The organism is Ekhidna sp. (assembly GCF_965228795.1).
GTDB lineage: Bacteria > Bacteroidota > Bacteroidia > Cytophagales > Cyclobacteriaceae > Ekhidna.
In genome coordinates this window covers 2,535,504-2,650,846 of record NZ_OZ245839.1, presented here as the reverse complement: position 1 = coordinate 2,650,846, position 115,343 = coordinate 2,535,504, and the positions used below count along the sequence as shown (strand labels likewise).

113 protein-coding genes and 1 pseudogene (2 of these 114 cut by a window edge) are annotated in these 115,343 nt (G+C 40.2%); 66 read left to right on the top strand and 48 right to left on the bottom strand.

What is annotated here, in order from left to right; all coding sequences use genetic code 11:
* The 4 genes in view from ACQK2H_RS11865 to ACQK2H_RS11850 are tightly spaced (at most 23 nt apart) and all read left to right on the top strand, a layout consistent with a single transcriptional unit that may run on beyond the window.
* Positions 1-539 carry the end of an ATP-grasp domain-containing protein gene (locus ACQK2H_RS11865; RefSeq protein ID WP_425391662.1) on the top strand. The gene continues 685 nt to the left of window position 1, outside the view, so 539 of the gene's 1,224 nt are visible here — the last part of the coding sequence; its start codon lies off the left edge, out of view; its stop codon occupies positions 537-539.
* A 23-nt stretch (positions 540-562) separates the two neighbouring features.
* Positions 563-2,551 carry a hypothetical protein gene (locus ACQK2H_RS11860; protein ID WP_425391661.1) on the top strand — a complete coding sequence of 663 codons (1,989 nt, stop codon included), beginning with the start codon at positions 563-565 and terminating at the stop codon, positions 2,549-2,551.
* Positions 2,545-3,705, top strand: coding sequence for an alanine racemase (gene alr, locus ACQK2H_RS11855; protein WP_425391660.1), 1,161 nt, complete (start codon positions 2,545-2,547; stop codon positions 3,703-3,705). The genes ACQK2H_RS11860 and alr overlap by 7 nt, the downstream gene beginning before the upstream one ends.
* Positions 3,702-4,508 (top strand): hypothetical protein, encoded by an 807-nt coding sequence (locus ACQK2H_RS11850; protein ID WP_425391659.1) that lies wholly within the window; start codon positions 3,702-3,704, stop codon positions 4,506-4,508. Before alr ends, ACQK2H_RS11850 begins: the two co-directional genes overlap by 4 nt.
* A gap of 153 nt (positions 4,509-4,661) precedes the next feature.
* Here the strand turns inward: ACQK2H_RS11850 and ACQK2H_RS11845 are convergent, their stop codons facing one another.
* The gene (locus ACQK2H_RS11845) at positions 4,662-5,564 is read right to left on the bottom strand and encodes a histone deacetylase family protein (RefSeq protein WP_425391658.1); all 903 of its coding nucleotides are present in this window, start codon (positions 5,562-5,564) and stop codon (positions 4,662-4,664) included.
* 73 nt (positions 5,565-5,637) lie between these two features.
* Between ACQK2H_RS11845 and ACQK2H_RS11840 the strand changes: the two genes are divergently transcribed.
* On the top strand, positions 5,638-6,561 hold the full coding sequence (locus ACQK2H_RS11840; RefSeq protein ID WP_425391657.1) for an SRPBCC family protein: 924 nt from the start codon (positions 5,638-5,640) through the stop codon (positions 6,559-6,561).
* A 3-nt stretch (positions 6,562-6,564) separates the two neighbouring features.
* Here ACQK2H_RS11840 and ACQK2H_RS11835 read toward each other — a convergent pair whose 3' ends face one another.
* Complete coding sequence (locus ACQK2H_RS11835; protein WP_425391656.1) at positions 6,565-8,433, bottom strand: hypothetical protein; 1,869 nt, start codon at positions 8,431-8,433, stop codon at positions 6,565-6,567.
* Between the two features lie 206 nt (positions 8,434-8,639).
* Between ACQK2H_RS11835 and ACQK2H_RS11830 the strand changes: the two genes are divergently transcribed.
* A complete protein-coding gene (locus ACQK2H_RS11830) occupies positions 8,640-8,975 on the top strand; it encodes a PadR family transcriptional regulator (RefSeq protein WP_425391655.1) in 336 nt (111 codons plus the stop codon).
* Entirely contained in the window at positions 8,972-11,566 is a 2,595-nt protein-coding gene (locus ACQK2H_RS11825) for an ABC transporter permease (protein ID WP_425391654.1), read from the top strand. Before ACQK2H_RS11830 ends, ACQK2H_RS11825 begins: the two co-directional genes overlap by 4 nt.
* Before the next feature lie 18 nt (positions 11,567-11,584).
* Here the strand turns inward: ACQK2H_RS11825 and ACQK2H_RS11820 are convergent, their stop codons facing one another.
* Entirely contained in the window at positions 11,585-12,352 is a 768-nt protein-coding gene (locus ACQK2H_RS11820; RefSeq protein WP_425391653.1) for a sulfite exporter TauE/SafE family protein, read from the bottom strand.
* Positions 12,353-12,376: 24 nt separating this feature from the next.
* Entirely contained in the window at positions 12,377-12,607 is a 231-nt protein-coding gene (locus tag ACQK2H_RS11815) for a hypothetical protein (RefSeq protein ID WP_425391652.1), read from the bottom strand.
* 120 nt (positions 12,608-12,727) lie between these two features.
* Between ACQK2H_RS11815 and ACQK2H_RS11810 the strand changes: the two genes are divergently transcribed.
* On the top strand, positions 12,728-13,090 hold the full coding sequence (locus ACQK2H_RS11810) for a DoxX family protein (protein ID WP_425391651.1): 363 nt from the start codon (positions 12,728-12,730) through the stop codon (positions 13,088-13,090).
* Here the strand turns inward: ACQK2H_RS11810 and ACQK2H_RS11805 are convergent.
* The gene (locus ACQK2H_RS11805; protein WP_425391650.1) at positions 13,078-13,434 is read right to left on the bottom strand and encodes a DoxX family protein; all 357 of its coding nucleotides are present in this window, start codon (positions 13,432-13,434) and stop codon (positions 13,078-13,080) included. The two genes, ACQK2H_RS11810 and ACQK2H_RS11805, sit on opposite strands and share 13 nt — an antisense overlap.
* Positions 13,435-13,524: 90 nt before the next feature.
* Between ACQK2H_RS11805 and ACQK2H_RS11800 the strand changes: the two genes are divergently transcribed.
* On the top strand, positions 13,525-14,898 hold the full coding sequence (locus tag ACQK2H_RS11800) for a hypothetical protein (protein WP_425391649.1): 1,374 nt from the start codon (positions 13,525-13,527) through the stop codon (positions 14,896-14,898).
* A gap of 55 nt (positions 14,899-14,953) precedes the next feature.
* Here the strand turns inward: ACQK2H_RS11800 and ACQK2H_RS11795 are convergent, their stop codons facing one another.
* Both ACQK2H_RS11795 and ACQK2H_RS11790 read right to left on the bottom strand, forming a co-directional pair.
* The gene (locus ACQK2H_RS11795) at positions 14,954-15,421 is read right to left on the bottom strand and encodes a DUF4199 domain-containing protein (protein ID WP_425391648.1); all 468 of its coding nucleotides are present in this window, start codon (positions 15,419-15,421) and stop codon (positions 14,954-14,956) included.
* A 90-nt stretch (positions 15,422-15,511) separates the two neighbouring features.
* Positions 15,512-17,020 carry a tetratricopeptide repeat protein gene (locus tag ACQK2H_RS11790; RefSeq protein WP_425391647.1) on the bottom strand — a complete coding sequence of 503 codons (1,509 nt, stop codon included), beginning with the start codon at positions 17,018-17,020 and terminating at the stop codon, positions 15,512-15,514.
* Positions 17,021-17,302: 282 nt separating this feature from the next.
* Between ACQK2H_RS11790 and ACQK2H_RS11785 the strand changes: the two genes are divergently transcribed.
* Positions 17,303-17,782: a CIA30 family protein gene (locus ACQK2H_RS11785; protein WP_425391646.1), complete on the top strand. Its 480-nt coding sequence runs from the start codon at positions 17,303-17,305 to the stop codon at positions 17,780-17,782.
* A 9-nt stretch (positions 17,783-17,791) separates the two neighbouring features.
* On the opposite strand, the gene ACQK2H_RS11780 is transcribed toward ACQK2H_RS11785, so the two are convergent.
* Together ACQK2H_RS11780 and ACQK2H_RS11775 are read right to left on the bottom strand one after the other, a co-directional pair.
* Positions 17,792-18,574 (bottom strand): sensor histidine kinase, encoded by a 783-nt coding sequence (locus ACQK2H_RS11780; protein ID WP_425391645.1) that lies wholly within the window; start codon positions 18,572-18,574, stop codon positions 17,792-17,794.
* 222 nt (positions 18,575-18,796) lie between these two features.
* Positions 18,797-19,654 (bottom strand): hypothetical protein, encoded by an 858-nt coding sequence (locus ACQK2H_RS11775; RefSeq protein WP_425391644.1) that lies wholly within the window; start codon positions 19,652-19,654, stop codon positions 18,797-18,799.
* Positions 19,655-19,764: 110 nt separating this feature from the next.
* Between ACQK2H_RS11775 and ACQK2H_RS11770 the strand changes: the two genes are divergently transcribed.
* The gene (locus tag ACQK2H_RS11770) at positions 19,765-20,142 is read left to right on the top strand and encodes a LytR/AlgR family response regulator transcription factor (RefSeq protein ID WP_425391643.1); all 378 of its coding nucleotides are present in this window, start codon (positions 19,765-19,767) and stop codon (positions 20,140-20,142) included.
* Here ACQK2H_RS11770 and ACQK2H_RS11765 read toward each other — a convergent pair.
* The 6 genes from ACQK2H_RS11765 to ACQK2H_RS11740 form a co-directional block, all read right to left on the bottom strand.
* The gene (locus ACQK2H_RS11765; RefSeq protein WP_425391642.1) at positions 20,134-21,273 is read right to left on the bottom strand and encodes a response regulator; all 1,140 of its coding nucleotides are present in this window, start codon (positions 21,271-21,273) and stop codon (positions 20,134-20,136) included. The two genes, ACQK2H_RS11770 and ACQK2H_RS11765, sit on opposite strands and share 9 nt — an antisense overlap.
* A complete protein-coding gene (locus tag ACQK2H_RS11760; protein WP_425391641.1) occupies positions 21,270-21,647 on the bottom strand; it encodes a response regulator in 378 nt (125 codons plus the stop codon). Before ACQK2H_RS11760 ends, ACQK2H_RS11765 begins: the two co-directional genes overlap by 4 nt.
* A 63-nt stretch (positions 21,648-21,710) precedes the next feature.
* The gene (locus ACQK2H_RS11755; protein ID WP_425391640.1) at positions 21,711-23,669 is read right to left on the bottom strand and encodes an ATP-binding protein; all 1,959 of its coding nucleotides are present in this window, start codon (positions 23,667-23,669) and stop codon (positions 21,711-21,713) included.
* Positions 23,666-25,771: an ATP-binding protein gene (locus tag ACQK2H_RS11750; RefSeq protein ID WP_425391639.1), complete on the bottom strand. Its 2,106-nt coding sequence runs from the start codon at positions 25,769-25,771 to the stop codon at positions 23,666-23,668. The genes ACQK2H_RS11755 and ACQK2H_RS11750 overlap by 4 nt, the downstream gene beginning before the upstream one ends.
* A complete protein-coding gene (locus ACQK2H_RS11745; protein ID WP_425391638.1) occupies positions 25,768-27,954 on the bottom strand; it encodes a sensor histidine kinase in 2,187 nt (728 codons plus the stop codon). Before ACQK2H_RS11745 ends, ACQK2H_RS11750 begins: the two co-directional genes overlap by 4 nt.
* Positions 27,944-31,552 (bottom strand): ATP-binding protein, encoded by a 3,609-nt coding sequence (locus ACQK2H_RS11740; protein WP_425391637.1) that lies wholly within the window; start codon positions 31,550-31,552, stop codon positions 27,944-27,946. Before ACQK2H_RS11740 ends, ACQK2H_RS11745 begins: the two co-directional genes overlap by 11 nt.
* A gap of 175 nt (positions 31,553-31,727) precedes the next feature.
* Between ACQK2H_RS11740 and ACQK2H_RS11735 the strand changes: the two genes are divergently transcribed.
* Positions 31,728-33,263, top strand: a complete 1,536-nt coding sequence (locus ACQK2H_RS11735) for a M20/M25/M40 family metallo-hydrolase (protein WP_425391636.1) — start codon at positions 31,728-31,730, stop codon at positions 33,261-33,263.
* A 28-nt stretch (positions 33,264-33,291) separates the two neighbouring features.
* A complete protein-coding gene (locus tag ACQK2H_RS11730; RefSeq protein ID WP_425391635.1) occupies positions 33,292-33,894 on the top strand; it encodes a hypothetical protein in 603 nt (200 codons plus the stop codon).
* Positions 33,895-33,918: 24 nt separating this feature from the next.
* On the opposite strand, the gene ACQK2H_RS11725 is transcribed toward ACQK2H_RS11730, so the two are convergent.
* Both ACQK2H_RS11725 and ACQK2H_RS11720 read right to left on the bottom strand, forming a co-directional pair.
* Positions 33,919-34,494, bottom strand: coding sequence for a helix-turn-helix domain-containing protein (locus ACQK2H_RS11725; RefSeq protein ID WP_425391634.1), 576 nt, complete (start codon positions 34,492-34,494; stop codon positions 33,919-33,921).
* 10 nt (positions 34,495-34,504) lie between these two features.
* Positions 34,505-34,963 carry a hypothetical protein gene (locus ACQK2H_RS11720; protein WP_425391633.1) on the bottom strand — a complete coding sequence of 153 codons (459 nt, stop codon included), beginning with the start codon at positions 34,961-34,963 and terminating at the stop codon, positions 34,505-34,507.
* A 381-nt stretch (positions 34,964-35,344) separates the two neighbouring features.
* Here ACQK2H_RS11720 and ACQK2H_RS11715 point away from each other — a divergent pair, with 381 nt between their 5' ends.
* The 13 genes and pseudogenes from ACQK2H_RS11715 (at position 35,345) to ACQK2H_RS11655 (ending at position 48,002) form a co-directional block, all read left to right on the top strand.
* Positions 35,345-35,968, top strand: a complete 624-nt coding sequence (locus tag ACQK2H_RS11715; protein WP_425391632.1) for a hypothetical protein — start codon at positions 35,345-35,347, stop codon at positions 35,966-35,968.
* On the top strand, positions 35,965-36,993 hold the full coding sequence (locus ACQK2H_RS11710; RefSeq protein WP_425391631.1) for a ComEC/Rec2 family competence protein: 1,029 nt from the start codon (positions 35,965-35,967) through the stop codon (positions 36,991-36,993). The genes ACQK2H_RS11715 and ACQK2H_RS11710 overlap by 4 nt, the downstream gene beginning before the upstream one ends.
* Positions 36,994-37,032: 39 nt before the next feature.
* A complete protein-coding gene (locus ACQK2H_RS11705; RefSeq protein WP_425391630.1) occupies positions 37,033-37,563 on the top strand; it encodes a type I restriction-modification system subunit M N-terminal domain-containing protein in 531 nt (176 codons plus the stop codon).
* 12 nt (positions 37,564-37,575) lie between these two features.
* Positions 37,576-38,517, top strand: a pseudogene (locus tag ACQK2H_RS11700) (HsdM family class I SAM-dependent methyltransferase); the annotation flags it as partial.
* On the top strand, positions 38,514-39,740 hold the full coding sequence (locus ACQK2H_RS11695; RefSeq protein ID WP_425391629.1) for a restriction endonuclease subunit S: 1,227 nt from the start codon (positions 38,514-38,516) through the stop codon (positions 39,738-39,740). The pseudogene ACQK2H_RS11700 and the gene ACQK2H_RS11695, both read left to right, overlap by 4 nt.
* A gap of 100 nt (positions 39,741-39,840) precedes the next feature.
* Positions 39,841-40,308: a GxxExxY protein gene (locus ACQK2H_RS11690; RefSeq protein ID WP_425391628.1), complete on the top strand. Its 468-nt coding sequence runs from the start codon at positions 39,841-39,843 to the stop codon at positions 40,306-40,308.
* Entirely contained in the window at positions 40,305-41,297 is a 993-nt protein-coding gene (gene rhuM, locus ACQK2H_RS11685; RefSeq protein WP_425391627.1) for a RhuM family protein, read from the top strand. Before ACQK2H_RS11690 ends, rhuM begins: the two co-directional genes overlap by 4 nt.
* Positions 41,294-43,678: an EcoAI/FtnUII family type I restriction enzme subunit R gene (gene hsdR, locus ACQK2H_RS11680; RefSeq protein ID WP_425391626.1), complete on the top strand. Its 2,385-nt coding sequence runs from the start codon at positions 41,294-41,296 to the stop codon at positions 43,676-43,678. Before rhuM ends, hsdR begins: the two co-directional genes overlap by 4 nt.
* Positions 43,678-44,502 (top strand): HipA family kinase, encoded by an 825-nt coding sequence (locus ACQK2H_RS11675; RefSeq protein ID WP_425391625.1) that lies wholly within the window; start codon positions 43,678-43,680, stop codon positions 44,500-44,502. Before hsdR ends, ACQK2H_RS11675 begins: the two co-directional genes overlap by 1 nt.
* A complete protein-coding gene (locus ACQK2H_RS11670) occupies positions 44,499-45,335 on the top strand; it encodes a hypothetical protein (RefSeq protein ID WP_425391624.1) in 837 nt (278 codons plus the stop codon). Before ACQK2H_RS11675 ends, ACQK2H_RS11670 begins: the two co-directional genes overlap by 4 nt.
* 140 nt (positions 45,336-45,475) lie before the next feature.
* A complete protein-coding gene (locus tag ACQK2H_RS11665; RefSeq protein ID WP_425391623.1) occupies positions 45,476-45,733 on the top strand; it encodes a flotillin-like FloA family protein in 258 nt (85 codons plus the stop codon).
* The gene (locus ACQK2H_RS11660; RefSeq protein WP_425391622.1) at positions 45,730-46,278 is read left to right on the top strand and encodes an REP-associated tyrosine transposase; all 549 of its coding nucleotides are present in this window, start codon (positions 45,730-45,732) and stop codon (positions 46,276-46,278) included. Before ACQK2H_RS11665 ends, ACQK2H_RS11660 begins: the two co-directional genes overlap by 4 nt.
* A gap of 167 nt (positions 46,279-46,445) precedes the next feature.
* Positions 46,446-48,002 carry a phage tail sheath family protein gene (locus tag ACQK2H_RS11655; RefSeq protein ID WP_425391621.1) on the top strand — a complete coding sequence of 519 codons (1,557 nt, stop codon included), beginning with the start codon at positions 46,446-46,448 and terminating at the stop codon, positions 48,000-48,002.
* Between the two features lie 513 nt (positions 48,003-48,515).
* On the opposite strand, the gene ACQK2H_RS11650 is transcribed toward ACQK2H_RS11655, so the two are convergent.
* Together ACQK2H_RS11650 and ACQK2H_RS11645 are read right to left on the bottom strand one after the other, a co-directional pair.
* The gene (locus tag ACQK2H_RS11650) at positions 48,516-49,097 is read right to left on the bottom strand and encodes a hypothetical protein (protein ID WP_425391620.1); all 582 of its coding nucleotides are present in this window, start codon (positions 49,095-49,097) and stop codon (positions 48,516-48,518) included.
* A gap of 209 nt (positions 49,098-49,306) precedes the next feature.
* Positions 49,307-49,612 carry a hypothetical protein gene (locus ACQK2H_RS11645; protein ID WP_425391619.1) on the bottom strand — a complete coding sequence of 102 codons (306 nt, stop codon included), beginning with the start codon at positions 49,610-49,612 and terminating at the stop codon, positions 49,307-49,309.
* Between the two features lie 227 nt (positions 49,613-49,839).
* On the opposite strand from ACQK2H_RS11645, the gene ACQK2H_RS11640 reads away from it, so the two are divergent.
* On the top strand, positions 49,840-50,334 hold the full coding sequence (locus ACQK2H_RS11640) for a DUF427 domain-containing protein (RefSeq protein ID WP_425391618.1): 495 nt from the start codon (positions 49,840-49,842) through the stop codon (positions 50,332-50,334).
* A 252-nt stretch (positions 50,335-50,586) separates the two neighbouring features.
* On the opposite strand, the gene ACQK2H_RS11635 is transcribed toward ACQK2H_RS11640, so the two are convergent.
* Positions 50,587-50,928 carry a HigA family addiction module antitoxin gene (locus tag ACQK2H_RS11635; RefSeq protein ID WP_425391617.1) on the bottom strand — a complete coding sequence of 114 codons (342 nt, stop codon included), beginning with the start codon at positions 50,926-50,928 and terminating at the stop codon, positions 50,587-50,589.
* A complete protein-coding gene (locus ACQK2H_RS11630) occupies positions 50,921-51,229 on the bottom strand; it encodes a type II toxin-antitoxin system RelE/ParE family toxin (protein WP_425391616.1) in 309 nt (102 codons plus the stop codon). The genes ACQK2H_RS11635 and ACQK2H_RS11630 overlap by 8 nt, the downstream gene beginning before the upstream one ends.
* Positions 51,230-51,453: 224 nt before the next feature.
* Here ACQK2H_RS11630 and ACQK2H_RS11625 point away from each other — a divergent pair, with 224 nt between their 5' ends.
* The 8 genes from ACQK2H_RS11625 to ACQK2H_RS11590 all read left to right on the top strand — a co-directional run bounded on the left by ACQK2H_RS11625 (position 51,454) and on the right by ACQK2H_RS11590 (position 56,069).
* Positions 51,454-51,753 (top strand): helix-turn-helix domain-containing protein, encoded by a 300-nt coding sequence (locus ACQK2H_RS11625; RefSeq protein ID WP_425391615.1) that lies wholly within the window; start codon positions 51,454-51,456, stop codon positions 51,751-51,753.
* A gap of 255 nt (positions 51,754-52,008) precedes the next feature.
* Complete coding sequence (locus ACQK2H_RS11620) at positions 52,009-52,206, top strand: hypothetical protein (RefSeq protein ID WP_425391614.1); 198 nt, start codon at positions 52,009-52,011, stop codon at positions 52,204-52,206.
* Position 52,207: 1 nt separating this feature from the next.
* Positions 52,208-52,723: a hypothetical protein gene (locus ACQK2H_RS11615; RefSeq protein WP_425391613.1), complete on the top strand. Its 516-nt coding sequence runs from the start codon at positions 52,208-52,210 to the stop codon at positions 52,721-52,723.
* Positions 52,710-53,972 carry a VapE domain-containing protein gene (locus tag ACQK2H_RS11610; RefSeq protein ID WP_425391612.1) on the top strand — a complete coding sequence of 421 codons (1,263 nt, stop codon included), beginning with the start codon at positions 52,710-52,712 and terminating at the stop codon, positions 53,970-53,972. The genes ACQK2H_RS11615 and ACQK2H_RS11610 overlap by 14 nt, the downstream gene beginning before the upstream one ends.
* A gap of 439 nt (positions 53,973-54,411) precedes the next feature.
* Entirely contained in the window at positions 54,412-55,167 is a 756-nt protein-coding gene (locus ACQK2H_RS11605; protein WP_425391611.1) for a hypothetical protein, read from the top strand.
* Positions 55,168-55,170: 3 nt separating this feature from the next.
* Positions 55,171-55,590 carry a DUF5675 family protein gene (locus ACQK2H_RS11600; RefSeq protein ID WP_425391610.1) on the top strand — a complete coding sequence of 140 codons (420 nt, stop codon included), beginning with the start codon at positions 55,171-55,173 and terminating at the stop codon, positions 55,588-55,590.
* A complete protein-coding gene (locus ACQK2H_RS11595) occupies positions 55,571-55,834 on the top strand; it encodes a hypothetical protein (RefSeq protein ID WP_425391609.1) in 264 nt (87 codons plus the stop codon). The genes ACQK2H_RS11600 and ACQK2H_RS11595 overlap by 20 nt, the downstream gene beginning before the upstream one ends.
* Positions 55,815-56,069, top strand: a complete 255-nt coding sequence (locus ACQK2H_RS11590) for a hypothetical protein (protein ID WP_425391608.1) — start codon at positions 55,815-55,817, stop codon at positions 56,067-56,069. Before ACQK2H_RS11595 ends, ACQK2H_RS11590 begins: the two co-directional genes overlap by 20 nt.
* A gap of 32 nt (positions 56,070-56,101) precedes the next feature.
* On the opposite strand, the gene ACQK2H_RS11585 is transcribed toward ACQK2H_RS11590, so the two are convergent.
* On the bottom strand, positions 56,102-56,317 hold the full coding sequence (locus tag ACQK2H_RS11585) for a hypothetical protein (RefSeq protein WP_425391607.1): 216 nt from the start codon (positions 56,315-56,317) through the stop codon (positions 56,102-56,104).
* A 31-nt stretch (positions 56,318-56,348) separates the two neighbouring features.
* On the opposite strand from ACQK2H_RS11585, the gene ACQK2H_RS11580 reads away from it, so the two are divergent.
* Complete coding sequence (locus ACQK2H_RS11580) at positions 56,349-56,546, top strand: hypothetical protein (protein WP_425391606.1); 198 nt, start codon at positions 56,349-56,351, stop codon at positions 56,544-56,546.
* Here ACQK2H_RS11580 and ACQK2H_RS11575 read toward each other — a convergent pair.
* Both ACQK2H_RS11575 and ACQK2H_RS11570 read right to left on the bottom strand, forming a co-directional pair.
* Positions 56,517-57,614 (bottom strand): hypothetical protein, encoded by a 1,098-nt coding sequence (locus ACQK2H_RS11575; protein WP_425391605.1) that lies wholly within the window; start codon positions 57,612-57,614, stop codon positions 56,517-56,519. The genes ACQK2H_RS11580 and ACQK2H_RS11575 overlap by 30 nt on opposite strands.
* Positions 57,615-57,620: 6 nt before the next feature.
* Positions 57,621-58,349, bottom strand: a complete 729-nt coding sequence (locus ACQK2H_RS11570) for an ankyrin repeat domain-containing protein (RefSeq protein WP_425391604.1) — start codon at positions 58,347-58,349, stop codon at positions 57,621-57,623.
* 1,054 nt (positions 58,350-59,403) lie between these two features.
* On the opposite strand from ACQK2H_RS11570, the gene ACQK2H_RS11565 reads away from it, so the two are divergent.
* From ACQK2H_RS11565 to drmB, 6 genes are read left to right on the top strand one after another with little or no spacing between them, the layout of a single operon-like run.
* The gene (locus ACQK2H_RS11565) at positions 59,404-59,877 is read left to right on the top strand and encodes a hypothetical protein (RefSeq protein ID WP_425391603.1); all 474 of its coding nucleotides are present in this window, start codon (positions 59,404-59,406) and stop codon (positions 59,875-59,877) included.
* Positions 59,874-60,830: a DNA cytosine methyltransferase gene (locus ACQK2H_RS11560; protein ID WP_425391602.1), complete on the top strand. Its 957-nt coding sequence runs from the start codon at positions 59,874-59,876 to the stop codon at positions 60,828-60,830. Before ACQK2H_RS11565 ends, ACQK2H_RS11560 begins: the two co-directional genes overlap by 4 nt.
* Before the next feature lie 12 nt (positions 60,831-60,842).
* A complete protein-coding gene (locus ACQK2H_RS11555) occupies positions 60,843-63,356 on the top strand; it encodes a DrmE family protein (RefSeq protein WP_425391601.1) in 2,514 nt (837 codons plus the stop codon).
* Between the two features lie 8 nt (positions 63,357-63,364).
* A complete protein-coding gene (locus ACQK2H_RS11550) occupies positions 63,365-65,098 on the top strand; it encodes an NERD domain-containing protein (RefSeq protein ID WP_425391600.1) in 1,734 nt (577 codons plus the stop codon).
* On the top strand, positions 65,095-68,451 hold the full coding sequence (locus ACQK2H_RS11545) for a helicase-related protein (protein WP_425391599.1): 3,357 nt from the start codon (positions 65,095-65,097) through the stop codon (positions 68,449-68,451). Before ACQK2H_RS11550 ends, ACQK2H_RS11545 begins: the two co-directional genes overlap by 4 nt.
* A complete protein-coding gene (gene drmB, locus ACQK2H_RS11540; protein ID WP_425391598.1) occupies positions 68,451-70,316 on the top strand; it encodes a DrmB family protein in 1,866 nt (621 codons plus the stop codon). The genes ACQK2H_RS11545 and drmB overlap by 1 nt, the downstream gene beginning before the upstream one ends.
* Here the strand turns inward: drmB and ACQK2H_RS11535 are convergent, their stop codons facing one another.
* Together ACQK2H_RS11535 and ACQK2H_RS11530 are read right to left on the bottom strand one after the other, a co-directional pair.
* Positions 70,317-70,589 (bottom strand): helix-turn-helix domain-containing protein, encoded by a 273-nt coding sequence (locus ACQK2H_RS11535; protein ID WP_425391597.1) that lies wholly within the window; start codon positions 70,587-70,589, stop codon positions 70,317-70,319.
* A 325-nt stretch (positions 70,590-70,914) separates the two neighbouring features.
* Positions 70,915-71,286 carry a hypothetical protein gene (locus ACQK2H_RS11530; protein WP_425391596.1) on the bottom strand — a complete coding sequence of 124 codons (372 nt, stop codon included), beginning with the start codon at positions 71,284-71,286 and terminating at the stop codon, positions 70,915-70,917.
* Between the two features lie 168 nt (positions 71,287-71,454).
* On the opposite strand from ACQK2H_RS11530, the gene ACQK2H_RS11525 reads away from it, so the two are divergent.
* From ACQK2H_RS11525 to ACQK2H_RS11510, 4 genes are all read left to right on the top strand, one after another.
* Positions 71,455-73,155, top strand: coding sequence for a sensor histidine kinase (locus ACQK2H_RS11525; protein WP_425391595.1), 1,701 nt, complete (start codon positions 71,455-71,457; stop codon positions 73,153-73,155).
* Entirely contained in the window at positions 73,136-73,837 is a 702-nt protein-coding gene (locus ACQK2H_RS11520) for a LytR/AlgR family response regulator transcription factor (protein WP_425391594.1), read from the top strand. Before ACQK2H_RS11525 ends, ACQK2H_RS11520 begins: the two co-directional genes overlap by 20 nt.
* 125 nt (positions 73,838-73,962) lie before the next feature.
* A complete protein-coding gene (locus tag ACQK2H_RS11515) occupies positions 73,963-74,331 on the top strand; it encodes a VOC family protein (RefSeq protein ID WP_425391593.1) in 369 nt (122 codons plus the stop codon).
* Positions 74,332-74,371: 40 nt separating this feature from the next.
* Positions 74,372-74,782, top strand: coding sequence for a VOC family protein (locus ACQK2H_RS11510; protein ID WP_425391592.1), 411 nt, complete (start codon positions 74,372-74,374; stop codon positions 74,780-74,782).
* 65 nt (positions 74,783-74,847) lie between these two features.
* Here ACQK2H_RS11510 and ACQK2H_RS11505 read toward each other — a convergent pair whose 3' ends face one another.
* The 9 genes from ACQK2H_RS11505 to mnmE form a co-directional block, all read right to left on the bottom strand.
* Entirely contained in the window at positions 74,848-75,468 is a 621-nt protein-coding gene (locus ACQK2H_RS11505; protein ID WP_425391591.1) for a GyrI-like domain-containing protein, read from the bottom strand.
* 4 nt (positions 75,469-75,472) lie between these two features.
* Positions 75,473-75,928 (bottom strand): SRPBCC family protein, encoded by a 456-nt coding sequence (locus ACQK2H_RS11500; RefSeq protein WP_425391590.1) that lies wholly within the window; start codon positions 75,926-75,928, stop codon positions 75,473-75,475.
* Positions 75,916-76,275: a VOC family protein gene (locus ACQK2H_RS11495; protein ID WP_425391589.1), complete on the bottom strand. Its 360-nt coding sequence runs from the start codon at positions 76,273-76,275 to the stop codon at positions 75,916-75,918. Before ACQK2H_RS11495 ends, ACQK2H_RS11500 begins: the two co-directional genes overlap by 13 nt.
* A gap of 260 nt (positions 76,276-76,535) precedes the next feature.
* Positions 76,536-77,582 (bottom strand): aspartyl protease family protein, encoded by a 1,047-nt coding sequence (locus ACQK2H_RS11490; protein WP_425391588.1) that lies wholly within the window; start codon positions 77,580-77,582, stop codon positions 76,536-76,538.
* 130 nt (positions 77,583-77,712) lie between these two features.
* Positions 77,713-78,345: a carboxypeptidase-like regulatory domain-containing protein gene (locus ACQK2H_RS11485; protein ID WP_425391587.1), complete on the bottom strand. Its 633-nt coding sequence runs from the start codon at positions 78,343-78,345 to the stop codon at positions 77,713-77,715.
* Positions 78,346-78,360: 15 nt separating this feature from the next.
* Complete coding sequence (locus tag ACQK2H_RS11480; protein ID WP_425391586.1) at positions 78,361-78,885, bottom strand: DUF1579 family protein; 525 nt, start codon at positions 78,883-78,885, stop codon at positions 78,361-78,363.
* A 178-nt stretch (positions 78,886-79,063) separates the two neighbouring features.
* Positions 79,064-80,212, bottom strand: a complete 1,149-nt coding sequence (locus ACQK2H_RS11475; RefSeq protein WP_425391585.1) for a phage integrase SAM-like domain-containing protein — start codon at positions 80,210-80,212, stop codon at positions 79,064-79,066.
* Entirely contained in the window at positions 80,209-80,568 is a 360-nt protein-coding gene (locus ACQK2H_RS11470; protein ID WP_425391584.1) for a helix-turn-helix domain-containing protein, read from the bottom strand. The genes ACQK2H_RS11475 and ACQK2H_RS11470 overlap by 4 nt, the downstream gene beginning before the upstream one ends.
* Before the next feature lie 245 nt (positions 80,569-80,813).
* Positions 80,814-82,178 (bottom strand): tRNA uridine-5-carboxymethylaminomethyl(34) synthesis GTPase MnmE, encoded by a 1,365-nt coding sequence (gene mnmE / locus ACQK2H_RS11465; RefSeq protein WP_425391583.1) that lies wholly within the window; start codon positions 82,176-82,178, stop codon positions 80,814-80,816.
* An 895-nt stretch (positions 82,179-83,073) separates the two neighbouring features.
* On the opposite strand from mnmE, the gene ACQK2H_RS11460 reads away from it, so the two are divergent.
* From ACQK2H_RS11460 to ACQK2H_RS11445, 4 genes are all read left to right on the top strand, one after another.
* On the top strand, positions 83,074-83,400 hold the full coding sequence (locus ACQK2H_RS11460; RefSeq protein ID WP_425391582.1) for a PadR family transcriptional regulator: 327 nt from the start codon (positions 83,074-83,076) through the stop codon (positions 83,398-83,400).
* A complete protein-coding gene (locus ACQK2H_RS11455) occupies positions 83,397-86,036 on the top strand; it encodes an ABC transporter permease (protein WP_425391581.1) in 2,640 nt (879 codons plus the stop codon). The genes ACQK2H_RS11460 and ACQK2H_RS11455 overlap by 4 nt, the downstream gene beginning before the upstream one ends.
* 111 nt (positions 86,037-86,147) lie before the next feature.
* Complete coding sequence (locus ACQK2H_RS11450) at positions 86,148-86,465, top strand: ArsR/SmtB family transcription factor (RefSeq protein WP_425391580.1); 318 nt, start codon at positions 86,148-86,150, stop codon at positions 86,463-86,465.
* A gap of 7 nt (positions 86,466-86,472) precedes the next feature.
* A complete protein-coding gene (locus tag ACQK2H_RS11445) occupies positions 86,473-86,991 on the top strand; it encodes an SRPBCC family protein (protein WP_425391579.1) in 519 nt (172 codons plus the stop codon).
* Positions 86,992-87,743: 752 nt separating this feature from the next.
* Here ACQK2H_RS11445 and ACQK2H_RS11440 read toward each other — a convergent pair.
* Complete coding sequence (locus ACQK2H_RS11440; protein ID WP_425391578.1) at positions 87,744-88,952, bottom strand: sterol desaturase family protein; 1,209 nt, start codon at positions 88,950-88,952, stop codon at positions 87,744-87,746.
* Between the two features lie 58 nt (positions 88,953-89,010).
* Between ACQK2H_RS11440 and ACQK2H_RS11435 the strand changes: the two genes are divergently transcribed.
* The 8 genes from ACQK2H_RS11435 to ACQK2H_RS11400 all read left to right on the top strand — a co-directional run bounded on the left by ACQK2H_RS11435 (position 89,011) and on the right by ACQK2H_RS11400 (position 96,927).
* Positions 89,011-89,427: a hypothetical protein gene (locus ACQK2H_RS11435; RefSeq protein WP_425391577.1), complete on the top strand. Its 417-nt coding sequence runs from the start codon at positions 89,011-89,013 to the stop codon at positions 89,425-89,427.
* A 224-nt stretch (positions 89,428-89,651) separates the two neighbouring features.
* Positions 89,652-91,529, top strand: coding sequence for a DNA topoisomerase IV subunit B (locus ACQK2H_RS11430; protein WP_425391576.1), 1,878 nt, complete (start codon positions 89,652-89,654; stop codon positions 91,527-91,529).
* A complete protein-coding gene (locus ACQK2H_RS11425) occupies positions 91,529-92,029 on the top strand; it encodes a hypothetical protein (protein ID WP_425391575.1) in 501 nt (166 codons plus the stop codon). The genes ACQK2H_RS11430 and ACQK2H_RS11425 overlap by 1 nt, the downstream gene beginning before the upstream one ends.
* 63 nt (positions 92,030-92,092) lie before the next feature.
* Positions 92,093-92,719: a SatD family protein gene (locus tag ACQK2H_RS11420; protein ID WP_425391574.1), complete on the top strand. Its 627-nt coding sequence runs from the start codon at positions 92,093-92,095 to the stop codon at positions 92,717-92,719.
* Positions 92,712-93,029, top strand: coding sequence for a hypothetical protein (locus tag ACQK2H_RS11415; RefSeq protein ID WP_425391573.1), 318 nt, complete (start codon positions 92,712-92,714; stop codon positions 93,027-93,029). The genes ACQK2H_RS11420 and ACQK2H_RS11415 overlap by 8 nt, the downstream gene beginning before the upstream one ends.
* Positions 93,030-95,621, top strand: a complete 2,592-nt coding sequence (locus ACQK2H_RS11410) for a DNA gyrase/topoisomerase IV subunit A (RefSeq protein WP_425391572.1) — start codon at positions 93,030-93,032, stop codon at positions 95,619-95,621.
* On the top strand, positions 95,621-96,280 hold the full coding sequence (locus ACQK2H_RS11405; RefSeq protein ID WP_425391571.1) for a TrmH family RNA methyltransferase: 660 nt from the start codon (positions 95,621-95,623) through the stop codon (positions 96,278-96,280). Before ACQK2H_RS11410 ends, ACQK2H_RS11405 begins: the two co-directional genes overlap by 1 nt.
* Complete coding sequence (locus ACQK2H_RS11400) at positions 96,277-96,927, top strand: SanA/YdcF family protein (RefSeq protein WP_425391570.1); 651 nt, start codon at positions 96,277-96,279, stop codon at positions 96,925-96,927. The genes ACQK2H_RS11405 and ACQK2H_RS11400 overlap by 4 nt, the downstream gene beginning before the upstream one ends.
* A gap of 3 nt (positions 96,928-96,930) precedes the next feature.
* Here the strand turns inward: ACQK2H_RS11400 and ACQK2H_RS11395 are convergent, their stop codons facing one another.
* Positions 96,931-97,251, bottom strand: coding sequence for an Hpt domain-containing protein (locus ACQK2H_RS11395; RefSeq protein WP_425391569.1), 321 nt, complete (start codon positions 97,249-97,251; stop codon positions 96,931-96,933).
* Positions 97,252-97,392: 141 nt separating this feature from the next.
* Here ACQK2H_RS11395 and ACQK2H_RS11390 point away from each other — a divergent pair, with 141 nt between their 5' ends.
* The gene (locus tag ACQK2H_RS11390) at positions 97,393-97,854 is read left to right on the top strand and encodes a hypothetical protein (protein ID WP_425391568.1); all 462 of its coding nucleotides are present in this window, start codon (positions 97,393-97,395) and stop codon (positions 97,852-97,854) included.
* 114 nt (positions 97,855-97,968) lie between these two features.
* The gene (locus ACQK2H_RS11385) at positions 97,969-98,472 is read left to right on the top strand and encodes a rhomboid family intramembrane serine protease (protein WP_425391567.1); all 504 of its coding nucleotides are present in this window, start codon (positions 97,969-97,971) and stop codon (positions 98,470-98,472) included.
* Between the two features lie 4 nt (positions 98,473-98,476).
* Here the strand turns inward: ACQK2H_RS11385 and ACQK2H_RS11380 are convergent, their stop codons facing one another.
* Positions 98,477-99,802: a DUF2254 domain-containing protein gene (locus ACQK2H_RS11380; RefSeq protein ID WP_425391566.1), complete on the bottom strand. Its 1,326-nt coding sequence runs from the start codon at positions 99,800-99,802 to the stop codon at positions 98,477-98,479.
* A gap of 75 nt (positions 99,803-99,877) precedes the next feature.
* Here ACQK2H_RS11380 and ACQK2H_RS11375 point away from each other — a divergent pair, with 75 nt between their 5' ends.
* A complete protein-coding gene (locus tag ACQK2H_RS11375) occupies positions 99,878-100,918 on the top strand; it encodes a PA0069 family radical SAM protein (RefSeq protein WP_425391565.1) in 1,041 nt (346 codons plus the stop codon).
* Positions 100,919-100,990: 72 nt separating this feature from the next.
* Here the strand turns inward: ACQK2H_RS11375 and ACQK2H_RS11370 are convergent, their stop codons facing one another.
* The 3 genes from ACQK2H_RS11370 to ACQK2H_RS11360 form a co-directional block, all read right to left on the bottom strand.
* A complete protein-coding gene (locus tag ACQK2H_RS11370; RefSeq protein ID WP_425391564.1) occupies positions 100,991-101,347 on the bottom strand; it encodes a DoxX family protein in 357 nt (118 codons plus the stop codon).
* A 94-nt stretch (positions 101,348-101,441) separates the two neighbouring features.
* Positions 101,442-102,092 carry a hypothetical protein gene (locus ACQK2H_RS11365; RefSeq protein WP_425391563.1) on the bottom strand — a complete coding sequence of 217 codons (651 nt, stop codon included), beginning with the start codon at positions 102,090-102,092 and terminating at the stop codon, positions 101,442-101,444.
* The gene (locus ACQK2H_RS11360) at positions 102,089-103,009 is read right to left on the bottom strand and encodes an AMP-binding protein (RefSeq protein WP_425391562.1); all 921 of its coding nucleotides are present in this window, start codon (positions 103,007-103,009) and stop codon (positions 102,089-102,091) included. The genes ACQK2H_RS11365 and ACQK2H_RS11360 overlap by 4 nt, the downstream gene beginning before the upstream one ends.
* A gap of 101 nt (positions 103,010-103,110) precedes the next feature.
* Here ACQK2H_RS11360 and ACQK2H_RS11355 point away from each other — a divergent pair, with 101 nt between their 5' ends.
* From ACQK2H_RS11355 to ACQK2H_RS11345, 3 genes are read left to right on the top strand one after another with little or no spacing between them, the layout of a single operon-like run.
* Complete coding sequence (locus tag ACQK2H_RS11355; protein WP_425391561.1) at positions 103,111-103,668, top strand: RNA polymerase sigma-70 factor; 558 nt, start codon at positions 103,111-103,113, stop codon at positions 103,666-103,668.
* Positions 103,658-105,061: a carboxypeptidase-like regulatory domain-containing protein gene (locus ACQK2H_RS11350; RefSeq protein WP_425391560.1), complete on the top strand. Its 1,404-nt coding sequence runs from the start codon at positions 103,658-103,660 to the stop codon at positions 105,059-105,061. The genes ACQK2H_RS11355 and ACQK2H_RS11350 overlap by 11 nt, the downstream gene beginning before the upstream one ends.
* A 57-nt stretch (positions 105,062-105,118) precedes the next feature.
* Positions 105,119-106,042, top strand: coding sequence for a FecR family protein (locus tag ACQK2H_RS11345; RefSeq protein ID WP_425391559.1), 924 nt, complete (start codon positions 105,119-105,121; stop codon positions 106,040-106,042).
* A 57-nt stretch (positions 106,043-106,099) separates the two neighbouring features.
* Here ACQK2H_RS11345 and ACQK2H_RS11340 read toward each other — a convergent pair whose 3' ends face one another.
* From ACQK2H_RS11340 to ACQK2H_RS11320, 5 genes are read right to left on the bottom strand one after another with little or no spacing between them, the layout of a single operon-like run.
* A complete protein-coding gene (locus ACQK2H_RS11340) occupies positions 106,100-106,948 on the bottom strand; it encodes a 1,4-dihydroxy-2-naphthoyl-CoA synthase (protein ID WP_425391558.1) in 849 nt (282 codons plus the stop codon).
* Positions 106,929-108,569: a 2-succinyl-5-enolpyruvyl-6-hydroxy-3-cyclohexene-1-carboxylic-acid synthase gene (gene menD / locus ACQK2H_RS11335; RefSeq protein WP_425391557.1), complete on the bottom strand. Its 1,641-nt coding sequence runs from the start codon at positions 108,567-108,569 to the stop codon at positions 106,929-106,931. The genes ACQK2H_RS11340 and menD overlap by 20 nt, the downstream gene beginning before the upstream one ends.
* Positions 108,569-108,787, bottom strand: coding sequence for a PLDc N-terminal domain-containing protein (locus tag ACQK2H_RS11330; RefSeq protein WP_425393137.1), 219 nt, complete (start codon positions 108,785-108,787; stop codon positions 108,569-108,571). The genes menD and ACQK2H_RS11330 overlap by 1 nt, the downstream gene beginning before the upstream one ends.
* A gap of 35 nt (positions 108,788-108,822) precedes the next feature.
* A complete protein-coding gene (locus ACQK2H_RS11325) occupies positions 108,823-109,986 on the bottom strand; it encodes a chorismate-binding protein (protein ID WP_425391556.1) in 1,164 nt (387 codons plus the stop codon).
* On the bottom strand, positions 109,987-110,424 hold the full coding sequence (locus ACQK2H_RS11320; protein ID WP_425391555.1) for a hotdog fold thioesterase: 438 nt from the start codon (positions 110,422-110,424) through the stop codon (positions 109,987-109,989).
* Between the two features lie 28 nt (positions 110,425-110,452).
* Between ACQK2H_RS11320 and ACQK2H_RS11315 the strand changes: the two genes are divergently transcribed.
* Positions 110,453-111,067 carry a histidine phosphatase family protein gene (locus ACQK2H_RS11315; RefSeq protein ID WP_425391554.1) on the top strand — a complete coding sequence of 205 codons (615 nt, stop codon included), beginning with the start codon at positions 110,453-110,455 and terminating at the stop codon, positions 111,065-111,067.
* Positions 111,068-111,084: 17 nt separating this feature from the next.
* Here ACQK2H_RS11315 and ACQK2H_RS11310 read toward each other — a convergent pair whose 3' ends face one another.
* Positions 111,085-111,546 carry a hypothetical protein gene (locus ACQK2H_RS11310; RefSeq protein WP_425391553.1) on the bottom strand — a complete coding sequence of 154 codons (462 nt, stop codon included), beginning with the start codon at positions 111,544-111,546 and terminating at the stop codon, positions 111,085-111,087.
* Positions 111,547-111,781: 235 nt separating this feature from the next.
* Complete coding sequence (locus ACQK2H_RS11305) at positions 111,782-114,025, bottom strand: helix-turn-helix domain-containing protein (protein WP_425391552.1); 2,244 nt, start codon at positions 114,023-114,025, stop codon at positions 111,782-111,784.
* Between the two features lie 103 nt (positions 114,026-114,128).
* Between ACQK2H_RS11305 and ligD the strand changes: the two genes are divergently transcribed.
* On the top strand, positions 114,129-115,343 hold the 5' portion of the coding sequence (gene ligD / locus ACQK2H_RS11300) for a non-homologous end-joining DNA ligase (protein ID WP_425391551.1). It continues 1,098 nt past the right edge of the window; 1,215 of the gene's 2,313 nt are visible here — the first part of the coding sequence; it begins with the start codon at positions 114,129-114,131; its stop codon lies beyond the right edge, outside the window.

The window sequence follows — 115,343 nt, the reverse complement described above, 5'->3', positions numbered from 1 at the left end:
AAGGACATTATCTGGAGTCCAAAAGAGAATTAATCCACAAACACGTTCAAAAGCTTGTGGATATTTTTGGTATTGAATATGGGATGGTGCATCCGGAGTGGTTCCTGACAGAAAACGATGAATTGAACTTTGGGGAGACCGCATGTAGAATACCGGGTGGTCACATTCTGGAGCTATGTGGTAAATCCTATGAATTTGACGCACTGGCTGCTTTTGTTCAGATTCATGATCCTAGTTTGACAGAGGATGAATTAGCTGAAATTTTACCACCTAAGGATTACAAACCGAAGAACTATCATGGGAATGTAATGATCTACCCGCATAAGAAGCAGTTCTCCAAATTGGAAATCCCGGAGGAACTAAATAATGAGCCATACTTTGTTGATCATACACTTGTGCCACCTTTGAGTACACAAAAAATAAGTGATGAAAGAGCTGGATTTGGAAATCACTTCGGTACCATAAACTTCAAAGGAGAAGATCCTGACCGTATGACCGAGTTGCTTAAATACTATCAAAAAGTTGATTTTTACGTATGAAAAAGTGTTATTGTCACTAATAGATGGAGATAATCGAAAATCAAATCTTTGAAAAATTTGAAGAAAGTTACAGTGCTTTTAAAGAGGCGACTGATCTCACTAAGCAGGAAAAGGCTTCCAAGCTTGCAAGCCAGATAGATATTCTTGCTCAGACAGAAGATGGGCTAAAGTACCTGTTCAAGAAAAGTGCTGAAATGGATGAAATGGGATTTTTCCATGGAACATCATGGAACGATCCAATGAAGTTGGCTCCAACTTTGGTAAAAGGCACACTTCAGGCAGGTCATCCTTCGTCCAGCTTTGAAATGCTATCAGACCTCCGGTTATTGGCATATGCAAAAGGGGCACACTCAGAAAAAATCTCTCAAGATGAAGCAAAGTCGCTATTGGAAGAGATTCTTGTTCATAATTTGGAGTTTGCGCTAAACGATCTGTCCGAAGATACACGAATGGCCATGAGCGAACGAGAGATTAAGAAGGCGACAAACCTGTTTGGTTTTCTTCTGTCTGAAATTCCAGTGGGAGGAATCTATCGAAAATTGGCCATTGAGATTGATTTAATTTGCTGTCAACGACCGGTTGAAACCAGAAAGGCGAGAGAACTTATTCGGCTAATTGATCAAAAGTTTGATACGTCCGGTGATTCCAAACATGATCTCCGAGTTAGGGCATTTATTAATGCCATAAAGGCGCCTACTGAGTTTATTCTTAAAGAAGGGCTAGCTCCGCAGGCATACGATGATAAATTATCAGGTTTAACGACTGATCAGTTGGAAGTTGAAGCTCAGCAAATGGGTGAGTCGATGGATAAAACAGGGCTCGTTAGTCAGTATCATGCTCATCTTCTCTTGCATCTTATAAAAAAAGAGCCGGATCTTGTCCCCGATTGTCTTGGATTAAATGACAGAGGCATAGCTGAATGGGAGAAATTCCAGGAAATTATCATTTCACTGATTCAAGAAATTGTATCTCCTGACAACTACCAATGTATTTACGGTCTGAGTAGAGTGCTTGGACGTAATTTACTTTCAAGGAGGCCTGTTAGAGCTGGATTGGAGAATCTTCGCCGAGCAAAAATTAATTCACAGGTTGAAAAACGGATTTTGAAATCCATTGATAACCCACAAACCTCGGTTTCTGCACTTCAATATTTAATTGGAGGCACATTAAAAGTTTTGGGACAGCCATTGGGTGTCGGTCAGGGAAACAATCCAACCTGTCAGTCTGCCAGGGGAATAAGCATGTGGAGCCAACATGCGCCGGCCAAATTGATTGATCAAATCATAACTGTAGCAACTCAGAATAATCTCATCATGAGATTTGAGAATGAGGATTTGGAGTCAATAAAACTAGGAAAGGGTTTAGTAGAAAAGTTAGATTATAACCTGGACGTTGTATCTGCCATTCTGGTACCCCATTTAGATCGAATCTATAATGAAATGATGAAACGATCGATGGGGCGTGCTGATGATCCACACAGGTGGGTGAATCCGGCTATGTACGGGCATTGGATCCCTGTTGGGTTTGCATCTTGCTACAATTACACCCTAAATGCTATCAGTGATTATGAAGGGTTTATTCGAATTTTCTATGCGGCTTTTCATCCAAAGTATAATGATGAGAATCAGGTGCTATATCCGATACCAATAGGCATTTATGTGACCAGCAACCATGGAGATATGTTGGGCTTTCATGCGATTTCATTACTCAGGGTTGACAAGGATCCTGAAGGTGAATATCGAGCCTATTTTCTAAACCCCAACAACGAGGGACGTCAGGATTGGGGTCAAAACATCAAGCCTTCTGTGCATCGGTATGGAGAAAAGCCGGGGGAATCATCATTGCCTTTTCATCAATTTGCAGCGCGTATTTATGCCTTTCATTACAATTCACTGGAAGCAACTGCGCATTTACATTTGGTGGAAGATGAACCCATCCAAGAGGTAAAAAAACTAGCAAAGGAAAGCTGGGGCAAATCATACAACTGGAACGAACAGCCTAAACTATGGTAAGACACTCATCGCGAATTGAATTAAGCCAATCGTCCTTAACAAGTAATATCAACTTCATCCGAAAGAAAATAGGGAAGGAGGCACGCATATCTTCTGTCGTGAAAGCAAATGCCTACGGTCATGGGATTGAAGAATTTGTAAAAATGGCCGAAAAAGCCGGGGTAAATCACTTTGCTACAGCTTCTGCATTTGAGGCAGAAACTGTTTTGGAAGCAAAGTCCGCCAGTAGCGATGTGATGATCATGGGTATATTATACGATGAGGATATACCATGGGCGATTGAGAATGAGATTGAATTTTATGTATTTAATTATGCAAGGTTGCCGCTTATTTTGGAGCACGCTAAATCCCTAAATAAACAAGCTAAGGTTCATTTAGAGGTGGAAACTGGAGCCAATCGTACTGGTCTACCGGAGCGTGAATTTTTGGATTCATTGAGCTTTCTGAAAAAGCATAAACAGCACATTGCGTTTACCGGGTTATGTACACATTTTGGAGGTGCAGAGAGCTTTTCAAATCAGTTTAAAATTGATCGACAACACAAACGCTATAAGGAGTTTTTAAAACACTGTAAACAGCGTAAACTTCTGCCTAAAATCAAACATATAGCGTGCTCTGCTGCTGCTCTTGCATATCCGGATACGGTTTACGATATGGTTAGGATAGGGGTGGCACAATATGGCTTTTGGCCAAGTCCGGATATTTACTACATGCACATGCAAAATGCTGAGAAACCGAATGGTGCGGGCTTATTGAAACGGATATTTTCCTGGAAAACAGATGTCATGGACATTAGAAATGTGTCAGCAGGAGAGTTTATTGGTTATGGCACTGCCTATCAAGCCACTCAGGATATGAAAGTAGCTGTGATGCCATTGGGGTATTCCAATGGATATCCACGCGCTCAATCCAACAGAGGGCATGTACTTATAAAAGGAAAAAAGGCACCTATTGTAGGATTGATAAATATGAACTTGTTCATGGTTGATATCAGTCACATCGAAGGAGTAGAGGTAGGAGAGGAAGTTGTGCTTGTTGGGAGGCAAAAAAACAACACAATAAATATCAGTTCCTTTACACAAGTCACGCAACTGCTAAATAATGAGATGCTTAGCAGATTGCCAGCAGCGATACCAAGAAGCACCGTAAAATGAGAACGCTAAGCAAAGAGGAAAAACAGTTACTCAAGAAACTTTCTTCTAAAGATAGCCTGGTTGATTTAGTTGATTTCTTTAAGGTTGGATGGCCCGGAGGAAAGCTGGAAGTCAGCACATTTCAACAAACACTAAGCATACAAGTGACAGATGAACAGCTTCCTGTCGTAATGAATCACATTGTAGAGCGATTGAATCTCTTGAAGGCTTTGGAACAAGAAGGATATGTAAACCTTTGGTCTCAAATTCCTTCTATGGACAATATGAAATCAATTGGTGAGTCCCTGGAAGGTTCCAATGTGATTCTCTTGCCCGATATATTAGTAGCCACTGATGTGTTGAAGTACGCCAATTTCAAAATTGGTTTCAGTAAGTCGTTAAAAGCACAGGTAAAAAGAAACTTTCAAAGGCAGCCTTACACCATCTTTAAGGTACTAGCAATAGCTGTTATACTTATGATCATAGCGGATATTGCCTATCATGCCCGCATTCTTGGTATTAATATCGGATCTGATCATCAGCAAATTGTAGACAACAATAGTGAGATTTTAGCAAATCAACTTCTTGGAAATCAGATCATTGATTCTCTACGTGCTCAAAATGATGAATTGATGTTGATTACTAGCAGGATATCAGAAAATACTGAAAATATAGAGGCGCTTAATTACCGAATCGGACAGCAGCAGGAGACACTCAACGAATTTAGAAAGGGTTCGAACAAGCTGGTACATATGCTTGAGCAAAATCAAAAAATCTTGCTTAAATCTGATAGTCTGATCAGGTCATTTCCAAAAAATAAATAGACATAAAAAAACCGGATGATCCAGGATCATCCGGTTACGTAACTTAATTTTTCCTCTTAGTAAAGTATGAAGAGGAACTACAATATTAACTGAGCTGAATGGTTAAGGTTTTGGGTATTCTTACAATCGGTGACATCTTTCGATCAATGGTAACTAAAAGTAGATTGCTTGGGCAATTCGATAGGTGTTTGCATGAGCCTCAAGTATTTGTTTGATGTCTTCTGAGTATCCACCGCCCATTGATGCTACGACCGGTAAGTCATTTCTCTTAGCCAGTTCAATTACTTTTTTATCTCTTTGTTTACAGCCATCGATAGAGAGTCCTAAGCGTCCCAACTTGTCTGATGCAAGTACATCCACACCGGATTGGTAAAAGATAAAGTCAGGTTTGACCTGATCAAGGAGTTTCTCTAAGTGCTCATCAAGCAATGCGAGGTACGTTTTATCATCCGTGCCGTCTTTCAGCGGAATGTCCAAATCAGATTGCTCTTTTTGAAGTGGATAGTTATGTTCTCCATGCATACTAAATGTAAATACCCTGTCCTCATTTTGGAAGATCTCTGCTGTGCCATTGCCTTGGTGAACATCTAAATCGATTACCAATATTTGCTGAGCTTTTTGGTGATTGAGAAGGTATTTAGCAGCTATTGCAATATCATTAAGCAAACAAAATCCCTCAGCTCTGTTCGTAAATGCATGATGAGTGCCTCCGGCTATGTTCATGGAAATGCCATATTCCAGTGCATATTCTGCACACTGAATGGTTCCTGCATTGATCGTGACCTCTCGCTCCACCAGACCTTCTGTGATGGGGAAGCCACTCCTTCGTTCTTCTTGTCTGGTAAAGTTCAGTTCCTGTAGTTTTTTCCAGTAATCGGTTGTGTGTACTGCCAGTATTTCTTCCTCTGTGAGCTTTCTGGGGTAAAATATGCTCTGCTCTTCGATGGTACCTTCATGCAGTAGCTGTTTAGGTAGCAAATCATATTTTTCCATCGGGAATCGGTGGCCTTCCGGTAACGGGTGATTGTATATAGGTGACCATGCTATTTTCAACATCTCATTTCAAACAAGAGTGGCTCATTAATGTTTGCATAGTATATTGTAATCTTTATTAATCAAAAACCTAACTATGCCAAGGCTTCAGGTAGAACGCTCTATCAAAATTAATGCACCCGCAGAAGTAGTTTATTCCGCTTTAAATGATTTCAGTAAATGGTTAGAATGGTCGCCTTGGTTGATCATGGATCCCGATGCGAAAGTGACCATAGCGGAAGATGGAAAATCATACGAATGGGATGGGGAAAGAGTAGGGTCCGGAGAGATGAAAATACGTGATGAACGCGAAAATGAATTCATCCAATTTGATTTAAATTTCATTAAGCCCTGGAAGTCCGTCAGTAGTACCTCTTTTCATTTGCAAAGTGTAGATGGAGGAACTGAAGCAACATGGACCATGGACTCCACGCTTCCATTCTTTATGTTTTGGATGAAAAAGATGATGAAGGCCTACGTGGGAGCTGATTATGACAGAGGTTTGAATATGCTTAAAGCACTTGTCGAGCAAGGAGAAATTCACTCTAAGTTGGAATTTGAGGGGCTAACTGAAATCCCTGATCAGCAATGGATTGGGATAAAAACGGCATGCGATTTAGATATTATTTCTACTAGCATGGAAGCGGACTTTGCAATGCTTAACGCAGTGTCAGAGACAGATGAGGAATTATCGACAGGACCTTTTTTTACAATTTATCATAAATGGGATATCGTTAGGAATCGTGCAACTTATGTTGCGGCAATGCCTGTAAGTAATGTTCCTGATAATTTACCGGACAATTTTATTTCAGGGGTCATCCCGGGCAGCAAGGCGTATAAATTAAGGCATGTGGGTGCTCTTAAGCATTTAGGGAACGCATGGAGCACATTGTACTCAATGCACAGAAATAAAGAAATGAAGCCAAAAAAAGGGACATATCCATTTGAGGTTTATGTGAATGACCCACAAAAAATACCGGAAAAAGAATTGATAACTGAGATTCATTTTCCTGTTAAATAACTATCAATCTAATCCTACAATTCTCGGCTTGGTAACATTAGGACTCCTAAAAAACTGAGGTGCGGATAATGATATTTTAAAGTAAAAAAGTTGACCTTCTGTTGGTGCATTAGGAAAAAGTGATACCCTGAACTCAAATGTATCAAACACTAAACTTTCATTTCTTATTCGAACACCTCCGCCCATCGTATAGTAGGTCTGTTCATAGGGGTTCTGAACCCTGGTTTCCTCTACATATCCAATACCTCCGTGTGCGTATGTAGCGAATCTAAAACCATAAAAATACCATGGCTGAAAGACGACATACTCAGTAGTGAAAGTGATGATTCGGTTTCCTTGTATTTGATTACCCTCTATGTTTCTGATTCTATTTTCTCCGGCCAGTGATTTCGAAAGCGGCACAGTTAGATCATCACCATCGAAGTATTGAAATCGATTAAACACTCTAGAAAAAGCAGATCCCATCTTGATAAGCGGTGTGAAATGTCGACTTTCGATCTGCAATAGTTGATTGGATCTGGATTTTTCGGAACTGAAATATCCGGATTCCAGGTTGATGAAAAAGTATCCGATCTTTTTCGAATAGAGCGAATAGCTGGTTTGAAATCCTTTGTAATTCCTTTCACCAAACTCTGACCAATCTTTACCCATCAGAATAGAATAGATAAACCCAACTGGCACATCTTCTGTAATGTTGAACGATAAGATATTCTTGGTCTTGAAGTAATTGACCTTACTATATGTCAATCCACCGATCAAAAAATGATGGTCATGATAGGTGACATTGCTATCGGGTTTTACTTCCGGTCGTTCATTGAAATTATCGTGTCTTAATCGCAGTGCAGCACTAAAGTTTCTTCGTTCTCCCATCAAAAAAGATCGAGCGCCCCATAGATCATAGCTTTTCCGGTCGATTCTAAAATTTTCTTCATAGACGCTATCGGCAAACGTCAGGTCTGTAATGGGTTCCACATGCTCGAAAAGCGCTTCACCATAATACTTTATTTCCGGGGAAATGAATCGGCGTTCGAATTTTAGGCCTTTGCTTTTACCCAGATAATTATCTGAGAAGAAGACAGTGCCATCAATAAAGGAGTCATCAATATTTCTAATGGTATAATGAGCATCATAACCATTGACTGGAGCTTCACTTGTATTCCTCCAATAGCCCACTCCAAATTCATTACCGGTTCCTAAAATATTTTGGTTGGTGAAACCTAACCTGAAAGCGTTGTTATCATCTAATGAAGCATCGATGGTCCAGGGGAAACGATCCTTTACAATCACAGTGGCATGCACTGCTGATAAATCCTTGGAATCTAGTTTCAATGTGATTTTGGCGTCCTCAATATATGAAAGTGAACGAATGATACGCTCGGTATCTGCTAATTCAAAAGGATCTACTTTATCACCAACATCAAATAAAAGAAATTTGAAGACTACAGATTTTGAAGTATTCTTATGCAGGTTGTTGCTCAATCTACCAATGCTAGACCGGGCTTTTAGTGTGGTATCATTAACCGAACCTCCAAATAGATCTACCGACACAAATTCGATGGAAGCAATTGTTTTTCCTTCGTAAGCTTCAAAAAATGCCTCACTTCTTACAGGTTCTTTTTTTAACTCGTTGGAAGGAGGTCGATTGGCAATTAGAAGATTATACAGCTCCTTAGTTACCCTGCTTTTTTGAGCAGCTGAATAAATGGAATCATAAAACCCATCCGAGAGTATGTGTTGGTTGTTGTATATGTCATACTCTGCATCCTTCGGAACGGTAACTACAGTGTCATTTTTTGCTATGACCAGTGAGTCAGCAATCACCATTACTTGATTTCTCTTAAGCGTAATTGATCTGGATTGAGCAAAACTCAATTGAACCAGTATTAAACAAATAACAATAAAAATGCCTCTGCGTGAATCTACCAAACTGCACTAAATGATTACAGTGACAATTATAATGAATAACGTGTGTTAATAGCGATTCCTTCTTTCCTGAAACTGCATTCTTTTATTTCATTCACTTTTTATACAACTAATTGATTACTTTCACGTATTGTACAACAAATAATTAAACGTTTATGAAAGGATCACACTTAGGTGAACTGGAAGAACTGGTCTTATTGACAGTAGGGTCTCTTTACGATAAGGCATATGGTGTAGCAGTGATGGATGAAATCAGAGAGCAGGCAGGCAGAGATATGAATATCAGTGCCATACACGCTGTACTGAGGAGATTGGAAGAAAAAGGACTGTTGAAATCTGAAATGGGAGGATCTACCAATGAGCGAGGGGGAAGAAGAAAAAGATTATTCTCTCTGACGAGAGCCGGAAAAGAGGTATTGGATCAAACCATCTCTCTAAGAACTTCGCTTTACCAACGCATACCGAATATCAATTATAATTTTTCAGTATGAACCACAACCCGCCTAAATGGGCCGATCGGTTTTTAAGGTGGTATTGCAACCCAAAATATATCGAAGAGATAGAAGGGGACATCTATGAGCTCTTTGATAGAAGAATTGAACATCAAAGCCCGGGGATGGCAAAGTTCAAGTTTGTGTGGGACGTACTCCGCTTTTTTAGGTGGTCAAATATTAAAAGGACAAACTCAAAATACACTACTATGAATCATTTTACATTGTTTTCGAATTACCTGAAGCTGGGAATGAGAAACATTCGCAGAAATATGGTTTCATCCATGATTAATATCATCGGGATGGCTATCGCTATTTGCTTCGCTATATCCATATTCATATTCACTGATTTTCAGTTAAATATGGATTCCTTTCATTCAAACGGTGATCGTATTTACCAAATCACCAACTACGTGGATCAGGATGGGAATGAAAACTTATGGAGTGATTCACCCATTACTTTAGGACCTGCAATTGCTGAAGATCATCCATCTGTAGAATCGTTTGCACGCTTTGAATTCAGAAGCTCGGTGGTCAAATACCAATCTGATGTCTTTGATGAGTTAATTGTATTCACTGATCCTCAGTTTTTCGAAATATTTGATTTTGAAATGATTACCGGTAATCGTAAGGTACTTTATGATAAAAGCCAGGTAGTTATTAGCAAGGAAATGGCCATCAAGTATTTCAATGATGAAGAGCCGGTAGGTAAGGAGCTCTCTTTCAAATTCATGAATGGCAAAGTAAAAAGATATTTGGTGGGAGCTGTACTGGATGAATATCCAAATAATGCCAGCATCGGTTATGATTTTTACCTTCCAATAGAGAGCTTTTTTGACCTAGGATGGGAGAATACGCAGAGCTGGGATTTCATGACTGATGCAACATTTGTGATGCTCAAGGAAGGGGAGCAGATCAGTTCAATTTATGAATCATTCGACAGGTACAAGGAGATTCAGCATGCGAGTAATCCTGAATGGAAAATAAAGTCTTTCGAACCTTTGCCGCTGGCTGATTTATCAACTAAATCATACATGATTGAGGGATCAGTATCAGGAGGTGGACATCCGGCGGGAAGGTTGGCACTACTAATCATCGCTGCTTTCTTGCTAGGAATGGCCTGTTTCAATTTCATGAATATTTCTGTAGTGAGCGCATCCAAAAGACTCAAAGAAATTGCCTTGAGAAAAGTGATGGGTAGTGTACGCAAAGACATTATTTATCAGTTCATGACAGAAAACCTACTCAAATGCTTCTTTGCATTGATTTTGGGCACCTTACTTTCTTACTTCCTTCTTATCCCATGGTTTGATATCATGATTCCAGAGTTAGAGCTCCAGTTCAGAACCATCAATCCAATGACGCTTGTCTACTTTATGGTTGGGTTGCTTTTTGTCGTTGGAATTATATCCGGTGCTTACCCATCATTCTACATTTCGAGATTTGATACCATTACGATATTCAAAGGGAAAGAGAAGTTTGGCTCAAAAAATCTGTTTTCAAAAATTATGCTTGGGTTCCAGTTTTTCCTTGCAGTGATGACGATTGTTGGCTGCTTTATTATGACTGAACAAAGCATCTACCTCGGAGAAAAAGACTGGGGTTACGATCCGGAAGGCACCATGTCTGTTTATGTAAATGGCCCTGAGCAATATGAATTGCTTAAAAATGAAATCATTAATCACCCGGCAGTCAATAGTCACACATCTTCAAACTTACTGATTGGAAGGGGAATCGCTAAGGTATCTATGGAAATGGGTGACAAACAGGTTGGGGTACGTAAAATCAGTGCGTCGGAAGATTACATTGAGACATTTCAACTGCGAATGATAGATGGAAGGCCTTTAACCAATCGGGCAGAAGACCTGGAGGGAAATGTGATAGTAAACGAAAAGTTTGTAAAAGCTATGGGCTGGGAGAGTGGTATAGGGCAAACTTTCACTCTGGATAGTATTCAACACAAGGTAGTAGGAGTGGTGCAAGATTTCCATTATTATGATTTCTTCTCAGCGATTGATCCGTTGATGATTCAGGGGCTTGAATCAGAGAAAGTAAGATACCTCACGGTTCAAACCGATCCATCTAAATTATCAGAGCTTGAACAATATACGCGTGAAGCCTGGCTGACAATTGCTCCTGATGATCCATTTGATCGGGTGTTTCAGGAAGACGTATTTGATGGATTTTATCAGGAAAACGAAAGCAACATTTCCATACTATTGTTTATCACCGCTATAGCAATTGTTTTGGCATGTCTGGGGCTTTACGGATTGATATCATTCAATGTGCAAGGTAAGTTGAAGGAGTTTAGCGTTCGTAAAGTCCTTGGAGCTGATCCAAAGGTGATTGCACGGATCATTAGCAAGCAGTATATCTGGGTGTTAGCCATTTCATTTTTAATTGGAGCACCTCTTGGTTCTATTGGCATGATGAATCTGGTAGTTAATATTTTCCCTGAACCAAAGGCAGTCTCTGCTGTGCCATTTATCGTGGCAATGGCAATCATTCTACTGACATTGATTATTACAGTAGCCGGGCAAATTAAAAGAGCTATCAATGTGAATCCGGCGGAGCTATTAAGGGCAGAATAAAGGATAATGATCGTGAGGCTAAAACCAAAGGTTCCTCACGATCATTATTATTCCACTAATCACCATCATCAATATTACGAGCATTCGAAATTGCTCGCTTTTCATTTTCTTTAGATATACCTTGCCGATAATGGTTCCGAAAGTAGCTCCTAATCCCAGAGTGATTCCATAGATCCAATTTTCAGTAGATAGCAAGCCAAAGAAGGTGTAACTGCTGATCTGGGCAATGCCCAGGAAAAAGGAATTGGCCGTCTTCGTAGCGATTAGTTCTTCCTTCTCTAGTCCGGCATTGAGGTAGAAGGGGTTGAGGACAGGTCCCAATGCGCCAATCATCGTTCCAAGGATTGAAACAATTAAGCCCAATGGAATGAAATACCATTCTTTGAAGTGGAAAGAGTGCTTAACCTTACCTAGCCTAAATTGGAAAACAGTACTGACCAAAAAGAGGCCAACAAAGATTTGGAGAAAGGAAAGGTCTGCCTGCTTGAAAAGCCATGATCCAAGCCAAGCCCCTGCAATGGCAGAGGGGGCATAGAAGAGGCATAATCGCCAGTGGATATGTTTCCAGAAAATGATTAGGCGTGCAGGCCTGCCTAAAAAAGTGCCCAAATTTAAAACGGGAGCAGTATCGCTTACACCGATCATCCAATTGAGAAACGGTACTAGCACCAGAGCCCCTCCTCCGCCTGAAACTGTGGAAAGAATAAATGCGATCACTCCTGCGAAAAAGAGAATGATTAGCAAAATGAAATCTACTTGTGGAAGCCATTCGAGTAGTGCGCCCATAAGGTTCAATATAGTGTATCAGACTTATTCTTTTCTATTTTCCAGGTAGTGCTTCATTCTTGCGTGCATGGCATCTCCGAATAAACTAATGCCGGCATTGAAAACGATCAATGCGCCGGTTCCATACCATATCCATTCATTACCGCCATTTTCACTGTGTTTTATGAAGGCTGCTTCTATCGCGAAACAGAGACCTGCTCCTGTTAATATTACGCTCGTTGGACCTAATAACATCCATTTCTTGAAGTGACTCATTGATTTATTTTTTAGATAAATACAGTCGATCATTAAATGATTAAGACTTGTTCCTACAGTATGATTTTTAAACATAGTGGCTATCAAAGTGTTTAATCTTCCTCAACTAATTAAAATGTTATGAATTATCTGGAAATCGTTTTAAAGCTGATTGTTGGTCTTAGTATCCTAAATGTTTGGCTGTTAAGAGCTAAGAATTCAACCCCATTTAGAGGTGGGTCTGCTTCAAATATTAAAGAAGAATTTGAGGTTTATGGATTGCCATCTTGGTTTATGGTTGCTGTAGGTACACTCAAAGTGCTATTATCGATTGGGCTGATTGCCTCTATTTGGTATCCCGGTGTTGAAATGGTAACATCGCTTGGAATTGCAGTATTGATGGCTGGAGCAGTATCCATGCATATTAAGGTTGGAGATCCAATTAAGAAAGCCTTTCCAGCTACTCTGTTTTTAATCCTTTCAGTAGTTATCTATTTGATATAATGGTTTAGATAAAAGTCATAAAGTAGATATGCATTGATGACCATAAAGGCAAATGATGGGAACGATTCCTTTAGTTTGTCTTTGATTTTCACTCTGACGCCAAAGCCCATAAGCATCAGTAGTGATAACCCTCCTGTTGAAACCAGGCCTATAAAAGGGTACTTGAAGCCAACAAAAATTCCTATTGCTCCTAATAGCTGAAAAATCGCTGTAATTATTCGTTGTTGATTAGACAGGCCAAATCGCTTGAACTCATCTACCATCCTTTGACTGAATAAGCAGGTGAGCCCATAATAGAAGAACGCTAGTGATGTAAATGATGCGAGTAAAAGGTTTAAAGTCATGAGTTACAAACCATGACCTTTTCAAATGGTTCAGGTTTCTTGATCATTTAGGTTTATTTGATTTCAGATTTCTAATTAGTTTTATCCTGAATGAAGGAAACTAACCAACCGATCACACCTAAGTGGCTATCTGAACTGCAGCAGCGGAGCTGGGAGCCCGAAATACTACTATCAGGTATTGTCTTATATGGAATGTTTAAAGTACCTGACCTACTTGATGAGTTTCTTGTATTCTTCAAACTCAATATTTTCGGCAACTCACAAGATGTAGACAACCTGGTTGCTTTGTTTAAAATGGGTATATACTGGCTCATTACAGGTCTAATACTGCATTTAATATGCAGAGGTGTTTGGATTGGGATGGTAGGGCTGAGTTATACATTTCCAAAGGGAATTCGTCAAGATAAACTTAGCTATAAAGGCAAGTTTCAGGACAAAGTAAATCGCACGCCAGCTTATGAATTGATAGTCATGAGATTGGAGAAGATAAGTAGCTCATTGTTTAGCATTTCTTTCATGCTCTTCATGAGTGTGATAGGTGGCTACCTGTTTTTTCTGGCATTGGTAGTTCTCCCTTTTACCATTTTGTATGTGTATTTCGATTTAGGGTTCAGTGGAACTCAATTTGATATGTTCCAGGTTTATGTGTTGATCATCGTAGGGATTGCACTAATAGGCTTAATGGACTTCCTGAGTCTTGGATATTTTCGTCGGTTCAGATGGTTTGCAAAGGTTTACTGGCCGGTTCATAAGGTTATCAGTGTGCTCACACTCTCGCGCTTTTATCGCCCGATATACTATGGCGTGGTAACAAATTTTAATAAATGGGCGTTTTTCGTTTTTCTCTTATTCTTTACCGTGGTGAGCATCTTTGGAGCTGGATCTATTACAGATTCGACCTACTCGGGAGACGGATTTTCAAGGTTAGAATTTTGGAACAATTCCAGAGGGTATACTGCCTACAGCGGTTATTACGATGATCAGAACCAGGAGCTTTTTTCTACGAGAGCTCAAATACCTTCTGATGTTATCAATGGAGATGTTTTAAGACTTTTTGTAGTGGCAAACATTACAACGGAGGAAAACATGCTTGAAAATATGTCATTGGATTCACTAAAAGAGGTTTATCCAGATACATCTTATTCGGCACTAGATTTGATGATCGTAAATGACTTTTACGTTATAAAAATTGATGGAAAACAGGTGCCTATAGATAAGTGGTTTTATCACTATAAAACACACACTAACCAGCGCGGCTATCTTACCTATATCGATATCGGAAATCTGTCAGAGGGATTACATACTGTACAGGTAAGCGGACCATCAAAGTACTATAACTTTTCATTTGCTGATATACCATTTTACAGAGATGTCACTCTGCCATCTGTTATTCAACCCTCCAAAGAAGACGATGATGGAAAGAGTGCTGACTTTCAGCCTAAACCTTTTGGAATAAGAGATTAGATGTAAAAAAGCAAGACATCTGAATGTCTTGCTTAATCCACAGCCTTAACATTTTTTAAGCCTCAGAAGCTTTAGACTTGGTGATTGAAACATCTTGCTTAAGATACTGCATACTAATGAGTGAAAATATAAATGCTGAACCCATAGCTTCAATGAAAATAACCATTGATAAGGTGAGTTCATTTAAGAAGGCATTGTTTGAATGACTTTCAATAATACTTTGAGTGAATGCAGGATCCAGAAACAAATAAGACATTACGAATACCGAGAAGAGGATGGAAGTAATCATTCCAACGGCAAACCCGGTTCCTATTCCCATCAAATAGTTGAATGAATAGTTGAACTCTTCGTCCCTGAACTTCTTGATAGCCAGGTATGCGCCTGAAAACATGATGATTGCGTTGAGCGCTCGAAGCTCCGTTATCTGAGTTAGTCCAAATAATTTCATAACTAAGAAAAATGCAATGAGGCCTATGGTTGTCATTACCCCGTACCGTAAGATGTGTTTTTCTAATGTTTTCATACTATATATAACTAGAAAAACACGAGATCGTTTCCTGAAAATGGAATTTTCCTGTCTAATTCACTTTTACGAATCCCTTTGAATGCGCTGCTAGGACTGGTTATCCTCACTCAGGATATCATTGATTTCACGAAGAGCATTATCCAATTCAACTGCAGATTTATGCAGGCTTTGATTGATAAAATTGAGGTTATCAGATTGTTTTGGTTCGTATAAATCTACCAATCCTAAAATACGAGCCAGCGGAGCACGCACAATGTGAGAGTTGGAGGAAAGGTATTCTTTTAATTGATTGTTTTTCCTTTCCAGTTCTAGTGTACGTTGCTGAACCATCGACTCAAGGTTGCTATTCATTTCACTGATTTCTTCATTTGCTATGCGGAGTGCTTCTGCTTGAGATTCAATTTGTCGGTTGAGCTTTCTTAATTCCTCATTAGCCTTACGCTTACGGCTAAAGTTTTTATAAAGTAAGTAAGAAATCAAAAGCATACCTGCCAAACCAGCAAGCGAGGTATTCCTCATCCACACCGCATCAGCTAATGCCTTTTCTCTTTCCATTTCTACTTTTTTTCGCTCTACTTCCTCTTGTATGCGCTGCTTTTCAAATGAATTCTCCGCTTCTTTGAATGCTATGCGTCGAGTCACATCCAAATTGATCAATGAGTCATTCAACGCTTTATACGTTTTGAAATAACGAAGAGCTTCTTCGAACTCACCTGAATTTTCATATAATTCAGAAAGATTTTTGGTTGCGTCTCTGATTTGAGCACGTAATCCTGAACTACTTGAAATATTATATGCTTTGATGAAGTTTTCTTCTGCCAATGAAGGCTTATTCAATTTTCGATACATCTGACCTAAATCGATGTAAGTAAGGCTCAGCACATACTGGTCGCGATACTTTTTAGCTAATTCTACCGTATAATTAAGGTACTTAAATGCAGAGTCAGGATTATTCAAATGCATGTAGGTGCTCCCCATGTTATAGGTGGCATAGAATGCATTGTCTTGTATATTTAAGGATCTGGCTCGATCGAGTGAGTTTCTGAAGTATGATAATGCAAGACTGTAATCCTGTTTTTGTTTATAGACAAATCCAATATTATTTAGTAGCACTCCCTGTCGTGCCTTGTTATTCAGTTTTTCATACAGTTGTGCTGATTTTTCATAGTAAGACAGAGCAAGGGATGTATCCCCAATAAAATTGTACACGCGACCAATGTTGTTATAAATTTTTGCTTGACTATTTGTCTCATTTAGTCGTTCATAAATATTTAGAGCAACCAAAAATTCCTGCAACGCGGTGTAATATTCACCAAGTGATGTGTGACCAATTCCTCTATTCATGATAGCGTTAGCTTCACCAAGAGGGTATTTCATCGAGCGGGCGAGCTGTTCAGCCTGATTAGAGAGCAAAATGCTGCTGTCAGGGTTGCTATTTCGAAGTGCATAGCTTAACTCATTCATTGCTTCTACTTTTCGGATCATATCAGTAGAAGTTTCAATAATTTCTATGAGTTTTTTTACTTCATCCTGAGCGATTAGGATGGTTGCATAAACACATAAGACGGACGCTATGAATATTCTTATTTTCAGCAAGTTAAAGACGATGAAGAGGATAAATTAATAAAAAATATTAGCTGGAACAAGGTGATGCATGGCATTATGTTAATCCAGGATTAATCGTAAGCAACTACATCATACCAATGTTCTTAATCATTGCAATGAAACATTAATTAGCAACTCACACGGATTCGTTTAAATCGGGGGGTGGGCTATCAAATAGGAGAGCATGTGAAATGAACATATTCACATGGTGTCTGTTTAACATACATGCTTTATCAATTTTTATCCTTAATCATCTTTAATACAAGCATTTTAATGATTGATTTTTCATCCGACAAGACCCAAGACTGGTACATTATAAATGATGGAGTAATGGGAGGGCTATCAAAAGGGAAAGCGCTGGATACAGATGATGGCGTACTTTTTTATGGCGAAGTTTCCCTGGAGAATAATGGAGGGTTTTCATCCTATAGGAGTCCATGGAAAGAATATGATCTACGAGCGTTTGATCAGGTAAGCATTCGCTATCGTAGTGAGGGAATAAGAAAAGCATTTGTAATGGAAACCGATCGAAGGTTTTACATTCCTAATTTTAAAGTAAGCTTACCAGGTAGTGATACTTGGGTTACTGAGACCTTCAGGCTTTCAGCGTTTAAGCAATACCGACTCGGTAATCCTACCGGAGAGTCGTTTCAACCGGCTAATAAAGATGAAATCATTAGAATTGGATTCATCACAGATGAAAAGCGGTCCGGTGAATTTAAGTTTGAAGTTGACTATATCAAATTTGAGTAACTAGGCTTCCTATCCCTCAGACGCTTTACGTGGAAAAGTTAAATTAACAGATGTACCGTTTCCTTCTTCACTTTTAATAGCAATGGTTCCTTGATTCAATTTCACAAAACCCTTAACTACTGGTAATCCCAGGCCAATTCCCTGCTCACCGGCGGTACCGGGTTTGATTTTTTCCTTGTTAGCTTCAAAAATCTGATCTACTAGCTCAGAAGAAATTCCGGTTCCAGAATCAGTGATTTCAATAGCTATCATATCATTTGCTTCCTTTGCTTCAACGATGATTTTGCCCTCATTTCCGGTATACTTGACTGCATTATCGAGCAAATTTTTAATAATGACCTTTAGGGTATTAGAATCCCCAAAGCAAGTGAGCTCCTCTTGACAGCTTATTTCGATGTTGATTTTCTTTTTATTTGATTCCTGTTCCAACTCGGCTTTTACCTGCTCAATCAAACCGCAAATTTTAATATCGGCCGCTCTAAAAGGCACAGAACCGTTTTCTATCTTGACCCAATTCACAAGATTTTCAAGAAGCGTAAGAATTTTGTTTTTACCGTCGTTTAGGTATCCTTTGATCTGCTCAAGCTGCACATCTTCCTTAGTATCATACGTATCATCGACGTGACGCATAAGCACATCCGCAAAACCGACCAGAATGCCTAAAGGAGATTTGATGTCATGGGACACAATAGAGAATAATCGGCTTTTCATCGCATCTAGACGCTCTTTCTCTTCTTTCTGATGCTGTATTTCTGTGCGTAAGGATGCTATTTCTCTTTTTAAATCTTCCATTTGTGCATTAACAATTACACTCGGTCTTTCCGCTAGCTTAGTCCGGTTCTCTCAATTGTTCTGACCCAAATTATGCATTAGAACATAATTTTCCCAAAGGGCCGACGACCAAACCTAATGAATGTCCAACTTAAACAGTTGTTTTATCTATTGGTTTTCGCCGAATACCAATTTATTGGAGATATTGAATAATAAAGCGTTTTTGGTTTTCAAAAATCCGATTTAAGTATTCATCCATCTCCACCATTTACCAATCCATGTTTTTGGTGCCGGTCGTGATTCCTTTTGTGTTGTGATCTTGGACTCAGTTTGAGCTTGTTTAGTCGGCTTATTCGTCTTCTTGACAGGTGTTTTTTGAATTTTAGCTTTATAATGCTTCGCCTTGAGCTCTTTCAGGCGCTGCGCTTCTTGCTCTTTTTTTCGCTTCTCTTGCCTGGCTTCATAAGCTTCTTTCTTCCGCTTTGCTTTCAGCCTGCGTTTTTCACGTTCTTCTTCAGACAGTTGTGGTCGTCTTTTTCTTTGCCCTCTGGCATCAGTCTGTTCAGATTTTCCGTCCCCTTTTTCTTCTTTTTTCTTTGGCTCAGGTAAATCCACCTTACCCAATACTTTCAGGCCGGAAAGTTCCTTTTTCGGGGCTTTAATCAGTTTGATCTTATCAAGGTCAGCAGGGGTGTCCTCAGACTCGAGCAATGCTAATAGTTTATCTGTTTGAATTACTTCATCCTCATTAGGTTTTGGTAGTTCCTCTTTTATTTCCCCTAGTGACTGATCTGTGGTTAATTCTGGGTCGGGCACTTCTAATTCACCATCTACAGAAGCGATATCTGCTTCAGGTGTTTCAGGCTCACTATCAAGTTTAGTTTCCGGAGAGGAGGGGTCATCCGATGCTTCCGGTATTACTTCGTCTGCAGGTTCTACTATCGGATCAGGAGAAAGATCAAAACGGTCAAAAAGCTTTTCTTCAATGGCATCAAAAAGCTTTGCGTTCGGATGAAATTTTTCACCGGTTTCTTCTTCAAGAAATGAAATAATCTCCTGTACAGGAATGTCGTGTTTACGGGCAAGCTGTCCTATTCTCATTGGTCGGTTACTTCAACTCTGCAAAGCTAATTTTAATCTTATTATTCTGCATAAATCAACGGGTAGAGTTAATTATATTAATATTCATTTAAAATGTATACCTTAATTTCATGAAACCGCTTAATTGTATTTCAATTGATGATAATCCACTCTTTACCCGTAAGTTAGAAGCATTTACCGAAGGTCTTGACTGGATATCCATTGTTGATTCATTTGATAACCCAATACAGGGTGCTACCGCCATTGTAAATCAAAACCCGGACGTGGTTTTTTTGGATATTGAAATGCCATTCGTAGATGGGGAATATCTGGTCGATTGGATTAAGCCTCGTTTAAAAGCAATGGAGAAACAACCTCGGATAATTGTGATTTCTTCTGTGTCAGAACCACCTGAAGAACTGCTTGCTAATTCAGATGGATTTATCAATAAATCAGAGGTTACAGACCCGGCCTCTTTTGAAGAAAAGTTGAGAGCGATTTTAGGTTGATTTGGTTGGTAAACTTATATTGAAGGTTGTGCCCTGGCCCTCCGTACTAGTCACTTTTATTTCTCCTTTATTCAGCTTTGTGAACTCATTTACAAGTTGCAATCCCAGACCTATTCCTTTTTCTCCTTTCGTACCGTAAGTACTTGATTTCTCTGAAAGTGTAAACAGACTCTGAATCTTTTCTTCATTCATTCCAACACCGGAATCATTGACGGAAATATCTACAAAATGTCCGTTTTTAGAAGATTTGATCGCTATTTTACCACCTTCAGGTGTAAACTTTAATGCATTGTGAATCAGGTTTCTAAAAATGGTTACTGCACTGTTTTGATCCACATACACTTCGGCAGAGGTATCCATGTGAGATTCAATGGAAATGCTTTTACTTTTCGCAGCAAGTTCAAAACTTTCAATCACATCATTTAGCATAGAAGTAACATTGACTTTTTCCGGATTGTATGGGATTTGGCTTAACTCTGTAGAAGCCCAATTTAGCAGATTATCCAGCAGTTTAGACAGGTGGTCAGTAGCTTTATCTACTTCTCCCATCATCTTTTCAAGATCCTCATACTTAGCCTGCTTTAGATAAAGGGATATCACCTGAGTGATCCCATTAAACGCGCTCACAGGACCTCTAAGGTCATGCGAAATAATAGCAAAAAACCGATCCTTTAGCCGTTTCTGTGCTTTGATCTCTCGCAGATAAATTTTAAGTGTATCGTTTTCCCGTAGGGTTTCAGCATTTTTTCTGAGCTGGAGAATGTGTTTGATGGTTTTCACCATTGTAATCTCCAGGTCTTTAAAGTCGATGGGTTTAGTGACAAAATCAAAAGCACCAAGATTCATCGCAGTTCGGATATTTTCCATATCCCCATAAGCCGAAACAATAACGGTTTTCAAAAAATAGTTGGTCTCATTGAGCTTGGAAAGGAGCGTGAGCCCATCCATCTCAGGCATATTGATATCTGTCAGCACTAAATCCACCTCTGTTTCACTCAACAGATCCAATGCCTTTTGACCATTTTCAGCGAAAAAGAACTGATACTCACCGGTTCTGATATTCTTTCTGAATTTTTGTCTGACCAGTGCCTCTAAATCCGGCTCGTCATCTACTACAAGAATCTTGGTCATACATTTAGTGATTTAATTTTTTCCTTTAAAAGATTAAAGTCCAGGGGTTTAGTCAGGAAGTCATCAGCTCCGAGCTTTTGGGCTGTATTTATATTTTCCTCATCGCCATATGCAGATATCATCATGACAACCGGAGGTGGTGGCGTGCATGATTTCTGGATTTTATCTAATAACTCCAAACCACTCATTCCCGGCATATTGATGTCTGATAAAATCAGCTTATCGCGGTAGCCATTGGTTTCCAAATACTCCATTGCTTCTTCACCAGAGTGAACAAACTTCAATTCCAACTCGTTGGATTTTATTTCTCTACGAAATCGCTGCTGAAATAGCGGTTGGATATCGTATTCATCATCGACTACTAAAATCTTCATGGTGTGGCGGTTAGTTGGTTGAGCATATTAAATATAATAGAGGTTTATCAGTTTTTTTAATTATTAGGGATTTCCTTTGACAGGAAGTTTAATTTCAAAGAACGTTCCGTACCCTTCCTCACTTTCTACCTCAATGGTTCCTCCATGACCTTGAGTAATGATCTCATGGCTCATAGATAATCCCAAACCCGTACCTTCACCAGCAGCTTTAGTGGTAAAGAAAGGTTGAAATATTTTGTCTTTTATCTCATCAGGAATGCCAATTCCATTGTCTTTGATCATGATAATTATTTCATTATTGCTTGCTTGTGTAATCACTTTAATCTGAGGGTTATATTCTCCATCGGCCACTTGCGATTTTTCTGCTACAGCGTAAAATGCATTATTGATCAGATTTAGAAGCACACGACCAATGTCCTGCCTTATCACATGCACTTTTGGTAAATGTGGGTCTGAGTTCAATACAAAATGCGCTCTGAACTGATTGTTTTTCGCTCGAATGCCATGATAAGAGAGACTCAGGCATTCATCCGCAAGGGCATTGATGTCGGTTTCCTCTTTTTCTGACTCACCGGTCCTCGAATGACGTAACATGCTTTTTACGATTTCTTCAGCACGTTTTCCATGATGAGTAATCTTCATTTCGTTGCTTTTTAGATCCTCGATCAATTGCTTTACTTCATCTATCTCTCCGGCCGAAAGTAATTCCTCCAGTTCATCAAGCAGCTCACTATTTAAATCGGAGAAATTATTGACAAAATTTAAGGGGTTCTGGATTTCATGGGCAATTCCGGCAGTGATTTCTCCTAAGGATGCCATTTTCTCAGCGTGGATAAGCTTTTGCTGAGCAGTCTTTAGTTTTTCGTATGCTTTCTCTACTCGCTTTTTTCCCCGTTGTTTTATCCGGTTGTTTCTCCAAAGTGCAAAGGCAATGACTAACAAAGTGAATATGCTACCTAAAAAGGTATTCTGTTTGATTTTAGCTCGTAATTCATTTCGGGTTTGCTGTATTTCCAGCTCTCTGAGTTTCTGATCGAAATCATTAAAACTCTTGATTGATTGCTCTTGCAAAATGATCTTTAAGCTATCTCTCGCAGCATTGCTTTCGAGAGCATATTCCAGCGCTATGTCCTCATCTATTGGAACGTAGAGATCTACCAGGTACTCAGTCACTTCGATGATCAATACCACACTTCTCGATTTTTTGGCACGTTTTAATGCCTTGTCTGCATAATGAAAGGTGGAATCCTCTTGGTTGTTTTGTGAATAGAATCTGGCCAAATCCAGGTAAGCAAGACTTAAGCTCAAGTCATCTTCGTAATTAATTGCTGACTGCTCTGATCGCTGATAAAAAGAAATAGCCTTTTGATCTTCTCCCAATCTCCTATACATGTTTGCAACAATTCGTAACGGATAGGGAGGGGTCATCTGATCCTGATTCATTTCCTCCAATACTTTTTTTGCATAAAAGTTGGATGAATCCGGAATTTCGAGTTTAGCATAACAATCTGACAATTGTGCATAATTGGTCATTAGCTGAAACTGATTCTTACTGGTAAGATTTACGGCCTGCTTGATCGCATGGATACTCTCCCTGTATTTTCCTGAGGAAGAAAGCGCCTGACCAAATGCAGTATATGACTTGCTGAGTAAGTGTTCATTTTTAAGTTCTTTGGATAGCTTGATGGCCATGGATGAATATTCATAACCTTTCACAACATCTCCAATAACTGAGCTAACCAGCGAGAGCGTAAGAAGGGAATTGACTTCACCTGCTTGATAGTTGCTTTTTCGTGCAATCAGAAGTCCGTTTCGTGCGTAGAAGATGCCTGAATCATAGGCTGATATCCAATAGGATTCGGCTAATGAATTTAAAATTTGGACTAGCGTACTATCATTATCAGCGACGAATAGCTGAGATTTTAAACTATCACGGTAGGCTTTGTCAGTGTTGATATTTTGCCCTACGCTATTAGCAAGAAAGACCGTCAGTATTAGCAATATCAGGAGTGATCTTTTCATGTGATTGGGAGTGTAATTGTGAATGTCGTTCCTTGATCTTTTTGACTTTCCACCTCAATCGTTCCACCATGCCCTTTGGTTACAATGTCGTAGCTCATACTCAAACCTAATCCTGTTCCTTCTCCAGCAGCTTTTGTGGTGAAGAAGGGCTGAAAGATTTTATCCCGGACTTGATCCGGAATCCCAATGCCATTGTCGGTGACGATGATTTGAATGGCCGACGCAATTCCCCCTTTGGAGGGGGGTAGGGGGAGGTATTTAGTAGAGACAGTTACAATTGGCTTTTCGGTTTCTCTTACCGCCTGAAAAGCATTATTAATCAAATTCAGCAAGACTCTACCAATATCCTGGGGAATCACATTGATCTTGGGTAGGGAAGAGTCTAACTCGGTTTTGAAATCCGCATTGAAGGACTTGTCTTTTGCCCGTAACCCATGGTAGGCAAGGAGCAGGTACTCATCTGCTAGTGCATTGATATCGGTTGGTTCCTTTTCTCCTGAAGAGGTACGAGAATGCTGAAGCATGCTTTTTACAATCTCCTCTGCTCGTTTGCCATGATGGGCAATCTTCGTTTCGTTCTCGAGTAGGTCTTTGAGGATGGCTTGAACTTCTTCCTGCTCATTTTTAGCTACGGCATCCTTCAGTTCATCTATCAACTCTTTGTTGAGTTCAGAAAAGTTATTCACAAAGTTGAGTGGGTTCTGAATCTCATGCGCTATTCCGGCTGTTAGTTCACCCAGAGAGGCCATCTTTTCGGAATGAATGAGTTGGGTTTGGGTTGATTTTAGATCTTCAATTGAGGCATTTAACTCTTTTGTTCGCTCTTCAACTTCTTTCTCCAGGAGTGATTGTTGATTTAGCGTTTGTTGTCTCTTTTCTTCTGTAAGTTGTATGATTTGATCAGCATTTGTTTTTACCTCGGATATCATTTCATTAAATCGATAGGATATAAAAAAAAGTGAGGAGATAGGGAATGACAGATACGTCAGAATGATAAAGAGGTAATTAATCCATCCTTTATCAATGCTTACAAAGAAGCCCATCATAAAAATAAATGTTAACAAAAAGCCGATGATGATGGCCCATTGCGAACGGGATGCATTACGCCATGACTTATAAATATATGAGACACAAATGCCAATAATAATGGACATAACACTCAAGATCAATAGGATTTGCTGAATGATCATTAATGCGACTATGGCCACCACTGTCAGCAGTATTATTAACCTGTGTCGGTTAGGAGGTGCGTTGGTGAAAACATGAGCAAAAACGTGGATAATGGAGTACAAGGTTAACGCAAACAAAAGGCCCATTAATCGATGTAAAATGATCAGCCATCCAAATTCAATAAAGGTGATGTTATTTGGATTACTCAACAAGTTCACTAGCATAATGGAAGATAGAAGTACAGAGGTAATTACGATGTGCTTAAGGCTCTTCAATTCACGATTTTGAAGGTAAAGCAGCATGAATAGTGATGCCAACACACAACTTGCTACCGTCGTAATAAGGAAAGTGACTCTTGAATTTTTGCTTAAAATGTTTTGAGCATCATGGAACTCCTGATTGGTCAGGCTTACAGCAAAACCAAACTCATATGGCCCCATTAGTTGATATGCTATGTAGTTAGTGGATTGAAAAATGTAATGAAATTCAAGTGTGTATTCCACATCAGGTACAAACTCAAAATCGATTGGATCTGAATTGTTGGTGCTACTTCCAAAAGATCGAATTAATTCTCCATTTACATACATGTCAATGGCACATCCATAGTTGTAAAAGTGGATGTAATCAATTGCTTTAGCTAGTTCTTCAGCCAACCTAACTCTGATTCTGAACCATCCCTCAATCCGGTTATTTTGATTTGCTAAGCTTTTTGTTATTTGAGAGGGGTTTACTTGTTGCCAACCTTTGGAATTTATTTCGAATGAAGACTGTGTAGTGTCATTTCCTGAGAAGAACATCCAATAATCATTATTTGAAATTGCTAGTTGTCCTTCCTCATTAAAATCCTCAAGTGTTAGGTAAAGAACTTTTTCCTGGCAATAGACAGCCATCAAAGGAAAAAACAAGCATATGGTGGTAATTAACGTTCTCATTTGATCGGGAGAATTACTATAAACGTTGACCCTTTATTCTCCACACTTTCCACCTCAATCGTTCCTCCATGACCCTTGGTCACAATGTCGTAGCTCATACTGAGACCTAATCCGGTACCTTCTCCGGTAGCCTTAGTCGTGAAGAAAGGCTGGAAGATTTTATCTTTGATTTCTTCCGGGATACCCATGCCATTGTCGGAGACGATGATTTGAATGGCCGACGCACTTCCCCCTGCCCCTGAAGGGGTGTCCGCCCGCATGGTCTTCACGGTAACCTGAGGTTGGTATTCAACTCCCCCTTGAGTGGGTTGGGGGGTGAGTTCACGATTCCTCGTTGAAACCGCCTGAAAAGCATTATTAATCAGATTCAACAAGACTCTTCCAATATCCTGAGGAATCACATTGATCTTGGGTAGGGAAGGGTCTAACTCAGTTTTGAAATCCGCATTGAAGGATTTGTCTTTTGCTCGCAAGCCATGGTAAGCGAGGCGCAAGTATTCATCTGCTAACTGGTTGATATCAGTAAGCTCCTTTTCACCATTGCCACTCCGGGAATGCTGAAGCATGCTTTTTACTATCTCCTCTGCTCGTTTGCCATGATGGGCAATCTTTGATTCATTCTCGAGTAAATCTTTGAGGATGGCCTGGACTTCTTTCTGCTCATTTTTAGCTACGGCATCCTTCAGTTCATCTATCAACTCTTTGTTGAGTTCAGAAAAATTATTGACAAAGTTGAGCGGGTTTTGAATCTCATGTGCAATACCTGCCGTCAGCTCGCCGAGAGAGGCCATCTTTTCGGAATGAATGAGTTGGTTTTGAGTGGACTTTAAATCTTCAATGGATTGATTAAGTTCCGAAGTTCGTTCGCTTACCTGTTGCTCCAAAAGCACGTTCTGGTTGGCAAGTAGCTCACGCTTTTCCTCGTTTACTTTTAATACCTTCTGACTTTCTTCATAAACTTCCTTCAGGCTTTCATTCAAACGGGCTGAAACATAACCAAGTAGGAATAACGGAGTAATTAGGTTAGCCAATGAAATAATTGGTTTATCAAATTCATTGTAAAAATCCAGCAAATACTTGTGTATACTGATGTATTGTAGGGTAGCAAGTGTTGAAGCAATCACTCCAATGACCACCATCCATTGAGCTCCTTTAATCGATTTCCAATGCTTGTATAACAGACTGCCATAATATGCCAGCATGAAAGAAAATGCGATTCCAAAAGGCAATGAAATAGAAAAGAGATGTGCTGGAGTATTTGTTATTAACAAGACACAGAATATCACTTTAGACCAAAGCGAATTCTTTTGAGTGAGCATCCATTCCAAAATGAACAGTCCAAGAATGGTAGTGATGGCTTGCAGGTTGATCAGAAACAGGAATCTAATCTTCTCTACGGCATAAGAAATCTCAAAAAAGGAATTGTAAAAAATAGCGATGGAGGTGAGTAAAACAAATGTGATCAACCAGGCAATGAGTTTGAAAAGTGTTTGATTCTTATTTAGAAAGTAGAGAAACCAAAATAAAAAGAATAAAAGGGCACTTAACCCAATACTCAATGAGCCAAAGATGTAGGATGACTTGGAGTGCCGGTCTACATAATCAATATATGCCGGGCCCGTAATCGCAAGGAGATTCTTAAGGTTATCGGGTTTCAGCCTGAGCTCTCGTTGTAGCAACGTGCTCTCGTAATCGACAAAATGAATGGCTAACAGATACGCTTTCCCAGTCTCCAGGTTAATGGGTTTCGGATGTTTTAGTACGGGATTATATGGCCGGTATGGATTACCTGTATCACCAAATGAATAAAACAATTCCCCATCAATGTAGATGTCGGTAGCTGCCCAAAGATCTCTGCTGATCGATAACGGCATGCCATCAAATGATTCGTCTAATTTGATATTAATTCGAAACCATCCTTCCACTCTGCCTGAAGTATCTTCTATCTCTGCTGTAAGCTGATTCGGTCTGAATGATTGCCAGCTAGATGTATTTAGGTCTTTTTGCGCCCATTCTGAATCATGCCCTTGCTTAAATAACCAACCTTCCAGAGGTGCCAAAAACAAGCGTTGATGGGAGTGAAACATCGAGGTGTCAAGAACGATTGTTTGGTTCTGACCGAGAGCCGATTGACTAATGCCAATAAGAAGAACGAAGAATATGAAAAGGGATTTATGACGCATGGATTGGCAATCGAATGGTAAACGTGGTTCCTTTCCCAACTTCACTCTCCAGCTCAATACTGCCACCGTGCCCTTTGGAAATGATATCATGACTGAGTGACAAGCCAAGCCCTGTACCGGTACCTGTAGCCTTGGTGGTAAAAAACGGCTGGTATATTTTTTCTTTTATTTTGTCAGGTATGCCGGCACCATTGTCCTTGACCTGAATTTTGATGTAGTCTTCGTCTTTTTGAGTGACTACCTCTACTGTCGGCTTATGCGATGCATCTTTTTTACTTTGTTCAGCAGTTGCATGAAAGGCATTATTGATCAGGTTAAGAAACACTCTGCCAATATCCTGAGAAAGCACTTTAATTTTTGGTAAGTGCTCATCAAGGGTGCATTTAAACTCTGCATTGAACGATTTGTCCTTAGCCCTTAGTCCGTGGTAGGAGAGGCGAAGAAATTCATCTGCCAATGCATTTATGTCCGTAAGTTCTTTCTTGCCATCACCACCTCTGGAGTGCTGTAGCATCCCTTTGACAATGCCTTCCGCTCGCTTGCCGTGGTGGATGATTTTCTCTTCATTTTCTTTTAAATCCTTTAATATTTCAGCAGCCTCTTCATCATCACCGGACTTTAGCGCTTCATTTAGCTCATCTATTAATTCAGCGTTGAGATCAGAAAAGTTATTGACAAAATTCAACGGGTTTTGAATCTCATGAGCGATCCCTGCGGTTAGCTCACCTAGAGATGCCATTTTCTCTGCATGAATCAGCTGGCTTTGGGTAGAGCGTAGTTCACCGAGTGCATCTTCGGCCGTTCGCTTTGCTTTTTCAAGCTGTACAAAATCTTCATATCGGGTATAAGCGATAGAAAAGGTGTCCGCCACATCCTGGATAAGCTCAAGGTCTTTTTCCTTTAAAAAATCCTCAGTTCCGATGTAGAGCATCCCTTGTTTGAATGGCACAAATTGAAGGCAAAGCTTTTCAGGAGGGAGTTCATTATGTTGGTAGGTGCCTGGACTATCTACAAGTCCTTGATCTGCCAGGTCTTCAGACCAACTCACAAATTCTTCTTTGCTCCACTTCTCGCTGAATATTTCTTGTTTTTTCCAATGCTTACTTGCTGTTTTAGTGATTTCACTGTTATCAAAATCAAGCACCATAGCAGCAATGGATTCACCCATAGGAGTGGAGAGGTAGATGTTCATTTGCTTAGACCGCTCATCCATAATGAATATCCCACATCGGAAAAATGAGATGCCGAGTGTACTTAGCTCCATCCAAATAAAAGGAGTGAGTTTCTCCAGGTCACTTTGGTTTCGCATCGAAGCAATTTCAGCTCTGATTCGATCCAATGACGCTTGCTTTCTAGCTTCTTTAGCTTGTTCGGCCGCCTTTTGAAGATCATCAAATCGCTGATACGCAAGATCAAAGGTATGCGCCATTTTTACCATGATCTTCTCCGTGTCAGCGTCCGGCTCCTCCATAAGATCGAGGGTCAATAGGCCCCTTGAAAAGCTGGCAAATGGATTCCATTGCGTTTTTAACTTGTCTTCATCGATGGCGCGCTTAAGACTAACGTAGTTCTCATAATCTACCTTTTTCCATTCTTCTAAGGCCGTTGTGACCGTTTGAAAATCATATTCGATTACAAAATATTGTTCACCATTTTTCCATCGCCTCCAAAAATCTCCTAAGACATCAAAGTCTCTGGGGTCATAGATGGATTTATTATCGCGGACATTACCCATGTTGCCCGGATCGGAGATATCCCACATGGTGAGAATGTCATTCTCGTCAAATAAGATGAATGCTGCACCAGTGAGGTTTTTGATACCCAGTTCAGCGATCTCCTTCAGCATGGTTTCATTCACTTTGACCAAATCATCTGGCTGATGCATGGCCATCGCAGCAGACCGAACACGCTCAACTGCTGCTTCAACTTGCGCTTCACGAGCTTGTTGCTCCGCTTGTTTTAAGTCTTCGAATCTCTTATAAGCCAAATCAAATGCTCCGGCAAATCGTCTGAGTGTTTCAATTCCCTCTTTGGGCGGGTCAGGAATGTTTCCAGGCAAACTATATCCAATTTCTCCGTGGGTGGTCCTAGCCATGATGAAGGTCAGTCCGCCTAGATTTCGTACGTCTTCCAGACTAGGCGCATTGGGATCCAGCTGTTCGAAATCTCCAAGTGAGATCATCTTGTCAACATAGGTGACTGCTGTTTCGGCATCCATTGGAAAAACAAGCGTAGGATCTTTCTTCTTTTCCCAATTAGCTACAAGCGGAATATCGCCATGAATGTGTCGTGGTAGTTTCATCACCATGCCGATACGTGCGCCATCACCTGCTGTCATTGCTTTTTCATATCGATCCGGTAGCCAGCGCATGTGCCAGAAATAATGAGCCTCAAATCCAAGATCGATGAATTCATTTCGCATGGTCACCACAATGTCTTGCAGGTCGCTCGACTCTTTCATGGCAGTTGCTTGGGCTCTTATCCGTTCCAATGCCAGCTCTATTTGGGCCTCTCTTGCTTGATTTTCCGCCTTTTGGAGATCTAAAAAGCGAGTGTAAGCCTGTTCGAAAGCAGATGCCATCTTTGATCCAATCAATTCGATTTCATCTGATGGCTTCTGGTTAAAATCTATTTCAAGGAAACCATGAGAAAACTTGGCTAACGATGTATAAAACTCAGATATGATGCCATCATTAATTGCTTGATTAAAAACCTCCCCATTTCGCTTATCAAATGTTTTGAGCTCCTTTGCAAAAGATTTTAGGTCCTTATTTGGTACATGTAGTTCTGAATATGACTGCTTGCTTGCCCGCCTGTACATTTTTTGGATCATAGGAGCTTTATCAAGATCCATTTTGATGTGGAACAATTCCTTTTTCCCTGATTCCATTTCAGTGACATCCCACTGCGCTATAGTGCCATCTGCATTCGTGATAAGAATAACCGAGGCGATACTTTCTATCTGCAGGTCATTTAGGCATGATCTAAATGTTGTTAAGACACCCAGAATATCTTTAGACTTGATCATTCCCATAGCCTGAGCACGAACCTTTTCCACAGCTGCCTCAATTTCCAATTCACGGGTTCGTTCTTTTACTTTTTGTTCAAGTTCTTGATTGATTCGCTCAAGTTCATCAATAGGGAAGGCCTTGTCATCTGGTATGTTTATATCGGGAACAGAGGCATGTACATGGGAACACCGCCAGCCATTGTCCTTATGAGAGAAAAGCGCAGAAATCCTCATTTGGAAAGCCACTTCTCCATTAAATATCATATCGAAATGGTCTACGATGCAATAAGTATCCTTAGTTGCATATGAACTCTTAATAGGGTTTCTTTTATAGTCAAACTTAACTTCCTGAAGTTCTTTTGTCTGATTTTTAAAGAAAGTCCTAAGCGCGCTAAATCCTTCATGAACTTCATGAGCGGCAGTGCCAATCATGAGTGCATCTTCCGTATAGATATTTTTCACTTTAGCCGGATCGTGACCTTCTAAAGCAACTCCTACCAGTTCTTGATAGACTTTCCATACATCTTTAGGAATGTTGTTGGCTGATTTATTAGAGATAGGCAAGGTGTAAATGTGGTGTTGAAGCACTTAAGTTACCCGAGTTTATGGAATCAAGCAAGTTTTCACTTATTGTGTCGGTTAATATATAATCGTTTGGGTGCGGTCACTTTCTGCTCAATTACCACTAATCAAAAACTTCATACTTCCGGTACCTGCATTCGGTATCTTTGATAAGTATCTAATTCAACTTAAACCCTTTCCTATGAAACGATTGCTAATCATCCCTGCAATTCTCCTTGCATTGGTATCCATCGGTCAAGAAACAATCGATGCTGACGCGATAGAAAAAATCAAAAAAGAAGGTCTTGAAAACTCACAAGTAGAGCAGATCGCCTTTGAACTGATAGATAAAGCCGGCCCCAGATTATCCAATTCTCCCGGATACGATCGGGCTGCTTCGTATGCTATCAAACAGCTAACCGAGTGGGGACTGGAAAATGCGCAGAAGGAGGCTTGGGGCGAATTTGGCCGAGGATGGGAAGTAAATAAAAGCTATATCGCGATGACCAAGCCATACTATATGCCATTCATAGCCGTGCCGGAAGCATGGACTGAAAGTACGGATGGAGAAGTTTCTGGAGAAGTAGTTTTCGTAGAGATAAACAATGAAGAAGATTTTGAGAAGTACAGGGGGAAGTTAAAAGGTGCGATTGTAGCATTTAAGCCAAGAGGGGATCAATCACCTACTTTTAAGGCAGATGCACTTAGATATACAGAGGAAGATCTGAATGAAATGACCGAACCGCGTACTGAAAGAAGACAATGGACTGAAGATGAAATAGCTGCCTTTCGTAAGCGTAGGGCTTTTGGCACCACTTTGAATACTTTTCTTAAAGATGAGGGGGTTGCTTTGATTATTAAAGGAGTGAGAGGCAAACACGGCACTCTTTTTACCAGTAGTCCGAGGAGCTACAGCAAGGATACCCCGGCGGGTGTTTGCGAATTGGAGACAGCTCCGGAGCACGTAAATCTTATGGCTCGCCTGGTTGAGAATGGAGTATCAGTGGAAGTGGAAGCTGAAGTAAAAACCACGTTTAAAACAGACGACCTTACAGGATACAATGTAGTAGCAGAGATACCCGGTTCAGATCCTGATTTAAAGGATGAGATCGTGATGCTAGGTGGACATTTAGATTCCTGGCATGGTGGTACAGGAGCTACAGATAATGGAGCCGGTTGCATTGTAATGATGGAGGCTGTTCGTATTCTACAGGAAGCTGGTCTAAAGCCAAAACGCACGGTACGCATTGCCTTATGGGGAGGAGAGGAGCAAGGCATTTTTGGTTCTCGTAACTATGTGAAGAATCACTTTGGTGATGCAGAAACGATGGCGCTAAAACCAGAGCACAGCAAAATATCCGCTTACTATAACATCGACAATGGTACGGGGAGAATCCGGGGTATCTATTTGCAAGGCAATGAGGAAGTAGGTCCTATTTTCAAAGATTGGTTTGGCTCCTATGATGACATCATGGAAAATACCACCATTACGGTCAGAAATACCGGAGGAACGGACCATTTAGGGTTTGATGCGATTGGCATCCCGGGATTCCAGTTTATACAGGACCCGGTGGAGTATTGGTCACGGACACACCACACCAACATGGACACCTACGAGCGCTTGGTCATTGACGATCTTCAGCAGATTGCTACTATCGTTGCTGGGTTTGTTTACAACACAGCGATGCGCGATGAGATGCTTCCGAGAGAGGAGATGGAAGAGGTGGCATCTGAGTAGCAATGCTCAGATTTCGTATCTTTAGCGTATGAACAGGAATTTACTCCTGACCGGAATCATTTGCTTTGCACTATCAGCAGTGTTCATTTGCTTTTGGATACTCAACAACTTTATTCATGGAGTTGAGTTCAATGAATTCACTGCTTACTCGGATCTGGTAGTTGTTGAATGGATTGTTTTGATTTTTTATGAGATAATCTTTCTGAAATATTTCCAATCCAAGAAGTATAAAGCTGCATTTGTGACCAGTTTGATTTCCGCTATTACCTTCATGGTAGTTTATGCCTCGGTGTTTACTTTTTTCAAAGGAGTAGGATCAGGCGCGTTTATAAACCTGTTTTTTACTATTCATTTGATAGCTGCGATCACGTTCTCATTAAGTCTTGTTTTCTCCAAAGCCTCTGAAAGGCCGATATTGAAATATACAGGTGTTCTGAGTGCTGTGGTTGGATTCATTGTTCTTTCCACGCACGTTTATGGTCTCAATTTGGCAGAAGGAGCAACGCTAAATATGGTGCTGGAAATCCAGCTTTGGTCCAGTAGATTCGGTGATGCGTTGATATTGATTTTATTCGCTTTGAATTTTTATCAGGAGCTAAAACAGGAACAGGGATTAGCTTTCACCGTTTGAGAATCATTTCAACATTTCGAATCTTCATCTCAGTATATTTATCATCAGGGGGTACCATGTCTCTTTTTTAAGATTTATTCGAATTGTATTAAGGATAATGAGAAACACATTTATTAGATACATGACAAGGTATAGCTTGAAAAACATGGCAAAGGTGGGACCTTCTAAAATGTTAACTCCTCCACCCACAAATAGTAAGACCGTAAAGGTTAATAACAACAAGAACCAGTTGATTTGAAAATTAATAATCTTGATTCCCAGTTTATTAGCATGCTGTACTTTGTCTTTTCTTGAGATCCACATGATGGATGGAATAAGAATGCCAAGAGGTGGAAAAGGAATAAATGTTAATGATGCAAGATTGAGTGATAGTAAAAATCCATGGTTTTCCTCTAGCGGCCAGTCAATCAATTCATCGGGGGCAACATTAAGCGCTGAAGCCAATCTTTTAATGGTGTCACCGGTAGGTTTACTTTCTCCATTTTCAATTCGCTGAACAGTACGATGATTGATACCTGACTGATCAGCCAAGGCTTCTTGCGACCATCCTTTTTTTGTGCGTAATGCTCGAATTTTAGATGCTATTTGGTCATTTTTCATAATCAAGCCTTTAAAGATGCCAGTGTTTCATAATTGCGATAGTAATTGTACCAATTATAAATCCGGGAATGATTTGTATCAAAGAGCCGTACCCTATTTGGTTCAAGATTGCTGATTGAAAATTATGGAAATAAAGTCCATAATGTGATCCAATTTCTAATTTGTTGTCGATGTACCAAAGAAGTGCTATTGGGATTCTTGAGATAGGTGAGAAGATCGTCAGACACAACAGGAGAGTGAGGTGTGCTTGATTTCGCCTGTAAAGTCTGATTCCCCAATAGATGGAAAGACCTAGTGTCAGCCAAAGTGCTCCAAAGAGAAAGATTGCCCCGTCGGGTAAGCCGCTCATTTCAAGGCTGAATCGTATAGGAGTAATTAATAAACCCAGGACAATTGGAGTTTTAATTAATAGCCAAACCCGTCTGGTGAGTGATTCGGTTTGATTGTGTGTTAATAGTTCCGCATTCATGATTATTTTCTTTTGAAGCAAAACTACCTTCTGATGATGCCGGGGTGTTACGAAACCTTCACGACAAGTTCACGACAAGCTTGTCAGGAGTGCTACAGGACTCGATTTTTCCCTATTTTCTGAGTAGGACAAGTGCTCTTTGCTATGGTTTATGTCTTCACAAACCATTGAATCGTTGATTCGTGAGGATATGAATTGGGGAGTTAAAGAAGGAGTTCTTGGAAGGGATTAACCAATCCACCAATCCAACAATTAACCAACCCACCAATCCTCTAAACCCCAATCCACCAATCAACTAAATCACTAAACCAGGGGTAGGTGGGATTTTGGGGGAGGTTTTGTAGTTTTATAAAACTGTTTTGTCACCAATTGTACTATTATATGGGAACTTTAAAAGAACAAAATGCTAGGTACGTTTGGGTATTCTTTGCATTCAACTCTTTGCTTTTCTATTCACTATCTTTTATTCCTGTCATTAATCAAGCTGATTTTGATTGGAAATCTTTCCTGATTGCACGAAGTATTTGGTTGTTAATTGTACCAATAATACTTTTTATAGTATCAGGACTTCTTACAAGTGATCAAAAAGCCGGACTGGTTTTCTGGAGAAGAAGACATGCTCTTCCAGGACACAGAGCATTTTCAACCCACTTGGGAAGTGATACACGTATTGATGCAGGTGTGATCAAAAGCCGATATAATCCACTACCCAATACTCCTGAAGAAGAAAACGCACTATGGTATAAACTTTATAAAACTCATGGCGAAATACCATTTGTGAAAAGGAGTCATAAGGACTTTCTTTTAGGGCGTGAGTTGACTTCTATAGCCTTCTTATTTTTACTAATTGGGGGTATATCAGGTTTGTTTTGGATTGAAGGATTGAATCGGTTTTACTATTTGTCGTTCATGATTTTACAATATATAATACTCTCCTATGTGACAATGAATTATGCCAGAAGGTTTGTTACCAATGTATTAGCTACTGAATCTACTCGGTCATGATTGATATTAGTATAGATATGCTTTCTTTAGGGAATGCTGACTCAATCATTGTTTGGTTGAAGGATGATGACGAAAACCATTGTGTAATATTAATTGATGGTGGTAATAAAAGTGATGGTCAGAAGGTAATAGATCATTTAGAAAAATACATCCAGCCTCATGTAGGATACGCAGCTCCAGACATATTGATAAGCACACATCATGATAAGGATCATATTGGAGGTCTCGTGCCCATAGTTGAATATTTTGGAAATGGAATTACCAAAGTATGGGTCAACAACCCTGCTGATCATATTAGTGATGCTTCGTATCAATCACTTAAAAATTCGTTCAGAATTAGATCAGAGAGGCAGCAATTCAAGATAATTCTTGATTCATTAAATAATCTTGAAGAATTCATTTTTTTGGTCGATTCAAAAGGAATTCAAAGAGAAAATGCACTTTATGGACAAGAAGCACATAATGGGGTAATAAAAGTACTTGGACCAAGCAAAGAATTTTACGATTCATTATTACCAGGGATGGAGGGAGTTGAAAATTATGTTTTAAATGAGGCCCGCTTTGCTTATAAGTATTTATTCAATAACCCAGAAATAGACGATTATAACGAAAGCAATTTACCATGCCCAATTGTTGATGAAGAAAACACTACTTCAGCAACTAATAATTCAAGCGTAGTTTTAATGATTCAAGCGAGAGGAAAGAAGTACCTATTTACTGGTGATGCGGGAGTTTCTGCTTTTGAAGATATCGAAAATCGTGAATCTTTAGAGGATATTTTTTGGTTGGATGTGCCTCACCATGGCTCTCGAAGAAACCTTTCTTCGAGGTTAATAGATGTTATGAGTCCTGATACCGCATATATTTCTGCTGTGGGAAATCGAAAGCACCCAGGAAGAGCTTTAATTAATTGTCTAAAAAGACACGGTTCAAAAGTATTTAGTACACATAGGTCTAATAACATGGTTTTTTATTCGGGGGATTTTCCAAGCCGATCGGATTATGGTCCAATTGAAGAAGTTTGATATTTCTGATGTTTAGTTTTAAAGTTTAATAGAATTAACATGTTCGAACAAACCTTTAAAAACATAGATGATGTCCTCTGGAAAGATGCCGGGGCGGATAGTGAGCTGGATTATATCGGACAGACCTCCTGGGTGATGTTCCTGCGGTATCTGGATGAGCTGGAAAAGGACAAAGCGGATCATGCGGCTCTTGAAGGGAAAACGTATGACTTTATTCTGGATGAGGACTATCGCTGGTCTAACTGGGCCATGCCGAAGGGTGGAAAAGGTGAGTTTGATCGGAACAAAGCGCTGACCGGGCCTGATCTGGTGGAATTCGTAGATACAAAGCTGTTCCCATACCTCTCTAAGTTCAAGGAGTCAGCAGAGAGTCCGGCGACTATCGAGTATAAGATCGGGGAGATCTTCTCCGAACTAAAGAATAAGATACAATCCGGATACAACCTGCGGGAAGTGCTGGAGCTAGCGAATGAGCTTCCATTCCGATCCTCCAAAGACAAACACGAGCTCAGTCACTTATACGAGACCAAGATCAAAAACATGGGCAATGCCGGCCGGAATGGGGGGTAGTACTATACCCCACGACCTTTGATCCGTGCGATGATTCAGGTGGTTGATCCGCAGATGGGGGAGAAAATCTATGATGGGGCATGCGGGAGCGCAGGCTTTCTCTGCGAAGCGTATGAGTACCTCTATGAGCGGATGGAGAAGAGTACGGATAACCTGAAGACGCTGCAGGAAGAAACCTTCTATGGGAAGGAGAAAAAGAACCTCGCCTATGTGATCGGGATTATGAACATGATCCTGCACGGCATAGAGGCTCCCAACATTGTGCATACAAATACGCTGGCTGAAAGCATCAGTGACATACAGGAAAAGGACCGCTTCCATGTGATCCTGGCGAATCCACCCTTTGGTGGGAAGGAGCGACCGGAGGTGCAGCAAAACTTTGACATCAAGACCAGCGAGACGGCTTTTCTTTTCATGCAGCATTTCATCAAGTCGCTGAAGACAGGTGGACGAGCGGCCATTGTGATCAAGAATACCTTTCTGAGCAATACCGACAATGCCTCCATTGCCTTACGCAAGTACCTGCTGGAGTTTTGCAACCTGCACACCGTGCTGGATATGCCGGGCGGCATATTTCAGGGAGCTGGCGTGAAGACGGTGGTGCTGTTTTTTGAGAAAGGCGAACCGACTAAAAAGATCTGGTACTACCAGCTTGATCCGGGGCGAAACATGGGTAAAACCAACCCGCTCAATGACAAAGACTTAGAGGAATTCATCACCCTCTGTCATGCTGAGCGTAGGCCAGACGGCCAGTCTGAAGGATCTGGCGAAACCGAACGTAGCTGGACCCTCCGGGTATCCGACGTAGACCCGGACACCATGGACCTGAGTGTGAAGAACCCCAACACGCCGGAAGAAGCTCCACTCAGAAGCCCGCAGGAAATCCTTGACGAGATGGAGCAGTTGGACAAAGAGACCAACACCATTCTGCAATCAATCAAAGAGATGATATGAGGGATGATTGGCAATACCTGACTTTGGGAGATATTGGTAAAATATCTATGTGCAAAAGAATTTTTAAAGATCAAACTTCCGAGGTTGGTGATATTCCTTTCTATAAAATTGGAACTTTTGGTAAAGAAGCGAATGCATTCATATCAAAAGAACTATATGATGATTTCCGTAGCAAATACTCATTTCCTAAAACCGGAGATATTCTAATCTCTGCATCTGGAACAATCGGAAGGAGGGTAGTTTATGATGGTGAGCCCGGGTACTTTCAAGATTCCAATATTATTTGGATAGATAATGATGAAAATCAAGTATCCAATGAATTTTTGTACCATTTCTATGGATATTGTGACTGGAATCCATCAAAAGGAGCAACAATTTCAAGACTTTATAATGATGACTTGAGAAGAATAACAATTCCAATTCCCCCACTCCCAGAACAAAAACAGATCGTTTTCATTCTGGATCAGGCGTTTGCCGCTATCGATCAGGCCAAAGTCAATCTGGAACGCAACATCGAAAATGCCAAGGAGCTGTTTCAGAGTAAGCTGAATGAAATTTTTAGTCAGCAAGGTGAAGGTTGGGAGGAGAAGAGGTTGGGGGATGTTTGCGAAAACCTAGATAGCAAAAGGGTACCAATTACCAAGAGCAAGCGAGAGAGTGGAGATATTCCGTATTATGGTGCGTCAGGCATTGTTGATTATGTGAAGGATCACTTGTTTGAAGAGGATTTATTACTTGTTTCAGAGGATGGAGCTAACCTTTTGGCTCGTACTTATCCAATCGCATTCTCAATATCAGGTAAAACTTGGGTAAATAACCATGCTCACGTACTAAGATTTGAACATTTGGAATCTCAGAAATTCATCGAATACTACTTAAATTCAATCAAGTTGGATGATTATATAAGTGGTATGGCTCAACCAAAGCTCAATCAAAAGAAGCTGAATTCCATTCTTGCTCCTTTTCCAGAAATTGAAATTCAAAAATCTGTGGTAGGCTTAATAGAAAACTTATCGGTGAAGAGAACTTCATTAATCGAGGCTTATAAGTCAAAACTCTCCTCTCTAGAAGAACTCAAAAAGTCCATTTTGCAGCAGGCGTTTTCGGGGGAGTTGACGAAACTGTCGGCATCAGGATTAGCAGGATTGGAGGATGAACAGGATTTAGGTGTTGCTGCCGAGCCTAAGGAGAGCTACAATGAAAAAAGTGTGACAAGAAATTGAAATGCAGGATTGTGAACAGGAAGAGAAACAAAATCAAGATAATCCTGAAATCAGGTAAATCATGCTTTAGACAACAGGGAGGATGTATATAGATAAATGAATGACACTTGATGAAATCACATATAAGATCAACGGGTGCGCAATGAAAGTGCACAATACGCTGGGGAATGGATTTCACGGTCCGCCGATGCGGGAGGTGATTTATCAGCGTTGTTTAGCCATTGAATTAGAGCGAGCAGGACTCGGATTCCAGCGGGAGCAGGATCATGTGATCTACTATGAAGGAATTGAAGTTGGAACCAGACGAGCGGATTTTGTGGTGGAAGATTCAGTCATCGTGGAGATCAAGGCACTCATTAATCTGGAAGATGTGCATTTGGCACAAGCCAAAAATTATGTGGTGGCTTATAACAAACAGGTAGGTCTGTTGATTAACTTTGGTAGCAGAAGCCTGCAGTTTAAAAAGATTTATAATCCTAAAATCAAGGATGCAACTGTCGCAAAATTTACGACAGTTCAAAAGGAGGGTGAAGGAGAATTACCTCGACATAAAGATAAAGAGTCATGAATCGGGATCAGGACGTTCAAATATTTGAGACTGAACAGGGGATAGAAGTCCGGGTGATTCTAGAAGATGAAACAGTTTGGGCTACTCAGCGGGAGATCAGTCAACTTTTTGATACGACCCCTCAGAACATTACTCAGCACTTGAAGAATGCTTACGATCTAGGAGAGATCGAAGAAAAAGCAACTTGTAAGAAATCCTTACAAGTTCGGAAGGAAGGCAACAGAAATGTAAGAAGGGAGCAACTTGTCTATAACCTAGATGCCATTTTATCGGTCGGCTATCGAATAAATACCAAGAAAGGAACATTATTTAGGATATGGGCATCTCAAAAACTCAAAGACTACCTCGTCAAAGGCTATGCCCTGAATGAAAAACGGCTCAGCGAAAAACAAGAGCAACTGGATGAGCTAAAAAAAATCGTACAATTGCAAGGTAAGGTCTTGGATCAGTATCAGCTGGAAAGTACGGAAGCAGAGGGTCTGGTAAAGGTGATCACCAGCTATACGCGAGCACTGGATTTACTGGATGATTACGATCACCAGCGATTGCAAATTCCAAAAAGCGTACCTGGTGAGGTGGTGATGATCAGTTATCAGGAGGCCAAGCGTGCCATCCAAAAACTGGGTGAAGAAACCAATTTCAAGGGGCTGTTTGGAATTGAGAAAGACCAATCATTTAAAAGTTCACTGAAAACGATTTATCAAACCTTCGACGGAGATGAATTGTATCCGACTATTCAGGAAAAGGCTGCTCATCTTTTGTATTTTGTAGTAAAGAACCATTCGTTTACAGATGGCAATAAGCGAATTGCGGCATTTCTCTTTGTCTGGTTCTTAGACAAAAACGGTATTTTGTATGCAAGTGAAGGAAGAAGAGCCCTGAGCAATGATGCGCTTGTCGCACTGACATTGATGATTGCAGAGAGTCATCCGGAGGATAAGGATATGATGATCAAAGTGATTGTAAATCTGCTACTTCCAAAAAAATGAACGAATCCCAAACACAGCTCGAACTCATTACTCCTGCTATCCAGGCAGCAGGATGGGGGTCTGTGGAAGGGAGTCGGATCATGGTAGAGTACAACATCAACCAGGGTCGCCTCATTGGTCATGGCAAGCGAGAGAAGCCACTCAAAGCAGATTACATCCTCGTCTATCGAAATCGAAGGTTGGCGGTGATAGAAGCCAAAAAGCGAGACCTCCACTATACGGAAGGATTGGCACAAGCCAAGGACTATGCAGAGCGGTTGGACATCCGCTACACGTACGCCACCAATGGATTGAAAATCTATCAGGTGGATATGGAGGAAGGAAAAGAAGGAGATATAGAACGGTATCCAACGCCGGATGAACTCTGGGAAATGACTTATCCTTCACCAGTCACCGAGGAAGCCAAAGACGAGCGAAGCTGGAAAGATAGGTTTGATGAGGTACCGTTTGCGTTGTTTCAGGGCAAATACGAGCCTCGGTACTTCCAGCGGAATGCCATCATGCGTGTGTTGGATAAGGTGGCCAACAAAACAGAGCGTTTGTTGCTGACCATGGCCACCGGAACAGGAAAGACAGCTACTGCTTTTCATATCTGCTGGAAACTCTTCCATGCCAAGTGGAACTTGCAGCGAGATGCCAAGCGTAGACCAAGAATTTTATTCCTTGCAGACCGGAATATTTTAGCGAATCAGGCTTTCAATGCCTTTAATGCCTTTGATGAAGATGCATTGGTACGCATCAGTCCAAAAGACATCAAGAAAAAAGGGCGTGTCCCGAAAAACGGTAGTGTTTTCTTCACCATCTTCCAGACGTTCATGTCTGGTCCGGATGATTCGCCCTACTTCGGTGAGTATTCACGAGACTTCTTTGACTTCATCATCATCGATGAGTGTCACCGCGGTGGAGCCAATGATGAAAGCAGCTGGCGATCGATCATGGAGTACTTCAGTCCGGCCGTGCAGCTAGGACTTACAGCTACTCCAAAAAGAGATGTAAACAAAGACACCTACAAATACTTTGGTAAGCCAGTCTATACCTACTCACTGAAAGATGGTATCAATGATGGATTCCTCACGCCATTCAAGATGGTAGAAGTTGCAACCACCATAGATGAGTACCAATACACTGATGATGACGAGGTAGTATCCGGTGAGATTGAAGAAGGCAAGGTGTATCAGGAACATGAGTTTAATCGCTCCATTGAAATTCAGGAACGTGAAGCGTATCGGGTAAAAGTCTTCATGGATCGGATCAATCAAAATCAGAAGACACTGGTTTTCTGTGCCACACAGGAGCATGCAGCGTTTATCCGAAATCTCATTAATCAATATGCCACCAGCAAGAACGCCTTGTATTGTGTTCGTGTGACCGCCAATGATGGGGCAAAAGGGGAAGAGTACCTGAAATACTTTCAGGACAATGAGCGGAACATCCCAACCATTCTCACCACCTCACAAAAGCTCAGCACCGGAGTGGATGCGCCCGAAGTTCGGAATATCGTTTTGCTACGCCCGGTCAAAAGCATGGTGGAGTTCAAGCAGATAGTGGGTAGAGGCACCCGTTTGTTTGATGGCAAAGACTACTTCACGATCTATGATTTTGTAAAAGCCCATGAACACTTCAACGATCCGGAATGGGATGGCGAACCCCTCGATCCGGAAGTTGTAACAGGCGGAGGTGAAAAGCCACCTAAGCCTTGTGAGGTTTGCGGAAACGATCCGTGCATTTGCATGCGTGAACCGGGACCCGCATGTTTGGTATGTGGGTATGATCCGTGTGTTTGTGAGAATCCTCCAAGAGAGAAGACCGTGGTGAAACTAGGAGCCGGTAAAGTTCGGGAGATCGATAGCATGGTAAAGACCACTTTTTGGAGTCCGGATGGTAAGCCTATTTCTCATATTCAGTTTATCAAAAACTTATTCGGTGACATTCCTGGCTTCTTCAAAAATGAAGAGGAGCTGCGAAAGATATGGAGCTTACCAGACACCAGGAAGAAACTCCTGGATGAGCTAAGCGAGAAAGGATACACACTCGCACAATTAGAAGAGTTGAGCAAGATTGTTCACGGAGAAGATTCTGACCTCTTTGATGTTTTAAGCTACATCGCTTACAGTAAGAACTTAGTTCCTAGATTGGATCGAGCTGAGAAAACCCGTATTCAGTTTGATAGCTACAATCCTGCCCAGCAAGAGTTCTTGAATTTCGTGCTGGATCAATATGTAAAGGAAGGAGTAGAGGAGCTTGCAGAAGATAAACTCGGGCCGCTTTTGACTTTGAAGTACAATGCGCTTTCAGATGCACAAGAGAAGCTAGGGGACATCCCAACGATACGTAAGACCTTCATCGGTTTTCAGGAGTATTTGTATAATGAAGGGGCGTGATGAAGAGACTTCAAAGTATAAGTCAGGCTGATAAAAAGTTCACCACTTCGGGTAGTCAACCATTTAGAATTCTTGCTAGTGATCTTGAAGTGTATATATGTAAGTATCCACGGAATCCTACTGATTTTAAACTGATTAATGAATTATTAGGGAATCAGTTTGCAAAAAACTGGGGCATTAAGGTGCCTGATATGGCTTTCATTGATGTGCAAAATGAGCACATACCAGATGAAATGTTAGGTGGAGGGTTAAGTTATGTTTCTTTAGAAAAATCAATTTTGGGATCAAAAGTGATTGATGATGCTCTTGATATGGCCGATGGGTTGATTGATGAAATGAGCTCTTCTGAACTAAGGAAGTTCAAGAAGGAAGAACTACTCAAGATTGCTTTATTTGATATTTGGTTGAGTAATGATGACCGAAATCATAATAATAATAACCTCCTTATAAAGGAAGTTCAGTCTGAAAGATCACTGATAGCTATAGATCACGAAGCAATCTTTAATCAAGGAGATTTAAGCCGAGATATATTTGAATTATCCTATGAAGATTCCCTTTTATACTCAGGAGTCTATCACAAGATTTTCAAGAACTCGAAATCAAATGTGGAGCTAATTGAGCAGATTAATGCATCTTTGTATGAAAATACAAGGGTTTGCAATGAGCAAATAGATGAAATATTGGGTCTTATTCCTGCTGAATGGAATGTCGATACTGAAAAACTGAGAAGTAGACTCCACCAAAATATTTTCAGTGAAGTGTGGCTCAAAAAAGTGACTGACACTTTTAAAGAACATGCTTCGTTAATGTTAAAGAACTCATGAAAACCACATATTCCATATTATATACTCCAATAAAGACAATTGGTCAAGAACGATTGAATTTAGGAATGATCATGATTGATGATTATGGTAATATTCAATTCGACTTTGCGAAAGAAAAACTAAAAGCATCAAAAAAACTCTTTGATGATGATGGGTATAAATTGTTGGTTTCATATTTGAATGCAATTGAAACAAAGCTCTCCAAAAAGGATGAATTAATTGATTCTCGTTCCAAGTTCAATACAGGGTACTTAGACTATTTGTCAAATTACTCAAACAATCTGCTCTCATTTTCCAAACCTGTTGATATTGACATTGATCTTTCAGACTCTAACTTCAATCATCTTTTTTCAAAATACATATTCAAAAGAGTAGAAGTGGAGAAACTTACGCCTCTTAAGTCAAGAATTGATTCACTCAAATTAGAGGTTTTGCCAAGAGTAAAAGAAAGGGTGAATGTTAATGTTGATTTAGATGCAGATACTTTTGATTTTGTAATGTTCAATATGAGGATTGATATGATGGGTAGGAATGATATGCCTGTGTTGAATCAATTTATTGATTTTGAGACATCTAACAGAACTATTCAAAAGCAACTTACAGATTATCTAAGCATCGTTAAACCTTTAGAGCTTCGAGAAAAAAAGCCGGGAAAATTTTTTATTGTTGCAGATGAACCCTCTAAGAAAGAGATTAAGCAACACCTGATTTGGCGCCATTTGATGGACTCTCCGCTGATCTCTGAAAAAATAGTAGAAGTAGCGCCAACTAATGAGATTGGTAGAATTGAGGATTATCTTAAAGAGCATGATGTTAAGCCGTTTTTTGAATAATCTTGTCTCAATGCTGTAAAACGCTTCGCTAGCTCAGTGCTCATTTGCAACGAATGCTTTCAAAACAATTTAAATAGGGGGCTAGCCTATTAAACCCGTGTTTAGTACTTTTCCAGCGGTTTTAATATAATCTATTCAATATGCCCGCAGAACTACTCATTTTTCTACTACTCGGAGCTGGTGTACTAGTACTGTTCCTCTACTTTGTTCCAATCAACCTTTGGCTAACAGCATTATTTGCCGGTGTTCAGCTAAGCATACTGGAGTTGGTCTTTATGCGCATTAGAAAGTCTCCCCCACTAGCGCAAGCGTCCGCTTGTGCTTTTCAGTTGTGTAGCCGTGTATTAAAACTTAACGGCTTGTACTTTAAGCAAGGAACATGTATTTTCATTGCGTGAGCAGAAAGTATAAATTCCATGATCAGTCCAGGCTTTACTTTATAAGTTTTGCAACGGTTCACTGGATCGATTTATTTGTAAGACCCGAATACACAGAAATTTTATTGGATAGCATTCGGTACTGTCAAAAAGAGAAAGGATTGGAGGTCTATGCATGGTGTATACTGCCTAGTCATGTTCATTTAATCATCGGCACCACAGACAAACCAATGCAGGACATATTAAGAGATCTGAAAAGCTATACTTCCGGTCAGTTGAGAGAAGCAATTCAGACAAACCCGACTGAGAGTAGGAGGGAATGGATTATCTGGATGATGGAACGAGCAGGAAAAAGAAATGGAAATAATAAAGGATGGCAATTGTGGCAGCAACACAACCAACCGATAGAACTTAGCGATAATGCCATGCTGGATCAAAAGTTGGATTACCTTCATATGAACCCGGTAGTTTCAGGTTTTGTATCAGAACCAGAACACTGGAATTGGAGCAGCGCTATAGATTATTCCGGTAGCAAAGGATTATTGGATGTAATTATTATTGAGTAGGCACAAAGAGCCGGGTCGTTCTGCAATAAGGCACAAGCGGACGCTTGCGCCAGTTAAAGGATCCAGACTACTACCCACACTCAGAGTCACACTCAGAGGGACTCTGAGATAATAGGATAGCCCAATTAATCGTCCAGCCTTCGTTCGAATCGTTTTAACTTGTATCCATGAAGCCTTTTAAAACGCCTGGTGTCTACATTGTTGAAAAAGACGCGTTCCCTAATTCTGTCATCGAGGTGGCTACTGCTATCCCGGCATTTATTGGATACACCCCTCAAGCATCGTATGAAGGTAAGTCCTATCTGAACAAAGCAGTCAGGATCACTTCCTTTCAGGATTTCAAAGCATTTTTTGGCTATGAGGATCCGCCTGCTCAGGCTCAATACCTCCCGGAGTATTACTTGAAACAGCAAAAGGAAAAGCCTGAAAAGGGACGCTCGTATGTGATCAATGGGGATATCTACACCATATCGCCTGATCCGGGGACCATCTATTATTTGGTTAACAGTGTTCGTCTTTTTTATCAAAATGGGGGAGGCGTGGCATACATTGTATCCGTTGGAACGTATGGTGACCCCACCGGGTCTCCAATCCACGCCGGGGATGACCTCATCAATCCAAATGTAACCCTCAGGGACCTGTTGGGTGGCCTGGAGATCCTAAAGCGGGAGGAAGAAGTCACCCTATACATCGTCCCTGAAGCGACCTTACTCTCCACAGATGAAAACGGTACCCTCATGGAAGCAATGCTTTTGCAAAGTGGAGAGCTTGAGACCAATATGTGCATTTTTGACATCAAAGGAGGCCATGAACCTGATCCAATCCTTTACACACAAGACATTCAAAACTTCAGGAATAACACCGGAACCAACGCATTGAAATTTGGAGCGGCATATTATCCCTTTCTGAAAACCACCATTACCGGACCGGGTGAGCTCAGCTACGCCAACATCAATGGAGGCGATCTGAGTGGTTTGGCTAATCTGATAAATCCATCGGCTGAACCCAATCCGGCAGCTGAGCAGATCCTTAAGGATATCAAAAGTCCACCTGCAGGCATGACTCCAGGTCAATTGCATCAGGCTTTGGTGCTTGCCAGTCCGGCCTATAAGGAGATCATGGATATTGTTTTGCAGCACGTTAACATGCTTCCTCCAAGTGGAGCAATGGCAGGGGTTTACACGCTGGTAGACAATACGAAAGGAGTTTGGAACGCTCCGGCCAATGTATCACTTGCAGCTGTTTCCGGGCTCACGTTGAATATTGATGCCTCCATGCAGGAAGGACTGAATGTAGATGCCGTAAGTGGTAAATCCATTAACTGTATACGCCTTTTCACCGGGCAGGGTGTTCTTGTTTGGGGAGCCAGAACGCTTGATGGAAATAGTCTGGATTGGCAATATATCAATGTCAGAAGAACCGTGACGATGATTGAGCAATCTGTGAAACTTGCAGCGAAGGCCTATATGTTTGAACCAAATGATGCCAACACCTGGCAATCTGTGAAAAGCATGATCGGGAATTTTCTGACTAACCTCTGGAACCAGGGAGGCCTTGCGGGCGCCACGCATGCGGATGCTTTTGATGTAGCAATAGGCTTGGGTGAAACCATGACCTCAAAAGACATTTTAGATGGTACAATGCGAATTTCTGTGAAAGTGGCAGTGACACGTCCCGCTGAATTTATCGTCATCGAGGTGGAGCAGGAAATGGCAAAGTCGTAGTGTAAACCTCGTTTGCCGGGAGGCCATTTCTTTTCCATTGACCGAAACGTCGGGTCATTCAAAGGAATCAAAAATCATGGCAAATCGAAGATTCACGAGGGCATGGTGTGTGTATGAGTAAAATCAATCCAGCTAACCCGCAATCACAACACGTGATTTTGCTAGCTTTCGCCGTACCGGCGATTAGGAAGTGTGAATTCATAGCAAAAGGCTGAATTCTATTTGCGAAGTATGAGACATGATTGTATTACAGTAATTAGTTCCACCATTAGGGGTTAGGGGGTGACTTATCTTGCTATTTAGCACCCCTAGAGTTTTAAGTAGATCCTTCGCTACGCTTGACTACCGCAAGCAGGCTCAGGATGACAGTTCTTAGTTGGACTTGCATAATCCACTCAAGCTAACCCCAAGGTTTTATTCACACTCAGAGTCACTCCCAGAGGACTCTGAGATAGCAGGATAGCCGGTTTGTTTTTAATGTCAAATTTTATGCTTCAATGTTGAAATCCCGAACTATTCCAATGCCCACTGAAGGCCTATGCCCAGATTCGGTGCAATGGTGGTGCCATCACCAAAGACCATATCCATCTTAAACACTACAGGAAGTGAAAATGAGCTACTCAGCACTACAGAGCGCCCTGCACCAAAGGCCAGCCCGGCAGTAGATCCACTGCCATCCTGGAAGCTGTGTAGCCCGGCAGAGAGGGTGCCAAACCACTCATCCCAGTATTTATTAAGCATGCAGGATACTTCAAACGTCCAGATGGTACCGTAATCGAAGTAAAAGTCGCTGTTGCCAAAGTTGCGATAGCGTTCCTCATAGAAGTACAGGCGGTTATATCCAAGTGCAACACCAATATCCAGGTCGTTGCTCGTCGTTTTGAGGAACTGTACTTCTCCGTTGTAGTAAAACTGGTTCCAGTCTGTCAGTTGTCGAGAGCCGGACGGTAGGCTGTCATCAAATTTGGGCGAACCGGTGGCTTCTTCAATATTGACCAGGTTGTAGCCCCAACTGTTATGAAAGTTGATTTTAAATTGTGCACAGGCTGCAATGCCTGCAAGCAGCATGAATAAGGATAGGGCGTAGCGTTTCATGCGTGTGTGTGGTTGGTCTTGCTTATCTAAGTTACATAAAATGAGGTGGTTATGCAATCAATCATAGGCTATGGTGTTCCCCCCAACTTAGTACAAGCGTCTACGCGACCTGGTCCGTTTGTGCGTTCATACTGAATGCCAGCGTCACAAGTGCAAGGATCTGCCTCGTGCTCGTTTGTATTTTTTTTGATGCTGTCCGCCTATAAAACCTACTGCTTGACGCGGTAATCCACCACAATGTCAGCAGGATCATCCACATTGTATTGAATGTCAAATTTTACGCCTTGCATGGGCGTGAGTAGCGTATCCTGAATGGTGGCCATGATCCCTAGCTTGAACGTGTCCTGATAAATTTGGTCTTCCACGTTGTATTCAAAAGCCGCTACAAAGTATTTGTCATCTTCGCCTTTCTCTATCTGTATGTCCACGATGTTGGCCTGAACCGTTTCATATTCTTTCCCACAGGAAGTAGACAGCAGCGCAATGAAGAGAATGAATAGGTGAGATGGTTTCATGGGTCTTGGGTTTATTGAGACGAAAGTTACGGCATTTGAAGAGAAGTTGGAGGGGTGTGTAGTGGTATTAATTAATTGTCTTTTAATACTCACGTTCCGATACAAAACTTCGAAAAGATATTCCCCCTACCAGCGCAAGCGTCTCGTTTGTGCATACTTTTTTGACTCTTGGTTACTACTTTTCCACCCTATCCGCAACAATCACCTTCCACACTAGTTCCTCTTTCATGCATAAAAAACCCATAAAGCCCGGACCCGGACAGGAGTCGGTGTGGGACTATCCCAGGCCACCCAGACTGGAGCAGACATCCAAGCACCTACGAATCATCTTTAATGATGTAGTGATCGCAGATACGAACAGAGCGTATCGGGTGCTGGAAACAAGTCACCCACCTACGTACTACCTGTCCATAGAAGATTTTAAACCCGGTGTTTTAGTGCCGGCCTGTGGTAGCTCGTTTTGTGAGTTTAAAGGGATGGCACACTACTACGATATACAGGTAGGCTCTTCGGCGGCTGCTCGTGCTGCGTGGGGCTATGAGGAGCCATCAACGGCTTTTCAGGCGTTGAAAGGTACCGTGTCGGTCTATGCCCATAAAATGGATACTTGCCTGGTCAATGATGAGGTCGTGCTTGCACAGGCAAGTGATTTTTATGGTGGCTGGATTACAAAGGATATCGTAGGGCCATTTAAGGGTGCGCCCGGTACCTGGGGGTGGTAGGAATTAATAGCAACACAGGCTAGCGCGCATTTGTAACGAGTGCCTTCAGAACCATGTTCACTTCCCGATACAGCAATGGCAATTTATTTCTAATCAATAAGTTAGCTGTAAAGGCGTACAAATGGGGTACAAGTTTGGTCTTGTTTTTAACTATTTTTCTTTGTTTTTGCTTGTTTTAGGCTGATTTCAGGCCAAAATTGGAACAATAAGTAAAGTTGGACAATAAGTAATTTTTGAGGCTCAATTTTAACCTCAAACTGAAGCCAATTTGCGCTTCGATTTATCAGAAATCTTAGCTTTTTCGATGGCCTTTTTGTTCTTGATTCTTATCCGGTCAATCTCATAGCTGACTTGGTATTTCATCCAAAATTCTGCTTTGATACCAAGTGCATCTTCTAGTCTGACTGCCAACTCAGGAGTAAGGTTACGCTTACCATTGATGATCTCAGACATTACATTCTTAGCAATGCCTAACTCATTGGCCAAATCAATTTGTTTCATGTCTCTAGCAGCCAACTCGTCTTTCAAAAGTTCTCCTGGATGCATGGCTGATCCGGGAACCAGATCATTTGCTAATTTTCTTTTGTTACTCATAATGCTTCGATATTTCAACAATTTCAATTTCTATCAATTCGTCTTCAACTTCTATAAGGATCAACCTGAATTGTTTATTCAGTCTTATAGAGTATTGACCTTTCCTGTCACCAGACAAAGCCTCGAAATTCAATGACCTGATTGGATAGAGATCCTTCAGATTATCAATTATTGTGAGAATTCTAACCTTCGCCTGATACTGTTTAATTACTTGCTTTGAGAACTTTTGCTTACCCCTTATTTCGTTTAATGGAGTGCTGTATAACCGCTCAAGTTCCCTTGTCTTAAAAGCTACTTTCATGAACAACGCTAATTTAGCTAAATAAGTTTACTAAAAAAGTAAACTTTGCCTATTAATTCCTAAATATTAAGAATGCGAAGATAGGAGTGGCTTTAAAGTTATAATAGTATCAAACTGATACTTATAATGCATTATTAAAACGTAGTGCGACCGTTCAGTTCGTTATGCGAATATGGATATTCCAGAAATCGAATATTGCTAACGAAATCAAAATGAGTTAGCACATGGAAAACCCTTTTAATGAGATTAGCGAACGATTAGAAAGAATTGAGAATCTTCTAACAGATCATCACCAAATGAAAGTTGAGCCTCTTGACAATGAGGAGGAGAAGCTTATGAATGTAAAGGAAGCGGCTAGCTTCCTGGGTGAATCGGTGGCCACACTCTATGGCCGAACGTGCCGGAACCAAATTCCTTTTTACAAACGAGGGAAGAAACTGTACTTCAAAAAGCCAGAGCTCCTAGCCTGGGTGGAGAAAGGCAGGAACAAAACCATTGATGAGATCCAGGAGAGTGCCATGTAAATTCTGATGCTATTTACCTCTTTTCAATCTCTGGGTCAGGTAAAATTTGATTGCTTTTAATAATGAATCTGTAGACATCAATTCTATTGATATCATTTGACGGTTCAATGTTAAGGTAATGTTACCATTCACCTTAATTCAATAGCGATCAATTGACTTTAGTTGAGTTCGGTGATTACCTGCCTTGAGCGTGTTGAAAAGCCTCTTTTTTCTCTTTAAGATCACAATTCGAAACCAAAAGAATAGCTAAACCAAATGAACGAACACAATCAAAAGATATGGCCAATGACCTTACACCAGTTGGCCAGCTCCTACAATGTAAGTAAGAAGGTGATGAGTAACTGGATCAAGCCTTTTGAAGACCAGGTAGGGGAGCGAATCGGTAGGCTCTACACACCGAAACAAGTGGAAACCATTTTTGAGGTCTTAGGACCACCTCCAAACATGGATTAAGATGGATAGGCTTGATAAAGCAAACGAGCGGTTTGAAAGGGCAGTAAAGAAGTTGCAATCCAATCTTCAATACCTTGCTGATAACGACAAAGTGAGTGATCGTTTTCTATCTACTCAGAATCAAATTATCAAAGCGCTTATTGACTACCAACATGAAGTGAATGAAACCATCAGCCGGTTGGAATGGCTGAATGTGGAGGCTTCCTTGAAGGGCTCACAAGAGTACTGTGAGTTGTTGGATATAAAAGAAGCATTTGAGGCGCTCTGTATCATTCACGGTATAATGGATTTTAGGAGCTGGATGGTGAGAGGCAAGGGGTATCTCGTTACTGAAGCGGTGACGCACTACAGACAGAATCAAGTGCAACTTCCTTCCAAGCTTATTAAAATGATCTGGAGAATGTCCGAACATGACAGATCTGCTTTGTGGGGGATTTTTAGAAAGTATGAACCAAATGACAATGAAATGGAACATTATCAAATGATAAAATCAAATCCTGTGTATGCTGGAGCATGAGGAGATTCAAAAGAACGACAAGCCTTCAAAGAAGCACAACATCTTGGAGGTTAAGGATTACCTCGATCTTCAATACGAGTTCCGGAGGAATGTACTGACCATGGAGCTCGAGTATCGGGCATTGGATGGGGATCAATTCAAAGTGCTGGATGAGGCGATGATTAATTCGCTCTGGATAGATCTGCAGATAGATGGGTTCAAGGTTTCTGATTCTATGCTCATCAAGATACTCAACTCGAAGTTGGTTGGATCTCATCATCCACTTCAGGCATACTTTAAGTACTTGCCTCCTCATGATGGCAAGGATCATATTCAAGAGCTGGCTGATTCTGTGATCATCAGTGATGAAGGAGTGGAGGACATCAAAGTCAGCGACCTTTGGAAACCTTATTTAGAAAAGTGGTTGGTTGGGAGTGTGGCCACTGCGATCAACAGAGGAACTAATCACCTTTGTTTGATTCTGGCCGGTGGCCAGGGGATAGGTAAGACTACCTGGCTTAATAAACTCTGTCCGAAAGGTATGGAAGAGTTTCTTGTTTGTTCTCACATCAATCCAGCGCTGACCGATACAACCACTGCCAATTATTTAGCGGAGAAGTGGTTTGTGAATATTGATGACCAGCTGGAGACCATTTTTGGTAAGGACTTCAATGCTATGAAGGCAATTATTACTGCCGGAAATGTCACTAATCGTAAGACCTGGCACAGGTTCTCGAGAAAACGCCCCAGAGTATGCAGCTTTATGGGTAGTGTAAACAACACTCAATTCCTGACGGATACAGAGAACAGGCGTTACCTGGTGTTCCAGGTGAAGGATATTGTGTTGGATGCTAAAGTGGATGTAAATAAGGTATGGAGCCAAGCATTACACCTTCTCAATCGGAAGTATCCGTATTGGTTTAACCGAGAAGAAATGGATGTACTCAATAAAGTGAACAATTTGTACAGACAAACGACTCCTGAGGAGGAGTGGCTGGTGCGATTGTTTGAGCCTTGTGAGCCAACAGATCAACGGGCTAATTATATGATGCCTTCAGAGATCCTTACACAATTGAATGCCTTCTCCGGGATGAAGCTTTCTATTAAGAAGCTGGCTATGGCCATGGAGCGTATGGGATTTGGTAAGAAGATTTCAAAGCGAATCAATGGACAGCCCAGGAATGTGTACCCGGTAATCAGGCGATCAGATATGGATGAACAGAAGCTGCAGAATGAGATACGCGACTCACTGGAGAAACCTCCATTCTAGCGGCCTGTATTTGGTTGTAGCAACTACATTTTACAAGTATTGAATACCTCATCATTTTGGTGGGGTATTTCTATTTTGTTGCTATCCAGTGAGTTATGAGTAAGGTCTAATTACTTCCTTTATTTTCATTTTTAAGTAACTACATGACTACAATAAAATAAGAGATTGAATATCAAAGGGATAGTTCAATTTCTTGTGTAGTCAGGTTGTAGTTGTTGTATTCGGTGTAGTTGGTAGTTGCAGAGAATACTTCGATAATACTTTATGTATGCTTTATCCCAGCCTATGCTATGCTTCGGCTGGCAAGTATTCCTGGACTCTTTAGGCTTACTCACCTTTATTGATACTTATTGCGCCTTAGTGTTCCCTGACCTATTCATAGTGGGAAGGTTGGTCAGGCCATCATTTCATATTGGTATGAAACAAAACTATTTGAAATATGGCAAGACAAAAGGGAATTGTAAAACTGGAAGGGACTATCGGGGATGTTTCCTTCTACAAAACCTCTGATGGCTTCCTGGCAAGGGAGAAAGGAGGTATCGACAAGGAGCGGATCAAGAATGATCCTGCGTTTCAGAGAACCCGTGAGAACGGGAGTGAATTTGGTGCTGCCGGCAGAGCCGGTAGAGTGCTGAGAACAGCCTTTAGGCTGTTGCTCCAAAATGCGGCTGATAAGAAGGTGACCAGCAGGTTGACTTCACAGATGCTGAAGGTGGTGCAGTCAGATCCTACGAATGATCGAGGACAAAGAAGAGTGAGCGAAGGCAACATTGGGTTACTGGAGGGATTTGACTTCAACAAAGATGGCAAGTTGAGTGCTACGCTGTTTGCGCAGTATCAAGCTAGTGTTGATCGTGCTGCTGGTGAGTTGAGTGTTTCTATTCCAGAGTTTATTCCTGCCAACAGTATTGTTGGACCACAGGGAGCAACTCACTTCAAGATCGTTTCTGCAGGAGCTGAGATTGATTTTGATTCTGAGACATTCAACATCAATGCGACCAAGACCAATGATATTCCATTGGATAACGAGCTTCAGCCACAGATCGATCTAGTGAATGCGGTAACGGCTGCTACTGATCAAGATTTGTTCCTGGTGCTGGGTTTGGAGTTTGTTCAGGAGGTGAATGGTGAAATGTATCCATTGAAAAATGGTTCATACAACCCATTGGCCCTAATAGTTTCTGACCGAGCGTAGGGGATGGAGCTATCATTAGTAAGAAGGTATTTTCCTGATGGGACCAACGGGAATTTGTGGAATGGTGATCACCTGGTGTGTCATACCATTGAGTTACCATGGAAAGATAATGAGCGGAATGTCTCATGTGTTCCTGAAGGAAGATACCTTATCCAAACCAGACATACAGAAGAAAGAGGCTTGCACTACATGCTAGCCCAAGTACCGAATAGATACTTCATCTTATTTCATCCTGCGAACAATGCTTTGAAAGAACTGAAGGGGTGTATAGCTCCTGTGAGCCGCTTGACAGGTCCTGGCAAAGGGCTGGAGTCAAGAAGGGCAAACGAAAATTTCAAGTTTGTGCTACGCACAGCGATGGAGAAAGAAGAGGAGGTCTATTTAACCATTAAAAGTATCGAGCATGCAAACCATAAAGTTTGAATTAATCGCCAGTGGCGTACTCTCCATCTTAGTTGGTATCGTTGCTTATTTCCTTAAGCAATTGATCACTGATTTTAAGAAAGTGAAAGAGGATGTTACCGAGGTGAGGAATACAACCGAGATCATCAAGACTGAATTTAAAGGCATGAATGATCTCGTGCATCAGCGGATTGACTTTCTGGATAGAAGAGTCGATCGATTAGAACATGAAACCTTTAAATTTTATGAGAAGAAACAATCTTAATATCATGGAGCGTGCGAAAGCACCTACTCCGAAGTTTTTCCGGATAGCCCGGAATGTGGGTTTGATCCTGGTGGCAGCTGGGGGAACACTCCTGGCCTCACCCATTGCCATTCCTGCAGTTGTGGTGAAAGTGGCCGGCTATCTCACAGTGGCTGGCGGTGTGTTGTCTGCGGTTAGCCAGGTTACTGTAGATGAGAAGGAACTGAATCTTAACCAGGTTGTTAAGAAGAGGTGAGATTTACGATGGCAAACCTAATTTATGAGCCCTCAAAAAAGTGAGGGCTCTTTTTTTGCAAAGGCTTTCCTGTGATATTCCTGGCACCAGCCAAACATGCTTACATACATATCCCGTTTGGTCCCCGGTTCCAATTTCAATGCCTGATCAACTATGAACTTCATGCAATCTTCGAATTCCTTCTGGTTCATTTTACGCATGACTCTTCTGATAATTGCCGGATTTAGGTGATTAAAAAATGCTTCCATTTACTACTCGGTTTAAATGTGAGAAAAAAACATGAGTAGCTTTCCAAAAGAAAAAAGAGAAAAAAAGAAAGCTTCATTCAAAAGTGGCGGGGGTAAAATGCAAGGCTTTGGTCAAGCGCTGGGTTGTGCCGGCATTGCCATTTTAATTGGTGCGGAAGGTGGTGGGGAGCCACTTACTTTTGGTGGATTTTTTACTATTTCACCTAATAACTGGCTTTGCTGTGCTTAAGATGAGATCAATATTTTTTGTGATCTCAGGAATATTGTTGCTAAGCAAACCTAAATCCCACTCGTATAACACATAAGCTCCTTGCTTGTAATCTTCAACAGCACTGTTTATTCCTTTTATTGAAAGTTTTGGGTGATTCTTCTTAATGAATTCGAATATTATCTCAATATTCCGAGTTTCTGCCATGGCCTTTAAGTGTAGATTGAAATCTTCATTGATTTCAAAGTATATGAAACCATTATTTGGGTCGAGGAGGCCATTGAATGTAAAACTTTCATTATTCCAAAGTTCTGTGAAATTCAATATGACATCACCTAATACAGTGTACATTCTGTTAACCCGGTACAATGATAAATGGCCGTGTTGTCCGGCATATTTATGATTCCATTCAGTAGCGATATTATAGTAATGGGGTACAGTGAATTCAGGGGTATGTAAAGTCATTCGGTTGACGGGAAAATCTGTAAGTCCAAGAAATGACTTATACTCTGTTAGAAGATTGTTAATGTTTTCTAAATAGAAATCCAGTTTTTTTCTCTTCTCAATTTCAAAAGCAAGCCATCTTTTCCATACCAATAGTTCCTCTGAAATATGATTTGATTCAAGCTGTTGAAGAGAACTGCTAGTAAAATTAAGCATCACCTCAGCTGTGATATGTTTAAAACTGGTGGAGCCTGGCCCATTGTTGAAATTACCATCATCAGTTTGCTTTATATAGAATTCAGATAGGCCATAAGTGATGAATAGGAAGTGAACCTTTTTGGACGGCCAGTAGTCGTGATATGTATTGTAAATTCTAGTGGTTTGCCACTCAGTATCAAATCCACCACTTTCTTGAGAGTCCACCTTTGTTTCGATGACAATAGCATGATTGTCAAATTCAAGCAATACATCAAAAGCTCTTTTCCTATGAGCACTGCGAAGCTGCCCTAAATTCTCTGAAGTTCTCAAGATGTGCTTACTGAAAATATTTGTCAGATTCTGATCACTCAATTGATACATAAGGGCAATTAGACAATCGTCATGGAATCGTTCTCTTTTGAAATCCTTAAAGTAGTTTGGACTCATGATAATCTATTCAGGCAAATAATCACCCATTAGATTCCAATCCATACCATTTCCCCAACCCTGGCCATGGTCGCTGATGTTTACTTCTTTGTGCTTCTCGCTTACCTTATGCTCACCATATTGGAGTAGGTATAAAATTGTACCGGGTCTGAGGTGTAAGCTTGCCCAGGAAAGTGGGGTGTCACCATTGGCGTCTTTAGCTTCTTTATTCGCTCCATTTTCAACTAGGAACTGAATTGTTCTTTCATCAGCGAAAGCAGCTGCCCGATGGAGAGGAGTTTCACCTCGTGTTTTGACATCCCGCATAAATCCACCTGTCTCAATTCCAGGTTTGGTTCGTGCGTTGACATCTGCACCTTTTTCAACAAATAGTTTTACTGTGTAGAAATAGTAGGGTCTACCTGCTTTGACTAATGCATTATGAAGCGGAGTTTCATCTGTTGCATCCACTTTGCAGTTTGGGTCAGCGCCCTGGTTGATAAGGAAATCACATACCTTCCAATGGCCAAAGAATGCTGCATTACCAAGTTCATCGTTGAGGTTTATACTTTCAAGTGTACCTCCCGATTCTAATACTGCCCTTAGGCCTGTGGTGTCATTGTAATAGACTAACCATTGAAGTGGTTTGATCCTTCCTTGATTTAACAAGGCTTTCCAGTTATCATTTTTCATCAAATGGAATATGTAATCTGTACGACCTCTGCTGATGTGTGAAAGAATATTCTCTACGTTCATAGCAACATCTTTCTTTTAAGTTATCTAAATCCTATTACTGATCCAATTCAGGGTTGGGAAAAAGGTAAAACAGCCTTGAGCTAGCGTTGGGAAAGTGGCGGTATCATGAGCAGAAACATCCTTTCTGTTACCGAATGAAAATCATGGTTATCCCTGTCAAATAGAGAACGAACGAGCCACTGCGCAGCGAGCCGTCCGCGAGTGCGAAGGAAGCCTATCCAGAAGAAGGCCGAGGTACGAGGACGACTGGGAGTGGGAACAGGCCTGTGGCGTTGGGTTGTGGGCTGGACAGGCCGTGGTGACTGAAACTGACTGAGCCCGCAGGCGAGCACAAACACGGGCTGTGGATTTTTGTTTTGGCCTACCTGCCGGAGGCTCTATTGACTAAAACAAAAATGGGAACAGCCGCAGCGAGGAGCACAGGCCGGGCAAGTGTAGTAAAATGCAAATAGGCCAGCGGGATGGTTAAATAGTGGAGCAAGTAAAATGATAGTGTGATACCTCTTTTGCTCTCTTTTTTAAGAGTGCAACTACTTACAACCAACTATCACTTTATCATTTTACTTGTGGAACGATTTACGGTGTGAAGATTTGCAGTTTTACGGAACGCAGAACCGGACGAGTACCGCAGATGCACCGCTTTACCTGCGCGTTGGGTTAGGGCAGGAAAGACAAGGGTAGGACTGAAGGAGTGTAACATAGCGAAACGAGTGAAGGAGTACGCTTGTGCGGGTACCGGAAGCTTGTGAGTGCAGTGAGGTACGAACGGAGTGAACAGGCTGGAGGGAGGGGTTAAGGATAGATAATAATTTGACAATGAATAATCTTACTTATATCTAACTGAAAAAGAAATTGATATAATCGGAAAATATTCTCTTAAAAACTATATTTAGGTTTTGACAATATGAGTATTACGCCACATTGCATGTAATTTTTAAGATAATCTGTGAGTAAATCCTTTATTGCATATTCATAGGTGTTTTGACATGATCATGGGAACGTGATTTTTCAGTTCTAAAGCAGGCACAAAATGAAGGAAAAATAAAATTAGGAATTGGGGAAAATTCCATCAAATATTGACAGATTATCTGATAAAGACCTGCTAAAGCTTCGTATTCTAGTGGGGCAAGAACTTCATAGAAGAGGTTTAAAATTCTCTGTAGGTGAACTAGGTGAAAATTATGCCATCGAACATTTTAATTCAACACCAGGATTGCCCAATCTTCTTAAGGCTCCAACAGGAGCAAAAAATGTAGATGCATTAAGCAGAGATGGCGATCGATATTCAATAAAGACTGTGCAGCGAGGCAAGAAGACTGGTACGATTTATCCAGATAGTGAAGAAAATGATAAACAACTATTTGAATTTATCCTTTTGGCTGTTCTGGATGATCAATATGAGTTAGATCAGCTTTTCCGTTTTTCTTGGAAAGATTTCTTGAAGGTTAGGGCTTGGGATAAAAGGATGAACGCTTGGTATATACCGGTGAGTAAAAATCGAATAAAAACCGCTCAAAGAATAAAATGACTCTAAAAACTATAGACCTATTCTGTGGTGCCGGGGGCAGTAGCTATGGCGCTCGAAATGCGGGAGCTGAAATTGTTGCCGGATTTGATATGTGGGATCCTGCTATAAAAGCATTCTCAAAAAATTTCCCAAATGCAAAGACATTTGCAGGAGACCTAAGACTTTATGATCCTGGCGAAATATTAGAAGAAACAGGTCCTATTGATTTAATTCTTGCATCTCCGGAATGTACCAATCACTCAGTCGCAAAGGGATCAAAAGAAAGATGTGAGGTTAGTAAGCGTACTGCTTTCGAGGTTACGAGATATGCTAAAGAGATTGATCCAAAATGGATAATTCTTGAGAATGTAGTTGAAATGGCATCATGGAGCGAACAATCAAACCTATTGGAAGAGCTATGGGGATTAGGCTATTTTGTTAAGGAGATGCGATTAGATTCCTCTGAATTCGGAGTTCCTCAAGCAAGAAAACGCCTTTTTCTTATTTGTTCTAAAGCTACTGAAGTAAGTATTCCAGTGCCTTCTGGGATTAACAAAGTTCCTGTGAAGAACATTATTGATTGGTCAGATAAATATAGGTTTACTCCATTGCGAAAGAAAAATAGAGCAACTAAGACTCTTGAAAGAGCAGACAATGCTATCAATTCAGTTGGTTCTAATGTTCCTTTCCTTATCGTTTACTATGGGACAGGTGATGGATGGATGTCATTGGAAAAACCATTAAGAACTATAACAACATTGGATCGATTCGCGCTTGTAAAACCTGATAAAAAATATGGGCATGTAATGAGAATGTTACAACCTGAAGAGTTGAAGTTAGCAATGGGGTTTGGCCCGGATTATGATCTAGATATTCGCGTCACAAGAAGGGAAAAAATTAAACTTATGGGCAATGGAGTATGCCCTCCGGTGATGGAAGCTCTTGTGAGAGGATTGAATTCATTCGTTCACTAATTTCTCATTTACTTGACATTTGAATGGCCAAATATTCAATTAGACAAGACTTCATTCTCTCTGAAGGAGAATACCAAAGGTGCTGGTCTGCCTAAAATGATCCTAAGGTCAATTGACTTTCTTAAGGATTATTTAGAAAATTCTTCAAGCCAGAAAATATGTTTGACTTTCCCCTCCAAAGAGGATATCTCACATTATTTAGCAACAGCACTTACTTTTTATTCGATTAAAGATGATTTCCTTAAGCATGCTAGCGAGATATATAGAGCTCATGAAATATACAAACCTGGTGACAGATTAATATTAAATGATGATGCAATTGTTGAATGGGTTGGTTCTGATGAAACTGGAATTAGTTTTAAAACAAAAAGGGAAAGAAATGCATCAGGAGCTATCTGTAAAGTTAAATTCAATCATATAATTAAATTGAAACCTGCTCCTAAAAATAGGCATGCACTGTCGGCATATAAAAGAGTCCGAAAGGCTTTTAGAAGCAATCAAGATTTTGAGTTGGACAAACTCCTTGGAATTAATTCACAGGGGAATCATGTATTTATCAAGAAATCAGTTGGATTGGTTTCAAAACTAAAAAATCATAAAGAATTTACTGATACCGTCTTTTTAAACAACTCGAAAGTTAGTAATTATATCAAACCTGGTTTCATTGATGAAGATGGAAACATAGAGACTAAATATACTCCTATTGTTATAGCCAATTCTCTTGGAGGTATTCAATTGTATAAAGGAGCGGGAAATGAATTAGACTTTCTGGTTATTGATAGTATTTCCTTTGTCACTGAGCGTTTAACAGATTTTAGAGATATAGATGATAATAGTCACCCGATTTTGATAGTGACAGATTTATCGGAGATTCATCTTTTGCAAAACATTGTTGATCTGGGGTTTACACCTTTCCTGATTGAACCCGATCCTAGGGCTGATGTACAGGATTCTAAAGTCAGTCCTTTTCAAGGATTTGAAATGAGAAATAGGAATTTTTCTAAAATAAGAATTGCAAAATTTGTGGTCAATAGTGATGAAATTCAATCAATAGCTAAGTTACTGCAATCAATAAAGATTAATCCTAATGATAGTCCCGAAATCAATTCTTTGATTTTTTCCAGTATTCAGACATTTAACCTAATAAGCAGGTTAATAAAGTCAATCAATGACAGTGATTTGTTGTTGATCGGAAGTAAGATAGATGAATTAAAGACAAAGTATGATGACAATAAATTATGGTTAGGTGAAACCAAGGAACCTCTTGAAAAAGCAATCTGTGGTATGCTTTCAATAAAAAATTCTGGGAATAAAATTATTACAAAATCTTCACAATTTCTTGAGGTCATAAATAGGGAAAGGTTTACACATATATTAACCGCTACTGAAAATGAGGCAGCTGAAATTTTGAAATTCATAAAGCAGTCACCACATATTAAACCTGAATCCAAACATGTTAAGTGCATGTGTACGTTGGAATTGGATGATCAACTGCTTTATGAATATCCCAAAAGTGTGCTCATTGTAGGTTGGCTCAAATCAACAACCCTAAAGAGACTACTTGATAATCTATATTTTGACAAGATCACTTTTCTTTTCTATTTATTTGAAGATGAGTATTTTAATTCATTTCAGAGAAATCATAGTAACTCAGTAAGACTATTAAATACTACAGATTTATCAGGTGAAGTAAGGGAAAAAACAAGTGATTCTTTAAGGCAATTATTTGGTGATACCGAACTGTCTGACAATGATAAATCTATTGATGTTGAGGATTATGAATTGAAAATAGAGCAGGCAAGATATTCACAGTATAAAGCAAGTTCTGATAGTCAATCAGCTTTAAGTGCAAAAAGAATTGACTTTCAAAAAGATTACTTCATGTTTTCTTCTGAGTCCCATCGATTGCTTGTAATCAACGATTTGTTAGATAAACTAAGTGATAGTATTCGTCTGAAAAAGGTTGAAGCAGTGAAGAATGGGGATATTATTGTCTTTTTGTCAACAAATAGAGATATATTGGTTGAAACGGTTGAAAGGATAGTACAGCCAAAAGATCTTGGCATGGTGAAGAAATGGATTGCGCTATGGAAGAATATACTTTGTTCATTATACCAATCCTATGATCAGGATATTTCTATTCTTAGTAGAAGATTAAAGGAAAATGGATGTGTGAAACATCAAGTAACAATTCGTAATTGGCTATTTGATGAAAGTCGAATAGGTCCTAGTGACAATATTGATTTGGTGGCAATTGGAAAATTGGGGCAGAGCGATGAGCTTCTGAATAACATAAAATTAGTCAGATCGGCTATTTCACAAATGAAGACATGGAGAATGCAGGCTTCAGATATCATTTTGAACAAGATCAAATCTGAACTGTATGTACTTGTGAGTCAGGAAGATTTAAACCAGAACCGCAGGATTGAAGGGCTAGGAGATATCACTGTTTTGAAAGTTAGGGCAATAAGTAATCATTGGGAAGATATTGATATTCGGTATGTAAATAAACTTTTTTACAAGTAATGGCCCGAATGTTACCACCATATATTGACAATTACTGTAAAAGCCAAGCAGAAGAAAAGCTTTTCAAAATATTTAAGAATAGCTCATTTACAAAAGATTGGATCATACTTCATTCCCTTAATCTGTCTCAGCATGTAAAAAGGTTATATGGTGAAATAGATTTTCTTCTGCTGATTCCTGATGCTGGAATTTTTGTTTTAGAAGTTAAAGGTGGTGATGTCCAATGTAAAGATGGTACTTGGTACTATATAAATCGATTTGGAAAGGAATTTAAGAGTTCTATCGGACCATTTAACCAGGCAAGGGATGCGATGTTCTCTCTAAAAAAGGCAGTTACAAAAAATTATGGAAGGAATCATCCATTTAGTCGTCTGGCAACAGGATTTTTATGTGCATTTCCTGATATTCATTTCAAAAAATCAAGTATAGAATATGAACACTGGCAAGTTTTAGATAGAGCTGTCATTGAAAATGATCCTGAGGGTTTTTTTAAGAAATTCACAAAAGAATCCATAGAAAAGTTTAGAGGTCAGAAATGGTTTTCAGAGCAGGATTCAATTCCGGATAAAGAAGACATTCAGGAAATATGTGAATTTCTAAGAGGCGATTTTGAGAGAATTCGATCCATTAGGGATAGACTCAAAGATTTTCAGGACAGGGTAATCACTTACACTGGCGAGCAATTTAGAATACTAGATTCGATTCTTATGAATTCTAATTGCCTCATACAGGGAAGTGCTGGTACAGGAAAGACGATGATTGCGATTGAGTCAGCTATAAGATCTGCTGCTGACGGAAATAAAGTCTTTTTGACCTGTTTTAATAAGTTAGTGGGTGAATGGATGAAAAAGCAAGTGGCTGAATGGAGTGATAAGATAACCGTTACTAACCTCCATAACTATTTGTTTGAAATATCTGAGGGGTTTGACTATGATGAATCTAAAGAGGGTAATAATGATTTCTACTCCGAATATCTTCCTATATTAATTTCTAAAATGTTTGAAAAAGGAATATTTAAGAAATATGATAAGATTATTATTGATGAGGGTCAAGATTTAATTAGAAACTCGTATCTCGAGCTGTTCAATTCAATGTTAATAGGAGGGCTAAAGAATGGAAGTTGGGAAGTCTATTGTGATTTTGAACGACAAGCGATTTACTCTCAACTAACAAAATCAGAGATGTTGGGAATCATTGATGGTTATTCATCACCGACCAAATTCCTTTTAAAAATAAATTGTCGTAACACTAGACAGATTGGAGAAGAAACAGCATTAATATCAGGCTTTGATCAACCACCTTTTTTATTAGAGTATCTGGAAGGGATTCCCGTTCAATATTTCTTCTATCGTGATAATGAGCATCAAAAGAAACTAATTGAAGATTGTTTTATTAAGCTACGGAAGGACAATCTTCCAGATATTGATTTGAAATTTTTGTCTCCAAGAAAATACAAAAGCTCTGTTGTAAGCACCCTCACCAATATTAAGGCAAAGGAAATTAATAGCTTCAATGAGGCAGAGAAGTATGGGTATTATGGATTCTCGACCGTGCATGCATTTAAGGGACTTGAAAGTCATTATGTAGTAATTACAGATATTGAAGATTTAACGAAGGCTCAGACCCGATCACTCTTGTATGTTGGGATGTCAAGAGCAAAGTATGGCTTGATTCTCTTTATTTCGGAAAGTATGCAAGATGAATATAAGAAGTTGCTTGAACTTAAGATGAATAAGCTATGAGAGATTCCATTCTCGATTATTTAAAAAAAGAATTAATAGGCCCTGATCCGGTAGAACCATATATACAGGCTAATGGTGAGGAGATTCTGATAAATGAGCCACCAAGATTGAGGTATTCAGCTGGAATTCTATTTCCTCAAACAATCACGTATTCAAATAGTGATTCGAATTCCGAAGATGAAGAGGAAACCATAAAGAATGAAGTTTCTGAGATTGATGAGGACCCTGTCAAAGCGGAAGATACAAATTCACAATCTGACGTGGCAGAAGATTTTGAAGAAGAGATTGGATTGGCCAACAATTTCATGCCTGCTGCAATGGGGCTCAGTTGTTTATGTGTTATCCCTGATGATGGTTTCAAAGTTCTTATAAGTGCAGCAATTTATGAAAAGGACAAAATCCAGGAGGATTTAGCTGATGGTAGAACAATCACGAAACAGGCTTATCTAAGAATCCCCATTGACCAAAGTCTTTCAATTGCAAGAGATAAAATTCCTGTCAAACCGAATAGCTATGAAGTTTTCAGTTTGCAGGATAAAGATGGCAATGATGTCAATTTAAAACTTCATATTAGAAACAGGAGCACTAACTCTACAAGTGCATCTGATAATTTCAGTTTACTGACTTTTACGTTGATAAACACAAACCAAGGAAGTAGTGATAGTGTAAAGAATGAAGATTGCTTTTTCCAGGTTTCATTCAAAATTCAAGCTTCTGAAAACTGTTTTCATCCATATAAGCCAGTTTCGCTAAAAACTGATAAGGAGGATGAAAAGTCGAATCAGCTTCTTTACAGGAATAAGAGGACGTTTGCAGTGGGACATGGATGCTCGCCAGTTTGGGCAAATGAAGATGATAGCGTAATAAGTAGTATTTCAGCCAAAGTTATACCCAGTTATGAAGTAAAGCCAATAGTGCCTAACTCGCTTCCGCAGGTTGAATTAAAGATGTACGACTTTAGCGATTTTTCTCAAAAAGACTTTTTAGCTAATCTTCGAAGTTTATGTGATCATTACGAATTATGGATCAAGGATCAAGAAGAAATTTCTAAAAATGAGCTATCAGATGAACATAGATTAACAGCCACCAGACATATAGCAAGTTGCTACAGATGCCTGGAAAGAATGAGAGAAGGTGTAGACTTGATAGCTAAAGATTTACTGGTAAAAAAATCCTTTCAGTTAATGAATCGGGCTATGTTACTTCAACAGTTGCATTATAGCATAGAAACCAGAGAATGGATTGTTGAAGATAACAAAGCTGAAAACTTAAAAAGTGCTCAAATTCCAAACATCCATGATAAAGAAACATGGAAGTCTGGTTTAGGCTCGTGGAGGCCATTCCAAATCGCATTTGTGCTAATGAATCTTAACTCGATGCTTGATCCTAAAAGCCGAGACAGAAGAATGGTCGATCTAATTTGGTTTCCAACTGGTGGTGGAAAAACAGAAGCATATCTAGGTTTAAGTGCATTTTCGATATTCTTGAAGAGGCTAAGGGATCCAACTGATTCGGGAACCACAGTCTTAATGCGGTATACTCTAAGACTTCTTACAGCACAACAGTTTCAGAGGGCCTCCTCTCTAATTTGTGCATGTGACCTCATTCGGAAAGAATTCGAAGAGGAGCTTGGATCTGACCGTATTACGATTGGATTATGGGTTGGTGAAAGCTTGACTCCATTGACAAGACAAAAAGCTCGTACCCAGCTTCAAAAACTGGAAAATAATCAGGAACGAAATAACCCTTTTATCTTATTGAAATGTCCGTGGTGCGGAGCTCAAATGGGAGTAATTGATGCGGGACGGAACAAAATAATAAAAGGCTATAGAAGGAGAGGGAATCCTCAAACAATTGTCTACAAATGTGATAATCCCGAATGTGATTTTCACAACGATTCGTATCCCATTCCATGTATTGTGATTGATGAAGATATTTATGACTATCCACCAACTCTGCTTATTGGGACGGTAGATAAGTTTGCAATGTTGACATGGAAACCTTCGGCAAGGTCATTATTTGGTTTCAGGGATGGTTCTGCTCGTGTTACCCCACCTGAATTGATCATTCAGGATGAACTCCATTTGATTTCAGGTCCGCTAGGTTCAATGGTTGGACTTTATGAAACGATGATTGAGGAACTATGTACAAAGGATGGGCAGATTCCAAAGATTATTGCATCTTCAGCCACTATAAGTAGAGCTAAAGAACAAATAAATTCGATATATGGAAGAGGGGAAGACAATGTTACAATTTTCCCTCCTCAGTGTATAAATGCAGGGGATTCATTTTTTGCATTTGAGGACAAAGAGAGTCCCGGAAGAAAGTATGTGGGAGTTTATGCGTCTGGTCTACCATCACATGCATCTGCCCAGGTAAGAGTATTCTCAAGTCTGTTGCAAGCAACAAAATCAATATCAGTTTCTGAGGAACGAGAAAGAGATCCATATTGGACAGTTCTTACATACTTCAACAGTATAAGAGAACTTGGACATGCTGCAACTCTGATTAGAGCAGATATAAGAGAGTATATGAATTCTATCTGGATCAGGAAGCGTATTACTGGTGATGAACGAAGGTTTATAAATCGTGATATAGAACTTACAAGTAGAATTGGAAGTAATGATATTCCAGAATATCTGGAACAATTATCCAAATCATGGACAGGGGAGAAATCCATATACCCTGTCGATGTTTGTTTAGCTACCAATATGATTTCAGTTGGTGTGGATATTTCAAGATTAGGTCTCATGAGTGTAGTAGGCCAGCCAAAGACGACTTCAGAATATATTCAGGCAACAAGTAGAGTGGGGCGATCAAAGAAAGGACCTGGTTTAGTATTTACTGTTTATAATTGTTCGAAACCAAGAGATAGGTCTCATTATGAACACTTTCAGGAATATCATTCTAAAATTTACAGTAAGGTTGAACCGACAAGTGTAACTCCGTTTTCCGCACCAGCCAGAGAAAGAGCTCTCCATGCAATACTCGTTGGACTTATAAGATATTATTCGGCTGTCAATAGGGAATCACCGAGACCTTTTCCCGATAATAGTATTCTTGATAGAGTGACAAATTTGATTTATAAGCGAGTCAACCTGATCGATCCTTCTGAACAATCGAAAACTATTGATCTCATAGAAGAAAAATTAGATTATTGGAAAAATGAACAACCTGTGATATACGGTTCGTTTGGACAGCCTGACAATATTCCCTTAATGTATCCTTCAGGATCCAATCCAGCTGAGGACATTAAGCTGCGCGCTTGGGCTACACCGACATCCATGAGAAATGTTGATGCTACATGTGATGCTATTGTAGTTACCGATTATCCAAATAAACAAGTCATATAATGTCCGCTATAAAACCGGTACGAAGATCTCAGTTAATATCACCATGGGGTGTGGGTCACATGATTAATTTTCCTAATGATGAATCGTTAATGGTCGCGGGCTTAGACTTATGGGAAGAGATTTATCAGAGGGTAACTCCTCATAACGAATTTACAATAACTGAAGAAAGACTTGCCAGAAGATTGGGTGTAAAAGACTTTAGGCTGCCTCCTGATTTCAGAGATCCAGAGCCTGGAGTTAGTAATCCATCATTAAAAATACCGTTTATAAGATTTCCAAGGTGGCATTATTGTACAAGATGCGGGTATATGGAAAAGGTTCCAATTTTCCATTCTCAAAAGCCAACTTGTGGAGGCTTTGACTTTGGTTCTGGTCGGTCTTGTTCTGATATCCCTGTAAAGCGAAGACAAAGGTTAATTCCAGTCAGGTTTATTGCTGTTTGCCCACATGGTCATATTCAAGATTTTCCCTTCATAGAATGGGTTCATCAAAATCCGGTTAATGAAACTGGTCATCAACTGAGGTTAAGAGCTGGAAGAAGTTCAGGTGCTTTGTCAGGTATTGAACTCACTTGTAGTTGTGGAATTAGAAAAACAATGGTAGGTGCCTTTAATGAGCAGTCATTGACCAGAATTTCTGTAACCTGTAGTGGAGATAAACCTTGGCTGGGTATTGAAGCAGAACGTGGAAATACTGAACATTGTGGTCAACATCTGACAGTGGTACAAAAAGGGGCATCAAATGTTTATTTTTCTCAAGTAAGAAGCTCTATTTATTTACCTCAGTGGGAGTCTTCAGTGGATAGGACTATTGTAGAGGTTCTTGAAAAGAATTGGAAATTTCTGACATCTGGGGCTGTTAATGGAAACTTTGATCGATTAAGGTTTGAGTTAGTTGCAGAACAAAAGTTCAACCCTGATAAAAATGAGTACTACCTGGAAAAGCTTCTTGATGCTGCTTCGCGAAAATTGAATCGTGATGATAATTTAGATGATGATTCAGAAGAGAGGTATCGTAAAATGGAATATGATGCAATACTTTCAGAGGCAGGAGGAGAAAATCAAGACTTTTACGTTTCTAAGATTGTCAGCAGCAATTATGATGATTCTCAAATCTCATTTAGTACTTTCTTCTCTAATATTGGTTTGGTAAGGAAATTGAGAGAAACCAGGGCATTTGTTGGCTTTTCAAGACTATTACCGGAGGACGGTATTTCACTTGAAGACAAGAGAAACTTCATCAAATTGAACAAAGCTATTAGCTGGTTGCCAGCTATTGCAGTTAAGGGAGAAGGTGTTTTTTTCGAGTTTGATCATGATAAATTGAAAGAATGGTCATCCTCAAAGCAGATATCCGAGAGAACTGATATACTTTCAAGGAATTATAACTTACCCCGAGAGCAAAAAGGAATAGAAAGAAGAGAGTTAAAACCGGAATTTATTTTAATACATACTTTCGCTCATTTAATTATTAATCAATTCAGTTTTGAATGTGGCTATGGGAGTTCATCTCTCAGAGAAAGAATTTATTGTAATTTGGAATTTCCTAGTGATCCAATGAACGGAGTTTTAATTTATACAGCCTCAGGTGATTCTGAAGGTTCATTAGGTGGTTTGGTAAGACAAGGTAATCCAGGAAATCTTGAAGAAATTGTATATAAAGCAATAGAAAATGCTCGCTGGTGTTCTAGTGATCCAATATGTATTGATACAAACGGCCAAGGTCCTAATTCGTGCAATTTAGCGGCATGCCATAATTGTGCACTACTACCCGAAACAAGTTGCGAGGAATCAAACATGTTACTTGATAGAGCAATGTTAATTGGAACCCTTGATAATCCATCAATAGGGTACTTTAATCAATAGCTAGTTAATTGCTTTTTTAAGGTTCTTCTCCAACTCATCAATGATTCCCTGTTCCGGGTAATAGTATACACCACCTAACCGGGTGAAGGGAATCTTACGGGATTGGCGGAGGTTCTGGAGGGTGGAAGGGGAGATGCCGAGCATGTCCTGAACGTCTTCAGATTTTAGCCATCTATTGCTGTAGTGGCCATTGGCCAAGAGACTGTTTAATCTTTCAAATACCTCTTCCTTAAATTTTTCCAAGTCTTCCCTGGTAATAAGTTCTACCTGCATACAGGATATCCAATAAACGCTAGCGTGTGATTCTTAATGAATGCCAAATATGGCTTTTTCATCAATTTTTGGGCAGATACAGGGGTTATATAACCTTGAAGCAACCGATTGAAAATGAAGCGATTAAAAGAATGATATTTGTGAAAAAAAATATTGGAATCGTTCTGTTTAACTGATTAGTCTTTCCTTACTTCAAATGATTGATATGTAATGGAGATTGGGTTTAGCACAGAATAGTAGCAAACTGGTAACACTGAAATAAAAAATAACTTTAGTGAATCTAAAGTATGATTTCGAATCTGTTTAGTAACCGTTATGTAACCCCTTATTTCTCCTTCCTGTTGACATAATTCAACATTTCGAGTAGTCTTTTCTTAATGGATGCTTTAGTGCTGTTATCTGTGCTATAGTACTTGGCTTTCAGGCTTTTTAGCGATATATCCTGAGCATTTGCTGTTGTGAAATTATTTGCCGCTACTTTGAGCATTTCTGTTTGATTCTTGTTCTGAAAATACTGTAGATCATACATAATTCTGCAGAAGTAGGCGAGCTGTGCTACAGACATATCTGTTTCTACTTTGCCAATATGCTCATTGACAGATGCGCTCACTCCTTGTCTTCCTGAGCCAGTTACATCTACATTGATGTTTAGGTTTATATCTACTTCTTGCTTTTTGATAGATCTAAAGTTTATCAAAAGTCAAAATTCTGTATTCACATAAGAAGGCGTTACCATTTTATCATTAGGATCAATATATTTTCATTAACAACACGGTAGTCATTTTATCATTAGGATGATTCTCACCAAATGCATATCTACCACACTATTGGCATTTGAATTACCGGTTCTTTTCGTTAAAATACTATGAAGAATGGGTTGGTTCTGGTATTTTCATTTGTATTAATAGCGGATTCTAAATTGAAAAGATTAGTCAAAATATTACTTACATCTGCAGGTCTTGTTGTGATCATGCATTTTGCCAACCAAACCCTTGCAGACACAGATTCAATAACTCCGAAGACTATTACTTATTTATCTAGTACAGGGGATTGGAATACTTCATTGCCTAGAGGTGCCGGGCAAGGGCAATTAAAAGCAACTTTTGAAATAGACCCTGATCTGAAAAGTAATGGTCAAAAGGAGTTGATAATAGCTTTTCTTGGATCTTATGAAGTTTTTTGGGAAGGTAAGTTGATTGGGATTAATGGAAAAGCAGCAGACGCTCAAGCTGATGAGATTCCAGGGCAGCTTGACCAAAAGTTCATAGTACCGGATACCTTAATCCAACCAGGTGAAAATGAATTGATTTTGAAATACTCAGATCATTTCAACCATGATCGTGCAAACATTACTGAAATTAGTATCGCTACTTACAATGAGTTTTATAAGCGAACTATCATCCAGGCCATGTTAATCTATGCGCTTGCCGGTATTTTTCTCATTGTAACGGTCTACTATCTATTCTTGTATTTCTATACTTTCAGAAAAGCTTCTTATTTCCTGTTCGCGTTACTTTGTGGAGCGTCTTTAGTACTCATTGTATATGCATATTCTAGAAATTACTATCCATACATTTACACTCAATATGCTACTCGCCAGGTGGTTATTTGGACATTCTCTTCATTGATAAGCCTGCTTTTGCCATTTTTTTACCTTTATTATTTTGACCTTCCCCGTAGGAATTTTTTCAACGTTGCTATTCCGGGGGTGTTTCTCATAAGTGCTATTGTCTCATGGCCATTAGGAACTCTTTTTACTGTCCTGGCCATTCTGCTTCCTTTGGGCTTTGTTATATGGGCATTGATTAAGAATAGAAGAGGTTCAACTGAAGCGATGATAGGGCTTTTAGTGTTCCTCTCAAGTTTTATGTATTTCAATATCAGTGTTTATGTCGGGTTTGGCATATTGGTTATCATCACGCTCTTATCACTTTCAATCAACCTTGGGTTAGAGCGAAAAGCCCATGAACAATCATTACTTCGATCAAGTCGCCTTGAATCTCAATTACTGAAAAAGAATATCCAGCCACATTTTCTGATGAACACATTGACCAACATTATATCTCTAATCGAATCTGATCCCAAAATGAGTGTAAGGCTGATTGAAGCCCTGAGCAATGAGTTTTACACATTGATAGAAATTGCTGATAAGCAACTAATCCCCATTGAAAAGGAGGTTGAATTATGCCGTTCTCACCTAGAGATTATGAGTATACGAAATGATATTTACTATGAGCTCAAGACCAACTCAAATGGAACTGTTAAAATCCCCCCGGCAGTACTACATACCCTTTTTGAAAATGGAATAACACATAATTCCCCAATTGATGGAAAAGTTTTGTTCAGGCTTGACGTGCATAGCAATGGTAAGTCATGTCGAATTAGTCTTGAGACATACGGCCAGCCCAAAGACGAGGAGAATATGATTAAGGACGGAACAGGTTTTAAGTACATTAAAACTCGATTGGAGGAAAGCTTTCCCGGAAAGTGGGAGTTGAAAAATGAAAAAGCTGAGTTTGGATGGAAAACGGAAATAAAAATGCTACATGAAAATACTAATCGTTGAAGACGAAATACATATTTCAAAACTACTAGAGAAGCAGGTTGCTGAGGTTCTGCTTAAGCACAGCCCTGAGATCACTCGAATTCCATTGTATGATGACGCTATCACGTATTTGGAAAAGAATAAAATCGATGTGCTCATGTTAGATCTCAACTTAGGTGGAAAGGATGGGTTTGAGCTATTGAAATTTTTGTCAGCGGGAGCATACCACACTATAATTGTTTCAGCTTACAAGGATAGGGCCATTGAAGCATTCGAGTATGGAGTTCTTGATTTTGTTCCTAAACCTTTTTCGGTTGAAAGGCTTAGGAAAGCCTTTTCAAGGATAGATGATGTCGAAAAAAAACCTGAACATCCAACAAAGTACTATGCCACACGGAGAAGGGGAAGGCTTCATCTCGTGAAGGATGAAGAGGTAGCATATTTTCAGGCATTCGGGCATTATTCAAAAATTCACTTAAAAAAGGGCGGTGAAGAACTGCATGATAAGTCGCTTGTTCAATTATTACCTCTTCTTAGTGAAGACTATGAGCGTGTTCATAAATCCTTTATTGTAAAGATGAGTGAGATAAAGGATATCCTGGTTTATGAAGGAGGGAAGTACCAAATAGAATTAAAGAATGGTGAAATTATTCCATTAGGTCGCGCTAGATACAAGACGATAAAAGAAAAATGGCTTCAGTGATCTATTTCATGAGATGCATAGGGGATGCATTAAAGGTTTGGTTTGAGAATAATTTTCTATTTCATTTATGAATGATTTTAAAAAGCCTATTTGCCATTTTTTCAACTATTTTAATTAGTTGTACAATGAACTCTTCAAATATTCGAGTTGAAGGAATTACTATAGCAATCACCAATGAAGATGAAATGGTGAAATTCTATCAAAATGTATTTAATATAGAATTTAAACAAGAAGACGCTTTTGGATCAACCCTTTATCATGGGTCAGTCAGCTCTTTCAATATCCTATTATGCCCAAATAAAATTGCAAATGTCAATGCTGAAAAAAATAGGATTCAATTTGACTTAGTTGTCACTGATCTCAATGAAACGATAAAAGTAGTAACGGCCAATGGAGGGAGTTTGCTAGAAGAACCTAAGCAACATGAACAAGAGGTTTTCGGATCAGTAGTTGATCCTGATGGCAATACAATAGTGCTTAAGCAATACCTCTGAAAGCAAGGAAACGATAAAGTGGCATTGTTGTCTTACGAATATGACATCTTCATCCAATAAGGAATCTCATCAAAGTCTCTTCAGAGTAATCTTGCCAGTAATTGATATAGATGTGGCTCACCAATTTTATTCGCAAATCCTTATTCAGGATGGCACCCGTGTCTCACCAGGTAGACACTACTTCAATTTAGGTGGTACAATCCTTGCGTGTTATGATCCGAAAGCTGATGGAGACAATGTCAATAATAAATGGGTTTTTCACGAAAACCAATATATCTATATAGCGGTTAATGATCTTGAAGAGATCCATTCTAGAATCAAAGGTTTCGATGAAAAACTCATTACTGGTGATATTGAAACAATGCCATGGGGAGAAAGGCTGTTTTACGCTAAAGATCCTTTCGACACACCTATTTGCTTCGTAGATGAGTCAACGAAATTTATGGGATAATAAAAGAAAAGTGGCTCCAAAGAATTAATGGAACCACTGATCTTCCTCTTCATTTATTACCAACTCTATTTTAATTGATGGTTGAGTGTGCTTGTGGTGATTACTTGTATGTCGCGTGTTCTTTTAACGACTGGAAAAATGATAGTCGTACTTTGTAACTCAGGCTGTTCATTATCCATATGATATATCATCCTGGTTGGTTGCGTTTGCACATAACCGTGTTCCAATAACCAGACCTTACAGTATAGGCCGTGTATCGGAGAGTTTTTCACAGAGCTATTTACGACTAGCGCAGTAGTTCCTTCCAAAGTTTTTACTTTGAACCTTTCTAATTCATCAACATTTACATCGTCCGGTACTTCAAAACCTAATTCCCAATCAAGCTCCTCATTTGACACAGCATCAGGGTCTTCAGGATAAATACCTATGTAGTTTTTAACATCCCAATCTAAACTTTCTATATATCCTGAAAATGTAAATATCACCTCAGGATGTTGATTAAAAGATCCTTTGTTGGTCATATAAATAATTTGCGTAGCTGGTAGAACTTTGATTTCCATTTTTGGTACCAGTTCACTCGTTGAATTATCAGGCGTCTTTGAAATTTCTCCATTGGATTCTTTTCCCGGGCCTGTACCACATGCAAAAGCTAATAGTATTAGAGTTAAAATTTTGGTATGTCGCATAGTGCTAATTTTTGATTATTGATTTTGAAACTGTTACCAGTTGGGACAATACATCATTCCATGCATTAATAAAGAAGTCTCTTGCTTCATCCCATTCCTGGGATTCACGCCATCCTGTATGGATTATTCCGACCTTAGTTCCAGAGTTTATGTTAGAAAAAATAGCAATGACATGGGTTTTGGGTTTAGCATTGTTCATAAACTTCTTGTATTGTTTTGGGCCTTTCCATTCAAAAGAGATGTAATGGGGAGACTCCAAAGCAAGTATTTTACATCCTCTTGTGTTATCATTTTCTATATCGTCCGGAACCCAGTACAATTCATATTTTCCGCCTAATCTTGGTTCAATGTCTGCTTTTACAGTCAGCCATTTTTCCAGGTATTCATTTTTTGTAAATAACTGGAAAGCCAAATCATTGCTACAATTAAGGATTACTGATTGGTGTATTATTTTGTCCATGGTTGCATGATCCCAAATATGTTTCCATCTGGATCTCTGAAGAAGGCCAGATCTCCTGTTTGTGGAATGTGCATTTTCTCTACTACAATCTGTCCACCATTTTCCTGAATTTGCTTGATCGTGGAATCTAAATCATCCACTTGTATATTGTTTGTTACTGGTTGATTTGGATCCTTTCTTTTCATAATTGCACCATCTATTCCGTGCTCTCCATTTTGACCTGTTTTCGCCAACCAATATTCTTCATTCCCCATTTGGTTAAACTGCCATCCAAATACAGATGAATAAAAGGATTTGCTCTTTTCAGTGTCCTCTGCTGGTATTTCAAAGTGTATTACTCGTGCCATAATTTTTTTATTTCAATTTTACTCAATCAGGTAATGAATTGCTGTTATTTTAACAGCAAGTGCATTAAGACTAAAGCAAGTGCATGAAAACATGTAAACTGACCCTTGAGTATGATTATCTAGTTATTGAAAAAGATGATGATTAAAGACAACCAAATTCGCATAATCCCACTTACGAAAAGTTGTATTCCCCAATACGCAGACGGAAAATCCAAACTATTAACAATAGTGAGTACTAAGCCAAATAATCCTCTTCTTACTCATAATGAAACCTGATCGAGCGTGAAGGTCTTTATGTCAGAACTTCCCCTAGATTTGATGTTGAGCTCAATAGATGGCTTTTCCAGAAGCTGCCCTAACTTGTCTTGTACATCACAAAAATCTCCTTTTAGTAATAGATCATCTATTTTCATTATTTGATCACCTGGCTGTAATCCAGCCTTATAGGCGGGTGTTGAATTCCAAACATTACCAATAAAAACATCTCCATTTGCTTCGTAAATGGAGAATCCATGGGTTTTATAGGTGCTTACCTTATGATTTTGTTGCGAAAAGAACAGTTTCTCAGAAGGGTAATCCAATAGGACATGAGCTTTTTCCAAAAACTTGAAGCCGACTCTGGAGATGTTAGCAGGAGTTGTGGAGAACCTGGTTTCTTCAAACAGAGTAGTTCCTATCTGAAGATTTTCTTTTAAAAGATAAGATGGACTTTCGATACCCTTTCCAAAAACACTTTGTCCTTCAGATCCATTCCCACTCAGTAGGATGTTAAAATCAGCCAGGTTTTTGTCAACGAACTCCAATTTGGATGTGTAAAAGGAATTGTCACCAGTGTCGAACATAACAGTATCTATGGTGCTCCCGATCTTCACCTTAAACAGAGGAGTATTTTGAGCGTCCATGAATAGAGTTATGCTATCTGAATACATTCCCTTCTCGGGTGATGTTGAGAGAATTACAAGTTTCTTATCAATCTTGAATTCAATTGCAAGTAGTCTAAGTAAGTTACTCCCAATAAATCCATCTATTCCATCACATCTGAGTGGCGTCTTTTCGAGATCGAGTACCACTGCTGGAATGTCATTGAATGTGAAACCTCCTAGCTTAATCTCATTGGTTTTCACTATCCGAGAGGTATCAACATTAGCATTAGCATCGCTATTGGGGAGTATTGCTAGCGTTTCAATTGAAAGTTGGTCGTAAAGGGACTTGCTTATTAGAAGTGGAGCTCCAGTATCTAATATGAACCTTGATTCAATTCCATCAATTTGAACATTGAGAACAATTTTATCATTGATGATTTCCACTGGTATTGTGGTCTTTGATAATCCTCTAGTATCTACACTTCCTTGATTAATTAAAGATTGACTAGTACATGTAGTTACTAGAATCAATGAAGCGCAGTAAACCTTAAAAGTTTTTATCAAACTGTTTCTATCAGAAGACCTTCCCATTAACATTTCTTAAAATGCCATTTTCATCCGGGATTGAATAAACAACATAACCAGTACTTGATTTGACCTCTATACGGAACTCACCCTTTTCATCAGTTTTTGTTTTTATTTTTTCATTAAGAGCATTAAGGATATAAACGCCTACTCCAGTATAAGGCTCATTTTCTTTGTTAAGCACAAAGCCTTCAAGATAAAACCTCCCATTTTCTTCCACTATTTTTTGGGAAGGGAAAAAGCCTGTTTTGCGATCAATATCTGTCGATTCATCTGGGGATTTACCATCAAATCGTTTATCCTTTTTTAGGATCAAACTCAGACTTCCGTCAATTGGGATTGTAGCGATAGCGGTTCTATATCCTGGGAAGGAAAAAGATAATGACTTAGTATCATTACTTACTACAATTGAGTAGTTACCTTGTAAATCAGTATAAACTGTTTCACCTTCATTACCTGAAATAGCAATTCCCGGAAGACTTTTACCTTCAACTCCTGTTACCTTCCCTGAAACAGTTTTTACACTTTCTTCAACTGTATTAAATGCAAGAAGAAAACATGCTAAAATTGGAATTATAATTCCATATCCAGATTTTTTAAGTTTTAATCTTAAGTACTTCATAATAATCTTAATTTGTTAATTAATTCGTTCAAATTTCATTTTCCATGTTGGAGTCCAGTTGATTCCATCAACTGACCATCCGGACTCCCATTTAAATGAATCCTCTGTGATATCGTACCAATAGAATCGAACGGTTACTTCATGCCCACTTTGGGTTTTAAACTTTTTCAAAAATGTTCCAGCACCATTTTCAAACTTTCCTATAGATGGATCGGGTTGCGCGGTTGGATCGTCCGAGTCATACCACCTTATTTGCCACTCATTTTTTTCTTCATCAAATTGGCGAACCGTCATTCCTTTGAAAGATTTGCCATCAATTACAGATTCAAAAAAGTCAACATTACCATAACCATTCAAAGTTTTCCTTACTTCTACAGTTGCCGTAAATTTCTTCCAGGTTCCATCGTCCATTTCTCTTTCATTTTGAACCTTCCATTTTCCAATATAGAAGTCAAAATCGTTTATCGCAGATTCTTTTTCCTGTGAGAATGAAAGAAGTGATGTGAGCCCAATAAGGACGAATGATAATAGTGATCTCATGTGCTTTTTTAGCAGATAGATACTCAATACCTGATCAAAGGATGATATTCATTGCAGAAGGTGCACTTGGGGTTCATTAAGTGCATGTCCTCTACTTATAATGCTAATGTGCCATGTGTTAAATATTCTGCCTATAGTTTAGGGGTCTTTATTGTATATACGAGGCTTTTGAATTACACTAAGCTATCTTCATCCCTTCAGGCTTAAGACCTAAATCAGGAATTCTCTCGGCAGCTTCTTTTCTTCTTTGATCAATCACCTTGGCGTAAATCTGTGTAGTCTTTACTGTTTTATGGTTAAGTAACTTTGATACAGTATATATGTCAGTTCCTAGAGAGAGCTGTAAGGTAGCGTATGTATGACGAAAACAATGGAAGGTTATTTTCTTGGTGATGCCTGCTCGCATTACCCACTCGGATAATTTAAGATTGGTCCAAGCAGAATACTTTAAGCCTTCAAATATCTTTTGATCTGGAGCTTTGGGATAGCCAAGTATTGTAACTGCTTGCTCCGGAATATTATGAGTTTGGGGCCGGTCAGTCTTTTCGTGAATGAAACGTATGAAGTAACCATTGATTTCTGAGTATTGGATCTCTTTCCAGGTAAGGTTGATTAGATCACTCCAGCGTAAACCAGTGAGGGCTGAGAAAATAGCAGCTTTCTTTAGCTCTGGTGATTCGCACTCTGTATTGAAGAGGGCTTTGAGCTCTTCCAGCGTAAGGAACTCTCTAACAGTTTCCTTCTGCTTGATTCGATCAATTTTGAGCATATAATTTTCTTCCAGGTATTCTTTCTTAAATGCCTCCTCGATGGCCACCGAAAACTTGCTGAAATAGGAGGACTGGCTGTTTTGAGAGAGTTTTCTGGTCTTACTTTTCAGTGAATGAGTTGTTTTAAGGAACTCCTTAAAATCTTCACAGAAGTCTTTATTTATATCTTCCGTGCTACATTGACCATGGGTGAACTTTACCAGGTACTTATAAGCACTCATCCAGTTACCATGATTTCCGTCACTGTCCCATTTGGAGTTAGCAAGCTTCTTGAAAAAGTGGAGAAAATCAATCTGCTTGGATTTCTTGAAAATGAAATCAAAGCGGCTGGCCTGAATGTCCAGCTGTCTGGCAGAGCAAATGCTTTGTGCCTGGAGTTTGGTTTCCTTGTTGTGCTGCTTCTCAAAAACTCCTTTCGGCTTCTCATAAAGGTAGAGCTTGAGAAACTCCCTGCGCGTGGATTTCTTTGTTTCCGGATCTACAAGAGGAGGGTAGAAGTCGAGGTATAGACTGAGTCTTCCTTTTGAGATTTTCTTTTGACGTAGAGTTACTTTCATGATTCTATGCTGAATAGGTGATCAATGTTTTTCCTGGCGATGATGGTACGTCTTCCAATCTTGGTTGCTTTGATACGACCATCCTTAATCATTCTGTATAAAGTCATTCGGCTAATGCCAATGAGCTCACAGGTTTCCTGGATATTTAGGAAGTCTTGCTCCTGAATCGCCTTTATAGGTGCTGCTTTGACCGCAAGTGTCTCCTGATTGGATTGGCCAATCTTTTCTTCCTTCTTGCGCTTTTTATAAGCACGCTTAGCACAATTGTCGCCACAGTACTTTGTTACGGTGGTTTTAGCGGTAAACTCTGTACCGCAGTGCTGGCAAATTCGCTGTATTCTGATATTTGAACTCACAGTTGTCTCTCTTTATACTGAAAGATGGGAGAGTATCTATATGTAACTTAATGTATCAATATGTAACATGATCTCTCCATTTTTGTACCTTATATAAAGATAAACAATTAGGTACAAATAAGGTACAAAAGAGGTCAAAAAATCACTAGAAAATGCGAATTAAAAAGAACCTAAAAACATCAATAAATAGCGTTATAGCTAGTATTTAAGGTTTCTTTGTTGGTAGTTTGTGGTGGTTTGGGAAGTTACTTTCCGATACAAAACTTCGAAAAGATATTCTCCAGCAGATCGTCGGTCGTCACTTCACCTGTAATCTCTCCTAAATTAAACAGCGCAGAGCGGATGTCTTGGGCCACCAGGTCGTTGCTCATCTCCATGTTTATCCCTTCAATCACGCGGTTTAGTGCCTCGTCGGTTTGCTGCAGGCTTTGTAGGTGGCGGGCGTTGGTCACTACCACATCGCTGGAGCTTTTGGTCTCCTCAACGAATAACTTCAGTCGGTCTTTCAATTCATCCAGGTGGGTTTTGCTTTTCGCAGAGATCAGCACCGGAGATTCATCGGCAATAGCCGCTTTCAGTTCTGCTTTTGCTTCATCCTCTTTGTTGCCCACCACCAGGTACGGCACGTCAGATTGCTTCAGCCCCTTGATCTGCTCCTGTATATCATGGACAGTGTCATTCGCCAAGTCGATCATGTAGATCACCATGCTAGCCTGCTTCATCTTTTCCAGTGTACGCTTCACCCCAATACTTTCCACCTGATCTTCCGTCTCGCGGATACCCGCAGTATCTATGAATCGAAACGCAATCCCATCAATGTAAATCTGATCCTCAATGAAGTCTCTGGTCGTACCTGCCACATCAGAGACAATTGCTTTCTCTTCATTGAGCAAGGCATTGAGCAGGGTAGACTTCCCGGCGTTGGGCTTACCCGCGATCACCGTAGGGATGCCGTTTTTAATGGCGTTACCATATTCAAAACTGGCAATCAGTGACTGGATCAGTGTTTGAATTTTGTTGATCAGGTCAATCAATCCCTGTCGGTCGGCAAACTCCACATCTTCCTCTGCAAAGTCCAGCTCCAGCTCGATCATGGAGGCAAAGTGTACCAGCTGTTCCCTCAGGTTTTTGATTTCATCGCTGAAGCCACCACGCATTTGCTTCATGGCCGTTTGCTGCATACTGGCGTTTTCTGAGGCAATCAGGTCGGCCACCGCCTCAGCCTGAGCCAGGTCAAAGCGTCCGTTTAGAAAAGCTTTTTGGGTAAACTCTCCGGGCTTAGCCAGCCGAGCACCTTTGCTCACCAGCAGGTTTAGGATCTTTTGCAGGATGTACTGTGAGCCGTGACTAGATATTTCAATCACATCCTCTTTGGTGTAGGAGTGAGGGCCTTTGAAAATAGACACCAGCACCTCATCAATGATGGTGTCTGCATCGTCACGAATGGTTCCCAGGTGAATGGTGTGGGAGTCCACCTTGGTCAGGTCTTTTCCACGGAATAGCCCGTTTACAATAGGGATGGTTTCCGAACCGGAAACACGGATAATTCCGATGGCTCCCTGCCCGGGAGGAGTGGCCAGTGCTGTGATGGTGTCATTGATGTGAGACATGGGTGCAAAAGTATAGGAGAAAGGGATGAAGTAACATTTTCTACAGTGCATGTTCCATTCCCCCTTAAGGGGGCTAGGGGGTGATACAATCTTCTTTTCTTAATTCTCATGTTCTTTTGTCTTGATACAAAAGAACCAAAAGATCAAGCGGTTCCCCGCCGGGACTGTAAATCCTTCGCTAAAAAATGAATTGGTTGCGTAAGCAAATCATAGTTTCACGAGAGGTAGTGCGGCAAGGGTTTGGGTACGAGTAAAACCAAACCTCGCCTCCTTCAAGCAGTGGTTTCGCAATAAGATTATTCAAAATACAATTTTTTATAACGCTCATGATTTAAGACCATTCGTTCGGCGTACCGGCGATGGGGGTGTGTATTCCATAGTTAACGTCAACGCTCCCCTCTCTAAGCTAGAGAGGGGCTGGGGGTGAGTTCGCAATACAGGATACTCTTCATTTTTTCCTAAATCCAAAAACGAATCGGAGCGGCATTCCGCCAAAAGATCACGACAAATCAAAGATTCACAAGGGATACGAGGGCATGTGGGTATGAGTAAAATCAGATCCCGGCCCTCACACAAGCTTACCCCGTGATTTTGCCTGGTATCGCCGTTTCGTCGAAATGGAGAGATGTATTTCCAATGCCGAAAAGCATTAAGGGCCATGTATAATAAATCTTGCAAAGTGGGAAATACTCCCTCTTTGAAGAGGGGTGTGTTGGGTTATGGGTAGGGAGTGGGATGTTTTGTGCGAATTTCTCTCCAATCCCTTACAGATTTTCTTAACAATGACTAAAATGAATTCCTTACCGTGTTCTTCATTTAATTTTTAATTTGATTTGCAAATAGGAAATAAATAAGTTTATATTTGTTTTGTAAATAGGAAATAAATAGAGCTAAAATGAAACTTGGAGCTTTTGAAGAATTGGTATTATTGGCAGTAGGGGTGCTTGGTGAAGAGGCCTATGGTGTCACCATCAAGGAAATACTAAAGGATAAGACCAAGAAGAATCCAAGTATTGGAGCACTTCATTCTGCATTGTATCGCCTGGAAGAAAAAGGCTACCTAGAAGCTTCTGAAGGTGGAGCTACCAGTGAGCGAGGGGGAAGACGGAAGAAATACTACCGCCTGACTTCTCATGGAATCAAAGTGTTGGAAGAAGCGAATGAGCTACGGATGGCTTTCTCGAAAGAGGTGCCGGGACTAAATCTGAATACGAGCTCATGAACACCCAACCCAATCCACCTAAACTGGCACGAAAAATCCTTCAGTGGTTTTGCTCGGAAAAGGTATTGGAATTTCTGCAGGGCGATCTGGAGGAATTGTATCACCACCGATTGGAGCGGCACGGAAGAATCAAAGCAGCCCTTCATTATTTCCTGGATGTATTCAGTGCAATACGTCCCTTCGCATTCAAACAATCAAGGTCAAACTCAAATATTGCTATGTTTAAAAACTTCTACTTTACCTCAGTCAGGAACTTCGCAAGGAATAAGCGCTACTTTCTGACCAACCTCACAGGACTAACCATTGGACTGACCAGTTTTGTGCTTATCGCTTTGTTTATTATAAATGAGCTCAGCTACGATCGGTTTCATTCAAAATATGAACAGATCTACCGTGTCAGTAATGTGGCTGTGATCAATGGCAAGCAAAACAGAGAAGCACCATCAAGTGCGCCATTGGCAGCAGTGGTGCTTAACGATTATGCATCCGTTAAAAATGCCGTGAGAATTGTTCAAAGCGATCCAATCTTGCTCGAAGAGAGCGATCGTAAATTCATAGAAGATGGCCTTTTTTATGTAGATCCTTCCTTTTTTCAGGTTTTCGATTTCCACTTAATTGATGGAAAGTCGAAGGAAGTCTTCAAGCACCCCCGATCTCTTGTGCTTACTGCATCGTATGCTGAGAAATTCTTTGGTGATGAGCGAGCCATAGGTAAGCAAATTCAGGTCGATACGGATTCGTCATTCTACATAATTACCGGAATAGTCGCTGATCCCCCAGCCAATTCCCACATTCAGTTTGATATGCTGGCTTCCCTTAGTTCACTTCCGGATGTAGACAAGGGCAATAACTGGATTGGTAATGGTGTCCATACGTACTTATTGCTAAATGAGGGCGCTGATGTTAACGATTTAGAAGAAAGCATGCGTGACATCTTTTACGATCACATGGCTCCTCAAATCGAATATTACACCGGCCAATCCATTAATGAATGGGAGGCATCCGGCAACTGGGTGGGGTATGAGCTCATGTCAATGAAAGACATTCATCTTAAATCAGATTTTACAAAGGAACTAACACCTGTTGGTAATCTGTCCTACATATACATTTATGCCGTTATTGGCTTCATCATTCTATTTATTGCCATCTTCAATTATGTGAATATGGCTACTGCTCAGTCAGCCACTCGAGCCAGAGAAGTGGGTATCCGCAAGGTGATGGGCTCCAGCTGGTCGTTGCTGGTAAAGCAGTTCATATTTGAATCGGTTCTATTGGCACTTTTCGCAGGGATTTTAGCAGCTTTTCTTTCCTACACGCTACAGCCATCATTTGAGTTGATTTTACAAAAAGAACTGGCGTTCGGTATCCTCTCCAATATTTGGGGCCCAGTAGCGCTTATCATCTTTGCGATCATAGTCGGTATTCTGTCTGGCACATATCCGGCGTTCGTACTCTCCAGATTTAGTCCGATTTGGGCTATGAAAAATACCTTGTCACCAGTAGGTACCTCAGGTTGGCTCAGAAATGGACTAGTTGTTATCCAGTTCGCGGCTTCCATAGTAATCATCATCGTAACCTTAGCCGTGTACAATCAGATCGACTATATGCTAACCAAGAATCTGGGCTTTGATAAGGATCAGGTGATGGTGATTAGGCGTCCAGATGCACTTCAGAATCACTTGGAGACATTCGAAAACGAATTAAATGCAATGAGTAATGTCCAGCAGGTGTCACACACCAAAACCTTGCCTGGAAAGGGGTATGATATTCGATCATATCGTCCCAAGGATAAAGGAGAAACATATTTGTTCCCGAATAATCTGGTCGATCAGGACTATCTAAAGGTGATGAACATTGAGTTGGTTGCTGGTCGTTTTTTCACAGATGAACATAAGCAAACAGATATTCATTCGGTGGTAATCAATGAAACTGCTGCTCAAGCTTTGGGATATGACAACCCTGTTGGTCAAAAGTTGACCTCACCCTGGCACATGGATGAATTGGTGACGATCATCGGCGTGGTAAAGGATTATCATGTCGAATCACTTCATCAGCCTGTATTGCCGGTATCAATGGAGCTGCTTATGGATGAATCTCCACAGTATATCAGCATTCGGCTGACGAGTGATCTGGACGTTAGAAAGACCATTGAGCGTATCGATGGATTATGGGCGGACTATACAAATGATCACCCGTTTCAGTATTTCTTCGTGGATGAGGAATACGAAAAGCTTTACCAAAATGAAGCAGCCACTGCAAAGATATTTCTTGTTTTAGCCTCATTATCCATTTTAATCGCTTGTTTAGGATTGGTTGGTCTTATATCATTCAATATATCAACGCGTAGGCAGGAAGTAGGTATTCGTAAAGTGCTGGGAGCAAGCACTGCCACACTCGTTTGGCTATTGTCTAACAGTATGGTACGTACCACGCTTATTGGAACATTAGTCTCATGGCCCGTTGCGTATTTTGCAACGGATTATTGGCTTCAGAATTTCGCTGAACGGACTTCAGTTGATGCATGGATCTTCATTCTTGCGACTGGTGTTGTTTTGATAATTGGAGGATTAGCAATCAGTTTTCAAACCATCAGAGCATCACTTATGAATCCGGTTGAAAGTTTAAGACAGGAGTGATTGCCTGACAGTACCTTTAATCTCTTTTGATTTACACTTTAAGATTTATTTGAGTTAAACGTAACCAATTGGTTTCTTTTTAGTATACTTGTAACCAAAAGGTTACTAATTATGCGACGAGATGTATTTCAGGCGGTAGCAGACCCAACCCGGAGGGGGATATTAGATATCCTTTCCGAACAACCACGAAACGTGAATGAACTGGCGGACAACTTTAAGATGAGCAGACCCGCTGTATCAAAGCATGTGAAAATCCTCAAGGAATGTGGGCTGGTATCTACCGTGAAGCAGGGAAGAGAGCGTTACTGCCATGCGAACCTTGACAAGCTTGGGGAGATCGCACTCTGGGTGCATCAGTATCGTCGTTTCTGGAACGATAGTCTGGATAAACTGGAGGAACTACTACTAAAAGAAGGCAAAACTAAATAACACGATAATGGATAAATACGGAAAACTCATCAATGATCACACCTTGTATTTTGAACGGCTTTTACCCGGTCCAATCGAACGAGTGTGGGAATACCTGACAGATGAAAAGAAGAGAGGCCTTTGGTTTGCCGGAGGAGATACCAATTTACAGCCAGGAGGCGAAATGAAATTGGTGTTTCATAATTCCCGGCTTGGCACACCGTCCGAGCCTACTCCAGAGAAGTACAAAGAATTTGGTGACGGGTTTGAATCAACAGCAATTGTGCAGGTAAGCGAACCACCTCATTTGTTGGTCCTGGAGTGGGAGGGATTGGTCACGTTCAAACTAGCAGAACAAGGGGATCAGGTGAAGTTGACCCTGACGCATGAGAATCTGAATCAATCGAAGGATGCACTAGTAGGTACGCTTGCTGGCTGGCACACACACCTGGATATTTTAGTAGATCGGATGAATGAAAAAGACCCGAAAGGATTCTGGGGCGTGCATATGAGGTTGGAAGAGGAGTATGAGGGGGTGGTGGATTGACCTTCAATAATTCGTCCTGCTTATGTGGGTGTCATCCTGAGTCTATCGCCTGCCTGCCGGCAAAGGCAGGAAGGATCTGGGTTGAGGGGAGATCTGCTTTTAGGGAGCATCCAGTTCCCCCTTGAGGGGGGCTAGGGGGTGATAAACTATATATACTTTACCCTTCAGGCCAGGTAGGCCCTTCATTTTGCCTTAATGTAAAACGAATCGGAGCGGCGTTCCGCCAAAAGATCAAGCGGTTCCCCGCCGGGACTGTAAATCCTTCGCTAAAAAAATGAATTGCTTGCGTAAGCAAATCATAGATTCACGAGAGGTAGTGCAGCAAGGGCTTGGGTACGAGTAAAACCAAACCTCGCCTCCTTCGTCGGCTTCAAGCAGTGGTTTTGCAAGCTATTCATCCCTCATTCATTTTTCTTAACGCTCATGATTTAAAGGCCACTCGTTTCTTCGTTCGGGCGATTGGGTAGTGAGCATTTCAGAACTTTCCCCCTTGAGGGCGGTCCGACGATTCGGGCGGTCCGACGTTTCGGTTAGGGGGTGACTTTAATGTTAATGCTACGAGATTCCCAAGTCTCACTCGTACCTCGTTCGCAAGGGAATTAGGATCTATTACCCCTCGTGACAGTACTTTTTGCTTGTGATAGGAAAGGAATGAGATTGCTTCGTCGTTCCTCCTCGCAATGACGAAAACAATAGTATTACCGTCATCGCGAGTATAGCGATGCGATCCTATTCCTGAATGCGAAAATTCTTTATCGAGTCTTCCTCGAAGCAGAATAAAACCAGATTCCAAATAATAACAAAAATCCACCAGCGATAGCGGTAGCCATTGTTGTTTTAAGAAGGAATACGATCAAAGCAGTAGTTGCAACAAGCCTTATGAACTCCACCGGAATCCAGCTTCGTCTGTTCTCCATGAGAATACCCAGCTGAGCGATGGACCAGATAATGAAGCCTGCCATTACGAGCTTGGTATAAAGCACATAATTACCTGATGTAAATAGAAAATAGGCTGTGAAAGAGAGAACCAAAACAAACTGCACTAATACATATCGGATCATGGGCATGTGGGGATGTACATCAAACTTCTGATAGGTTTTCTTATCAACCTCTGGTGCCATTTGATAACCACCTAATTCAACCGGCTGCCAACCCGGTTTATAGAAAAGCACTTTAAGCTTGTTCCAGAAGCCTGGAGTGGCTTTCACCTGATTAGTCATATCTACGATAGGAAGGACATTGGCCCAGACCGGATTCCAGGTATTGGTGGGTTTGGTCACCCCGTAGGTGGGCTTTTCTTCCTCCTTCTGGAAAGTGCCAAACATACGATCCCATATCATTAGTGTGCCAGCGTGATTCTTGTCAATGTATTTGGGGTTTCTGCCGTGATGAACCCGGTGGTGTGATGGGGTATTAAACACATACTCAAACCATTTAGGCATTTTATCAATAGCCTCTGTATGAATCCAGAATTGATAAATAAGATTTAATCCCTTTACTGTCAGAAAAGCGTACGTATTGAATCCAATCAGTGCAAGCGGAAGGTAAAACACCATCGCAAAAGCTCCTCCGAATGAGGCTTGTCTCAATGCAACTGATAAGTTGTAGTCTTCACTCTGATGATGTACTACGTGTGCAGTGTTCCATAGGAAATTGATCTCGTGACTGGCTCGGTGAAACCAATAGTACATCAAATCCACAAGTAGGAATAAAAGTACATAACTCCACCACACGTTTGGAATGGTAGCAATCGACCAATATTCAAAAACATATTGATACATAGCAATGGAAAGCACACCCCAAAGCGCGTTGGTGACCTGAGACGAAATACCACAACTAATATTAGAAATCGCATCATTGGTACGATACACTTTTACCTTTTTCACCGATTGATAGATCAGCTCAAATCCAATGAGGGTAAAGTAAAGGGGGATGGAAAGTATAACTGGGTTGAAATCCATATTCAAAATTAATGATTGGGTCTAACAAATTCTTTTATGAGCTGGTTAGATTTGCATCATGAATAAAGCGATCAAAGTTCTCAATAGATTTTCCGTTCTTTTATTCTCTGCTATTTTCTTATTGGTCTATGCCTATTTACCAATCTCAGTAGATATCGGCATTGATGAAGTCAAGCAGCTGCACAAACAAAATTTCTTCTACTATTTTTTCGGAGGCTTTATGGTCATTAACATTTTGCTTAGAGTAGCTACGAAGTTTGGGACTAGCAATCTGTCCGAAGAACTTTCCGCCTGGATCAGATCGATTGTGTTCATAGTTAATTTCTACCTGACAACAATGGTTGGATTCATTGGCGTGCTAAATAACACCAATCATATCAATCCGGAGAGCTATGCATATCTATCTTATCTAGGTCCTACATTGATAGGAATCTGGATAGTTGGTTTGATTTTTTTATTTATAAAAAATAAGTAGCAAAGCGCTCAATATCAGCTTTTTAAATTGGCTTATTTCAAGTAAGACTACCTAATAATGTTAGGTTGTTACGTGTAAGTATTGGATTTTATCATTACTTTCGATTTTTAATTATACTAATATTTTTAGTCACTCTAAACTTGTTTTAGGGTTTTTGTAAACAACGGATTTTAATAGATGCTGAAATAATTTCAGCATGAAAATGATTAATAAGCACTAAGTAAATGGCTGAAGCGATTTATACCGAGGATAGCATCAAATCTCTTGATTGGAAAGAGCACATCCGACTAAGACCAGGGATGTATATAGGTAAGCTAGGTGACGGTAGTTCACCAGATGATGGGATCTATGTATTGGTGAAGGAGGTCATCGACAATAGTATTGACGAGCACATGATGGGACATGGGCGAACCATTGAGGTGAAGGTGACTGACCACCGGGTGACCGTGCGTGACTATGGGCGTGGCATTCCTCTTGGTAAAGTGGTTGATTGTGTGAGTAAGATCAACACTGGTGGTAAGTACGATTCCGGAGCATTTCAAAAATCTGTGGGATTAAATGGAGTCGGAACGAAAGCAGTGAATGCACTCTCCAATTACTTTAAAGTCCAAAGCTATCGGGATGGTGAGACCAAAGTTGCGGAGTTTGAAAGAGGGGAGATCACCAATGATGCTAAGATTCAAAAAGCAGAAGGTCGCAACGGAACACAAATCATTTTCGAACCGGATGATACGGTTTTCAAAAATTACCACTTCATTCCGGAGTATCTGGATAACCTGATGTGGAATTATGCCTACCTGAACTCAGGTCTGACCATTGTTTTGAACGGTAAAAAATATCACTCAGAAAATGGATTGAAAGACTTGCTTACCAGAAAGGCTGATGTAGAAAACATTCGTTACCCGATCATACATTTGAAAGGTGAAGACATTGAGGTGGCGCTTACGCACGCCAATCAATATGGAGAAGAATATTACTCGTTCGTCAACGGTCAATATACCACGCAAGGGGGTACTCATTTAGCAGCTTTCAGAGAGGCCATTGTTAAAACCGTCAGAGAGTTTTACGGAAAGACATTTGACGCTGCGGATGTTCGGTCTGCCATCATTGGTGCGATTGCCGTAAGAGTACAAGAGCCGGTCTTTGAAAGCCAGACAAAGACGAAGCTTGGTTCACAAAGTGTTGGGCCGGATGGACCTACCATGCGGACATTTGTCAATGATTTCATTAAAACAGAATTAGACAACTTCCTGCATCGCAATTCAGAAACTGCTGATGCGCTATTGAAACGTATCCAGCAATCAGAGCGGGAGCGTAAGGAGATTGCAGGAATTAAAAAACTGGCAAATGAGCGTGCCAAGAAGGCAAATCTGCACAATAAGAAGCTTCGGGATTGCAGAATCCATTTCAATGACAAGAAAGGCGATGATACCATCAAGGATGAAACCATGATCTTCATTACGGAGGGTGATTCAGCCAGTGGATCAATCACTAAATCTCGTAATGTGCAAACTCAGGCAGTGTTTTCACTTCGCGGTAAGCCGTTTAACTGCTTCGGTCACACCAAGAAAGTCGTATATGAAAACGAGGAGTTTAACCTGCTGCAGCATGCGCTGAATATTGAGGATGGCCTGGAAGGATTGCGTTATCGTAAGATTGTGATTGCTACAGATGCGGATGTGGATGGCATGCACATCCGGTTGCTGTTGTTGACTTATTTCCTGCAGTTCTTCCCTGAGCTGGTGAGAAACAACCACATCTTCATCCTGGATACACCCTTATTCCGAGTGAGGAATAAGAAAGAAACGATCTATTGTTACTCGGAAGAGGAGCGAAGGAATGCAATAGCCAAACTAGGAGGCAAGCCGGAGATCACGAGATTTAAGGGACTAGGAGAGATCAGCCCGGGTGAGTTTGCTGCGTTCATTGGTGATGACATACGCCTGGATCCGGTGATTTTACAAAAAGACACCAGTATTCAGGACTTATTGACCTTCTACATGGGCAAGAATACTCCGGATCGTCAGCAATTCATCATTGATAAGCTACGAGTGGAGAAAGATTTAGTGAAGGAGGTGGAAAAAGAAGTGGAAGCTGCCTGATGGAACGGTCAAAATCCCTATCTATAAAGTCTGTTAAGATTTATAAGGCTGTACTAATTGGTTTTATATCAATATTGATATTGTCTTATGTGGCTATTAATGCAATGAGAAGGGGGTATCTCGGTATTTTGTTTGCACTGATCTATTTCGGATTTATGATATTTTATTGGTATCCATCTTTATTAAAGTTTATACGGCAAATCAAAGAGATTTTATATGACAAAGAAAACCTCTATGTAAAGGAGGGTGAATACGAAATACAAATACCTTATCATCTCGTGAAGGATGTGGAAATAGTGAGTCTGGATGGTCTTTATAAGTTTAAACTCTATCAACATGACCAGTTTGGAGATGAGGTCATTTGTAAACCCTCTCTATGGTATCCTCTAAACTTTAAGCGCATAGATGCTGAGTTAAATCAAATACGGGCATACGTTCGAAAAGCACATCGAGAATACAAAGAACAAATTGGCTCAGATCGTTCATTACCAAGTAATTAATTGTATAAAATATGCAAAAAATCAATTTTTGTAATAAAAATACAATAAATTAGATCTTGCGTTATGGAAGCAAAAAAGAGATTCATATTGATGGCCGATGTAGTGGATAGCCATGACAAAGACGGGAAGTCACTCATGGCGGACTTTCAGATGCTCGTGAGCTACACCAATAAGATATACAGTGAGTCAATAGAATCACCGCTAACAATAACACTTGGTGATGAGTTTCAGGGCATTGTGGCTTCTGCGTCCATTGGAGTAGATATCATCTTAGCGATGGAGGAGTACATTTTGGAGGAAGAATTTGACTTCAAACTGAGGTATGTGCTTTATGAAGGTGTAGTAGAAACACCAGTCAATCCGGACAAAGCGTATGAGATGCTGGGATCAGGATTGACCAACGCTAGAAAAAGGCTTAATGAAATGAAGAAGGACACTTCTCGCTTTTACGTTTCTACCAAATCATCTACATCAATCAATAAGATGATGAAGGTTACCCAGCATTTCATTGATAGCTGGCACCCCAAAGACCGAAGTACTGTATCCGGTTTCTTGCAGGGACATGATTATAAAGCTTTGGCGAAGATCCATCAGAAAGATGAATCAACCTTATGGAGAAGAAGGCGAAGTTTAGCCATTGACGAATACTTATTGTGTAAAGATTTACTACATCATTTGATCAATGGATAAGCAGATGATCCATATCGCCATTTATGTGGTTGGGGAGCTGGGAGCGCTTCTGATCTTCTTTTTGATTACGAAGATGTTTAAGCGAAATCTGACGTTGAGTAGTGTGTTGCGAGGTGCACTGGAACGGGCATTTATATTCATCATTTTGCTGGTGGATTTACCTCAAGGATTGGCTTTCTTTGGAGCCTTAAAAATCGCCACTCGTCTGAAGGACGATGATAAGATATCAAACGACTATTTTCTAACGGGGAATTTAGTTTCAGTTTTAATAGTAATTGGTTATTACCTAACAAGTCAATATTGTTTCTAAATGGGAGAAGAACACGAAAAAGAGGAAGAGATTCAGGATGTAATTCCAATATCAGGAATGTATGAAAACTGGTTTCTGGATTATGCTTCATACGTAATTCTGGAACGAGCCGTGCCTGCCATCAATGATGGTTTGAAACCGGTACAGCGCCGGATTCTGCACGCCATGAAGGAGATGGATGATGGACGATACAATAAGGTCGCGAACATCATCGGTAGTGCTATGCAGTATCACCCACATGGAGATGCATCCATTGGAGACGCCATTGTGAACCTGGGGCAGAAAGACCTCCTCATTGATACGCAGGGAAACTGGGGAGACGTACGAACAGGTGATTCTGCTGCTGCACCTCGATACATCGAGGCACGTCTTTCAAAGTTTGCGTTGGAGGTACTCTTCAATCCACAAACGACCGAATGGCAGCTATCCTACGATGGGCGTAAGAAAGAGCCGGTCACTTTTCCTGTAAAGTTTCCATTGCTACTTGCGCAAGGCGTGGAAGGAATTGCCGTTGGGCTTTCCACGAAAATGCTGCCACACAACTTCTGTGAGATCCTGGAGGGCTGCATCGCAACGCTTAAAGGCAAGAAAGTAAAACTACTTCCTGATTTTCTTACAGGAGGAAAGATTGACGTCACCGATTACAATGACGGAAAGCGTGGGGGCAAGGTACGAGTTAGAGCCACCATCGAGGAAAGAGATAGCAAAACGCTCGTCATCAAAGACATCCCTTATGGGACTACCACTACATCACTAATTGAATCGATCGTTAAGGCCAATGATAAGGGCAAGATCAAAGTCAAGCAGGTAATTGACAACACGGCAAAGGATATTGAGATCCTGGTGAATCTTGCTCCGGGCACTTCGCCTGATATCACCATGGATGCACTCTATGCATTTACAGACTGTGAGGTTTCTATTTCACCCAATGCCTGTGTGATTATCAACGATAAGCCTCATTTCATTGGTATCAGTGAAATTCTGAAGCAATCGGTAGACCAGACAGTCGACTTGTTGCGGCAGGAATTGGAGATTGAAAAGGCTGAACTGAAAGAAAAGATATTCTTCAGTGATCTCTTGAAAATTTTCATCAACGAGGGGATGTACAAAAATCCGGAGTATGAGAACTCCGGTGATTTGCAGAAGTGCTATGAGGTACTTAATACCTTGTTTACGCCTTTCTTTGATCAGTTCTATCGTGAGATTACCAATGAGGACTACAAGAAGCTCATAGATAAGCCGCTGAGTAGCATTACACGATTTGATACAAGTAAGGTAGAGGCTCAGATCAGGGAGCTGCAGGAAAAGATTGAAAAGGTGGATTATAACCTGGACAACCTTACGGAATTTGCTATTGATTATTATCAGAACTTGCTGGATACATATGGCAAGGGACGTGAGCGTAAAACGGAGATCACCAACTTCGATACTATTAATGTAACAGTGGTAGCTGCTAACAACGCCAAACTTTATGTAAACCGTAAAGATGGCTTTATAGGTTATGGTTTGAAGAAGGATGAGTTTGTCTGTGACTGTTCAGATATCGATGATATCATTTCCTTCACCAAGGATGGCAAGTGTGTGGTGACCAAAATCCAGGATAAGGTCTTTGTGGGTAAAGACATACTGTATACAGGCGTTTTTAAGAAGAATGACGAGCGCATGGTCTACAACATGGCCTATGTAGACAGCAAGTCAGGGAATACCTATGTGAAGCGATTTCAGGTGCTATCTGTAACGAGGGATCGGGAATATGATCTCACCAAGAAGAATAAAGGCTCCAAAGTGCATTACTTCACGGCCAACCCTAATGGTGAGGCGGAGATTGTGACAGTTTCTTTGACTCAGGCAAGTAAGGCTCGGAAAAAAGTCTTTGACTTTGATTTTGCTGAACTTGAAATCAAAGGAAGAGGTGCGGGAGGAAATATCCTCACGAAGTACCCGGTAAGAAAGGTCGTGTTGAAAGAAGAAGGAAGATCGACATTAGGCGGAGTGGATATCTGGTACGATCCTACGGTTGGACGATTGAACAGGGAGGAACGTGGTGAGCTGCTAGGCAATTTTATGTCTGATGATCAGGTGGTGGCCTTTTACAAGGATGGCAGCTATGAAACCACCTCTTTTGAATTGACCAACCATTACGACTTTAACAGTTTGATGGGTATTTATAAGCTGGAAGAAGATACCTCATTCAACGCCATTCATTACGATGGAGAATCCAAAACTTACTTTGTGAAGCGGTTCATTATCGAAACGAATACGCCTAACAAGAAATTCTCGTTTGTAACCGAAGCGAGAAGCTCAAAACTTGTATTCATTTCCAAGGGTATTGATACTGACGTAGAGGTTACTTATAAGGATGGTCGCAAGCATGAGAAAAAGAAGCTTGACCTTATGAATTTGATAGACATTAAAGGGTGGAGAGCAATTGGCAATAAGCTACCTGTTCAGAACGTGATCTCTGTGAGTTTGATTAAAGAGGAAAAACCAAAGGAAAATACAATTGACCTTGATGAGATTAAGAACACCATAAAAAGTGAGGTAGAAGAAGAGGAGAATCAGCTTGGCTTATTTGGCGAAAAGAAGGAGTAATGGACCATCAGCAGGCCATCGATATTCTGGAGGAGTTTGTTTCTGAAAATAAGCAAACACATGTTGAACGTGTGTTAGAAAAACGAACCAGGCATATCAGGTTGGTCTTTGAGGATATCGATAAGCCACACAATGTGAGTGCGGTACTACGAACTGCTGAATGCATGGGCATACAAGATTTACATTTCATTAAAAACAAAAACAGCTATTCGGTAAACCCCGGAATTACTCAGGGAGCAACAAAGTGGGTGACCTTGCATCACCACACAAAAGCAACCAATAACGTAGATGCTTGCTACGATCATTTGAGGTCGTCAGGTTATCAAATTTATGCCACCTCTCTTCACGAGACATCACGGTCGATTGAAGATATAGATCCTTCTAAGAAGACAGCCATTGTTTTTGGTACAGAGGCTGACGGAATTAGTGAAGAAGCAGGGGAGAAGGCGGATGGATTTGTTCATATACCAATGCAAGGATTTACCGAAAGTTTTAATCTTTCCGTTAGTGCAGCCATCTGTCTAACTGTTTTAAAAGCTAAGTTGAAAGAATGGCCACCACTGGATGAGCATGAAAAGCTGGTTTTACGTTCTGAGTGGTACAGAAAAATAGTACGTGAGGCTGATCTGATACTGAAAACGAAAGGAGTGGAAATATGAGTATAACACCGCACAAACTTCTTCGCCTGGGAATTTGGACGACTATCTCTTTAATACTTTTTATCATTGGCACCAATATTTGGGTCGTTCAGTCAACCAAAGAGCATATCTATAAAGCTGACAAGCTTCCGTACAATGATGTAGCACTTGTACTGGGAACCAGCAAACGCACCATTGAAGGAAAACCGAATCGTTTTTTTGTGGAAAGAATGCAGGCTGCTGCTTCCCTTCACAGGGTTCAGCGAATAAGACACATTCTTGTAAGCGGTGATAATCGCACGCGCTATTACAATGAGCCGAGGGATATGCTACAGGCATTGGGAGATCTCAATATTCCGGAAGAGGACATCTCTCTTGATTTTGCAGGATTGAGAACCTTAGATTCGGTTGTGCGCTGTAAAGAAGTTTTTGGTCAGAATAAAATCACGATTGTAACTCAAGAGTTCCACTGCTACAGATCGCTTTTTATTGCTCGGTATTTTGAAATGGATGCAGTTGCGGTTTCTGCTGATGATGGCGGCCCAATAGGAAATATGCTCGCATTGCGTGAGATATTAGCACGAACAGTTGCCGTGTTGGATCTATACGTACTTCAGCGAGAACCAAAATATTTAGGTGAGCGAATCGAACTCCCTATTCAATCGTAATTATTAACCGGCCCACTCTTTAAGCTGAGTCAAAGCATCCTCGCACTGCTTATTAATCTCATTAAGAATGGCTTCTGAAGCTTTTTCGGGATGGTATTGAATATCTTCCAGTGTTTCGGCACAAGGCAAGGAGATCATTTTGGCGGAAGGCTTAAGCTGATGTGCTGATTTTGAGAGCTGATCCATATTACCATCTTTTAGTTCATCCCTCATTTTTCTTATCAAAGAAATATATGTTCCTTCGAACGTTTCTATAAATTCATCCTTGAAGTCTTCATCGTCTTCGCTAAGTACTTCTAAATAGGTAAAATCGATCTTTTCCATAACTTGCTTAATCCTTGGTATAAATCTAACATCTTATCCTTTTAACTAGGTAAAAATCATAACCAAAATTTAGGGTAGTTGTCAGCATCAGGGGAGAAAATAATTTAGTATTTTCGAGCCAAATTTTGAATAAACAAAGGAATGATCCCAGAATTTGAACCACTACGAGAAGATGAAATACAGGTATTGTTGAAATCTCCTGTATATGTTGCAATATTAATTGCAGGTGCTGACGGTAAAATCGACAAATCTGAAAGGAGAGAGGCGATTGATGTTGCACGTACTAAACAGAGCCGGTCAAGAGAGCAACTTGCGGCATACTATAAACTTGTTGGTGAAAAATTTGAAGAAAACTTTAATGAATTGGTTGATAGCCTGCCTTCTGGTACAGATGCTAGAATTTCAGCTATTACTACTGAATTGAGAAAGTTGAATTTCATTTTACAAAAAGTTGACAAGAATTTTGCAGTAAAGCTTATTGCCAGCTTAAAGGATTTAGCAAAAAAGATAGCGGAAGCATCAGGTGGAGTTCTTGGATACTTATCTGTTAGCTATGAAGAGGCTAGATTGATGGAATTAAAAATGATCAAAGACATAGAATAATATTTTCGATGGCTTTTACAAGCCCTGATTCGAATAATTCGAATCAGGGTTTTTTATTTATTTTACCTCATGCACAGGTCAGGAATAGTACCCCCGCTTAGATTATGCTTTTTTATGTGGCTTGTGTTTACGGTCGAACACTATATGCAGGCTGATTTTGGTGTATTTGGTATTTACCCTCGTGAGATCAGTGGGCTTGTAGGAATTGTGTTTGCACCACTGCTGCATGGTAATTTCAATCATTTAGCGTCAAACACTGTTCCCTTATTGGTTTTGGGAGGCAGTCTTTTCTTCTTTTTTCCATCAATCGCTTCCAGGGTATTCCTTCATGCTTATTTCTTTACCAATATCCTGGTTTGGGTGTTTGGACGACCATTTTATCACATTGGAGCTAGCGGACTGATTTATGCGCTGGCATCATTCCTTGTTTTTTATGGATTGTTTAAACGCAACTTTAAATCGGTGATTATCAGCGGTATCGTGATATTCCTGTACGGAGGGATGGCTTATGGTCTTTTCAATCTTGATGATCGCATATCCTGGGAATCCCACCTGATGGGAGCTGTAGTTGGCTTGGTAAGTGCTTTTACATTTTCTAAATCCAGCTTGAATCCGTAGGGGACTAGCTCTCTATTTCCTTATATCTTCTTCGAAGATCATCCAAATCACTTGCATTCATGTTTGATGATTCTGCCGTTTCTAATACCATCTTTACATGCTTCAGCAAAGCTTCTTTTTGCATATCGTTTTGTACAAATGAATGTATGTATGAAAATGACTCCATGAGGCGAATAATAACGGATGGTACTGTTGCCCCAAATTGTCTGATTTGATTATAAGCTGCATCCATCACTCCCGAAAAGGTAGCCGGCTTAGCAACTACTCGGAGTTTACCATCTTTGTCAAATCGATATGCAGATGGAAAATCAACACCAGCCAGTTTACACATAATACCCGTTAGTTTATCCACACATGTGATGGCCGTGTAAGGGTCATTGATGCCGGGAGAAAGAGCTCTCGAAGCAATTTCCACCAGTTGATGAATGGCAAATTCTGTGTCCTGAATAGGTGTTCTTTTTTCGCCAAATAGAAAAACTCCCTGAAGTTTTTCTGTCAATTCGTAACCACATTCTTCTTTTGAATGAACCTTCAATAAAATCTGTTTCTCAATGACAAAATCACCTGGGTTGTGATCTAATAGTACCAGTAAATTTCTATTCCTTGCTATTTTCATCAATGCATTTTCATCGATGGCTTGCAAATATCCTGTAGTACGACAAGTGACTGATGATTCTACTGAAAGCTCCTCTTTGACTTCCTTTAACAACTCTTCCTTGTCTTCATCTTTTTCCTTGCCTAGCTCTTCAGGAAAGAGTGTGTCGATGTTCTTGTGAAGCTTGGCACTTATTTCAGACACCACATTATCTGCTTGAATGCTCATGGAAATGTGATGAATGAAAATGATTAGAAGGAAAATATTACCCAGCGCAAGCAGTATCGCAAATAGCACGGAGATATTTGGAATAAACTCTACTTCCGCTGTTGACTTTACCGTTCTTAGTACCAACAGGCAGTAAATGAAAGTAGCTATGTATGTTCCAAGCACGAACTGATTTAGTCTGTCATGCATGAAGTTTCGTAACAACCGTGAGCCAAACTGGGAGGAAGCTAATGTAAGCGCTACCAGGGTGATCGAAAATACAGTACTTGCCACTCCAAGCATCGCGCCTGCTATGGTTGAAAGAATGTTCCTAGCTGAATCTACACCACCAGTAAAAAAGTATTTGAGCGCATTATCAGGTTTATAAACAAACACACTATCCATATACACAAAACCTATGGCTAACCCAATAGCACCTATGACAAGCAGTAGCGGAAAAAACCAAAAGCTGGTTCGAATAATCTCCCAAACATAAAGTAGACGTGTCCTCATGTGATTGAATCTCATTATTAAACTTTAAAAGTAATCTTTCTCCATCTGATTAAAATACTAAAAATATTAGTAATTTTAATTATGGATTATATGAAGGGGAAAGGAGCACAAATCAATGTTCCTAACAAGTTTTCAGAGCTGAAGTTGAACACAGATGATCACGATGGTCTTGATGAGGAATTGTTGCAAGAAAAACCAAAGACACAGATATTTAATGAAACACCAATAAAGATCATCTCAACAAATAAAAGTCCGGATATTGGACTTTCAGCGTCAATTAACCCATATCAAGGATGTGAGCATGGATGTGTTTATTGTTATGCTCGCAATTCACATGAATATTGGGGCTTTGGCGCAGGGCTAGATTTTGAAACGAAGCTGATAGTCAAGCCGCAGGCACCCCAGCTGTTAGAAAATGAGTTCCTTAAGTCGTCCTATAAACCTAAAACGATAATGCTGAGTGGAAACACAGATTGTTATCAGCCGATTGAGAGAAAATATGAGCTTACGCGTAACCTGCTTAAAGTATTTAACAAATATCAACACCCGGTCGGTATCATCACCAAAAATGCACTAGTGACCAGAGATATTGATATTCTCAAAGAATTAGCTTCGAACAACCTGGTTCATGTGATATTCTCTATTACTTCATTAGACGAGGGACTAAGACAGAAACTAGAGCCACGAACAGCTAGTGCTATTAAAAAACTAAAAGCTATTGAAATGCTAACAAAAGCGGGAATCCCAACAGGAGTGATGAATGCTCCGATTATCCCGGGTCTAAATCACCACGAGATTCCAGAAATTCTAAAATCATCTGCTGCTGCCGGTGCTTCTTTTGCTAGCTATACGGTAGTGCGATTAAATGGTCAGGTGGGTAAGATCTTTAAAGATTGGCTCGCAAAGAATTTTCCAAACCGTGTAGATAAAGTATGGAATCATATTCAGGATTTACATGGCGGAAATGTTAATGATACTGAATTCGGCAGACGAATAAAAGGGGATGGAAAAATCTCAGAGATTATTCGGAAACTGTTTGAAGTCAGTAAGAGAAAGTATTTCAAAGAAAGGGAACTCCCATCATTGGAAACATCACATTTTAGAAAGGGAGGGGCTTACAGTTTATTCTAAAAAAAATCCCTGACTTAGCGACAGGGACTCACTCTTCATACTTATCTAGATGTCTAGAATAAGGTTTTCTTTTTAATCGCTTAAATGAGCACTCATAAACCAAGCCGATCCTGCCAGTGCAATATCTTTCAAAAACATGGAAGAGCTTACCGGATCTTGGCTCATAAATCCTGATAGGTGTATTAATACGGCAAATGATGCCAGCATTAACCCTAATAATTGGGTAGCTAATTTAGCTTTTTTGCCAATTATAATAGCTATTGCAGCCAATATAAGAGCAATACCTGTGAGGTATACAAAAAATACAGGTGCAGGTAAAAATTCAGGCACCATTCCTTTCATATCGTCAGCACCCATTAAGTGAAAAATCCCAAACATAGCCATTGGTCCGGCATACATGAGTTTTCCAATAAATCCTAAGCTTTTCATTTGGTTGAGTTAAAGGTTGAAAAATGGTTTAATCCTTTACAAGTTAACTTTTTAAACAGTCAATACCAAGGTTGGAATTGGATGTACCAAGTGATTAGGTCAAAATTTTAAGAAGTTGATTGTGTGTATTATTCTCAATTGGAAACCACTCACCGGTAGATGTTCCGAAGCAGGGTGCTTTTGGTTTTTTAAGAGCGTTAACTCTTTCAAAATCAATTGAATATACTTTATTCAATACCTCTCTACCTGTATTCCAGTTTTTACGCATCTCATTATCAATATAAAATTCCCTTTCCGCGAAATTCCATTTCAACTCAACATCCATTGATTTCAGTTTAAGCTGCATCGAAAGAGGGGACTCTAATTGATCACTTTCAAGTATTGCCTGAACCAACTCCTGAAAAAGCATATTGGCATGTTGTATATCTTTTGGAAAGCCCAGATCCACGCCATCGATAGCAACATGCAGGTATATATCTTCATCCGGGGTATTTCTAAAACTAAAGCTTTCAAAAGCAGCTACATCCGGCTCCCAATTGGTGTGCAATATTCCTTGCCATGAATAATCATCATTGGAGGTAAAACCATGTTCCTTAAGCTCTTTTTCTGAAAGCTCATCTCTCCCTGTATATTCAATTTCAAGTGACGCCTTCACATTCGTGCCTTGAAGTTCAATATCCAGCACTGATGCATATGCAAAAGGTGGCGCCAAGTATACAGGCTGGTATGAAATTTTAATATTCATAACTTCGATTCAAAATTCTTTAGGGTATTGATACGATCAATTTTATTTGATGGGGTTTTGATGATTTGCCGATTGAAGTAAACCTCTTTTGGGACTGAGTACTTTGGTAACGTCGAGAAATCAATGTCTTTTTTGTCCTCTTCACAAAGCAAAATAACTCTTTGTCCAAGTCGCTCATCCGGTAGTGATCCTATCATGAAATCTTTTGCAAACTGATTACTAATCAATTCCTCCACTGTTTCAGGATTTACCTTAATACCACCAGAATTGATTACAAAATCCTTTCTTCCAATCCATTTGAATGTTTTACTGTCAATAATCTCGGCAAGATCATTGGTATTGAGCCATTTATGATCAGTGATAGTCCCCTTTATTTTCAGGGTATCATCTGTATTCAAACCTACAATCGTATCTCCTGTCGTTTTGAAATGGGTGTTGTTTATCTTTCTCAGTGCGATATGAGAAACAGTTTCTGTCATTCCAAAAGTAGAGTAGATGTCTGAATCAAACGCTTTCTGAATGATAGGCATTGGAGCACCTCCGATTAGAATTGTTCCAAATTTTGGTATGACTACTTCGTCAAGGTTTTCAAACTGGAGGGGAGCCATTGATGTCAAATCAAATGTCTCATTTTGATCCAATTCAGTTAGAATATTAGTCGATGGTGAGACAATCGTGAGGTTATGCTTGAATATAAGTGCACGATAAACAACCATAGCGCCACCAATGAATGTGCTGTTAAGACATAGCAATGAATGTGCATGTTTCGTGTTGAGTCCCAGGTAGTTCAAAGTGGCATGGGCGCTATATTCTATCTTATCCCTACTAATTTGAATTTTCTTGGGTGTACCTGTTGAGCCGGAAGTTTGATGGATAAAGTGAGATTGACCGGAAAACCAGTACTTTATTAATCTCAACACATTAATTTCATGCTCGTTATATCTTTCCGTTGGAAGTTTATCTTTTAGAATTTCTTCTAACTTTAAAACGAAATTTTTGGATTTTATAATCACTGCGCTTGGAAAACGAAGAGGTAATAGTCAATCGATTAATAAACAAAGATAAACGGGCTTTCGAACTCGTATTCAACCAGTACTTCAATGTAATGGTTCTTTATGCTTCCAGGTTCATGGATACCAGGGAAGAGGCAGAAGAAATTGCGCAAGACGTATTCGTAAAGTTTTGGGAAAAGTGTGATTCCCTTTCAGAGGATTCGTCCATCAAAAGCTATTTGTATCGATCGGTTCATAATTCATGTCTCAATGCCATAAAGCATGATAAGGTAAAGGATGGTTATCGGCAATATGTCATCAATGTCATGGAGTCATCCTATCAGACTGAGATTGAAGGAGACGATCCGGAAGTCTTAAGAAAACGCATCCATAAAGAAATTGACAAGCTTCCTCCTAGATGCTCAGAGATATTCAAGTTGAGTCGATTTGAGGGATTGAAATATCAGGAAATTGCAGATCACCTGGATATATCTGTAAAAACGGTGGAAGTTCAAATGGGGAAGGCATTAAGAGTATTACGAGAAAGTCTTCAGGATTTGAAAAACCTTCGAGATGCGAGCTAGTCTTACACTCATTTTTTGCATCTTTTACTTAATATCAAATGGTCAGTTTAAAAAAAATGATCGCGTTTCTATTTCATTTGATAACACCTCTCTTGAGGTAATATTTGACAGCCTCAGCGCTCAAACCAACTATTTTTTTAGCTACAATTCGGATTTACTACCGAAAGGAAGTTTATACACCATAAGTGCTGATAACGAACCCATCGATCAGGTGCTTTCCAGACTATTTATCGGTACTGGACTGAAATACGGATTCTATAAGGATCAAATTATTTTGAATTACGAACCACCGCAGCAAATTGTTAAGAGGAAGAATTTTTTCACACTATCGGGTACTGTTTATGATGAAGATGGCCAACCCCTAAATGGGGTTAATGTCTTTCTAGATGGAACCACAATCGGTATTTCAAGTGATATTGATGGTAATTACAAGCTTGAGTCCATTCCCCCTGGGTATTACAACATCGTATTTTCTCATGTAGGCTATCAAAATGGAGTGTATCAGGTTTCTGAATCTAATGGAGGCGCTAGGATTCAAAATCACCAAATGGAAGTAGACCTGGGGCAGCTGGAAGAGGTAGAGGTAGTTTCCAATAGAATCGAAAGAACTCAGGACAGCTGGCTTTCTCATTACATGGTTTTCAAACGGGAAATGATCGGACTTACAGATAAAGCACAACAATGTGTGATTGAAAACCCTGAGGTAATTAATTTCAGCTACGACAGGAGTTCGAATATACTCCGTGCTTATGCTAAGGAACCCATTCAAATTCGAAATGATGCGCTGGGATATCGGGTAACCTATTTTTTAGAGTCTTTTAAGAAAGAAAATGACGACCTCAGGTTCAGGGGTAAGATGAGATTCAGAAATCTTGAACCTATGAATGGCAATGAACGAAGAGAATGGAAGAGGAACAGGAAGGAAAGCTATTATGGATCATTGAATCACTTTAAAAAATCTCTATTAGAAGGTAACCTAAAGAAGGAGGGGTTTAGGATTTACAGTTTAAAAAATATCGAGCAATTTGAAATTAATAAGGATAACCAACTTGAGGAATCTGACATTTTGGTATTCAAAGGCACTCATTACGAATTGGATTTTAATAGATACCTAATCGTGGAGTATCGTAAAGAAAATGAGAGCCTAAGGTTCTTAGCTAACAGTGGATTTGCTGATCTATTATATGAAGATTATATCACCAAGGAAGGTGTTTTAGTCAAAGATCCAGGTAACCAAATCTCGATTATTCGACTGTTGCGAGGGTCCGTTCGATTAGATTTGTCGGGTGAAGTAATGGATCGTTTTGGTCTTAGTACTTTTGGGTATTGGTCGTGGGAGCGAACGGCAGATTTAGTTCCAATAAATTATGATCCAAAATATGATAATTTATAAAATAAATTTAGGGGGTATAGTGCTGTAAGTTGTTAATAACCAGACGATAAGAAGAAAATGGAAGAAGTACTAGCAAAATATTTTTCTGGGGAAGCAACCAAAGACGAAATTACATTGGTTGAAAGCTGGAGATCGGAATCAAAAACGAATGCAAATGCATTTTTTGAAGCTAAAAATGTATGGGTAGATGCCCAGCAGGAAACTGCAGCTCCAAAGCATATTTTAAACGAAATTTTAAGAGAGCCTCAGGCAAAGCAAGTCCCATTTATTTTAAAAAATTGGGTTAAGTATGCGAGTGCAGCTGTACTAGTTCTCGCTATTTCATTGCTGTTTGTATTGAATCAAAATCAAACCGATTCAACATATACGAATCAAGAGCTAAGTGATGGGAGTGAGATTGCACTGCATGGATCATCTACCATGGAAATTCTGAAGATGAATGAGAGTGTAAGAGAAGTAAGTGTTTCTGGTAAGGCCTATTTCAATATCGAGCGAGATGAATCACGACCTTTTATCATACATACTGATAACGCTTTAATTAAAGTGCTTGGAACCTCTTTTTTAGTTAAGAGTTCGGAATCATCCACAGAGGTATGTGTAGAGTCCGGTCTGGTTGAGTTTACAAAAGACGTTAATGGCTCAAATGGAGTGTCGGTTAAATTAGCCAAAGGTGAAATGGGACTGATCACTAACAATAATGTAGGCATTGTAAAGCGTAACAATAGTGACCTCAATTACCTGGCCTGGAAAACGAAGGTGATGACGTTTGAAAGCACACCAATGTCACAGGTAGAGAAAATATTGGAGGACGTTTATGGTATTGATGTTCAGTTTGAAAATCCTGCTTTTAAGAACTGTAAATTGACTGCCAAATTCAACAAGAAAAAAGTAAAAGAAGCACTTGAAATAATTTCGAGAACCTTTAAAATCGAATATGAATATTCTGATGGCAAAGCTGTTCTCAAAGGACTAGGTTGTTAATGCATACAACCAGGAATAAGCGGCCTATCATTTAATATGGTAGGACGCTTTTTTATATCAAGGTATCCACTTGATGTCATTGAAATTAGGCTTCCTTTTTTCCAGGAAAGCATTTCGTCCTTCCTTCGCCTCATCTGTCATGTACGCAAGACGAGTTGCCTCCCCGGCAAATACTTGTTGACCAACCATTCCATCATCCGTTAGATTGAAAGCGAACTTCAGCATCTTAATTGAAGTAGGGGACTTGGCTAATATTTCTTGTGCCCATTGATAAGCTTCATCTTCCAGTTTATTATGAGGAATAACCGCATTAACCATCCCCATCTCAAATGCTTCCTGAGCGGAATAATTTCTACCTAAGAAGAAAATCTCTCGTGCACGTTTTTGACCAACCATTTTTGCCAGATATGCTGATCCATATCCTCCATCAAAACTGGTTACATCTGCATCTGTTTGCTTGAAAATGGCATGTTCTTTACTGGCAAGTGTTAGGTCGCATACCGTATGCAAACTATGTCCACCGCCAACTGCCCAGCCCGGTACAACCGCAATAACCACCTTGGGCATAAAGCGAATCAAACGTTGTACTTCCAGAATATTAAGGCGCGGCATACCATCTTCATCCACATATCCCTGATGTCCTCTGGCATTCTGATCGCCACCACTGCAAAACGCCCACCCTCCGTCTTTTGGAGAAGGCCCTTCACCACTTAGAAGCACCACACCAATGTTTACATCTTCTCTAGCATCAAGAAAGGCTTTGTATAGCTCAGCCACTGTTTTTGGTCGGAATGCATTCCGAACTTCAGGCCTGTTGAAAGCAATTCGGGCTACTTTGCCACACTTTTTATAAGTGATATCCTCAAAGTTTGTTGCTACTTTCCAATCAATTGTTGATTCGCTCATTTATATGGTTTTTTAATTCTTTATAAACTTTTTGGTTTACCTCAGGATTCGTGAAAATTTCTAAAATCTTTGCTGACTGAGAAGGATCATAGAATGTTTTTAAATGCTTCTCTAATGACAGCTCATCAGTCACTTTGAGGTATTCAAATCCATTTTCAGCACAAATATATTCTGCTGTTCGATTATGTCTCGTTTCAAAGTAATCTTCAAGCTCTGGAAGCCTGGACGGACCGTCAATCAAGCGAAAAATACCACCTCCTTGATTGTTCAAAACAATGACTCTCAGGTTAGGTAAGTCATAGTTGTGAAAGAATGCATTGCGATCGTACTGAAACGCTAAATCTCCTGTGATCAGCACATTTATTCGGTCTGAAACAAGACTGGTTCCTACCATCGTTGAGGTACATCCATCAATTCCGCTCGTTCCTCTATTGCTAAAGCAGGTAATTTCGTTTTTCACTCCAAATAAATCCGCAAAACGAACTGGCATAGAATTACTTAAGTGCAGGTAAATATTAGCTGGTAACGAAGCTAACACGTTCTTCGCCGCGGCTGTTTCGGAGAAAAGTGATTTTTTCGTATATACCTCAATCCCGTGCTTAGTTGCTGACTCATATCCTTGCCATTCTCTGAGGTAGCTCTCATCGACATGGTTAAGATTGATTGATTTTAAGAAACTATGGAGCGGCTGTCTTACTAACTCAGGTCTCGTTTGAAAAGTATCCACCTCAATCCCGGCCGGATCAAAATGAAAATGTTTGTCAGGTTTGTGCTTACGTAAGTAGTTCTTGAGTTTCTTCGAGAGCACGGACAATCCACTGGTTATTAGCAGATCGGGTTTTAGCTCTTCCTGATCACTGACAAAACCATCTACATGCTCAATTCCAAAACTGAGGTTATTCAGAGGTGACTTTATTACAGGAATTTTATCAGCGATTTTCTGAATGACTTTATCTAGTTCTCGATGAGGATCATGTTGTCCTAAAAGGATTAGTACTCTTTTGTATGCTAAAAGGTCGATTTCAACTGAAGAATCTTTTTTAGAAGTATTTAGTTGGTTAATGTTTACCTGGGTATACGCTAATGGTTGATTTTCAGCAGGATAGAAAGGCTCTTTGAATGGAATATTGATATGAACAGGTCCCTTTGGCAATAGCATGGATTCTTGAACACCACTGATTAGCTGTGTCTCATACTCCTTTGATGTTGTGAGTGAAGAAACGATTGGAAGTTTGAGAGAAGTCTTGACATGATTCTTTAGTGCTTCGAACTGACGAATGGTCTGGCCATCACGTTGATCTATCAGGTCTGGTGGTCGATCTGCGGATAATACAATGAGTGGTATTTCACGATAATAAGTCTCTGCGATGGCTGGTGCATAATTAAGTAACGCAGAGCCGCTAGTACAGCATAAGACAACCGGCGTTTTAGTTTCCTGAGCTATGCCAAGCGCAACAAATCCGGCAGCCCTTTCATCCGGGATGATCCACTTTTTTATGCCATCATGACGAGCAAATGAAATGGTTAGTGGTGCATTTCTCGATCCGGGAGACATGACCGCATACTTTACTCCCAATTGAAAGCAGACCTGCGCAGTATTGAAGACGGTGGGGTGAAGCACTAATGTTGATTAAACTTTGGATCGAACCTACGCTTACTTTCTTTCATTCTTTTTTGGCCAATCTGAAAGAACAAGATGGAACCCAGTATGGGAAATATAATGATCAACAATAACCAGGGTGCAGGGCTTTCATAGCTACTTTTGCTTAGGCGAAAAATATCAATCAACGCCCAAATCCAAAGGACGACAGCCAGCCAAAAAAAACCACCGAGGATCATCATGGTTTTATTACTAAATTCAAATAATTCCATAATTAGTGTAAGTTAGATTTAAGAATGTTCATCTTCATTTCTGTTTCCTCGTATTCTTTGTGAGGGTTAGAATCTTCTGTTATTCCAGCTCCAGCGAAAAACCTTACAATGCCATTCATTAGTTTCATACACCGCAGATTTACATACAAATCTGAAGCGTTCTCAAAATTCACCGGGCCTAAAAATCCTGAATAGAATTCCCGATCATATGCTTCTTCCTTTTGAATCCATGGCTTGGTTTGATCAATAGGCATTCCGCAAACGGCAGAGGTAGGATGGAGGAGTTCTAGCATTTGATCGGCCAGTTCTTCAAACGGGACTTCTTCATATTTCACGATGAACTCAGTCTTCAAATGAGCCAAACTGCCAGCTTTGACAGTCTTAGGTCCGTGCTCATGAAACTCTCTTAATCGGATCTTTTTAAAACAGTTGATGACATATCTGCTCACAAGAGCTTGCTCTTCAATTTCTTTTTGCGTCCAGGCGATTTCATTCAATTGTTGATCATCATGTAAAGGCTTGGTACCAGCTAAAGAAACCGTCTTGAATCGTTCTGAATTATTTGAAATCAATAATTCAGGCGTGGCACCAATCCATAAACCTTTTCCTGGAATATGCGATATGCTGCAAAAAGCATTGGCATATTTCTCGCAAATGGTTTGAAAGAAAAACCATGCTGAAAAGTCTTCAGGCAATGCCTCATCGCGGTAGCGTGATAAAACTACTTTCTCGAAGGAACCCTCCTTGATTTCTGCAATCGCTTTGCTTACAGATTGTTCAAACGGATTGAACGAATCTTCATTTTTTGGATAGCTGGCTTTTGTATCTGAAGCTTTAGTTTCCCTTATTCGCTTTTTAAACGCATCAATCTGCGAATCGCTTACATGTGGAGCAACTGATATTTCATTTGCTTTAATGATCACATCAGCAGCAATGTGGAATGGCTTAATGGGATGGTTATCGTCGTATGAGTTAATTAGAAAGCCAGCTTCCAATTCATCTAATTGAAAATTCTCCAACTGCTTGACCTCCTTTAAGGAAATGAACGTGTGAATGGCTTCATCTCCGGGTTTTTTCCAAACTGCGAACGAATAATCGGCCTGTTCTAGCTGACGAATAAGAATATCCGGCTTTTCAAGTTGTAATATGGTCGCTAACTTTGTCACTTATACTTTGCGGTCTAAAATAGCCATTGTTATTCGACTGATGGCAACTAATTGACCATCTTCATTATGTATTTCGATACCCCACACCTGTGTCCCTCGTCCTAGATGGATGGGTTTAGCTGTACCGGTAACCAATCCACTGCGTGCAGATTTGATGTGATTGGTGTTGATTTCTAAACCCACCGCATACTGCTTATCTAAATCCACCGTTATTGTCGCTCCAACACTACCCATGGTTTCTGCAAGAGCAACAGAAGCTCCTCCGTGTAACAACCCCATGGGTTGCTTTGTTCGGTGATCTACGGGCATGGTAGCCTTTAAATAATCGGACCCTATTTCGGTAAATTTTATGCCCAAATGCTCAACCATACAGCCTTCCGACATGTTGTTTAATGCATCTAGTTCCAGGTAGTCTGGAAAAATTCTTTCTTTTGCCATTTGTTCAGCAAACCAAGATAAACACAGTTTGAAAAACAAGACGATTTACATACTTCGACACGGAGAAACAGATTTTAACAAAAAAGGCATGGTTCAGGGCCGGGGAGTTAATGCCTCACTCAATGAAACCGGTAAAGCACAAGCGCAAAAAGCAGCAGCTGCATTTGAGAATGTTCATTTCGATCGTGTGTTTACTTCTGCTTTGGTGCGCACACATGAGACCGTGGGGCAGTTTATGAGTAATGGGACACCCGTTACAGCCTTAGACGGTTTTGACGAGATCAGTTGGGGCAATCAGGAAGGAAAAGAAGCATCTTATGATGCCAAGAACCTTTATGCTGATACAGTTAATGGCTGGCGAAGGGGAGAGCTTCACCTAAATGTGGGTGGTGGGGAAAATCCTATTCAGGTCATGGAGCGACAAAAAGCAGCGATGGAGCAAGTATTAGAAGCAGATGGTGAAAATGTTTTGATCTGCATGCACGGAAGAGCGATGCGTGTGCTACTATGCTGGACCCTTAATTATCCGTTGAATTACATGGATGGCTTCCCGCATGATAACTGCTCGTATTATGTGCTGGGATATCGGCGAGATACCTTTTATCTAAAGGACTTTAATCAGATCGAACATTTGGTTGGATAGTATTACTATTGCCCTTTCTAATAAAGTTCATCAGGGTCTTCGTCATGAGGGCCTACTCCCGGAGGGTTAAATAGTCCCCATCGGTCTATGATGTAATTCCAAGCATCAAAACTTTCAACCCAATCAATAAATAACAGTCGATACTCTTCCACTGCATCTCGTAAGAGTTGGAAATACTGTGTTTCTTCAAAACCATGCATTTCGAGACTATGGGTTTGAACGATAAGTTCTCTGGCAGATTTTCTGATGATCGCAGCGCATTCCATTTTTATATCATATAAATCACCAGCTTCAGCTCCAGAGACTTTCACCGCAAGATTGTGGGCGTCATTCATCATCCAAACACCAACTTCCCTTAATATTTCATTATCCTCAGGGATCAAATCCACTAATGCACGAACAAGCTCAGCGATTTCCATTCCCTTTTTGAAAATGGGAAGGTTTCTGCTATCCGGTATGTCATCTTCTTCATCAAACATTTTTCAATGATTTAAACTGAACAAATCCTGACAGGTTTTTGAAACCTGTCAGGACTCCTTTACTCCTTGTGCCAACCCCATCATTTTTCCCCTCACTAGTCCAAGTGTCTGCTTGGACCATATTATTAGAATCGAATCTAAATTGATGAGATTGCTTCTTCGTTCCTCATCGCAATGACGGTTATAAATTGAGAACGTCATCGCGAGTGCACCGAAGCGATCTCATTATCTTTTATTAATCAGTTTTTGACACTGCATGCGCCAACCCCATCTTAATCTCACCCCAACTATAGCTATCCGGAAGTGCCCCTTTGATCTCCCCGGATTTGGTTAGCCCTTCGTCGTAGCATTTGAGGATATTTTTCAATCGGCTAGGCTTAACAAAATCAGTAACGTCCAGTTCACCTAGCTCTACATACTTAGCCAGATGGCTTTCAATGGTTCCTTCTGCCAATCCTCGTTCTTCGGCAATTACCTTGATGGACTTCCCTTCTTTATACATCTCATAACTGATCTCCGCAGTGGGGGTCTTATCCTTCGCGCTTGCTTTTTGAACCGAGTTAAGCTGTTTGTTGGATTTAAGCTTTTCCTTCGTCAGGGGCACACCTTCATTGATATGTTGTACTAATAAATTCAGTTTAACAATCTGTCTAAGGTGTGAGGCGAGTAAATCTTTAATATCTACCAGCTCTGCTCGGTAAGTCTTAGCCTGCGTTTGTGTTTTCAGCATGCGATGCTGCTGTGTGATTCGTTCGATCAGTTCTGTCAGCTTCTCTTCAAAATAGGCAGATGCCTTGCTCATCCGCTCTGCAAGTTGGTGGAGATCCTTCTGTGCTAAAATTCCATTTACTTGTCTAATGAAGCCTTCCCCTACATTTTTCAATGGAAAAGCAGCATTGATCAGCTCATCGGTCCAGGGAAGTTGCTTTTGTTTCAATGACCGATTTTCATCTTTATTGAAAGTCTTTTTATGAGCCACCAACTCTCTAAGCATCGGATCAAAAAGAAACGCACGTTCCGTGAATTCCGAAATGAAACGCATCCGATCCCGTTCGAAGTTCTCAGCCAGCTTGTCCTTTCCTTCAAAGCTGGAGATGTAGTGGTTCAATTGTTCATCAATCGATGGTGATCGTTTAGGCAAAGGACTGCTAAGCACCAGTCCATCCAAAGAGGTAAGGCGTGATAAAGCAACGTAAAGCTGACCGGCAGCAAAGGTCCCTTCTAAATCCAGAATGGCTTTTTCGAACGTCAGTCCCTGGGATTTATGAATGGTGACTGCCCACGCAAGTTTGAGCGGGTATTGCTTAAACGTACCAAGTACTTTCTTGTCTACTTCATTGGTGGTTTTGTCCAATACATATCGAACGTTTTCCCATTCATATTGCTCAACTGGTACTTCGGTTCCATCTTCAAAGGTCACTTTGATTCCATCCTCCAGACTTGATACTTTACCAATCTTTCCATTGAAAAATTGTCCTTTTCCCGTAGGATCATTTTTGATGAACATGACCTGAGCCTCTTCTTTCAATTGAAGAATTGGTTCGCATGGATACGCATTTTCAGGGAAGTCTCCGGATAGATCCGCGTCAAAATTCACTGTTGGGTAATTGAGGTCCTCCAGTCTCGTCGAATTGATCTTATCAGCCTTTCGATTATGAGTGGTTAGGTGAATATATCCCTCCATTTCAGAGACATCTTCCTGAAACTTCTCATTCAGCATGGCTACATCATCATACTCCAACTCATTGTGCCTTAGACGGTTGAGTAAGTCGATGAAATACTGATCACTTTGTCTGTAAACCTTATCTAATTCGACCCGGATGGGCGGGTTTTCTTTCAGTGCGCGTGCTTCAAAAAAATAAGGAGAAGCATAATACTGACGTAGGAGAGCAGCTTCTTCTTGTTTGACTACCGGGGGTAGTTGCATCAGGTCACCGATGAAGAGTATTTGTAAGCCACCAAACGGATCAAATCGGCGTTTTCTCAGTTTCCTCAAGGTGGCATCAATACAGTCCAGCAGGTCTGCACGCAGCATACTCACCTCATCAATAATAAGTAGCTCTAATTCATTGATCAGCTTCCTTTTTTGAGCTCCAAATTTGGCTTCTCTGAAAAGCGATGAGGGGGTGTTGACCTGAATGTTTCGCTCAGCGAAAGGGATATCTTCCGGGATATAGGCACCAAAGGGTAGCTGGAGCAATGAGTGAAGCGTAACACCCTCTGCATTGATGGCTGCAATGCCGGTTGGAGCCGCCACTGCCGCATTTTTGTAAGTATTTCGGATGATATTTCTGAGAAAGGTGGTCTTGCCTGTCCCAGCTTTTCCAGTCAGGAAGATATGTCGATTGGTTGTGTTAACGTAGTTAGCTGCCAGCTCTGCAGCATCACTGAAGTGGTTCATGAGGACGAAGATAGTTGCAATTACCTTTTCTACATTATTTAGGGCTTTAGATTCTGAAACAAGTTCAGAATGACTCATATATCCATGAGTAGTTTCATCATCTGCTAGTCACCCTGAATTTATTTTAGGGTCTATTTATTACCATAAGGGGTGAAATCAAAGAAAATGCTAATATTACTTCATGGCCAAGCAAAAGATCCATGCGGAGGTAGGGAAACGCGTTATAGAACTTTCCAACCTGGATAAAGTCCTTTATCCCGAGGATGAGATCGTTAAGGCCGAAATCATTGAATACTACCTAAAACTGGCCCCAACTATCCTCAATCATATCAGAGGACGAGCACTCTCTTTGGTTCGCTATCCGGATGGCATCTATGGCGAGCAGTTCTTTCAAAAGCATCGCCCTGACTGGACACCCGACTGGATCGATTATAAGAGACTTGGGCAGGAGCGAAAGAAAGAGTATGTGGTAGCTAAAGAAGATGCTACATTGGTTTGGCTAGCAAATCTGGCTTGTTTGGAGATTCACCAGATACACAGCTTTTCAGAACACAGCGATAAGCCGGATTACATTGTGTATGACCTGGATCCTCCGGAGGATGGTTCGTTTCCTTTAAAAGATTTGAAGCAGATAGCCTTTGCTTTAAAAGAACACCTGGAGCGTTATAATTATCATGTATTTGTAAAGACCACCGGAGGGAAAGGATTGCATTTAGTAACACCTGTAGAGGCGAAATATACTTTTGAGGAATGTTTTCAGGCAGCCAAGAAGATCGCTTCAGATTTTATCCAAAAGCATAATCAAACCACCCTACATATTAAAAAGGAAGCACGAAAGGGACGGGTACTGGTAGATATCTATCGTAATCGTCCCTCACAGACCATTGTATGTCCCTACAGCTTAAGAGGAAAATTGGGAGCAACTGCTTCAACACCCATTGAATGGGATGAGCTAGATCAACTTAAAGATTTAAATCAGTGGAATATTAAAACCACATTGGCTAGAGTGATGGAAAAAGGAGATGCCTGGGAACAGATCCGTGGCTGGGCAACTCCATTGCATACAGATAAGCGTGCGGTTGTCGCGAAAGAATTACCGCCAAATAAACGACACAAAACACCGGAGCAATTATCCGATTACGAAAAGAAACGTGATTTTAATAAGACTCCTGAGCCGCTATTGTCTGAAAATGATGCACCAGGTAGTCGGTTTTGTATTCAGCGACATCATGCCTCTCACTTGCACTATGACTTGAGGCTAGAACAAGATGGAATACTAAAATCATGGGCGATACCACGCGGCATGCCTCCGGTTCCTGGGGTTAAACGCTTAGCAGTACAAACAGAAGATCACCCCTTAAAATACCTGACATTTGAAGGTGAAATACCCAAAGGA

What these genes read in the sequence shown, in the direction of transcription:
- ACQK2H_RS11780 (WP_425391645.1), bottom strand. Translation starts at nt 18,574, where the DNA reads ATGGAAGATTTAAAAAGAGAAATAGCATCCTTACGCACAGAAATACAG.
- ACQK2H_RS11805 (WP_425391650.1), bottom strand. Translation starts at nt 13,434, where the DNA reads ATGACTTTAAACCTTTTACTCGCATCATTTACATCACTAGCGTTCTTC.
- ACQK2H_RS11580 (WP_425391606.1), top strand. Translation starts at nt 56,349, where the DNA reads ATGAGTAGCTTTCCAAAAGAAAAAAGAGAAAAAAAGAAAGCTTCATTC.
- ACQK2H_RS11625 (WP_425391615.1), top strand. Translation starts at nt 51,454, where the DNA reads ATGGAAAACCCTTTTAATGAGATTAGCGAACGATTAGAAAGAATTGAG.
- ACQK2H_RS11690 (WP_425391628.1), top strand. Translation starts at nt 39,841, where the DNA reads ATGACACTTGATGAAATCACATATAAGATCAACGGGTGCGCAATGAAA.
- ACQK2H_RS11320 (WP_425391555.1), bottom strand. Translation starts at nt 110,424, where the DNA reads ATGGCAAAAGAAAGAATTTTTCCAGACTACCTGGAACTAGATGCATTA.
- ACQK2H_RS11725 (WP_425391634.1), bottom strand. Translation starts at nt 34,494, where the DNA reads ATGAAAAATGACCAAATAGCATCTAAAATTCGAGCATTACGCACAAAA.
- ACQK2H_RS11445 (WP_425391579.1), top strand. Translation starts at nt 86,473, where the DNA reads ATGGATAAATACGGAAAACTCATCAATGATCACACCTTGTATTTTGAA.
- ACQK2H_RS11435 (WP_425391577.1), top strand. Translation starts at nt 89,011, where the DNA reads ATGAATAAAGCGATCAAAGTTCTCAATAGATTTTCCGTTCTTTTATTC.
- rhuM (WP_425391627.1), top strand. Translation starts at nt 40,305, where the DNA reads ATGAATCGGGATCAGGACGTTCAAATATTTGAGACTGAACAGGGGATA.
- ACQK2H_RS11415 (WP_425391573.1), top strand. Translation starts at nt 92,712, where the DNA reads ATGGATAAGCAGATGATCCATATCGCCATTTATGTGGTTGGGGAGCTG.
- ACQK2H_RS11765 (WP_425391642.1), bottom strand. Translation starts at nt 21,273, where the DNA reads ATGACCAAGATTCTTGTAGTAGATGACGAGCCGGATTTAGAGGCACTG.
- ACQK2H_RS11840 (WP_425391657.1), top strand. Translation starts at nt 5,638, where the DNA reads ATGCCAAGGCTTCAGGTAGAACGCTCTATCAAAATTAATGCACCCGCA.
- ACQK2H_RS11500 (WP_425391590.1), bottom strand. Translation starts at nt 75,928, where the DNA reads ATGGACAAAATAATACACCAATCAGTAATCCTTAATTGTAGCAATGAT.
- ACQK2H_RS11810 (WP_425391651.1), top strand. Translation starts at nt 12,728, where the DNA reads ATGAATTATCTGGAAATCGTTTTAAAGCTGATTGTTGGTCTTAGTATC.
- ACQK2H_RS11670 (WP_425391624.1), top strand. Translation starts at nt 44,499, where the DNA reads ATGAAAACCACATATTCCATATTATATACTCCAATAAAGACAATTGGT.
- ACQK2H_RS11560 (WP_425391602.1), top strand. Translation starts at nt 59,874, where the DNA reads ATGACTCTAAAAACTATAGACCTATTCTGTGGTGCCGGGGGCAGTAGC.
- ACQK2H_RS11520 (WP_425391594.1), top strand. Translation starts at nt 73,136, where the DNA reads ATGAAAATACTAATCGTTGAAGACGAAATACATATTTCAAAACTACTA.
- ACQK2H_RS11815 (WP_425391652.1), bottom strand. Translation starts at nt 12,607, where the DNA reads ATGAGTCACTTCAAGAAATGGATGTTATTAGGTCCAACGAGCGTAATA.
- ACQK2H_RS11310 (WP_425391553.1), bottom strand. Translation starts at nt 111,546, where the DNA reads ATGTTTGATGAAGAAGATGACATACCGGATAGCAGAAACCTTCCCATT.
- ACQK2H_RS11420 (WP_425391574.1), top strand. Translation starts at nt 92,093, where the DNA reads ATGGAAGCAAAAAAGAGATTCATATTGATGGCCGATGTAGTGGATAGC.
- ACQK2H_RS11380 (WP_425391566.1), bottom strand. Translation starts at nt 99,802, where the DNA reads ATGAGATTCAATCACATGAGGACACGTCTACTTTATGTTTGGGAGATT.
- ACQK2H_RS11395 (WP_425391569.1), bottom strand. Translation starts at nt 97,251, where the DNA reads ATGGAAAAGATCGATTTTACCTATTTAGAAGTACTTAGCGAAGACGAT.
- ACQK2H_RS11345 (WP_425391559.1), top strand. Translation starts at nt 105,119, where the DNA reads ATGGAAGAAGTACTAGCAAAATATTTTTCTGGGGAAGCAACCAAAGAC.
- ACQK2H_RS11350 (WP_425391560.1), top strand. Translation starts at nt 103,658, where the DNA reads ATGCGAGCTAGTCTTACACTCATTTTTTGCATCTTTTACTTAATATCA.
- ACQK2H_RS11675 (WP_425391625.1), top strand. Translation starts at nt 43,678, where the DNA reads ATGAAGAGACTTCAAAGTATAAGTCAGGCTGATAAAAAGTTCACCACT.
- ACQK2H_RS11495 (WP_425391589.1), bottom strand. Translation starts at nt 76,275, where the DNA reads ATGGCACGAGTAATACACTTTGAAATACCAGCAGAGGACACTGAAAAG.
- ACQK2H_RS11730 (WP_425391635.1), top strand. Translation starts at nt 33,292, where the DNA reads ATGAACAGGAATTTACTCCTGACCGGAATCATTTGCTTTGCACTATCA.
- ACQK2H_RS11365 (WP_425391563.1), bottom strand. Translation starts at nt 102,092, where the DNA reads ATGAATATTAAAATTTCATACCAGCCTGTATACTTGGCGCCACCTTTT.
- ACQK2H_RS11795 (WP_425391648.1), bottom strand. Translation starts at nt 15,421, where the DNA reads ATGAAAACATTAGAAAAACACATCTTACGGTACGGGGTAATGACAACC.
- ACQK2H_RS11620 (WP_425391614.1), top strand. Translation starts at nt 52,009, where the DNA reads ATGAACGAACACAATCAAAAGATATGGCCAATGACCTTACACCAGTTG.
- ACQK2H_RS11850 (WP_425391659.1), top strand. Translation starts at nt 3,702, where the DNA reads ATGAGAACGCTAAGCAAAGAGGAAAAACAGTTACTCAAGAAACTTTCT.
- ACQK2H_RS11430 (WP_425391576.1), top strand. Translation starts at nt 89,652, where the DNA reads ATGGCTGAAGCGATTTATACCGAGGATAGCATCAAATCTCTTGATTGG.
- ACQK2H_RS11605 (WP_425391611.1), top strand. Translation starts at nt 54,412, where the DNA reads ATGGCAAGACAAAAGGGAATTGTAAAACTGGAAGGGACTATCGGGGAT.
- ACQK2H_RS11485 (WP_425391587.1), bottom strand. Translation starts at nt 78,345, where the DNA reads ATGAAGTACTTAAGATTAAAACTTAAAAAATCTGGATATGGAATTATA.
- ACQK2H_RS11820 (WP_425391653.1), bottom strand. Translation starts at nt 12,352, where the DNA reads ATGGGCGCACTACTCGAATGGCTTCCACAAGTAGATTTCATTTTGCTA.
- ACQK2H_RS11775 (WP_425391644.1), bottom strand. Translation starts at nt 19,654, where the DNA reads ATGAGAATAGGACAGCTTGCCCGTAAACACGACATTCCTGTACAGGAG.
- ACQK2H_RS11340 (WP_425391558.1), bottom strand. Translation starts at nt 106,948, where the DNA reads ATGAGCGAATCAACAATTGATTGGAAAGTAGCAACAAACTTTGAGGAT.
- ACQK2H_RS11425 (WP_425391575.1), top strand. Translation starts at nt 91,529, where the DNA reads ATGGAACGGTCAAAATCCCTATCTATAAAGTCTGTTAAGATTTATAAG.
- ACQK2H_RS11785 (WP_425391646.1), top strand. Translation starts at nt 17,303, where the DNA reads ATGATTGATTTTTCATCCGACAAGACCCAAGACTGGTACATTATAAAT.
- ACQK2H_RS11510 (WP_425391592.1), top strand. Translation starts at nt 74,372, where the DNA reads ATGACATCTTCATCCAATAAGGAATCTCATCAAAGTCTCTTCAGAGTA.
- mnmE (WP_425391583.1), bottom strand. Translation starts at nt 82,178, where the DNA reads ATGTCTCACATCAATGACACCATCACAGCACTGGCCACTCCTCCCGGG.
- ACQK2H_RS11600 (WP_425391610.1), top strand. Translation starts at nt 55,171, where the DNA reads ATGGAGCTATCATTAGTAAGAAGGTATTTTCCTGATGGGACCAACGGG.
- ACQK2H_RS11525 (WP_425391595.1), top strand. Translation starts at nt 71,455, where the DNA reads ATGAAGAATGGGTTGGTTCTGGTATTTTCATTTGTATTAATAGCGGAT.
- ACQK2H_RS11750 (WP_425391639.1), bottom strand. Translation starts at nt 25,771, where the DNA reads ATGAGAACGTTAATTACCACCATATGCTTGTTTTTTCCTTTGATGGCT.
- ACQK2H_RS11480 (WP_425391586.1), bottom strand. Translation starts at nt 78,885, where the DNA reads ATGAGATCACTATTATCATTCGTCCTTATTGGGCTCACATCACTTCTT.
- ACQK2H_RS11410 (WP_425391572.1), top strand. Translation starts at nt 93,030, where the DNA reads ATGGGAGAAGAACACGAAAAAGAGGAAGAGATTCAGGATGTAATTCCA.
- ACQK2H_RS11545 (WP_425391599.1), top strand. Translation starts at nt 65,095, where the DNA reads ATGAGAGATTCCATTCTCGATTATTTAAAAAAAGAATTAATAGGCCCT.
- drmB (WP_425391598.1), top strand. Translation starts at nt 68,451, where the DNA reads ATGTCCGCTATAAAACCGGTACGAAGATCTCAGTTAATATCACCATGG.
- ACQK2H_RS11385 (WP_425391567.1), top strand. Translation starts at nt 97,969, where the DNA reads ATGTGGCTTGTGTTTACGGTCGAACACTATATGCAGGCTGATTTTGGT.
- alr (WP_425391660.1), top strand. Translation starts at nt 2,545, where the DNA reads ATGGTAAGACACTCATCGCGAATTGAATTAAGCCAATCGTCCTTAACA.
- ACQK2H_RS11655 (WP_425391621.1), top strand. Translation starts at nt 46,446, where the DNA reads ATGAAGCCTTTTAAAACGCCTGGTGTCTACATTGTTGAAAAAGACGCG.
- ACQK2H_RS11665 (WP_425391623.1), top strand. Translation starts at nt 45,476, where the DNA reads ATGCCCGCAGAACTACTCATTTTTCTACTACTCGGAGCTGGTGTACTA.
- ACQK2H_RS11860 (WP_425391661.1), top strand. Translation starts at nt 563, where the DNA reads ATGGAGATAATCGAAAATCAAATCTTTGAAAAATTTGAAGAAAGTTAC.
- ACQK2H_RS11615 (WP_425391613.1), top strand. Translation starts at nt 52,208, where the DNA reads ATGGATAGGCTTGATAAAGCAAACGAGCGGTTTGAAAGGGCAGTAAAG.
- ACQK2H_RS11400 (WP_425391570.1), top strand. Translation starts at nt 96,277, where the DNA reads ATGAGTATAACACCGCACAAACTTCTTCGCCTGGGAATTTGGACGACT.
- ACQK2H_RS11590 (WP_425391608.1), top strand. Translation starts at nt 55,815, where the DNA reads ATGAGAAGAAACAATCTTAATATCATGGAGCGTGCGAAAGCACCTACT.
- ACQK2H_RS11390 (WP_425391568.1), top strand. Translation starts at nt 97,393, where the DNA reads ATGATCCCAGAATTTGAACCACTACGAGAAGATGAAATACAGGTATTG.
- ACQK2H_RS11570 (WP_425391604.1), bottom strand. Translation starts at nt 58,349, where the DNA reads ATGAACGTAGAGAATATTCTTTCACACATCAGCAGAGGTCGTACAGAT.
- ACQK2H_RS11405 (WP_425391571.1), top strand. Translation starts at nt 95,621, where the DNA reads ATGGACCATCAGCAGGCCATCGATATTCTGGAGGAGTTTGTTTCTGAA.
- ACQK2H_RS11440 (WP_425391578.1), bottom strand. Translation starts at nt 88,952, where the DNA reads ATGGATTTCAACCCAGTTATACTTTCCATCCCCCTTTACTTTACCCTC.
- ACQK2H_RS11705 (WP_425391630.1), top strand. Translation starts at nt 37,033, where the DNA reads ATGTTCGAACAAACCTTTAAAAACATAGATGATGTCCTCTGGAAAGAT.
- ACQK2H_RS11450 (WP_425391580.1), top strand. Translation starts at nt 86,148, where the DNA reads ATGCGACGAGATGTATTTCAGGCGGTAGCAGACCCAACCCGGAGGGGG.
- ACQK2H_RS11745 (WP_425391638.1), bottom strand. Translation starts at nt 27,954, where the DNA reads ATGCGTCATAAATCCCTTTTCATATTCTTCGTTCTTCTTATTGGCATT.
- hsdR (WP_425391626.1), top strand. Translation starts at nt 41,294, where the DNA reads ATGAACGAATCCCAAACACAGCTCGAACTCATTACTCCTGCTATCCAG.
- ACQK2H_RS11760 (WP_425391641.1), bottom strand. Translation starts at nt 21,647, where the DNA reads ATGAAGATTTTAGTAGTCGATGATGAATACGATATCCAACCGCTATTT.
- ACQK2H_RS11630 (WP_425391616.1), bottom strand. Translation starts at nt 51,229, where the DNA reads ATGAAAGTAGCTTTTAAGACAAGGGAACTTGAGCGGTTATACAGCACT.
- ACQK2H_RS11535 (WP_425391597.1), bottom strand. Translation starts at nt 70,589, where the DNA reads ATGCAGGTAGAACTTATTACCAGGGAAGACTTGGAAAAATTTAAGGAA.
- ACQK2H_RS11830 (WP_425391655.1), top strand. Translation starts at nt 8,640, where the DNA reads ATGAAAGGATCACACTTAGGTGAACTGGAAGAACTGGTCTTATTGACA.
- ACQK2H_RS11735 (WP_425391636.1), top strand. Translation starts at nt 31,728, where the DNA reads ATGAAACGATTGCTAATCATCCCTGCAATTCTCCTTGCATTGGTATCC.
- ACQK2H_RS11370 (WP_425391564.1), bottom strand. Translation starts at nt 101,347, where the DNA reads ATGAAAAGCTTAGGATTTATTGGAAAACTCATGTATGCCGGACCAATG.
- ACQK2H_RS11640 (WP_425391618.1), top strand. Translation starts at nt 49,840, where the DNA reads ATGCATAAAAAACCCATAAAGCCCGGACCCGGACAGGAGTCGGTGTGG.
- ACQK2H_RS11770 (WP_425391643.1), top strand. Translation starts at nt 19,765, where the DNA reads ATGAAACCGCTTAATTGTATTTCAATTGATGATAATCCACTCTTTACC.
- ACQK2H_RS11330 (WP_425393137.1), bottom strand. Translation starts at nt 108,787, where the DNA reads ATGATCCTCGGTGGTTTTTTTTGGCTGGCTGTCGTCCTTTGGATTTGG.
- ACQK2H_RS11460 (WP_425391582.1), top strand. Translation starts at nt 83,074, where the DNA reads ATGAAACTTGGAGCTTTTGAAGAATTGGTATTATTGGCAGTAGGGGTG.
- ACQK2H_RS11550 (WP_425391600.1), top strand. Translation starts at nt 63,365, where the DNA reads ATGTTACCACCATATATTGACAATTACTGTAAAAGCCAAGCAGAAGAA.
- ACQK2H_RS11720 (WP_425391633.1), bottom strand. Translation starts at nt 34,963, where the DNA reads ATGAATGCGGAACTATTAACACACAATCAAACCGAATCACTCACCAGA.
- ACQK2H_RS11800 (WP_425391649.1), top strand. Translation starts at nt 13,525, where the DNA reads ATGAAGGAAACTAACCAACCGATCACACCTAAGTGGCTATCTGAACTG.
- ACQK2H_RS11755 (WP_425391640.1), bottom strand. Translation starts at nt 23,669, where the DNA reads ATGAAAAGATCACTCCTGATATTGCTAATACTGACGGTCTTTCTTGCT.
- ACQK2H_RS11645 (WP_425391619.1), bottom strand. Translation starts at nt 49,612, where the DNA reads ATGAAACCATCTCACCTATTCATTCTCTTCATTGCGCTGCTGTCTACT.
- ACQK2H_RS11845 (WP_425391658.1), bottom strand. Translation starts at nt 5,564, where the DNA reads ATGTTGAAAATAGCATGGTCACCTATATACAATCACCCGTTACCGGAA.
- ACQK2H_RS11305 (WP_425391552.1), bottom strand. Translation starts at nt 114,025, where the DNA reads ATGAGTCATTCTGAACTTGTTTCAGAATCTAAAGCCCTAAATAATGTA.
- ACQK2H_RS11825 (WP_425391654.1), top strand. Translation starts at nt 8,972, where the DNA reads ATGAACCACAACCCGCCTAAATGGGCCGATCGGTTTTTAAGGTGGTAT.
- ACQK2H_RS11715 (WP_425391632.1), top strand. Translation starts at nt 35,345, where the DNA reads ATGGGAACTTTAAAAGAACAAAATGCTAGGTACGTTTGGGTATTCTTT.
- ACQK2H_RS11575 (WP_425391605.1), bottom strand. Translation starts at nt 57,614, where the DNA reads ATGAGTCCAAACTACTTTAAGGATTTCAAAAGAGAACGATTCCATGAC.
- ACQK2H_RS11375 (WP_425391565.1), top strand. Translation starts at nt 99,878, where the DNA reads ATGAAGGGGAAAGGAGCACAAATCAATGTTCCTAACAAGTTTTCAGAG.
- ACQK2H_RS11455 (WP_425391581.1), top strand. Translation starts at nt 83,397, where the DNA reads ATGAACACCCAACCCAATCCACCTAAACTGGCACGAAAAATCCTTCAG.
- ACQK2H_RS11635 (WP_425391617.1), bottom strand. Translation starts at nt 50,928, where the DNA reads ATGAGTAACAAAAGAAAATTAGCAAATGATCTGGTTCCCGGATCAGCC.
- ACQK2H_RS11595 (WP_425391609.1), top strand. Translation starts at nt 55,571, where the DNA reads ATGCAAACCATAAAGTTTGAATTAATCGCCAGTGGCGTACTCTCCATC.
- ACQK2H_RS11515 (WP_425391593.1), top strand. Translation starts at nt 73,963, where the DNA reads ATGAACTCTTCAAATATTCGAGTTGAAGGAATTACTATAGCAATCACC.
- ACQK2H_RS11475 (WP_425391585.1), bottom strand. Translation starts at nt 80,212, where the DNA reads ATGAAAGTAACTCTACGTCAAAAGAAAATCTCAAAAGGAAGACTCAGT.
- ACQK2H_RS11610 (WP_425391612.1), top strand. Translation starts at nt 52,710, where the DNA reads ATGCTGGAGCATGAGGAGATTCAAAAGAACGACAAGCCTTCAAAGAAG.
- ACQK2H_RS11695 (WP_425391629.1), top strand. Translation starts at nt 38,514, where the DNA reads ATGAGGGATGATTGGCAATACCTGACTTTGGGAGATATTGGTAAAATA.
- ACQK2H_RS11505 (WP_425391591.1), bottom strand. Translation starts at nt 75,468, where the DNA reads ATGCGACATACCAAAATTTTAACTCTAATACTATTAGCTTTTGCATGT.
- ACQK2H_RS11710 (WP_425391631.1), top strand. Translation starts at nt 35,965, where the DNA reads ATGATTGATATTAGTATAGATATGCTTTCTTTAGGGAATGCTGACTCA.
- ACQK2H_RS11585 (WP_425391607.1), bottom strand. Translation starts at nt 56,317, where the DNA reads ATGGAAGCATTTTTTAATCACCTAAATCCGGCAATTATCAGAAGAGTC.
- ACQK2H_RS11650 (WP_425391620.1), bottom strand. Translation starts at nt 49,097, where the DNA reads ATGAAACGCTACGCCCTATCCTTATTCATGCTGCTTGCAGGCATTGCA.